Source organism: Pyxidicoccus sp. M6, from assembly GCF_055568925.1.
Genome location: NZ_CM145714.1, coordinates 7842586 through 7957928 on the forward strand (window position 1 = coordinate 7842586; position 115343 = coordinate 7957928).

Annotated in this window: 96 protein-coding genes, 2 pseudogenes and 1 riboswitch (2 of these 99 only partly in view); of the genes and pseudogenes, 49 read left to right on the forward strand and 49 right to left on the reverse strand. The window is 70.1% G+C overall.

Features of this window, described 5'->3' with window-relative positions:
• From ACVTJA_RS30830 to ACVTJA_RS30845, 4 genes are all read left to right on the forward strand, one after another.
• On the forward strand, positions 1–275 hold the final stretch of the coding sequence (locus ACVTJA_RS30830) for a nitroreductase family protein (RefSeq protein WP_465825089.1). Its footprint begins 865 nt before the window's first position; only the last 275 of its 1140 coding nucleotides appear in the window; its start codon lies off the left edge, out of view; its stop codon occupies positions 273–275.
• Positions 276–437: 162 nt separating this feature from the next.
• On the forward strand, positions 438–1820 hold the full coding sequence (locus ACVTJA_RS30835) for a hypothetical protein (RefSeq protein ID WP_465825090.1): 1383 nt from the start codon (positions 438–440) through the stop codon (positions 1818–1820).
• A complete protein-coding gene (locus ACVTJA_RS30840; RefSeq protein WP_465825091.1) occupies positions 1817–4021 on the forward strand; it encodes a phospholipase D family protein in 2205 nt (734 codons plus the stop codon). The genes ACVTJA_RS30835 and ACVTJA_RS30840 overlap by 4 nt, the downstream gene beginning before the upstream one ends.
• Complete coding sequence (locus tag ACVTJA_RS30845) at positions 4008–6926, forward strand: helicase-related protein (protein ID WP_465825092.1); 2919 nt, start codon at positions 4008–4010, stop codon at positions 6924–6926. Before ACVTJA_RS30840 ends, ACVTJA_RS30845 begins: the two co-directional genes overlap by 14 nt.
• Positions 6927–6935: 9 nt before the next feature.
• Here ACVTJA_RS30845 and ACVTJA_RS30850 read toward each other — a convergent pair whose 3' ends face one another.
• Positions 6936–9812 (reverse strand): S8 family serine peptidase, encoded by a 2877-nt coding sequence (locus tag ACVTJA_RS30850; RefSeq protein WP_465825093.1) that lies wholly within the window; start codon positions 9810–9812, stop codon positions 6936–6938.
• A gap of 350 nt (positions 9813–10162) precedes the next feature.
• Positions 10163–11017: a LysR family transcriptional regulator gene (locus ACVTJA_RS30855; protein ID WP_465825094.1), complete on the reverse strand. Its 855-nt coding sequence runs from the start codon at positions 11015–11017 to the stop codon at positions 10163–10165.
• Between the two features lie 101 nt (positions 11018–11118).
• Between ACVTJA_RS30855 and ACVTJA_RS30860 the strand changes: the two genes are divergently transcribed.
• The 9 genes from ACVTJA_RS30860 to ACVTJA_RS30900 all read left to right on the forward strand — a co-directional run bounded on the left by ACVTJA_RS30860 (position 11119) and on the right by ACVTJA_RS30900 (position 18379).
• Positions 11119–11784 (forward strand): RNA 2'-phosphotransferase, encoded by a 666-nt coding sequence (locus tag ACVTJA_RS30860; RefSeq protein WP_465825095.1) that lies wholly within the window; start codon positions 11119–11121, stop codon positions 11782–11784.
• A gap of 151 nt (positions 11785–11935) precedes the next feature.
• On the forward strand, positions 11936–12283 hold the full coding sequence (locus tag ACVTJA_RS30865) for a YciI family protein (protein WP_465825096.1): 348 nt from the start codon (positions 11936–11938) through the stop codon (positions 12281–12283).
• A gap of 169 nt (positions 12284–12452) precedes the next feature.
• Positions 12453–13208, forward strand: coding sequence for a DUF4384 domain-containing protein (locus ACVTJA_RS30870; protein ID WP_465825097.1), 756 nt, complete (start codon positions 12453–12455; stop codon positions 13206–13208).
• A 38-nt stretch (positions 13209–13246) separates the two neighbouring features.
• Complete coding sequence (locus ACVTJA_RS30875) at positions 13247–13603, forward strand: zinc ribbon domain-containing protein (RefSeq protein ID WP_465825098.1); 357 nt, start codon at positions 13247–13249, stop codon at positions 13601–13603.
• Positions 13604–13612: 9 nt separating this feature from the next.
• The gene (locus ACVTJA_RS30880) at positions 13613–14176 is read left to right on the forward strand and encodes a DUF2085 domain-containing protein (RefSeq protein WP_465825099.1); all 564 of its coding nucleotides are present in this window, start codon (positions 13613–13615) and stop codon (positions 14174–14176) included.
• On the forward strand, positions 14173–15444 hold the full coding sequence (locus ACVTJA_RS30885) for a caspase family protein (protein ID WP_465825100.1): 1272 nt from the start codon (positions 14173–14175) through the stop codon (positions 15442–15444). The genes ACVTJA_RS30880 and ACVTJA_RS30885 overlap by 4 nt, the downstream gene beginning before the upstream one ends.
• 149 nt (positions 15445–15593) lie before the next feature.
• On the forward strand, positions 15594–16028 hold the full coding sequence (locus ACVTJA_RS30890) for a PH domain-containing protein (RefSeq protein ID WP_465825101.1): 435 nt from the start codon (positions 15594–15596) through the stop codon (positions 16026–16028).
• Between the two features lie 51 nt (positions 16029–16079).
• On the forward strand, positions 16080–17708 hold the full coding sequence (locus ACVTJA_RS30895; RefSeq protein ID WP_465825102.1) for a Na+/H+ antiporter: 1629 nt from the start codon (positions 16080–16082) through the stop codon (positions 17706–17708).
• Positions 17709–17806: 98 nt separating this feature from the next.
• Positions 17807–18379 carry a tRNA-uridine aminocarboxypropyltransferase gene (locus ACVTJA_RS30900; protein WP_465825103.1) on the forward strand — a complete coding sequence of 191 codons (573 nt, stop codon included), beginning with the start codon at positions 17807–17809 and terminating at the stop codon, positions 18377–18379.
• 18 nt (positions 18380–18397) lie between these two features.
• On the opposite strand, the gene ACVTJA_RS30905 is transcribed toward ACVTJA_RS30900, so the two are convergent.
• Both ACVTJA_RS30905 and ACVTJA_RS30910 read right to left on the reverse strand, forming a co-directional pair.
• Positions 18398–21424 (reverse strand): Kelch repeat-containing protein, encoded by a 3027-nt coding sequence (locus ACVTJA_RS30905; RefSeq protein WP_465825104.1) that lies wholly within the window; start codon positions 21422–21424, stop codon positions 18398–18400.
• Positions 21425–21787: 363 nt separating this feature from the next.
• The gene (locus ACVTJA_RS30910) at positions 21788–22951 is read right to left on the reverse strand and encodes a hypothetical protein (protein WP_465825105.1); all 1164 of its coding nucleotides are present in this window, start codon (positions 22949–22951) and stop codon (positions 21788–21790) included.
• Between the two features lie 446 nt (positions 22952–23397).
• On the opposite strand from ACVTJA_RS30910, the gene ACVTJA_RS30915 reads away from it, so the two are divergent.
• Entirely contained in the window at positions 23398–25074 is a 1677-nt protein-coding gene (locus ACVTJA_RS30915) for a pentapeptide repeat-containing protein (protein ID WP_465825106.1), read from the forward strand.
• 146 nt (positions 25075–25220) lie between these two features.
• The gene (locus tag ACVTJA_RS30920; protein WP_465825107.1) at positions 25221–25556 is read left to right on the forward strand and encodes a hypothetical protein; all 336 of its coding nucleotides are present in this window, start codon (positions 25221–25223) and stop codon (positions 25554–25556) included.
• Between the two features lie 2 nt (positions 25557–25558).
• Here the strand turns inward: ACVTJA_RS30920 and ACVTJA_RS30925 are convergent, their stop codons facing one another.
• Genes ACVTJA_RS30925 through ACVTJA_RS30935 form a run of 3 tightly spaced genes read right to left on the reverse strand, consistent with a single transcriptional unit; the run spans position 25559 to position 29712 of the window.
• A complete protein-coding gene (locus ACVTJA_RS30925; RefSeq protein ID WP_465825108.1) occupies positions 25559–28630 on the reverse strand; it encodes a tetratricopeptide repeat protein in 3072 nt (1023 codons plus the stop codon).
• 9 nt (positions 28631–28639) lie between these two features.
• The gene (locus tag ACVTJA_RS30930; RefSeq protein WP_465825109.1) at positions 28640–29569 is read right to left on the reverse strand and encodes a sigma factor-like helix-turn-helix DNA-binding protein; all 930 of its coding nucleotides are present in this window, start codon (positions 29567–29569) and stop codon (positions 28640–28642) included.
• A gap of 5 nt (positions 29570–29574) precedes the next feature.
• Positions 29575–29712, reverse strand: coding sequence for a hypothetical protein (locus ACVTJA_RS30935; protein ID WP_465825110.1), 138 nt, complete (start codon positions 29710–29712; stop codon positions 29575–29577).
• Between the two features lie 108 nt (positions 29713–29820).
• Between ACVTJA_RS30935 and ACVTJA_RS30940 the strand changes: the two genes are divergently transcribed.
• The 3 genes from ACVTJA_RS30940 (at position 29821) to ACVTJA_RS30950 (ending at position 32670) form a co-directional block, all read left to right on the forward strand.
• Complete coding sequence (locus ACVTJA_RS30940; protein ID WP_465825111.1) at positions 29821–30354, forward strand: hypothetical protein; 534 nt, start codon at positions 29821–29823, stop codon at positions 30352–30354.
• A gap of 64 nt (positions 30355–30418) precedes the next feature.
• Positions 30419–31237 carry an SDR family NAD(P)-dependent oxidoreductase gene (locus ACVTJA_RS30945; protein ID WP_465825112.1) on the forward strand — a complete coding sequence of 273 codons (819 nt, stop codon included), beginning with the start codon at positions 30419–30421 and terminating at the stop codon, positions 31235–31237.
• A 122-nt stretch (positions 31238–31359) separates the two neighbouring features.
• On the forward strand, positions 31360–32670 hold the full coding sequence (locus tag ACVTJA_RS30950) for a DUF4082 domain-containing protein (RefSeq protein WP_465825113.1): 1311 nt from the start codon (positions 31360–31362) through the stop codon (positions 32668–32670).
• Here ACVTJA_RS30950 and ACVTJA_RS30955 read toward each other — a convergent pair.
• The 5 genes and pseudogenes from ACVTJA_RS30955 to ACVTJA_RS30975 all read right to left on the reverse strand — a co-directional run bounded on the left by ACVTJA_RS30955 (position 32634) and on the right by ACVTJA_RS30975 (position 34915).
• Positions 32634–32924 carry a helix-turn-helix domain-containing protein gene (locus ACVTJA_RS30955; RefSeq protein ID WP_465825114.1) on the reverse strand — a complete coding sequence of 97 codons (291 nt, stop codon included), beginning with the start codon at positions 32922–32924 and terminating at the stop codon, positions 32634–32636. The two genes, ACVTJA_RS30950 and ACVTJA_RS30955, sit on opposite strands and share 37 nt — an antisense overlap.
• Positions 32894–33196 (reverse strand): AraC family transcriptional regulator ligand-binding domain-containing protein, encoded by a 303-nt coding sequence (locus ACVTJA_RS30960; RefSeq protein ID WP_465825115.1) that lies wholly within the window; start codon positions 33194–33196, stop codon positions 32894–32896. The genes ACVTJA_RS30955 and ACVTJA_RS30960 overlap by 31 nt, the downstream gene beginning before the upstream one ends.
• 103 nt (positions 33197–33299) lie before the next feature.
• Positions 33300–33608 (reverse strand): annotated as a pseudogene (locus ACVTJA_RS30965) (SDR family NAD(P)-dependent oxidoreductase); the annotation flags it as partial.
• A gap of 150 nt (positions 33609–33758) precedes the next feature.
• On the reverse strand, positions 33759–34250 hold the full coding sequence (locus ACVTJA_RS30970; RefSeq protein ID WP_465825116.1) for an anthrone oxygenase family protein: 492 nt from the start codon (positions 34248–34250) through the stop codon (positions 33759–33761).
• 8 nt (positions 34251–34258) lie between these two features.
• Complete coding sequence (locus tag ACVTJA_RS30975) at positions 34259–34915, reverse strand: NAD(P)-dependent oxidoreductase (RefSeq protein ID WP_465825117.1); 657 nt, start codon at positions 34913–34915, stop codon at positions 34259–34261.
• Positions 34916–34996: 81 nt separating this feature from the next.
• Here ACVTJA_RS30975 and ACVTJA_RS30980 point away from each other — a divergent pair, with 81 nt between their 5' ends.
• Both ACVTJA_RS30980 and ACVTJA_RS30985 read left to right on the forward strand, forming a co-directional pair.
• Positions 34997–36046: an AraC family transcriptional regulator gene (locus ACVTJA_RS30980; RefSeq protein ID WP_465825118.1), complete on the forward strand. Its 1050-nt coding sequence runs from the start codon at positions 34997–34999 to the stop codon at positions 36044–36046.
• Positions 36047–36124: 78 nt separating this feature from the next.
• Positions 36125–36520, forward strand: a complete 396-nt coding sequence (locus ACVTJA_RS30985; RefSeq protein ID WP_465825119.1) for a YciI family protein — start codon at positions 36125–36127, stop codon at positions 36518–36520.
• A 6-nt stretch (positions 36521–36526) separates the two neighbouring features.
• Here ACVTJA_RS30985 and ACVTJA_RS30990 read toward each other — a convergent pair whose 3' ends face one another.
• The 5 genes from ACVTJA_RS30990 to ACVTJA_RS31010 form a co-directional block, all read right to left on the reverse strand.
• Positions 36527–36982 (reverse strand): DoxX family protein, encoded by a 456-nt coding sequence (locus ACVTJA_RS30990; RefSeq protein ID WP_465825120.1) that lies wholly within the window; start codon positions 36980–36982, stop codon positions 36527–36529.
• 138 nt (positions 36983–37120) lie between these two features.
• Positions 37121–37471, reverse strand: a complete 351-nt coding sequence (locus ACVTJA_RS30995; RefSeq protein ID WP_465825121.1) for an ArsR/SmtB family transcription factor — start codon at positions 37469–37471, stop codon at positions 37121–37123.
• A gap of 15 nt (positions 37472–37486) precedes the next feature.
• Positions 37487–39955, reverse strand: coding sequence for a MopE-related protein (locus ACVTJA_RS31000; protein ID WP_465825122.1), 2469 nt, complete (start codon positions 39953–39955; stop codon positions 37487–37489).
• A 37-nt stretch (positions 39956–39992) separates the two neighbouring features.
• Positions 39993–41258 (reverse strand): group II intron reverse transcriptase/maturase, encoded by a 1266-nt coding sequence (gene ltrA, locus ACVTJA_RS31005; RefSeq protein ID WP_465825123.1) that lies wholly within the window; start codon positions 41256–41258, stop codon positions 39993–39995.
• Positions 41259–42054: 796 nt separating this feature from the next.
• Positions 42055–45117, reverse strand: a complete 3063-nt coding sequence (locus ACVTJA_RS31010) for an SNF2-related protein (RefSeq protein WP_465825124.1) — start codon at positions 45115–45117, stop codon at positions 42055–42057.
• 791 nt (positions 45118–45908) lie between these two features.
• Here ACVTJA_RS31010 and ltrA (ACVTJA_RS31015) point away from each other — a divergent pair.
• Positions 45909–47174 (forward strand): group II intron reverse transcriptase/maturase, encoded by a 1266-nt coding sequence (ltrA, locus tag ACVTJA_RS31015; RefSeq protein ID WP_465825123.1) that lies wholly within the window; start codon positions 45909–45911, stop codon positions 47172–47174.
• A gap of 25 nt (positions 47175–47199) precedes the next feature.
• Positions 47200–47418: a GNAT family N-acetyltransferase gene (locus ACVTJA_RS31020; RefSeq protein WP_465825125.1), complete on the forward strand. Its 219-nt coding sequence runs from the start codon at positions 47200–47202 to the stop codon at positions 47416–47418.
• A 49-nt stretch (positions 47419–47467) separates the two neighbouring features.
• Here ACVTJA_RS31020 and ACVTJA_RS31025 read toward each other — a convergent pair whose 3' ends face one another.
• Positions 47468–49372 (reverse strand): serine/threonine-protein kinase, encoded by a 1905-nt coding sequence (locus tag ACVTJA_RS31025; RefSeq protein ID WP_465825126.1) that lies wholly within the window; start codon positions 49370–49372, stop codon positions 47468–47470.
• A 277-nt stretch (positions 49373–49649) separates the two neighbouring features.
• On the reverse strand, positions 49650–51386 hold the full coding sequence (locus ACVTJA_RS31030) for a sigma 54-interacting transcriptional regulator (protein ID WP_465825127.1): 1737 nt from the start codon (positions 51384–51386) through the stop codon (positions 49650–49652).
• A 107-nt stretch (positions 51387–51493) separates the two neighbouring features.
• Here ACVTJA_RS31030 and ACVTJA_RS31035 point away from each other — a divergent pair, with 107 nt between their 5' ends.
• Positions 51494–52216, forward strand: coding sequence for an alpha/beta hydrolase (locus ACVTJA_RS31035; protein WP_465825128.1), 723 nt, complete (start codon positions 51494–51496; stop codon positions 52214–52216).
• Between the two features lie 61 nt (positions 52217–52277).
• Here ACVTJA_RS31035 and ACVTJA_RS31040 read toward each other — a convergent pair whose 3' ends face one another.
• Positions 52278–53177, reverse strand: a complete 900-nt coding sequence (locus ACVTJA_RS31040) for a carboxylesterase family protein (protein ID WP_465825129.1) — start codon at positions 53175–53177, stop codon at positions 52278–52280.
• A 191-nt stretch (positions 53178–53368) separates the two neighbouring features.
• Here ACVTJA_RS31040 and ACVTJA_RS31045 point away from each other — a divergent pair, with 191 nt between their 5' ends.
• From ACVTJA_RS31045 to ACVTJA_RS31065, 5 genes are all read left to right on the forward strand, one after another.
• On the forward strand, positions 53369–55390 hold the full coding sequence (locus ACVTJA_RS31045; protein WP_465825130.1) for a sulfatase-like hydrolase/transferase: 2022 nt from the start codon (positions 53369–53371) through the stop codon (positions 55388–55390).
• 39 nt (positions 55391–55429) lie between these two features.
• Complete coding sequence (locus tag ACVTJA_RS31050) at positions 55430–56185, forward strand: class I SAM-dependent methyltransferase (protein ID WP_465825131.1); 756 nt, start codon at positions 55430–55432, stop codon at positions 56183–56185.
• A gap of 153 nt (positions 56186–56338) precedes the next feature.
• Positions 56339–56722, forward strand: coding sequence for a response regulator (locus tag ACVTJA_RS31055; RefSeq protein WP_465825132.1), 384 nt, complete (start codon positions 56339–56341; stop codon positions 56720–56722).
• On the forward strand, positions 56719–58044 hold the full coding sequence (locus tag ACVTJA_RS31060) for a sensor histidine kinase (RefSeq protein WP_465825133.1): 1326 nt from the start codon (positions 56719–56721) through the stop codon (positions 58042–58044). The genes ACVTJA_RS31055 and ACVTJA_RS31060 overlap by 4 nt, the downstream gene beginning before the upstream one ends.
• Positions 58045–58179: 135 nt before the next feature.
• Positions 58180–58908 (forward strand): FG-GAP repeat domain-containing protein, encoded by a 729-nt coding sequence (locus tag ACVTJA_RS31065; protein WP_465825134.1) that lies wholly within the window; start codon positions 58180–58182, stop codon positions 58906–58908.
• Positions 58909–58963: 55 nt separating this feature from the next.
• Here the strand turns inward: ACVTJA_RS31065 and ACVTJA_RS31070 are convergent, their stop codons facing one another.
• From ACVTJA_RS31070 to ACVTJA_RS31090, 5 genes and pseudogenes are all read right to left on the reverse strand, one after another.
• The gene (locus tag ACVTJA_RS31070; RefSeq protein WP_465840770.1) at positions 58964–60676 is read right to left on the reverse strand and encodes a hypothetical protein; all 1713 of its coding nucleotides are present in this window, start codon (positions 60674–60676) and stop codon (positions 58964–58966) included.
• A gap of 150 nt (positions 60677–60826) precedes the next feature.
• Positions 60827–61132, reverse strand: a pseudogene (locus ACVTJA_RS31075) (hypothetical protein); the annotation flags it as partial.
• 286 nt (positions 61133–61418) lie between these two features.
• Positions 61419–62786: a hypothetical protein gene (locus ACVTJA_RS31080; protein WP_465825135.1), complete on the reverse strand. Its 1368-nt coding sequence runs from the start codon at positions 62784–62786 to the stop codon at positions 61419–61421.
• A gap of 46 nt (positions 62787–62832) precedes the next feature.
• On the reverse strand, positions 62833–64290 hold the full coding sequence (locus tag ACVTJA_RS31085) for a hypothetical protein (RefSeq protein WP_465825136.1): 1458 nt from the start codon (positions 64288–64290) through the stop codon (positions 62833–62835).
• Between the two features lie 69 nt (positions 64291–64359).
• Positions 64360–65130: an SDR family oxidoreductase gene (locus ACVTJA_RS31090; protein WP_465825137.1), complete on the reverse strand. Its 771-nt coding sequence runs from the start codon at positions 65128–65130 to the stop codon at positions 64360–64362.
• Positions 65131–65317: 187 nt separating this feature from the next.
• On the opposite strand from ACVTJA_RS31090, the gene ACVTJA_RS31095 reads away from it, so the two are divergent.
• Positions 65318–66574, forward strand: coding sequence for a metallophosphoesterase (locus ACVTJA_RS31095; RefSeq protein ID WP_465825138.1), 1257 nt, complete (start codon positions 65318–65320; stop codon positions 66572–66574).
• 9 nt (positions 66575–66583) lie between these two features.
• On the opposite strand, the gene ACVTJA_RS31100 is transcribed toward ACVTJA_RS31095, so the two are convergent.
• Together ACVTJA_RS31100 and ACVTJA_RS31105 are read right to left on the reverse strand one after the other, a co-directional pair.
• Positions 66584–67027, reverse strand: coding sequence for a hypothetical protein (locus ACVTJA_RS31100; protein ID WP_465825139.1), 444 nt, complete (start codon positions 67025–67027; stop codon positions 66584–66586).
• A 73-nt stretch (positions 67028–67100) separates the two neighbouring features.
• Positions 67101–68654, reverse strand: a complete 1554-nt coding sequence (locus ACVTJA_RS31105) for an alkaline phosphatase D family protein (protein WP_465825140.1) — start codon at positions 68652–68654, stop codon at positions 67101–67103.
• A 308-nt stretch (positions 68655–68962) separates the two neighbouring features.
• On the opposite strand from ACVTJA_RS31105, the gene ACVTJA_RS31110 reads away from it, so the two are divergent.
• From ACVTJA_RS31110 to fghA, 3 genes are all read left to right on the forward strand, one after another.
• Complete coding sequence (locus ACVTJA_RS31110; RefSeq protein WP_465825141.1) at positions 68963–69772, forward strand: tetratricopeptide repeat protein; 810 nt, start codon at positions 68963–68965, stop codon at positions 69770–69772.
• A 184-nt stretch (positions 69773–69956) separates the two neighbouring features.
• Positions 69957–71069, forward strand: a complete 1113-nt coding sequence (locus tag ACVTJA_RS31115; protein WP_465825142.1) for an S-(hydroxymethyl)glutathione dehydrogenase/class III alcohol dehydrogenase — start codon at positions 69957–69959, stop codon at positions 71067–71069.
• Positions 71066–71917 (forward strand): S-formylglutathione hydrolase, encoded by an 852-nt coding sequence (gene fghA / locus ACVTJA_RS31120; protein ID WP_465825143.1) that lies wholly within the window; start codon positions 71066–71068, stop codon positions 71915–71917. Before ACVTJA_RS31115 ends, fghA begins: the two co-directional genes overlap by 4 nt.
• A 48-nt stretch (positions 71918–71965) precedes the next feature.
• Here fghA and ACVTJA_RS31125 read toward each other — a convergent pair whose 3' ends face one another.
• A complete protein-coding gene (locus tag ACVTJA_RS31125; RefSeq protein WP_465825144.1) occupies positions 71966–72991 on the reverse strand; it encodes a histone deacetylase family protein in 1026 nt (341 codons plus the stop codon).
• Positions 72992–73154: 163 nt separating this feature from the next.
• Between ACVTJA_RS31125 and ACVTJA_RS31130 the strand changes: the two genes are divergently transcribed.
• A complete protein-coding gene (locus ACVTJA_RS31130; RefSeq protein ID WP_465825145.1) occupies positions 73155–73898 on the forward strand; it encodes a head GIN domain-containing protein in 744 nt (247 codons plus the stop codon).
• A gap of 24 nt (positions 73899–73922) precedes the next feature.
• Here ACVTJA_RS31130 and ACVTJA_RS31135 read toward each other — a convergent pair whose 3' ends face one another.
• On the reverse strand, positions 73923–74147 hold the full coding sequence (locus tag ACVTJA_RS31135; protein ID WP_465825146.1) for a DUF3185 family protein: 225 nt from the start codon (positions 74145–74147) through the stop codon (positions 73923–73925).
• A 234-nt stretch (positions 74148–74381) separates the two neighbouring features.
• Between ACVTJA_RS31135 and ACVTJA_RS31140 the strand changes: the two genes are divergently transcribed.
• On the forward strand, positions 74382–75458 hold the full coding sequence (locus ACVTJA_RS31140) for an aquaporin (protein WP_465825147.1): 1077 nt from the start codon (positions 74382–74384) through the stop codon (positions 75456–75458).
• A gap of 101 nt (positions 75459–75559) precedes the next feature.
• On the opposite strand, the gene rnr is transcribed toward ACVTJA_RS31140, so the two are convergent.
• Positions 75560–79144, reverse strand: a complete 3585-nt coding sequence (rnr, locus tag ACVTJA_RS31145; RefSeq protein WP_465825148.1) for a ribonuclease R — start codon at positions 79142–79144, stop codon at positions 75560–75562.
• Positions 79145–79252: 108 nt separating this feature from the next.
• Positions 79253–80659, reverse strand: coding sequence for a protease inhibitor I42 family protein (locus ACVTJA_RS31150; RefSeq protein ID WP_465825149.1), 1407 nt, complete (start codon positions 80657–80659; stop codon positions 79253–79255).
• A 197-nt stretch (positions 80660–80856) separates the two neighbouring features.
• Here ACVTJA_RS31150 and ACVTJA_RS31155 point away from each other — a divergent pair, with 197 nt between their 5' ends.
• The 3 genes from ACVTJA_RS31155 (at position 80857) to ACVTJA_RS31165 (ending at position 83771) form a co-directional block, all read left to right on the forward strand.
• Complete coding sequence (locus ACVTJA_RS31155; protein ID WP_465825150.1) at positions 80857–82089, forward strand: molybdopterin molybdotransferase MoeA; 1233 nt, start codon at positions 80857–80859, stop codon at positions 82087–82089.
• A gap of 118 nt (positions 82090–82207) precedes the next feature.
• Positions 82208–82882 carry a GTP cyclohydrolase II gene (gene ribA / locus ACVTJA_RS31160; protein WP_465825151.1) on the forward strand — a complete coding sequence of 225 codons (675 nt, stop codon included), beginning with the start codon at positions 82208–82210 and terminating at the stop codon, positions 82880–82882.
• 55 nt (positions 82883–82937) lie between these two features.
• On the forward strand, positions 82938–83771 hold the full coding sequence (locus tag ACVTJA_RS31165; protein ID WP_465825152.1) for an MBL fold metallo-hydrolase: 834 nt from the start codon (positions 82938–82940) through the stop codon (positions 83769–83771).
• Here the strand turns inward: ACVTJA_RS31165 and lipB are convergent.
• The 4 genes from lipB to lipA all read right to left on the reverse strand — a co-directional run bounded on the left by lipB (position 83758) and on the right by lipA (position 88879).
• A complete protein-coding gene (gene lipB, locus ACVTJA_RS31170) occupies positions 83758–84840 on the reverse strand; it encodes a lipoyl(octanoyl) transferase LipB (RefSeq protein WP_465840556.1) in 1083 nt (360 codons plus the stop codon). The genes ACVTJA_RS31165 and lipB overlap by 14 nt on opposite strands.
• Before the next feature lie 2 nt (positions 84841–84842).
• A complete protein-coding gene (locus tag ACVTJA_RS31175) occupies positions 84843–86384 on the reverse strand; it encodes a ClpX C4-type zinc finger protein (protein WP_465825153.1) in 1542 nt (513 codons plus the stop codon).
• Between the two features lie 202 nt (positions 86385–86586).
• Complete coding sequence (locus ACVTJA_RS31180; RefSeq protein WP_465825154.1) at positions 86587–87870, reverse strand: dihydrolipoamide acetyltransferase family protein; 1284 nt, start codon at positions 87868–87870, stop codon at positions 86587–86589.
• Positions 87871–87949: 79 nt separating this feature from the next.
• Positions 87950–88879, reverse strand: a complete 930-nt coding sequence (lipA, locus tag ACVTJA_RS31185) for a lipoyl synthase (protein ID WP_465825155.1) — start codon at positions 88877–88879, stop codon at positions 87950–87952.
• 176 nt (positions 88880–89055) lie between these two features.
• On the opposite strand from lipA, the gene ACVTJA_RS31190 reads away from it, so the two are divergent.
• Positions 89056–89847 carry a DUF72 domain-containing protein gene (locus tag ACVTJA_RS31190; protein ID WP_465825156.1) on the forward strand — a complete coding sequence of 264 codons (792 nt, stop codon included), beginning with the start codon at positions 89056–89058 and terminating at the stop codon, positions 89845–89847.
• Positions 89848–89875: 28 nt separating this feature from the next.
• Here the strand turns inward: ACVTJA_RS31190 and lpdA are convergent, their stop codons facing one another.
• Positions 89876–91273, reverse strand: coding sequence for a dihydrolipoyl dehydrogenase (gene lpdA / locus ACVTJA_RS31195; protein ID WP_465825157.1), 1398 nt, complete (start codon positions 91271–91273; stop codon positions 89876–89878).
• Positions 91274–91353: 80 nt separating this feature from the next.
• On the opposite strand from lpdA, the gene ACVTJA_RS31200 reads away from it, so the two are divergent.
• On the forward strand, positions 91354–92520 hold the full coding sequence (locus ACVTJA_RS31200) for a hypothetical protein (RefSeq protein WP_465825158.1): 1167 nt from the start codon (positions 91354–91356) through the stop codon (positions 92518–92520).
• 24 nt (positions 92521–92544) lie between these two features.
• On the opposite strand, the gene ACVTJA_RS31205 is transcribed toward ACVTJA_RS31200, so the two are convergent.
• The 11 genes from ACVTJA_RS31205 to hisG all read right to left on the reverse strand — a co-directional run bounded on the left by ACVTJA_RS31205 (position 92545) and on the right by hisG (position 100886).
• Positions 92545–92994, reverse strand: coding sequence for a DofB protein (locus ACVTJA_RS31205; RefSeq protein WP_465825159.1), 450 nt, complete (start codon positions 92992–92994; stop codon positions 92545–92547).
• A gap of 281 nt (positions 92995–93275) precedes the next feature.
• Entirely contained in the window at positions 93276–93623 is a 348-nt protein-coding gene (locus ACVTJA_RS31210; protein WP_465825160.1) for a hypothetical protein, read from the reverse strand.
• Between the two features lie 68 nt (positions 93624–93691).
• Complete coding sequence (gene hisIE, locus ACVTJA_RS31215) at positions 93692–94306, reverse strand: bifunctional phosphoribosyl-AMP cyclohydrolase/phosphoribosyl-ATP diphosphatase HisIE (RefSeq protein ID WP_465825161.1); 615 nt, start codon at positions 94304–94306, stop codon at positions 93692–93694.
• Positions 94303–95085: a histidinol-phosphatase gene (hisN, locus tag ACVTJA_RS31220; RefSeq protein WP_465825162.1), complete on the reverse strand. Its 783-nt coding sequence runs from the start codon at positions 95083–95085 to the stop codon at positions 94303–94305. The genes hisIE and hisN overlap by 4 nt, the downstream gene beginning before the upstream one ends.
• Entirely contained in the window at positions 95082–95843 is a 762-nt protein-coding gene (gene hisF, locus ACVTJA_RS31225; protein ID WP_465825163.1) for an imidazole glycerol phosphate synthase subunit HisF, read from the reverse strand. The genes hisN and hisF overlap by 4 nt, the downstream gene beginning before the upstream one ends.
• Complete coding sequence (locus ACVTJA_RS31230; RefSeq protein ID WP_465825164.1) at positions 95843–96379, reverse strand: imidazoleglycerol-phosphate dehydratase; 537 nt, start codon at positions 96377–96379, stop codon at positions 95843–95845. Before ACVTJA_RS31230 ends, hisF begins: the two co-directional genes overlap by 1 nt.
• On the reverse strand, positions 96376–97092 hold the full coding sequence (locus ACVTJA_RS31235) for a 1-(5-phosphoribosyl)-5-[(5-phosphoribosylamino)methylideneamino]imidazole-4-carboxamide isomerase (protein WP_465825165.1): 717 nt from the start codon (positions 97090–97092) through the stop codon (positions 96376–96378). Before ACVTJA_RS31235 ends, ACVTJA_RS31230 begins: the two co-directional genes overlap by 4 nt.
• Positions 97089–97682 carry an imidazole glycerol phosphate synthase subunit HisH gene (gene hisH / locus ACVTJA_RS31240; protein ID WP_465825166.1) on the reverse strand — a complete coding sequence of 198 codons (594 nt, stop codon included), beginning with the start codon at positions 97680–97682 and terminating at the stop codon, positions 97089–97091. The genes ACVTJA_RS31235 and hisH overlap by 4 nt, the downstream gene beginning before the upstream one ends.
• Entirely contained in the window at positions 97679–98719 is a 1041-nt protein-coding gene (locus ACVTJA_RS31245; protein WP_465825167.1) for a pyridoxal phosphate-dependent aminotransferase, read from the reverse strand. The genes hisH and ACVTJA_RS31245 overlap by 4 nt, the downstream gene beginning before the upstream one ends.
• Positions 98716–100026, reverse strand: a complete 1311-nt coding sequence (gene hisD / locus ACVTJA_RS31250; RefSeq protein ID WP_465840557.1) for a histidinol dehydrogenase — start codon at positions 100024–100026, stop codon at positions 98716–98718. The genes ACVTJA_RS31245 and hisD overlap by 4 nt, the downstream gene beginning before the upstream one ends.
• Entirely contained in the window at positions 100026–100886 is an 861-nt protein-coding gene (gene hisG / locus ACVTJA_RS31255) for an ATP phosphoribosyltransferase (protein WP_465825168.1), read from the reverse strand. The genes hisD and hisG overlap by 1 nt, the downstream gene beginning before the upstream one ends.
• A gap of 306 nt (positions 100887–101192) precedes the next feature.
• Between hisG and thiO the strand changes: the two genes are divergently transcribed.
• The 3 genes from thiO to moaA all read left to right on the forward strand — a co-directional run bounded on the left by thiO (position 101193) and on the right by moaA (position 104922).
• Positions 101193–102311, forward strand: a complete 1119-nt coding sequence (gene thiO / locus ACVTJA_RS31260) for a glycine oxidase ThiO (protein ID WP_465825169.1) — start codon at positions 101193–101195, stop codon at positions 102309–102311.
• A gap of 287 nt (positions 102312–102598) precedes the next feature.
• Positions 102599–103834 (forward strand): HD domain-containing phosphohydrolase, encoded by a 1236-nt coding sequence (locus ACVTJA_RS31265; RefSeq protein WP_465825170.1) that lies wholly within the window; start codon positions 102599–102601, stop codon positions 103832–103834.
• A 68-nt stretch (positions 103835–103902) separates the two neighbouring features.
• Positions 103903–104922, forward strand: coding sequence for a GTP 3',8-cyclase MoaA (gene moaA, locus ACVTJA_RS31270; protein ID WP_465825171.1), 1020 nt, complete (start codon positions 103903–103905; stop codon positions 104920–104922).
• A gap of 110 nt (positions 104923–105032) precedes the next feature.
• Here moaA and ACVTJA_RS31275 read toward each other — a convergent pair whose 3' ends face one another.
• Both ACVTJA_RS31275 and thiC read right to left on the reverse strand, forming a co-directional pair.
• Positions 105033–105356: a DUF4870 domain-containing protein gene (locus ACVTJA_RS31275; RefSeq protein WP_465825172.1), complete on the reverse strand. Its 324-nt coding sequence runs from the start codon at positions 105354–105356 to the stop codon at positions 105033–105035.
• A gap of 192 nt (positions 105357–105548) precedes the next feature.
• On the reverse strand, positions 105549–107423 hold the full coding sequence (gene thiC / locus ACVTJA_RS31280) for a phosphomethylpyrimidine synthase ThiC (RefSeq protein WP_465825173.1): 1875 nt from the start codon (positions 107421–107423) through the stop codon (positions 105549–105551).
• Positions 107424–107465: 42 nt separating this feature from the next.
• Positions 107466–107577, reverse strand: a riboswitch (TPP riboswitch).
• A 225-nt stretch (positions 107578–107802) separates the two neighbouring features.
• Here thiC and ACVTJA_RS31285 point away from each other — a divergent pair.
• The 7 genes from ACVTJA_RS31285 to ACVTJA_RS31315 all read left to right on the forward strand — a co-directional run.
• A complete protein-coding gene (locus tag ACVTJA_RS31285) occupies positions 107803–108234 on the forward strand; it encodes a CBS domain-containing protein (protein WP_465825174.1) in 432 nt (143 codons plus the stop codon).
• A 220-nt stretch (positions 108235–108454) separates the two neighbouring features.
• A complete protein-coding gene (locus ACVTJA_RS31290; RefSeq protein ID WP_465825175.1) occupies positions 108455–109855 on the forward strand; it encodes an SLC13 family permease in 1401 nt (466 codons plus the stop codon).
• Between the two features lie 119 nt (positions 109856–109974).
• On the forward strand, positions 109975–110475 hold the full coding sequence (locus ACVTJA_RS31295) for an OsmC family protein (RefSeq protein WP_465825176.1): 501 nt from the start codon (positions 109975–109977) through the stop codon (positions 110473–110475).
• Positions 110476–110496: 21 nt separating this feature from the next.
• Entirely contained in the window at positions 110497–111912 is a 1416-nt protein-coding gene (locus ACVTJA_RS31300) for a sigma-54-dependent transcriptional regulator (RefSeq protein ID WP_465825178.1), read from the forward strand.
• Positions 111913–111994: 82 nt separating this feature from the next.
• Complete coding sequence (locus ACVTJA_RS31305; protein ID WP_465825179.1) at positions 111995–113128, forward strand: hypothetical protein; 1134 nt, start codon at positions 111995–111997, stop codon at positions 113126–113128.
• A 297-nt stretch (positions 113129–113425) separates the two neighbouring features.
• Positions 113426–113818, forward strand: coding sequence for a BlaI/MecI/CopY family transcriptional regulator (locus ACVTJA_RS31310; protein ID WP_465825181.1), 393 nt, complete (start codon positions 113426–113428; stop codon positions 113816–113818).
• Position 113819: 1 nt separating this feature from the next.
• Positions 113820–115343 carry the 5' portion of a M56 family metallopeptidase gene (locus ACVTJA_RS31315; RefSeq protein ID WP_465825183.1) on the forward strand. The gene runs 387 nt beyond the window's last position, so the window shows 1524 of its 1911 coding nt (coding positions 1–1524); its start codon is at positions 113820–113822; the stop codon falls past the right edge of the window.

Consider the following 115343-nt stretch of genomic DNA (forward strand, 5'->3'; position numbering starts at 1 on the left):
ACCTCCACTTCCACGAGGAGGAGCCCTCGGAGTCCGCGCAACTGGCTGCCGGCGGGCGGTTGCTGGCCCTGTGGCTCGCCCTGGAGGCCCGTGGACTGGCATTGCACCCGGTCAGCGTCATGGTGCAGCACCCGGAGCTCCGCAAGGTGCTCATCGAGGAGCTGGGGCTGCCGCCCGGCCGCGGCTTCTTCTTCGCGCGAGCCGGTGTGCCGACCTCGCGGATGCCGCCGGCTCCCAGGCGCCGCAACGCCGCCGAGCGCGTGCGCCGGGTGTGAGCCCGGCTGAACCATCGCCTCCCAGTGCATCAACCCGGGCACGCCGCACCGAGCGTCAGGGTGGCATGCCACCCGGGACAGGTCAGACACCATACCCTCCGAGAGGTAGGGTGTCTGGCTTTCCATCGCGAGCGCCGGGTGCGAACCTGTGCGTGTATGCCCATGCTCGCGCCGCTCGAGAATCCCGTCGACTCGCTCTGTTGGGTCGCCCCGGCCGCGGACAGCCCGGAATTGACTTCCGAGGATCCGCTCGCGCTCGACTACGTCTCTCAACAGGTGGGGCTCAAGATCCTGCCCGCGCTGACGACGCGCTCCAGCAGGGCCCAGGCCTACGCGATGGTCGTCTATGGCCTGCACCTCGCCGAGCGTGCCATCGACCTCCACCGCTATCCCGCGACGGACGAGATGAAGCGGGTGCTCTTCGAGCGCTGGGAGCGCTTCTGGGCGCTGGCCACGCTGGAGTTCCGCCAGGGCGAGCTGCCCCGGGGTGACTGGGATTCCATGCGCGGCGTGCGAGGTGCCATCAAGGCCTGGCGCTCCGGAACGTCGTCGAGCCTCCCGCTGGACTTCCAGCTCATCTCCCGTCAGCAGGAGCTGGGCAACCTCGGCGCCTACCTCGCGCCCCTCCGGCGCTCCGGGCTGGTCATGGATGGCTCCCTGCGGCCGGGCCCCGGCGCGCTGGCCATCATCGACGCGTTCTGGGACGAGCCCTCGGAGAACATGCATCGCGGCCGGTATGAGGACTACGCTCTCCAGGCCCTCGACCTCGAAGCGAAGCGACTCGAACGGAGTCATTCCCGGCTGACGCTGGCGCAGGTGGGCAGGCAGAGCCGCCTCACGTCCCTCGTCGAACGCGAGCGCACGGAGCAGCAGCGCCGGCTGTTCGAGGCGCTCTTCGAGCGCGCCCGGGACCCGCACACCTTCGCCGTCAGCAGGCTGGTGGAGACCGCGGCCCGAAACGGGGTGTCCGCGCCGCGCGACATCCTCGACGCGGCGCTGGACGGCCGGCTGGGGACGCTCTCGGACGAGCTCGCGGCGCTCCTGCTCACGGCGCGTCGCTTCGGTGAGGTGATGCAGCAGCTCGTCGGCGCCTTCGACCGGGTCCATGCCTGTCTGGACGGGGCTGGCTGGGTCGCGCCCCGCGAGCGCATCGCTCGGGAGGCCTTCGACGCGGCGACACTCGCACCGCTGCGGAGCGCCTGCTCGGACCTGCTCGCCTCGCCACAGGTCAGCGCGATTCGACAGCTCCCGATGCATGGCGCCGCCTTCCTGCGGCTGGTCGAGGCGCTGACGGAGGCGGACGCCCTCGCGGCGCTCGACCGGCTCCTGTCCTATCACTCCGACGTGCAGAAGGAGCGGCGGCGCGGCGAGGGGTGGATTCGCAACGACGCGGGGAAGCTCATCCTCGTCGTCACCTCCTACACGGCCCGCCCGGATGCCGCCCGCTTCCCGTCGTTCAAGCTGGATGTGGTCCGCACCCTGCTGACGGACGTGGGGCGGCTCCCCATGAACCATGAGCTCGATGCACCGGGAGGTGTGGCTTGAGGCTCGAATCCCGGCGGCTCATCGAGCAGGTGCTCGTCTCCGAGAAGCCCTGTCTCGGCGCCGTCTTCTGCTCCTATACCTTCGACCCCGCCTACTTCGAGGAGCGCGTCCTGCGCGCCCTGCTCCGGCTGCAGGGTGACCCGGATGAAGACGCGGTCCGCTACCACGAAGAGGCCCGCGCGGCCCTGCGCGAGACGCCCGTCGCCTGCTTCGTGGACGCCCGCGTCCGCCGGGGCGGACGGCGCCTGCCGTATGACCTCCAGCTCGTGCGCGACCGGACCTTCCATCCGAAGGTCATCCTGGTCCTGTACGACGATGAGGCGCGCGTCGCCGTGGGCTCGGGGAACACGACGAAGCCGGGCTTCGAACAGAACGCGGAGCTCTTCTTCACGCGCACGCTGCGCTACGACCGTCCTACCGACGCGGCGTTCCTCCGTTCCGTCGACGGGTTCCTGAGTGGTTGCGCGGGCATCGCGACCCACCCTGGCTCGCAGCTCACGCTGGTCCGCTCCGCGCTCGCCGCGAGAATCGCCGACACGCCCTTCCCCGCCCAGGACGCACCGACGGACGCCGTCTTCGTCCACACCTTCGGCGCATCCATGCTCGACCAGCTGGATGCGGTCATCCCCCGGAATGCCCGCGCCACCCGGGTGGGTGTCCTCTCTCCCTTCTTCGAGCAGGATGACCTCGGAATCGCCCACGAGACGGAAGGCCTCACGTCGGTGCTCTCCCGGCTGCTGGCCCTTCGCTCCTCCGGCGAGGCGCCTCCGCTGGATATCGGCGTGCCCTGGGACGACGCGCCCCTCGCGCCGCCGCCCACCCCAAACCCGGTGGCACTCGAAGAGGGCACGGGAAGGCTGTGGGCCTCGAGGTGGCAGGAGTCCGTCGACGGAGAGGACGTCGAGCGCCTGGAGTACTTCCGAATCGACCGTGTCACGGCGAAGCGCGTGGAGCTCCGAACTGCTTCCGGACATTCGAGACGGAATGAGCGCGACGAGGTGGAGCACGAAATCTCCGAGGGCCGCGTGTGGCCCGTGGAGACACCAACCGTCCATGCGCCACGACACATCCTCCAGCGCATCGCCCGTGAGCACGACATCCAGCTCTGGCTGCATCCCACGGCGACGCTGACGCCCTCGGGGCGCGCGCTCCGCCGGCCCCTGCACGCCAAGCTCTTCCTGCTGTCGGTGCTGAGCGGGCGCACGAACCGGACCTATGCGCTCGTCGGGTCGGCCAACGCCTCCGATGCGGCGCTCTCTCGCGGTGTCGAGGCGCGCGGCAACGTCGAGGCGGGTGTCGTGCTCTGCCTGGATGGCGAGGTGCGCCTCCATGATGTGCTCCCCTCTCTCGTGAGCTCCGCGTACGAGTCGGTGCGCTTCGAGGAGCGAGAGATGCCGCCGGCGGATGTCGACCTCTCGTCCTGGCTCGAAGACGTCGTCCACGACGCGGCCGCGCGCACGTTGACCGTCACGTGGAATCAGGAAGGGCCTCCGGGCCTCGGCGCCTGGTCGTGGTGCTATCTGGACCGCGAGCTGGCGAAGGGAGAGGGACCGGGGACGGGGCCCGTGGTGCTCACGGACTTCGAGCTGGCGGCGGCGGGCGCCGAGCTGGAGTTCCGCGCCGCGGGACGGAAGTGGCTCGTTCCCATTCGTGTCGCCGACCTCGCGATGTTGCCCACGAGCCCCCAGCTCGCCGGCCTCGGCGTCCGCGAGTTGCTGGCGCTGCTCGGGCGGCGGGTCGGTCACGAGCGGCTGTCCACCTTGCGCGAGCAGCGTGGGACCGCGGGCGTCGACTCCGTGCTCGACGCGGTCTTCGGCGAGGGCTTCGGGCCCACCGACGTGTTCAAGGCCTGGTGGGGCCTGAAGGAGGACCTGCTCACGGCGGCCACCGTCTCGGCGTTCCGCTACCGGCTCCTGGGGCCGACGGGCGCCCGGACGCTCTGGGAGCGGCTGCGAGACCTGCCGCGTGACTCGGTGTCCGACGACGAAATCTGGGTCTACGGCTGCGAGCTCCTCCGCGAGCTGGAGCAGCTCGCGCTGCCGGAGAGCGCGGACCGGGAGGCGAAGCAGGCGCTCCTCGCGGAGCTGCGGACGCTGCTTCGGGGCGACCTGTCGCGGCTCGCGCCGTCGGGAGCCGGGGCGGCGTGGCTCGACACCATCGTTCAGTTCTACGGGCTCGAGGGGACTCATGGAAAAGCGTGAGCGGGCGTGGCTGCGGAGCTTCCTCCACCTGGATGCACGGGCGGACTCGACGGTGCCCGTGCGCGACATCGAGCGGCAGGAGGACACGGTCCTCCGGGCGCTGGAGCTCTTCGACCACCAGCCGGGCGTGGTGCTCGCGGATGAGGTGGGGATGGGCAAGACGTACGAGGCGCTCGGCGTGCTGGCGGCCCGGCTCCATGCCCACCCGGACGCGCGGGCGTTGATTCTCACCCCGGGCCCCGACCTCAACACGAAGTGGACCAAGGAGCTGCGCGCCTTCTGCGACACCAGCCGTCCCATGTACCGCGGCTTCGCGGGGCAGTTCGAGGCCGCCGGCACCCTGGCCGAGCTCGTCGAGGCGACCCGCCGGACACGGATTGTCATCGCCCCGGTGAACATCTTCGCGGGAGGAAGGTCGCTCGCGGACCAGGCGTATCTGCTCTCGCTGTGGGCCGATGCGAAGGGGCTCGCGGGCAACCAGATTGCCGCCATCTTCCGCCGCTACCGGGAGGAGGCCGCGGGACGCGTGGACGTCGAGCAGCAGTGGTTCCTCGACACCTTCAAATGGTCCGTCGTCCGGCCCCACGTCAAGGAAGCGCTGAGGCAGCACCAACGCGCGGGGGACTGGTCGCTCGACGCGCTCTGGAAGCAGGATGAGTACGAAGCGTTCTCGCAGCAGGGCCGGGTCGACTTCGCGTTGATGGACCTCCGCTTCCGGCTCGTGGGCCAGCTCCTGCCCGACTTCGACCTGCTCATCGTCGACGAGGCCCACAAGCTGAAGAACGCCGACTCCGTGCGGGCCACGGGCGTGCGCACCATCTTCGAGAAGCGCTTCGAGAAGGCCCTCTTCCTCACGGCCACGCCGTTCCAGCTCTCCGTCGGGGAACTGAAGCAGGTGCTCGACCTCTTCTCCCTCGCGCGGTCCGCGCCGGCCGACCTGAAGGACCAGGCGCAGCGGCTGCTCGCCGACGTGGAGGACTACACGCGTGCCTATGACGAATTCGAGCGCGTGTGGTCTCAAGCGGATGAGGCGGTCATCGCGGACTTCGGTGTGCTGTTCGAGAGAGACCCGCTCCTTGTCGAGGAACCCGCGGACCCTTCCCTGCGGGCGCTCGCCGTGTGCGCGCGGCGGCTGCTGGCCCTGAAGGCCGAGCGCATCGAGCCCGGCTTCCGGCGGTGGATGATTCGCAGCCTCCGCGAGGACAAACGCGTCTACCGCAAGAGCCACCGCCCGCGCCTGCGTGCGAAGGGCGGCGCCGGTGTGCCCTTCATGCTCTACGAGCGGTTCATCGCGGAGCTCTTCCGGGAGAAGAGCCGCACCCACAAGGCGGCCGTGCAGATCAACATGGTGTCGTCCTACGGGGCCGCGCGCGAGGGGGCACTCCTCTCCAATGAGCGACAGTCCCTGCCTGGAAGCGACGCGGAGGCCTACCGGGGGCTCATGAGGAACGTCGTGAGCGGGCTGAGCGCGGAACAGGGAGGACACCCGAAGGTGGACCACGTGGTGCGGGACGCGCTCGACGCCGTCGCCCGTGACGAGAAGACGCTCATCTTCTGCGCCCGAATCGAGACCCTCCGCGAGCTGAAGCGGAAGATTGAGGCGGAGTGGGAGGTCCTCCTGCTGGAGCGGTGGCGCCGGGTGTTCCCGGACGCGAGCCATCGCGACATCTTCGAGCACGAGGTGGACGGGAAGCGGGTGGACGGCCATCACTCCCGCCTGCGCGACAGGTTTGGCCGCGCGCAGGACTCGCTCTACCTCGCGCTGAGGGAGCGCTATGCCGGCACGCTGCTGGAGGGGACCGCCATCGAGCAGGCCCATATCGCCCGAATCGTCGAGCGGGCGAACGACATCTTGCGCCGGCAGCGAGTCTCGAAGACGCAGGCGGAGCGCATGGACTGGTCCCTGGCCAAGCGCTGTGTCGAGCAGGCCGTGGCCCTCTTCATACGAGAGGGGTTGATTGCGAGCGATGCGGACCCGAAGGTGGTGAATCGTCTGACGGACGAGCGCTTCGTGGCGCTCGGCTATGACCTCCTCGACGATGGCGTCGAGGACTCCGCCGAGGGAGACCGGGCTCCCTCCTGGTCGATTGACGCCGCGGATGCGGCCCTCGTGCTTCGCCGCGAGCACCTCTGGTCCTACCTGAAGGGCGCCCTCTTCGAGGTACCTCCCGAGCTGCGGGTGCGCACCGTGGAGCGGCTCGCCAGCTACCTGGTCGCGCGCAACGTGCCCTTCCTTCCCGACCTGCTCGCGTTCGCCAGGGAGCAGGGAGTCGATGTCGAGGCGGTGGAGTCGCGGGCGCTGCTGCCGGTGGTGGACCGCTTCTGGACCAGCCCCCAGGGTCGGCGCTGGTTCGAGTTGCTGAAGCGCTTTCTCACCTACGCGGGGAAGCTCGACGAGGAGCGCAGGCGCGAGGTGCTCGACGACGCGGTTCACGCGGGAGCGCTCGTCCGTCATACCGTGGAAGGCGAGAGCCGCGAGCGGCTCCGCGAGGCCTTCAACACGCCGCTCTACCCGATGGTGCTCGTGGCCAACGAGGTCATGCAGGAAGGGCTGGACCTGCATCACCACTGCCGGCGCGTGGTCCACCACGACCTGGCCTGGAATCCCGCGCAGCTCGAGCAGCGGGTGGGCCGTGTGGACCGCCTGGGCTCGCTCATCCAGCGGATGCGCACTCGCCAGCCGGACGCCACCCTCGACGTCCACCTGCCGCTGATTGCGAACACCATCGACGAGCGGCTCGAACGGACCGTCCGGCTGCGCGAGCGCTGGCTGGAGTTTCTCCTCGGCGCGGCTCCGCGCCTCGAGGAATACGGTCTCGCCGATGATCCGCCGAAACCGCTCCCCGAGGCGTTCGCGCAGGCGCTACGCGTGGAGCTGGGGCCCGTCGTCCGGGCCCCTCGCTAGGAGTCCCCGTCAGGAGACCTTGTCCGACGCCCTGCCCTCTCCCGCTGCTCGCAAGGAGCCCTCGGTCTCGCCCGGGCTCCGGTGCGGCTCGGGCTCGGGCGGCTGGATGGACTGTGGCAGCGGCAGCGACCAGGAGCCGACCGGCAGCTCCACCGGCTGCGGAGTCTGCGCGAGCGCACGCCGCCGCTCCACTTCCAGCTCGAGCAGCTCGGTCTCCAGGCACGCGCGCCGCACCCGCAGGCGCAGTTGCTCCAGCTCCATCTGCTCGCGCGTCAGCCGCATCGGCTCGCACGACGCGCAGTGCGCGAGCTCGGCCTCGTAGACCGTGCCGTCCGTGGGCAGCGTCACCTGCCGCGCGTCTCGGTGCGTCTGGCCGTCGCGCAGCAGTAGGCGGACCCACTGGCTGATCTGCTCGCGCAACGTGTCCGGCAGGTCGGAGACGTCATCGACCGAGCGCCACGGCGCGCCGTCTCCGAACCGCCACTCCACCGACACGATGCGCGACGAGACCTGGTAGACCTCGTTGACGCGGCGCACGTAGTACGTGACGGCGTAGCAGTCGTTGTCGTTCTTCAGCGTGCGGGCCGTGGTGCTGACATGCTCCACGTCCTCGAAGCTGCTCACCATCAGCGAGCGCTCGGCCTCGGTCGCCTGCGACGCTGAGATTGCGAACTGCGAGAACTGCTCCGACACCGTGGCCACGCTGCCGCCGCTGGCAATCGTGGTCTCCGTCTCGATGCCGAACTCGGAGCTGCCCGACGGTGCTCCCAGCCAGCCGGCGAGGCCTCCGCCCACCGACAGCGACGAGTCGGCCTCGGTGCGAATCTCGTTGAGCGTGTTGAAGTACGACGAGGTCGTGGTCGAGCGCCGGCTCTGCGACAGCGCGCTCACCGTCTGGCGGAACGAGGTGTGCACGCTCATGCGCTCCGCCGCCGCCTTGGTGCGGCGGTAGCGGTCGTACTCGAACAGGCGCACCTCCTCGCCCGGCAGCAGCGTCGTGGTGTACAGCAGCGGCCCCTGCTGACGTCCCATCAACTGCAGGCAGTGCTGATACGTCACCCGTATCTGCAGGCGCTGCTGCGTGTTGTCCCCGAAGCCCCCGCTGAACACGCGCGACTCGTAGAAGTACATGCAGCGGTCGTACGGCAGCCAGGGCACGGGCTCCGGCCCGCGGCACTTCTCGGGAGTCGATTCGTTGCAGCACCCGCCGCAGCCGGTGCACGTCTCGTCGCAGCGGCAGTCCTTCTCTTCACAGGCGGCCAGCAGGGCGCGCTCGATGTTGATGCGGCCGTAGCCCACCTCCTCGTGCCAGGTGCCGCTCGGCTTGGCGGGTACGTTCTGGTAGTTGTAGAGCGCGGGGGAGATCTTGTCGCAGGTGCTCTCGATGATGTGGCGCACTTCCACGTTCGAGAGCGTCGGCCGCAGAGACAGGAGCAGCCCCGCCAGGCCGGCGACCACGGGCGTGGCCGACGAGGTGCCGTTGAAGCGGTCGTAGTAGTCGCCCATCGCGTAGCCGTCACCGCCCAGCCGGTCAGTGGTGGGCATCTCCAGGCACGGCGCGACGACGTCCAGGTCCGGCCCGTAGCTCGCGCCCCACCACGCCTCGGAAGACGCGTCGCCAATGCGCTTGCGCTCGTCACCGCGGTTGCTGCCGCCCACGCACAACGTGCGGCTGTCGCTACCGGGGAAGCGCGCCACCGCGCCGTTCTCGTTGCCCGACGCGGCGATCAGCATCAGCCCCTGGTCGTGTGCGTATTGGAGCGCGTCTCGGATGAGGTCGAAGTCCCAGAAGTTCCACCACGCGTAGACGCCGAAGCTCATGCTGACCACGCGCGCGCCGTTGTCGGCGGCGAAGTACAGGCCCTCGGCGATGTCGACGTCGGCCCAGGTCGCGGTGGCGATGGCCATGATGCGCACGCCGCCAGCGACGCCGGCTACACCCTGGGAATTGTCGAGCCGCGCACCGATGATGCCGGCGCAGGCCGTGCCATGGGAGCCCGTGGGGCTGCCGTCCGGCGTGTCGTCAGAGGCGTTCCAGGACTGCGGGTGCAGCAGCAGGTCCGGGTGGTCCAGCTGCACGCCTTCGTCAATCACCGCCACAGTCACCAGCGGGTCACCCCGCACGATTTCCCAGCCGCGCGGTGCGCCCACCCGTTGGAGGCCCCATTGCGTGGCGAACATGGGGTCGTTCGGAACGAGCTCCGTCCGCGGCGGCTGGCACGTCGGTGTCTTCCTCGCGGTGGCCGGCCGCTCGGAGGCATGCGCGATGGGCGATACCAGAGGGATGTTCTCGAACTTCATGTTGGTGGCGCCCACCACCTTCGCGACGGCCGGCGCCACATGCAGCGTGGTGCGTCCGGCGGTGAAGCTCGGCTCGTCCACGCGCAGGGACACGTAGCCGGGCAGCCGGGTGGGCCGCTGGAGGTCCACGGATACGCCGGGCGGAAGCGAGCCCGCGCCGCCGGCACGGTCCAGCGCCGCCTGCTTCACATAGAAGCGGGTCGGGTTCACGGTGAACGGCATCGGGCCGGTGGGCGAAGCCTTCTTCACGTCGGGGCCGGGCTCGCCCTGCGGGCGCAAGGCCGGCATCACCCATTCGACGAGGCTGCTGTGCTCGAGCCGCTCGATGACCGCGCGGTCGATTTCTCCATTGCTTCGCGCGATCACCCACGACAGGCCGTCGGTCTGGTTCGCCGTGAGCAGCGGTGCCTCGGCGCCCAGCTTGTAGAGCGACAGGAGGAGCTCGTCGAGCTGCTTGCGCCTGGCCTCGGGCTCCACACCGCCGCGCCAACGCACGGCGAGGAGGGACAGGTCGGTCTGGCTCGGACCCGCGACGGGATGGTGGAACCGGATCGATGACGTGTTGCCATCAGCTTTCTTGGCCATGTGTGTGATTGCTCCCATGGCGACTCGAGACCGTGCGCGGCTGTGCAAACGAGCCACGATGCCGCGCAACGGAGGACGCGAGACGAATCGCCATGTGGTTGGGTTGCGTCCTGCTGCCTTTGCTCCAGGCAGAAGGAGCGTCCCCGTCCTGGATGTGAAGACGGCCCCCGGTCCACGAGCAGGCGCCTGTCCGTGTGGGGAGCGACGACGACAGGCATGCGTCACGTCGAGGAGGTGTGCGAGCAGTCGCTCGATTCAGCGGTGCGCAGGATGCGTTGAGTGCTCCAGGTTGGGCATGGAGCCTCGCCCTTCGCGGGCCTGGACCTCCTGTGCCACGGGTGGACGCGGCATCAGCCGAGCAGGGTCCGCACGACCTCTTCCGCGAGCCGCGTGCCGCGTCCACGCCGCATCAGCAGTCGGTACGTCACCGGCGGCAGGCCTCGCACGGAGAGGCGCGCGAGGCCCGGGGTGGCCACCACGTCGTTGATGATGCCCACCCCCACTCCCAACGCCGCGAGCCGGCAGACCGCCTCCCAGCCCGTCACCTCCGCCGCGACCTCGAGCGTCCGTCCCCGGGCCGCGGCGGCGTCCTCCAGAGTGGCGCGCAGGGCACGGCCGAGCGGAGGCACCAGGAGCCGATGCTCCAGCAGTGCCCCCACCTCCACCTCCCGCCCTGCCCGCGCCAGCGGGTGCTGCTTCGAGGCCACGGCCAGGAGCGCGGCGTTGACGAGCGGCTGTGAGCGCAGGCCGGGAGGACTGGACGCGGGGCCGGCCACCACCGCCAGGTGCGCCGAGCCGCGCTCCACCGCGGCGACCGCGGCGGGCCCGTCCAGCACCAGGAAGGACAGCACACCGGCCCGCTCGCGCAGGAACGGAGCGATGCGCTCGGCCACCACGTGCACCAGCGCGCCTTCTCCACAGGCGAGCACCACCCGCTCCTCCGCGTGCCCCTGCCGCAACTCCACGCGAAGGGCACGCTCGCGCTCCAGCACGTCACGCGCCCAGGCGAGCACGCGCGCTCCCTCCGGGGTGAGCTGGAGGCGCCGCCCCTTGCGTTCATAGAGGGACGTCTCCAGCGCCCGGGCCACCCCTTGCAGCCGCGCGTGCATCGCCGGCTGGGACAGCCCGATGGTGCGCCCCGCGAGCGTCAGGTTGCAGTCAGCCTCCGCGAACGCCACCAGGGCCCGCAGCCCATCCGTATCCATGAGTGGAACTATCCGTCTTTTGGATAGCTGGGGAGAAGTCCCGATTCGTGCTTCGGGAGGGAGGCGGCTAGTGTTCCTTCGCGAAGAAAGGAAGAACGCTCATGGCCACCTCACGCCGCCCGGAGAAGGAACTCCAGGCACTCGCCCGGAAGTCGAAGAAGCTTTCATGGTTGCTGCGCCATGGCGCCCGGGAGACGGGCCTCGCCATGGACACCGCCGGTTTTGCCCCCATCAGCGACGTGCTGCGGATGACGGGGCTCTCGCGCGACGACCTCGACAAGGTGGTGGAGGAGAACAACAAGTCCCGCTTCGAGGTGCGGGGCTCGCAGGTCCGCGCCGTGCAGGGCCACTCCCTGGAGGGGACGCCCGTGACGCTCGACGGGCTGGAGCAGAGCTGGGTCGAGGTGACGGCGGACGCCCTCCTCTACCACGGGACGTCCGTGGGCGCCGCGCGCGCCATCCTCTCCAGCGAGGGCGTGCACTCCGCGGCGCGCACCCACGTGCACCTGGCGGCCGCGGTGGACTCGAAGGTGGGCAAGCGGGCCGGCGTGGATGTGCTGCTGGTCATCTCCCCCACCCGCCTCCGGGCCCTGGGCCTGCGCGTCTTCCGTGCCCCCAATGGCGTCCTCCTCGCGCGCGCCATTCCGGCCGCCGCCATCGTGGACGTGCTGGCGTGCAACGGCCCGGGCACCTCCGCGCTCGTGGACCTGAAGAGGCGGCTGGTCAAGCAGGCCCCTCCGCCCACGGCCGATGCCTCGGGAACCTGAAGGGCCAGGCCCGCCGACGCGCCGCGTCGCCGTCGGCGGGAAAATCCTCGAAAGGGCCGTGTCGATTCCGCGCCCCTTCGTTCGTCGCCCCGATGAGACGGGCACAAATGCCCGGGTCCACTCACCCATTCGACGAACGAAGGAGAACCACATGCGATTTCTGTCCATGGTCCGCGTCAAGGAAGGCACCGGCCAGAAGCCCAGCGAGCGGCTGATGACCGAGATGGGGAAGCTGATGCAGGAGATGACCGCCAAGGGGAAGCTGGTCGACACGGCCGGCCTGCGCCCCACCTCGGAGGGCATCCGCATGCGCAACAACCACGGCAGGTTCAGCCGCACCGACGGGCCCTTCACGGAGACGAAGGAAGTGGTCGGCGGCTACGCGCTGCTCGAGGCCCAGTCGATGGAGGAGGCCATCGAGCTGACCCGGCGCTTCCTCGAGGTCCACGGCGAGGAGTGGGACGTCGAGTGCGAGGTGCGCCAGCTGGAAAGCATGTAGCGCGCTGACGTCGTTTTTCCGCGGTTCATGCGACGTCGCCCGGCGCGGTGTGCCGGTCGGCGTCGCTGTGCATTTGCAGCGCATCACACCGGCCACGGCGCGACTCCGCCCGTGAGGAGGGGGACTCGGTCCAGTTGTTCGCCACTCGCGGCGGGGTCCCGTCCAGGCCATGAGTGCACAGAGTCCCGTCGGGAAGAACCCCATCCAGTTGGTGACCCGGAAGCTCAGCAGCCAGGCGCTGCTGTTCAGCCTCGGCATGGCGGTCCTCCTCATCAGCCTCGCGGGGATGCTGCCCCTGCACGGGCCGACGGTGGTCATCGCGCTCCTCGTCATCTTCGCCCTCGCCCTGTCGAGCTACCTGTTCGTCGAGCAGCGCCAGCGGTCCCCGACGAAGGACGCGACGGGGACGCGTGCCGATTCCCGGGGGGCGTTCGCCGTCTCGGTCTGGACCGTCTCCGCCGAAGAGGGCCCCCAGCCCTCCGGAAGCCGGGACCTGGCCGTCCGCGCGTCCCGCGAGCCAGCGAAGTACCGGCTTGGTGACAAGGTCACCGTGCAGTTCCAGGCCAGCCAGGACTGCTACCTCACCCTGCTCAACATCGGCTCCAGCGGGCGGCTGACCATCCTGTTCCCCAATGCCCTGCACCGCGACAACTTCATCGCGGCCGGGCGCGTGTACCGGATTCCGGGGCCGGGGGACGACTTCGACTTCGAGCTCCAGGGCCCTCCCGGCACCGAGCGGCTCAAGGCCATCGCGACGCGGACCCGCGTGGAGTTGCTGGAGTCGAGCTTCGCCCCGGATGGCTCCCTCTTCCGCTCGGTGCCCCCCGTGGAGGGGGCGAGAGACCTCGCGACGATTCAGCGAAGCGTCACCGGGCTTCCTTCCCACCAGTGGGCCGAATCCGAATGTGAGTTCAACGTGAAGTGAGGGTGGGCACCCTCGCGCAGCTCGAAGGAGAGGTCATCATGGCGGTCTGTTCCAAATGTGGCGCGGAGAATCCCTCCGACGCCAGCTTCTGCGGCGAGTGCGGGAACGCCTTCGCGCCTCCGCCGCCTGCTCCGGCGGTGGAGACGTTCACCGGGGGAGCCTCGGTGGCCACGGCTCCGGCGACCTCGGTGGCGCCCAGGGCCGAGGTGGACTCGGGCGTGAAGATTCTCGTCCTCATCGGCGCGCTGTTCGTGCCGCTGGTCGGCATCATCCTGGGCATCATCTACATGGCCGACGCGTCCCCGGCGAAGAAGGCGGTGGGGCGCCTGTGGCTCACGGTTGGCGCCGTCGCGCTCGTCCTGCAGATGATGTGCGTCTTCGCGGGCTCCGCGTGAGGAGGCCGCATGTCCGAGGCGTGGTCGCTCTATGGCTGGTGGTGCCACCAGCTCCCCGCGAGGACACCCCACCTGGGTGAGCTGGCCTTTCCCCTGTGCTACCGGTGCGCGGGGCTGCACCTGGGGCTGCTCGCCGCCTTCATCGCCCTGGCGCTCGGGGGTGGCTGGCGGCGGCCCCTGGAGGTCCGGCGCGGCATCGGGCTCGGCGCGCTGATGCTCCCGCTCATGGTGGATGGGTGGGCCAACCTCTTGCGCCTGTGGAGCACGCCGGGCTGGCTGCGCGCCGCCATCGGATTGGCCATGGGGCTGGGGATTCCACCGCTGCTGACGCCCCTGCTCACGCGTGGCGCCGAGCCGACCCGGACGCGGCGCGCGCACGGCCGGGATGACGCGACGCTGGCCGGGGCCGCCATGCTGGGCGCCGCGCTGCTGTGGCTGCTGTGCCACCCGGGCCGGCCCGCCGTGTTCCAGGCGCTGGCGCTCGGGGCCGTGCTGGGCACGCTCCTCTTCACAGCGAGTCTCCTCCGGGCGGTGTGTCTCACCTGGAGGTTGCACGGCGGAAAGGCGGGATGACCATGGAGTCCAACGTCTATGCACTCATCATCGGGCTCGGCGCCTATCAGGACGCGCGCATCCCTCCCCTGAAGCATGCCTGCGCGGATGCCCGGGCCTTCGCCGACCTGCTGAGGGACGCGCACGGGATGGGGCTGGCCGAGGAGCAGCTCCTGGTGCTGCTGGACTCGCAAGCGACGTTGACGGACGTGAAGTGCGCCATCACCGGCTGGCTCTTCGAGCGGGCGACCCCGGACTCCACCGTCCTCATCTTCTTCGCCGGGCATGGCCACGTCGAACCGGACCGCAGCGGACGCCGCGAGACGTGCGAGTACCTGCTGCTGTGGGACACGCGGCCGGACAACCTCTACTCCACCGCGCTGTCCAACGAGGACTTCGAGCGCTGCCTCTACACCGTGCGCGCCGGGCGGCTCGCCGTCTTCATGGACGCCTGCCACTCCGGGGGTGTGGCGCGGCTGGGCGCGCGGGACGTGCGCACCGTCCATGACCCGAGGCGGTGGATTACCCCGGGCGAGGGGCGCGTCATCATCACCGCGGCCAAGGCCAGCCAGCAGTCCTGGGAGGACCCGTCGCTCGGCCACGGCATCTTCACGTACCACCTGCTGGACGCCCTGCGGGGCAAGGCGGACAAGAACGACGACGGCCGGGTGTCCATCACCGAGGTCTACAGCTACCTGGAGCGGATGGTGCCGGAGAGCGCCCGGAAGCTGAAGCAGTCCGTGCAGGAGCCCTTCTTCTACGGTGAGCTGGGCGGCGACATCATCCTCACCGTGGACTCGGAGCGCATCGCGGCGATGGCCGCGAAGAGCGCGGAGGAGGAACGGCGGCGCTCTTCGGAGCTGCACGCCCGGCAGCAGAAGCTCTTCGAGCTGTACTCGGCCCAGCAGCTCCCGCTGGAGGCGTACCGGCGGGCCATGGAGCTGCTCGAGAAGCCGGCGGAGCAGCGCTCCTCGCTGGAGGAGAGCCGGCACGAGCTGCTGGTGCTGCTCCTGAAGGAGCAGATCACGGCGGAGCACTACCTGAAGTTCACGTACTTCATTCCGGAGCGCGAGCCCCGGTCCGCGACGGGCATCGGCATCGAGGACTTCCACGTGCGCAACGAGCCCCTGGTGCAGGGCGAGGCCGCCACCGCCGGGAGCCGTGGTGGCGAGCCGGCCCCGCCGCCAGCCCAGGCGCGCCCCCGGTTCTGCATCCATTGTGGCGCGCGGCTGCAGCCCACGTTCCGGTTCTGCACCGGCTGCGGCAAACCCGTGGTTGCGGGTCGCTGACGCGAAGTCCAGCCACCACGAGTTTGAATTTCTCTCGCCGGCCGCCGTTTCAGCGCGGGTGATTGCCGGAACGAACAGTTCCGCGCAGACACCGGAGGTGACGCTAGAGTGGCGCCTCCGCCAACTCGCACCTTGGAGAACACGACCTGATGGCCGATGAAACGCATGTGTGGTCCGGCACGCCGTCCCAGATCCTGAACCTCGGCGCCTTCACCCTCTGGGGGCTGCTGGGACTGACAGTGGTGCTGCTGCCCATCTCCATAGGCGTCATCCTCTGGAAGTACCTGGTCGTGAAGAACCACAAGTACGAGCTCACCAACGAGCGGCTGAAGCTGGAGTACGGCGTGCTCTCGAAGACGGAGGACGTGCTGGAGCTCTATCGCGTCCAGGACACCCAGTGGGAGCAGCCCTTCCTGCTGCGCCTGTTCGGCCTGGCCAACATCTATCTCGTCACCGCCGACCCCACGACGCCCGTCGTGGCCATCGAGGCCATCCCCAACGCCAAGGCGCTGCACGAGCGCATCCGCAACCTGGTCGAGCGACGGCGCGAGCGCAGGCACGTCCACGAAGTGCACGAGCTCTGAGCTCGCGACGCGTACGCGGCAGTTCAGTTCATCGAGGAGCTCGCGACCCGCATGGAAGTCTTCGAGATCATCATCGCTTTGCTGCTCGCCGGCGCGGGCCTCACCGCGTTGTCCAAGCGCATCGGAACGCCCTACCCGGCCATGGTGGCGCTCGCCGGCGCGGGCCTCGCGCTCGTTCCCGGCACGCCGACGCTGGTCCTGGACCCGGAGCTCGCGCTCACGCTCTTCGTCGCGCCGGTGCTGCTGGACGCCGCGTTCGATGCGTCCCTGCGGGACCTCCGGGCAAACTGGAGGCCCGTGGCCGGTCTCGCCATCGGCGCCGTGGTGCTCACCATCCTCATCGTCGCGGTGGTGGCCCGCCTGCTCGTGCCCGACATGCCCTGGGCCGTCGCCGTCGCGCTCGGCGCCATCGTCGCGCCCCCTGACGCGGCGGCCGCGACGGCCGTGCTCAAGCAGCTCCATCCGCCGTACCGGCTCCTCGTCATCCTGGAGGGCGAGAGCCTCTTCAACGATGCGAGCGCGCTCCTCATCTACCGGCTCGCGGTGGGCGTGGCGCTCGCGGGGACACTGTCTCCGGGGAGCGTGGTTCCGCTGCTCCTCTTCGTCACCGTGGGCAGCGTGGTGCTCGGGTTCGTACTGTCGCGGGTCATGCTCATGTTGACTCCGCGAATCCACGACGTCGCCATCGCCGTCGTGGTCCAGTTCTGCGGGACGTTCGCGGTCTGGATGCTCGCGGAGCGGCTCCACCTCTCCGGCATCCTCACCGTGGTCGTCTTCGCCATGGCGACCGCCCGCCGCGCCGCGGACCTGATTCCGGCGCGCGTCCGCATCCCGTCATACGCGGTCTGGGAGTTCGCCGTCTTCGTGCTGAACGTGCTCGCCTTCATCCTCGTCGGGTTCCAGTTGAAGGCCATCCTGAGCCGCATCGACTCGCGCACGCTCATCGCGTACACCGGCATCGCCGCCGCGGTGTGCGTCGCGACCATCCTCGCGCGAATCGCCTGGGTGTGGGGCGCCGCGGCCTTCAATCGCTGGCGGTGCCGTCCAGGGGCGGACGGCAAGACGGCGCGCAACGACACGGTGGCCCTGTCGAAGCGCACCGCGGCGGTCGTCGGGTGGTGCGGCATGCGGGGCATCGTCACGCTCGCCGCGGCGCTCGCGCTCCCCACCGGCGGGGCTGACGGGCCCGCCTTCCCCTACCGCGACCTGGTCCTGTTCACCGCGTTCTCCGTCGTGCTCGGGACGCTCGTCGTCCAGGGCATGACGCTGCGCCCGCTCATGAACGCGCTCCAGCTCGAGGACGATGGCTCGGTGGAGCGGGAGGTCCGGCTCGCCCGTGTCGAGACGCTGCGCGCCGCGCTCTCCGCCACGGCCGAGCTTCCCGGTGAGGAGATGGCAGGGCTGCTGCGCCGCCGCTACGAGGTCATGCTCCGCCGCGCCGAGGCGGACCTGGTCAACGGCGACAGCGCGCTTCAAGGAGAGCCCGCGAGTTACGGCCGCGCACTCCACGTCGACGCGGACTTCGTGCGCAGGGCCACCTCGGCCGAGCGGCAGCGGCTCCTCGCGCTGCGAGAGGACGGCACCATCGGCGACGCGGCCTTCCAGCGCATCGAGCAGGAGCTCGACCTGGAGGAACTGGACCTGCAGCAGCTCACCCCCGGCACAGGCGGGGCTGCCTGATTGGTCGCCTGGCTTCGCGGCGCTCAGCGTGAGGCGCCGCCGGACGCGCCCCGGATTTCTCGCGTCCGGGCGGACCGTGCGTGACAGGATGGCGCAGGATGTCTCGCCGCGCCTCCCAGCGTCCCCGCTGCCAGTCCTGCAACCTGCCGTCACACCTGTGCCTGTGTGCCGAGATTCCCCGGGTGGAGACGCGCACCCGGTTCCTCGTCCTCCAGCACCTGATGGAGATGGGCAAGAAGAGCAACACCGGGCGGGTGGCCATGCAGGCCCTCGCCAATGCCCGGCTGCTCGCCTATGGCGCGCTCACGGAGGCGCTCGACACCGCCGTCCTCTCCGAGCCCGGCACCTGGCTGCTCTACCCGGATGGCCCCACCGCGTCACCGGACGCACCCGCTCCGAGGCAACTGGTGGTGCTGGACGGGAGCTGGTCCCAGGCGCGGAAGATGACGCAGCGAATCCCCGCGCTGCGGACGCTGCCCCGGCTGGTGCTGCCGCCGCCCCCGCCCGAGCTGCTCAAGCTCCGTGAGCCCACGCACCCGGCGGGGATGTCCACGCTGGATGCGATTGCCCGCGCGGTGGCGGTGCTCGAAGGACCGGAGGCGGCCGCGCCGCTGGAACGGCTGGCCGCGCTCCGGGTGCAACGCATCGCCGAGTGCGGGACGCTCAACTGACGTCCCGCGCCGGCCCGGTCAGTACAGCTCCGCGCTCGCGAGATACGGAGCGGCGGTGCTGTTCTCTCCGCCCACCACGAGCACGCGGCCGTCGTTCAGCAGCGTCGCCGAGTGGGCCCGGCGTGCCTGGATGAGCGAGCCGGTGGCGGACCACCCGCCGAGGGCCGGGTCATATACCTCGGCGCTCCCGGTGATGGCGGAGGCGCCCAGCCCGCCCACGGCGAGCACCCGGCCATCGGGCAGCGAGGTGGCCGTGAAGCGCGAGCGCGCCTGGGCGAGACTGCCCGTGGCCTTCGCACTGGGGCTCTTGAAGAACGTCTCCAGCACCTGGGCCGTGGCGAGCGAGCCACTGGTCCCCGTTCCGCCCGCCACCAGCATCCGGGGCGCGGGCGCACCGGCCACGGCGGGGAGCAGCACCGCGACGTGCGCGGAGCGGGCCTGGGTGAGGGTGAGGCCACTCCCCGCGCTCCAGGTGCCGGTTGCCGCCTCGTACCGCTCGGCGGTGGCGAGCGCGGCGGTGCCGTAACCTCCCACCACGAGGACCGGTCCCTGCGTGGGGTAGAGGTCCGGGGGTAGCAACGTCGCCGTGTGGGTGTGGCGGGCGGCGGCCATCGAGCCGGTGTTCGTCCAGACGCCCGTCGCCGGGTCATACACCTGGGCCGTGGCCAGCGCGCTGGTGCCGTTGGAGCCGCCCGCCGCGAGCACCTTCCCATTGGAGAGCCGCGTCGCGCTGTGGAAGTAGCGGGCCTGGGCGAGCGAGCCCGTGGCGCTCCAGACGCCGGTGGCCGGGTCATACACCTGGGCCGTGGCGAGGGCCGCGGTGCCGTAGCCGCCCGCCACGAGCACCCGGCCGTCGCTCAGCAGCGTCGCCGTGTGCGCGTAGCGGCCCTGGGCGAGCGAGCCCGTGAGGGTCCAGACGCCGGTGGCCGGGTCATAGAGTTCCGCGCTCGCGAGCGCGCCGGTGGAACCCTGGCCGCCCACCACGAGCACTCGGCCGTCGTTCAGCAGCGTCGCCGTGTGGTAGCGGCGTCCCTGCGCGAGCGAGCCCGTGGCGACCCAGGAATCGACGGTGGGGTCATACTCCTGGAGGCTGCGCATGATGCCGCTGGGACCGAGCCCGCCCGCCACGAGCACCCTGCCGCCATCCAGCAGTGTCGCCGTGTGCTGCGTGCGGCTCTGCGCGAGCGGAGCGAGCGAACGCCACGTGCCCAATGCCGGCACATAACCTTCGACGTTGGCGAAAGCGCCACTGGGACCCTGCCCCCCCGTGACGAGCACCTGGCCATCCGGCATCAGCGTCGCCGTGTGGCGGGAGCGGGCCACCGTGAGCGAGCCCGTCGCCGTCCACGCGCCCGTGGCCGGGTCATAGAGCTGCGCGGTGGCGATGGGCGCGCTGGCGCCATCTCCTCCCGCGACGAGCACCTTGCCATTGGTCAGCAGCGTCGCCGTGTGACTGGAGCGCGCCGTCAGCGAGCCCGTCGCCACCCATGCGCCCGTGGCCGGGTCATAGAGCTGCGCGGTGGCCAGCGGGGCCGTGGCGCTCCTGCCACCCGCGACGAGCACCTTCCCATTGGGCAGCAGCGTCGCGGTGTGGAGGACGCGGGCCGCCGCCAGCGAGCCCGTCGCCGTCCACGCGCCCGTGGCCGGGTCATACACCTCGGAGGTCGCGAGGGGCGCGGTGGCGCCCTGCCCTCCGGTGACGAGCACCCGCCCGTCATTCAGCAGCGTGGCCGTATGGGAGCGCCGTGCCTGCGCGAGCGAGCCGGTGGGCGCCCACGTGCCGGTGGCCGGGTCATACACCTCGCACGTCGTGAGGAGGCCGCCCGTCCCCTGGCCGCCGGTGACGAGCACCCGGCCATCCGTCAGCCGCGTCGCCGTGTGGCTGTTCCGGGCCTGCGCGAGCGAGCCGGTGACGGAGAGGGTGCCGGTGGTGGCGTCCACGAGCTCGGCGCTGGCGAGGGAGCCGCTGGGGCCCAGCCCTCCCACCATGAGCACCTGGCCATCGTTCAGCGGCGTCGCCGTGTGGAGCTGACGGGCCTCGGAGAAGGTCGGCGTGGCGCTCCAGGAGCCGGTGGTGGGGTCGAACACCTCCGACGTCGCGAGCGCGCCGCTGGGGCTGCCACCGCCCACCACGAGCACCCGGCCGTCGAGCAGCACGGTCGCCGTGTGGCCGGTGCAGCGCTTCGGGAGCTTGCCGGTGGTGGAGACGCCCGTCACCGGGTCATACACGTGGACACTGTCGAGCCAGGCACTCCCGGTGGAGTCACTTCCGCCCACGAGGAGCACCTTGCCATTGGGCAGCACCGTCGCCGTGTGGTTGGCGCGAATCTGGGTGATGGAGGCCACGGCGGCCCAGGTGCCGGCGGCCGGGTTGTACGCCACGGCCGTGGCGAGGCCACCGCTGGTAGTGTTTCCTCCCGTCACGAGCACCCGGCCATCCGGAAGCAGCGTCTGGGTGGCGGAGACGCGGAACTGGGGCAGTGCACCGGTGGCGGCCCAGGTGCCGGTGGCCGGAGTGTAGAGAAGGCACGAGGAGTAGTTGCCGGTCGCGGAGATTCCGCCCACGAGGAGCACCTTGCCGTTGAGCAGCAGCGTCGTCTCGTGCCCATAGCGCACGTTGGGCATCGAGCCGGTGGCGGCCCACGTGCCGGTGGCCGGGTCATACAGCTCCGCGCTGGCGAGGACCGTGGAGCTGCCGGTGGCGCTGACGCTACTGCCTCCCACCACGAGCACCTTGCCGTTGGGCAGCAACGTCGCCGAATGGAGTTGGCGCACCTGGGCGAGCGCACCGGTCGATGACCAGGTGCCGGTGGCCGGGTCGAACACCTCCGCGCTGGCCAGGCGGGCACTGCTCCCCCCCCCGCCCACCACGAGCACCCGGCCGTCGTTCAACAACGTCGCCGTGTGATTGTGGCGGGCCTCCGCGAGCGAGCCGGTGACGGACCATGTACCGGTGGCGGGGTCATACAGCTCCGCGGTGGCACTGGGGATGGGAGTGGGGATGGGACCCGGTGCGGAGCCGCTGATTCCTCCCACCACGAGCACCCGGCCATCCTGCAGCCGCGTTGCTGTGTGTGACGACCGGACCGAGCTCAGCGGAGCCGTGAGGGGGTGCGCCGATGCCGCGCCCGACTCCCATGCGCCGTCGCGCTCGAAGCCGGGCCCGCAGGCGGCGAGTACGAGTACGAGTACCGCGGTCAGGGGCCTGAGGAACCTCGCGCGGTGGCACCGCGAACTGTCTGTGAATGAGGCGTGCGACGGAGTCTCTGCGGGGTGGAGATGCAGCAAGGGATTCACCATTTCAGTCATGGGTCGACTTCGAATGAGGCGGTCGTCAGCGCGCGGAAGGACGGTGCCGGACCTCGGCCTGGCATCCGGCGACGTCCTCCGTGGATTGCGGTGGCTGCGCTACTGGTTGACCGGGTTCACCCAGTCCGGCGGGTCCGCGATGGGGAGGACGTAGGTCATGTTGTGCTGGCCCGCGCCGTCGAGGATGCCGCTCATGACACCCATGATGAGGTCCGGGGCCACCATCAGGTCCTTGCCCGCCTCGAGCTGGGCGAGCGCTTCCTTCAAGTCGCTGACGCGCTCGGTGGCCATCTGCCGCGCGGTCTCCGCGGCGGAGCCCGTGCCGGCGTTGGGCGTGTAGACGGCCAGCATCACCTCCGGCGCCTCCATCACCGTGTTCATGTCCCCCGAGCGCCCCCGGTTGAGCAGGCCCTGGCCCATGGAGAGCGAGACGTTGCTGGCGATGTAGTCCTCACGCGAGGAGCCTGGATCGTGCTGCTCGTGGCCCCACGCCCCCACCCCGTTGGCCAGCACGTCGTTGAGGAACGGCTCCCCGTTGGACACGTACGCCGCCGTGACGAAGAAGAAGCAGTGGTAGGCCTGGTTGTCCGTCAGGTCATTGAACTCGGGCCGCAGGTCGATGCCCTTCGTGAGGTCGAGCCCGACGCCCGGATGGGCGAGCTGCGTGTCGCCCAGCAGGTTGATCATCTCCACCACGTTCGTGCGCGCGGGGTTCACGTCTCCGGGGAGCGCGTCCCCGGCCATGACGATGGCATCCAGCCCGTTGCCCGGCCCCACGAGGCAGGCGTGGGTGGCCGCCACCGCGTAGTCCATCACCTGCTCGGAGCTCCACTCCGGATGGGAGAGCCGCACCGAGTTGAGGGCGGCCCGCATCGACTCGGCCATGATGTGGCCGGCGCCCACGCCCCGGTTGGCCTCGATGGCGGCGTGCACGGCCTCGCAGGCTTCGGTCAGCGTGGCCATGTCATAGGTGTCCGCCACGAGCCGGTTCGCGATGGCGCCCAGGCCCATGGACTGGATGAGCGAGTCGCGCGCGGCCCCGGCCGGCGCGGCCAGCACCGCGGCGAGCTGGTTGCGCGGCACCGACACCGGCTGGCCGTACTGCGGATGGGAGGACTGGTAGGCCAGCAGGTCCGGGTACGTACGCGCCGGGTCATTCGGGTCGACGATGGTGCCGTTGGGCCGGCGGACCACGGCGTGCCCCACGCCGTCGCGCGAGTCGTTGAGGAAGACCACGGAGTCGCCGGGCCGGGCCAGGCCCATGGCGCGCTCGAAGCAGTTGCTGTTGCCGTCTCCCAGCTTCTCGGTGCGCAGCGTGGTGGGAGCCCCTGCGGCGCGCTCACGGGCACGCCAATGGTGCGCAGGGCCTGGCTCCTTCCAGCCACCTGGGCCTGGGACATGAAGCCCGTCTGCATGGAGGGCGGAGGCTGCGGGGCCGCCTGGACGGGCGGCGGGGGCGGAGGAGGCGGCGGCGCGGGCTTCACCTGGGGCGCGGGCGTCGGGGCGGGCTTCGGGAACTGGATGAACATGGGGTTTTCTCCTGTGAGGCGTTCGGAATCGGTGCCTCTTTGCTGGGATGACAGGAGGACCGGAAATGACGTCGCGATGAATCGACATCGCGCCGTCATTCCCCTCGGCCGCGACGGGCCTGGTCGATTTTCCGCGACGTCATTTTTCGTGCCCCTGTCATCCCATCAGGAGGCAGCGACATGACGATTCGAGGATTCAGTTCCACGTTCACGCAGGTGAAGCCGTCTTCTCTCCAGGGCCCTCAGACGACGCCCAACACGAGCACCGCCAATACGGGCGCGCAGCAGAGCGCCCCGCAGCCGCGGTTCGTGGATGCGTTCGCCCCGGCGGCCCAGGCGCCGAAGCTGGCGCTGTTCGGGTTCTCCCAGGGCGGGACGATGCAGGGCGTCCCTCCCTCCCCGCCCCAGCAGGACGGGACGGTGACGGCCACCGCGCCCATCATCGCGCCGGACCCCACGGACACCCGCGCGCAGATCGACTCCTACGAGGAGCTGATCGCCGGCATCCGCAACAAGAACCTGCGGAACGCGGACATCCACCTGCCGTTGGACCTCTCCGTGTTGAGGTATTTCCGGCAACCCGAAGAGGTGAACGGAGAGGAAACCTACGGACAGTACGTCGAGCGCATCCGCGCGTACCCCGACATGGGCGCGGAAGTCGCGGCGAACGAGCACCTGCTGGACAGCATCGTCGCCAACCAGGACCTGCCCTGGGGCGAGCTCTTCAAAGGACAGGACCTGACCGGGGCCACCTTCCACGAGCCGCTGAACTACGTGAACTTCAACCCCATCTCCGGGACGGACGTGACGTTCAGCGCCCCCGTCCAGAACTGCTGGTTCGGCAGCTCGGAGGTTTCCGGCCTGCGCATGGAGGCCGGCGTGACCGGGTCGAACTTCACGGGAGCGCGGTTGGAGAATGCCGTCTTCAGGGGAGACATGACCGGCAATGCCCTGAACGGCTCGTACCTGGCCGGCGCGGACTTCACCGGCGTCGTGAATGGACACGACAACGACTTCGGCTTCGCCCGGTTCGACGGCGCGCGGTTCAGTCCCACGACCGACTGGAACGGCTCCGTCTTCACCGGCGCCGTCACCACGGGCGCGACCGCGGCTCCGGCGACGGCGGCCACGCTGCCGTCCCTGGTCTTCGACGAGAGCCTCATCAAGGACCTGGGCGGGGCGGCGCGCATCAACGAGCTGGCGTCCAAGGGCGAGCTGCTCCCTGCCCTGCAGAACCTGGGCGAGCCCTACGCGAGCGCGGTGGAGACGCTCCTGCCCGAGAGCTGGAGGAGCTACCTCGCGGACGAGCTCGGCGACGGCAAGCCCATCAAGAACTACATCTATGATGCCGCCGGTGACCGTTACGGCGGCTCCGAGAGCAGCGAGCCGCCCACGCTGGCGTTCCTCCACGACCTGCAGGTGCCGGAGAACCCGGAGGACCCAGCCTCCAAGCTCTATGCGCCCGCCGCGAAGCTCATCGACAAGAAGCTGGCGGAGCTCATCCTGAATGGCGGCCAGTTGGACGACCCCATGCGGTTGGAGAGCATCGCCCGGAGCAGTGGGAGCTTCGAGGCGTGGCAGACCGCCGTGACGAGCACCACCACGCAGTGGCACGGCCACCCGAGCGCCAGCAGCGACACGCCGACGCTGGCCGAGTTCACCATTCCCCGGGAGACCCTGCAGGAGCTGTACGTGCGGATGGAAGCCCGGGGTCTGGGCGACGAGGCCCGCCTCCTGCGACAGGGCCTGGATGGGATGGGCTCCTTCACCCTCAAGGAACTCTTCGCGTCGCAGGCGCAGTACCCGAACGCGGCGCGCGTGCTGTACGAAATCCTGAGCGCACCGCTTCCCGGGTAGCGCGCTCCACATCAGCACACATTGGAGCATCGGCCCTGTGGACGGCGGTGCTCGCGGGCAGATGAATTGAAGGCATCATTTCCAGCCGAGCGCCGATAATTCCGTTCGGGTCGCTCACGACCACGCAGCACCAGAGGGGGAAACAGATGTCGAATCGAATCTCGCAGGGGAGCCCGTTCCAACCCACGCTGAATGGGCCTGAAGCTCCCACCGGGCCCACGGTGGCCGCGAAGCCGCCCGCGCCCACTCCGCCACCGCCGCCGCAGCCCACGCTCCCGCCCGGCGCCGACGAATTCGTCCGCGATGCGGCCCGTAACTTCACGAAACTGCTCGGCCAGGTGGCGACGGCGCTCACCGGCGAGGCGGCCTCGGCTCCGGTCGCGACTCCGGACCCCAGGGACATCGGCACGGGCCCCAAGGATGGCAAGAACGCCGACACCATCATCGAGGGCGGCACGGGGGGCGGAACCACGGTCACGTAGCATCAGCGCGGTGCCACGTGCGCCGCGAGCCACTTCGCCACGTTGGCGGCGTCCCATTCGCGCCGCTCTGAAGACCGGCCGTAGCCCTCCGCCGCGCCGCGCGCCTCGTCCAGCGCGGCGCGGTGCTGTCCGTTGAGCCACAGCGCGCGGGCCAGCACGAAGCGCGTCTCCGCCATGTCGGCGGGAGCCGAGCCCAGGGTGACTCGCATCGAGAGGGCCCGTCTCGCGACCTCTTCCGCCGCGGGGCCCCGCCCCTGCCCCACCTGCGTCGACGCCAGCCCGGTGAGGATGTCCGCCAGCGTATCGGAGCCCTCGCTGTGCGCCGCCTGCTCCGCGCGGGCCGCCGACTCGAAGAGGCGCTGCGCCTCCGCGAAGCGCCCTCGCGCCAACAGCACGTGCGCGAGCGTGCACTCGTAGTAGGCGAAGTCCGCGTGTCCCGCGGGCAGCGTCGCCCGCGCCAGGCTCAGCGCGCGCTCCGCGTATTCGAGCGCGGGCCCATACGCGCGGCCGCGCAGCTCCAGCAGCGCGAGCTCGCCATACGCGTTCGCGACCTCCACGCTGTCGTCACCCCAGCCCTTGCGCGACAGCTCCAGGGCCCGGCGCAGGTCTTCACGGGCCTCGTCGAAGCGTCCCAGCTCCTGGAGCAGGATGGCCCGGTTCGTCAGGGGCGTGGCCAGATCCGGGTGCTCCGGGCCGTCCAGCGCCTCCAGCAGCCGCACGGCGCGGTCCTGATACGCCTTGCCCGCCTCGATGTCGCCCTGCCGCCGAGCCACGCGGCCCAGGCTGGTGAGGAGGGACACCACCGCGGGATGGCCCTGCCCCACGGAGCGCTCCATCGCGGAGAGCGCCTGCTGGAAGACCTCTTTCGCCTCCGCGTCGCGCTGCGCGACGTAGAGCAGCGTGCCCCACTGGAGGAAGGCCCGCGCGGTGTCCGGGTGGCTGTCGCCCAGCAGCCGGCGGTAGGCGGAGACGGCCTCCGCGTTGAGCTTCACCGCGGCGTCCAGGTTCCCCTGCGCGAACTCGAGCGCCGCGCGGTTGGTGAGCAGCCGCGCGGCGAGGACGGGCTCGCCGCCCGCGCGCTCCAGCGCCGCCGACGCGAGCTCGACGCCCAGGCGTGCCTCGTCGAAGCGCTTGAGGCGCCGCCCCGCCGCGAACACCCAGTCCGTCCACGCCCTGGCCGCGAGCAGCTCGTGCCGTCCCGCTTCCGCCGCCACCGCCGCGCGCCGCAGCGTCTCCGCCGCCTCGCGGAGGAGGCCCGAGTCGTGCTGCGCCAGACCGTGCAGGTGCAGCACCTCCGCCTCCAGCGGCCGGTAGCCCAGGGCCTCCGCCTCCGTGCGCAGCACCTGCAGGGGCTCCATCACCTGACGGAAGCGGCCCGCCTCGCGCTGCGCGCGCAGCTCCACCAGCCTCAGTCGCGCCGCTTCCACCTTGGTGCGCAGCGCCGCGTCCGACGGAGGCGGCGTGGGCGAGGCGGTGAGCACCGCGACTTCGCCACACGCGGCCAGCTCCGGGAGCGCATGGGCCATGTTCAGCGCGCGGGAGACGACGTCGCGGTCCGCCGCGAGGTACAGCGAGGAGAGCGACTTCATCGCCTGGAGGCCGCGGGCCAGGCAGCGGTCCTGCAGCCAGAGCGTCTCCTCCGGCAGGCGGTGCAGCACCGTGGCGCGGCACACCTCCTGTCGCATCCCGACCCATTGCTTCGCGTAGGCCTCCACCACGTTCCGTGCGGCCCCCCAGGCAGCGTCCGCGTGGGGCAGGCCCGTCTTCGCGAAGGCCTGGGTGGTGGCGCTCGCCGCTTCAGCGTCCCAGATGCCGGCGAGCGCCTGCTGCTGCGCATCGCAGGTGGCGAGCCGGGTGTGCTGCGCGTACTGGGGCGCCGCGAAGGCGGTGGCGGCCGCGAGCAGCGTCACCCCGCCGGCCGCGAGCCACGCCCGCCTGCGCCCTGCGTCGCGCGAGAGCCGCTGCAGCAGCACCTGCATCGACGGGTGACGGCGCGACGGCTCGGTGGCGAGCCCCTGCAACACCACGGCCTTCAGCCACCCGGGCACGCGGGTACCCCGACCCGGGGGAATGTCGCTGACCTTCCCGAGGGTGATGTTCCGGCACACCTCGTCCATGCTGTCCCCGGTGAAGGGGCGCAGGTCGAAGAGGGCCTCGAACAGCGACGCGCAGAAGCTGAACTGGTCCGAGAGCGCGTCGACGGCGCGGCCCTGGAGCTGCTCCGGCGGCATGTAGGCCGGCGTCCCCATGACGCGCCCGGGGCGGGTGAGCTTGACGTCCAGCGCTCCCTGCGCGGTGTCCGCGAGCTCGGGGCGCGGGGCCTGGACTCCCGAGGCCTGGAGCACCAGCCCGAAGTCGGTGAGGCGCGCGCGGCCGTCCTCGCCCACCAGCAGGTTGTCGGGCTTGATGTCGCGGTGAATCAGCCCGTGCGCGTGAGCCGCTTCGAGCCCGCGTCCGACCTGCACGAAGACGTCCACCACCTCGCGCCAGCTTCGCGGCGCCTGGCGCAGCCACTCGCGCAGGTTGCCGCCGCGCACGTACTCCATCGCGATGAACAGGCCGCCGTCCCACGTCCCCACGTCGTGGATGCCCACCACGTTGGGATGCGCCACGCGCGCCATCGCCTGGGCCTCGCGCTGCAGCCGGGGCTGCGCCTCCGCTCCCAACAGCGCGACGAGCTCCGCGCGCAGCAGCTTGAGGCACACCGTGCGGTCCAGCTCCGGGTCCCACGCGGTGTAGACCACGCCCATGCCGCCCTCGCCCAGGGGCTTCAGCACGACGTAGCGGCCCACCCGCGTGCCCTGCGTGAGGCCGCCACGCGAAGGCAACCCGGGCTCACTGACGGGCGCGGACTCCCGAGAGGCTCGCCGCGCGCGGGCCGGAGAGAGCGGCACCGTGCGGTTCGGGTCTCCCGTGTCCGGTGCCACGTCATCCGCACCGGCCTTCAGCCACTGTGCCAGCAGCTCGCGGCACGTGGCACAGGAGGCGACATGCGCGTCCACCTCCGCGCGCGCGGCCTCCGGCAGATGGCCCCCGGCGTAGTCCAGCAGCGCGTTCTCATCGAGGCAGGGCATGGGCTCGACTCACCGGGGGAAGAGCTGGCTCATGCGCAGCTCCACGTTGCTCTGGAGCAGGCGGATGACGCTCTGCAGCTCCGCGGGGCTCAGCTTGTAGCGCTCCTTCAAGAGGCGCAGCGTGTGCTTCACCATGGCCTCCCGCGCATTCGCGAGCCGCCGGCTCAGCGTGGCGCGGTGGACCTGGTAGTGGCGCGCGAGCTGCTCCACGCCCACGCCGTCCGCGAAGTGCAGCCGCAGGAGCGTCTTGTCCTGCGGGTCCAACGCCTCCAGCGCGTCCCGGAAGCACTCGGCGAACTCGCGCTGGTGGCGGCGACGGAGGTAGTCGAGCTCCGGGTCCGCGCGGTTCGACGGCATGTCGAGCAGCGCGTCGTCTCCCTCCTCCTGCCGGACGGAGGCTCGCATGTTCAGGCCATCGCGAATCGCCGCGGCCCGCACCCAGCCCACCAGCGGGCCGCGCCCCGAGTAGTCCAGGATGCGCGGCCGCTCTCCCACGAACAGCTTCTGGCGAAGCTGCTGGGTGAGGTCCTCGCGGAAGTTGGATGGCGAGTCCTTCCGCTGCGCGGACCTGACGGCCGGGGCCAAAATCTTCTCTTCGAAATGACGCAGGGCCGCGGGCTCGTTGCGCGAGCACGCGAAGGCAATCAACAGGTCTTCCGCGTGGAGCGCCTCCAGGCCCTGCTGCACGGGCGTCCCGGGTTGGAGCCGCTCCGCCAGGAACGCGACGAAGTCCGCGGGGGAGAACTCCAGCTCCGGCCATGCCGCCGCCGCCCTGGAGGTACGGACCCGAATGAGGGCCTCGAGCGTCGCGCCGTCGAGGCCCTCGGCGGAGACACCCTCCGGAAGGTGTTCGATGAAGATGGCTGCGAGCTTCACGGCCGGCGTGGGGAGCACGGCCGCAGTGTAGTGGATGCGGGGCCGGCGCCGGTAGACGCCCACCCGTCTCAGGGCGAGCGCAGCATGACGTGCAGCCGGCTGGCGAGTGCGTCGAGCGTGGCGTTCAGCGCACGCAGGGCTGCCTCGGCGCGCGCCCGCTCCACGGCCTCCCACGTGCGCGCGGCGACGTCCTCGGCCAGTGACACCTCGTCGGGCAGCCACCACCGTCCTCCGCATGGATGCGGATTGGCTTTGCGGAGCCTCACAGGCGGGTGCGACGCTGGCTCGAAATGAATCCATCACCCAGTGAGCGGATGCTCTCCATCTTTCGAGAGGGGGGAATCCACTTTGAGTCCGCCGAAGACGCGTGGCAGCGCGCCGAGCATCTCTACCCCCTACTGGGCTGGCTGACCGCCAGCTTCCCCGACGCGCACGCCTTCCTGACCTGCGCGGAATGGCTGCGACAGTGTGCCGCACGCATCGAGGGCAGCGAACCCGCCGCCGCGTTGTTCGCCGAGGCGCGGTCGGACGCGCCCCGTCACGCCCACGTCGTCGCGAGCAGACTGGGGGATGTCCGCAACGAGTGCATCCTGGCACGGCGGCCCGCGGCCGCGGCCTTCGCGGACGCCGCCAGCCACCTCTGCGAAGCCTGGGCGGCCATCATCACCCGGGAAATGGATTCCGAGTCCGAGCCCTGGGCGCGGGCCAAGGCCGCGTCAACGGCCATGCTGACGGCCTGGCTGTATCAACAGGGGCTGGACGAGAAGGACAAGGAGGCGCGGAAGCAGGCTCGGGTCGAGCTCGCCCGGATGCTGCGCGAGGCCCGTGCGAAGCTCCCGGGCCATTGATGCGTTCTGCCCCTGCTCGAGGCCGGCATAGAGTCACGACCGCAACCCAAACACAGGAGTCACCATGAAGTTGATTTCGAGCAGTGCCATCGTGACGGGCGCGGGACAGGGCATCGGACTGGGAATCGCGTCACGGCTCATGCGCGATGGCGCCAACGTCCTGCTCTTCGGCAGGACGGCGTCGAAGCTGGAGGCCGCCGCCGAGGAGCTCAACCGGGCGATGGAGGGGCGCACGCGCGCCGTGGCCCTGGCGGGAGACGTGGTCCGCGCCCAGGACGTGGCGCGCGCCATCGAGGTGGCCACGCGCGAGTTCGGCCTCCCGGGCATCCTCGTGAACAACGCGGGCACCGCCACGCTCCGCCCCCTCCTCGAGCTGCCGGAGGCCGAGTTCGACGACATCCTGGACATCAACCTCAAGGGCCCCTTCCTCTTCACGCAGGCGCTCGCGAAGGCGCTCGTCGCCGCGAAGCAGCCGGGCTCCATCGTCAATATCTCCTCGCTGAACCAGATTGCCGTGACGGACGGGCTCGCCCACTACTGCGCCTCCAAGGCGGGGCTCGCGAACTTTTCGAAGGTGGCGGCCTCGGAGCTGGGGCGGTACGGCATCCGCGTGAATGTCGTGGCGCCGGGAGCCATCCGCACCCCGCTGGCCGAGATGGCCGGGCTCATGCAGGGCCCCATGGGACGCGAGTTCCTCGCCCACACCCCGCTGGGGAAGACGTGCGGCGAGCCAGAGGACGTGGCGAAGGTCGTGTCGTTCCTCTGCAGCGACCTCGCGTCGTGGATGACGGGTGACACCCTCTCCGTCGACGGCGGCAACCACATCCGCGGGCTGCACAGCTACGCGGACACGCTGGGCCTCACCCGTCCCGTGGAGGGCTGAGCCGCCCTCCACGGCTCCGAGCCTCGCCGTTCACCCAGGAGCCGGCGCTTCAACGCGAGGCGCGGACTCCTGCCTTCACCGTGCACTGTCCCCCGACACCCCGCACCCCGTGAGACCCACGCATGCGCCTCCGGCAATCCCTCACATCCGTCCTGGCTGTCCTGCTCCTAGCCGTCCTTCCCCGGTGCGCGCCACCGGACGCGGCGGAGGAAGCTCTTCCGTCCAAGCAGACCTCGCAGGCCCTCACCCCGGGCGGCGGGCTGCGCTTCATGACGTACAACATCAAGCACGGCGAGCTAAGCAGCCTCGACAGCATCGCCACCGTCATCAAGGGACAGACGCCGGACCTCGTCGTGCTCCAGGAGGTGGATGTCCTCACCAACCGCTCGGGCAAGGTGGACCAGGCCACGCGGTTGGGGCAGCTCACCGGCCTCAACTCCGCCTTCATCCCATCACTGCTCAGCTACGACGGTGGGCAGTACGGCCTCGCGGTGCTGTCGCGCTACCCCATCCGCTCCACGCAGCGCATTCCCCTGCGCTCCGCCGCCGAGCAGCGCGTGCTCGGGCTGGTCGAGGTGGAGCTCGACGCGACCCACGTCGTACCCGTGGCCGTCACGCACTTCGGCACCACCGGCGCCACGGAGCGGTCCAACCAGGCGGACGACGTCAAGGCCGCACTGGCGGGCAAGCCGTGGGCGCTGCTGGGTGGAGACCTCAACGCCTCCCCTTCCGAGGCCTGCATCACCAGCCTGAAGACGCTGTTCACGGATGCGTGGACGCGCGGCGGCTCGGGCAGCGGCTACACGCATGACGCGAGCTTCCCCACGAAGCGCATCGACTACGTGATGCTCGGCTCCGCGTGGACGTCGCCGGTGACGGCCTCCGTCGTGGGGGCCTCGTCGCAGTCGGACCACCGGCCGGTGGTGGTGACGCTCATCCTCCCCTGGAGCCAGACGCTCTTCGGCGACCGCGTCCCCGCCAACACCGTGGAGGAGGCGGACACCCGCTCCGTCGAGCTGGGCGTGCGCTTCCGCGGCAACGTCGCCGGCACCATCACCGCGCTGCGCTTCTATCGGGGCACGGGCAACGCCAACGGCTACGTGGCCCGCCTCTGGAACAGCACGGGCACGCTGCTCGCCCAGGTGCCGGTGAGCGACGGACGCATCCCGGGGTGGCAGGAGGTGACGCTGCCCACGCCCGTGCCCATCAGCGCCAACACGCTCTACGTGGCCTCGTACTACACGTCCAACGGCCTCTTCGCGAGAGACCCGTCCGGGCTCGCGAGCGCCGTCACCAGCGGCAACCTGACGGCCCCCGCCAGCTCGAGCGTGGGCGGCAACGGCGTCTACGTCTACGGCTCCGGCGGCTTCCCGGCGAACAGTTACAAGGACACCAACTACTGGGTGGACGTCCGCTTCACGCCGTCGCCCTGAGCGCGCACGGCCACGCGCCAGCGGTTGGGAGTCGTCCCCTCCCAACCGTTGAAGGCGCGGATGAAGGAGTTCAGCTCCTCGTAGCCCAGGAGGAAGGCCACCTCGCTGGCGTCCAAGTCGGTGCTCACGAGGAGCCGGCGCGCCGAGTCGCGGCGCACTTCGTCCAGCAGTTCCTGGTACGTCGCCCCGTCCTCTTCGAGCCGCCGTTGGAGCGTGCGCGGGCTCAGGTGCAGCTCCTTCGCGAGCTTCTCCACGGGGGGGCGCTCCCCTGCATCCGGCGGCGCAGCGCCGCGCGGACATCATCCGCGAGCGTGCGCCGATTCAACCGCTCGTTCAGCGCGGTCTCCAGGCCGGGCACGAGGAGCGTCAGCAGGTCCGCGTTGTGCGTGACGAAGGGCTCGTCGAGCGCCCGCGCGTCGAAGACGAGGAGGTCCACCGACGCGTCGAAGACGACCTTGCACTCGAAGTGGCGGGTGAGTTGCTCCGCGTCGGAGCGCCGCCGCGCGAGCTCGACGCGCCGGGGCACGAGCCGCTTGTCCGTGCCGCGACGGGCGAGCGCCAGGAGCGAGGCGAAGCACGGGCAGCGCCGCGCGCGTGACGTGCATGACGCCGAAGAAGTTCGTCTCGAACTGCTCGCGGAAGTCGTCCTCCGCCACGTCCTCGATGGCGGCCACGTTGCCGTAGCCCGCGTTGTTGACGACGACGTCCAGGCGACCGAAGGCGGAGGTCGCCGTGGCGACGGCGGCCCGCGCGGCGGCGGGGTCCGTCACGTCGAGGGCGACGGCGCGGACCCGCTCGCCGTATTGCTCGACGAGCTCCCGCAACTGCTCCGGCTTGCGAGCCGTGGCCACGAGGCGATGCCCGGCCGCCAGCACGGCCTTCGAGAGAGCGAGCCCGAGCCCGCGGAAGCTTCCAGTGATGAGCCAGACCTTCGACATGGGGACCGTCCTTTTGATGCACCGGAGATTCGGTGCGCCAAGAGTCACGAGCGGCCCCGGCCTGCGCCAATCCGATCGCGCCAGAAAATCAGCGAATCGCGCCACGCCGTTTCGAGGCCGTGCGGCCTCGTGTTTCTTCCCCTCCCCTGCTCAATCCGGGGAGGCCCGAAGCGCCAGGATGAAGCAGACCGTGGCCCCGAGCGCGGCGACGGTGCGCACGTGGTTCCACGCCGTCCAGCCCGACACGTAGCGCGCCCACACGAGGGCCGCGTCCGAGCTGGCCGGAGCGACGGCCGCGAGCGCGTCGTTGCGCGGCACGTTGAACGCCGCCGTCACCCCGACGACGCCGAGCACGTACAGCACGCCGCCCAGCACCAGCCAGCCCGAGCCGGGCCGCTGCCACGAGAGGAGCCCCGTGACACCGGCCCCTACCGCCGCCACCGCCGTGCCGAAGAGCACGGACATGAAGGCGGGCGTCACCGCCGTGACGTTGATGGATTGCATCGCATGCATTCCCTGTGCGGGCGGCAGGCGTGCAAGGCCCTGCATCACGAACGCGGAGAACGCGAAGAAGACCCCGGCCACCACGCCCGAGCCGAGCGCCGACAACCAGGTGCAGACGAGGCGAGTGGTGGAGAGCATGGTGCACCTCACGCGGCCGACAGGGCCACCGACTGACCGATGTACTTCGCGCTCGCCGCCGCCTCCACCAGGAAGCGGCCCACGCTCTTGCGGGACACGCTCATCCCACGGGCCTCTCCCTCCGGAGACGCGAAGGGCACGCCCGCCTCGGCCTCGTCCGTCAGGCCGACGGGCCGCGCGAGCACCCAGTCGAGCCCGCTCTCCCGCACCTCCCGCTCCTGCGCCTCGGTGTCCGCAATCTGCGGCTTCAGCAACAGCGAGAACAACAGCTTCCACTTGAGCGACAGCCGCTCCCACGTCTCCCCCACCCCGTACGTGGTCTGCACCACCAGCTTGCGGACTCCATGCCTGCGCATGGCGGAGATGACGTTCCGCGTCCCCGCCGAGCGCACGTCCATGGGCGTCCTCGCGGTGCCGCGCATCCGCACCGTCAACGGATTCTCGCTGATGCCGAGCGTGACAATCACCGCGTCCTGCCCCTGCACGGCGCGCTCCACGTCCGCCGGGTTCATCACATCCCCGGTGACGACGGTGAGACGCGGTGACGACACGCCGAGCGCCTCCGGCCTGCGGGCAAAGGCCGTCACGTCATGTCCCTCGGACAGCAGTCGCTCCACCGCCGCGCGTCCGGAACCTCCCGTTGCTCCCACGACCAGTACGTTCATCGCGATTCCCTCGGGCTTGATTGCCTGCGCGCAAGATGTCGTCCGGGCCCGTCTCCCTCAATGACCGGCAGTCGCCGTTTCATGCTCGTTCGTCCAGGCGCGGTGGACGCGGCCAATCCCCGGGGGCATTCTCCAGGCATGGTGGACAAGCAGCTCTGGGCGCCCGTGGACCCGCTCGGCGAGGCGCTGCACTTCCTGCGGATGACGGGCAGCTTCTACTGCCAGTCGGAGCTGTCCGAGCCGTGGGGCCTCGGGCTGCCACCCATGCCCGGGTGCATGTGGTTCCACGTCGTGACGGCCGGCCAGTGCTCGCTCGAGGTCGGGGACACCGCGCCCGTCGCCCTGCGGCCGGGGGACCTCGCACTCGTGCCGCATGGCGAAGGCCACTGCCTGCGCAGCGAGCCGCGCGTCGCCACGCCCCTGGCGAATGAGCTGCCGCAGCAGCAGGTCAGCGAGCGCTATTCCGTCCTCCGTCACGGCGGCGGCGGCACGCCGTGCACGCTCATCTGCGGCGCCGTCCGCTTCGACCATCCCGCGGCGCACGCCGTCGTCCGGCTCCTGCCCCGGGTGATTCACCTCGACGCCGCGAGCTCGCCACACGCGGAGTGGATGGAGAGCACGCTCAAGCTCATGGCCGTCGAGGCGAAGGCGTTGCGCCCCGGCGGAGAGACGGTCATCACCCGCCTCGCGGACATCCTCGTCGTCCAGGCCATCCGCTCGTGGATTCAGCAGGACCCGTCCGCGCAGACGGGCTGGCTCGGCGCGCTGCAGGACAAGCAGATCGGGCGGGCCATCATGCTCATCCACCGCGAGCCGGCGCGCCCGTGGACGCTGGCCTCGCTCGCGTCGGAGGTCGCCATGTCGCGCTCGGCCTTCGCGGCGCGCTTCACGGAGCTCGTCGGCGAACCCGCGATGCACTACGTCGCGCGCTGGCGGATGCACATGGCGGTGACGCTCCTCAAGGAGGACACCGCGGGGCTCGGTGAGCTGGCGAGCCGACTCGGCTACCAGTCCGAGGCCGCCTTCAGCCGGGCCTTCAAGCGTTTCATCGGCGTGTCACCGGGCGCGGTGCGGCGCAACCCCGAGGCCTCCGCGCGCCCGCGCATCCGCCGCGCTCGCACCCGCGCGTGACGCGGCCAACACTGCCCTCGAAGGCCGCTGCTTCTCCCCGCTACTGCGCTAGGCTGCGCCTCGCGAAAGGAGCATGCGATGGCGGCGTACATGCTGATGATTCTGGAGCCTCGGGGACAAAGGTTGGAGCGGACGCAGGAGGAGGCGCATCACGCCATGGACCGGATGATTCGCTTCCGTGAGGACTTGAAGACCCGCGGCATCCTCCGGCTCGGGGAGTCGCTGCGCTCGGACGACAGCGCGGTGCGCATCGGGATTCGCGGCGGCAAGCGCATGGTGAGTGATGGCCCCTTCGCCGAGGCCAAGGAGATGGTCGGCGGCATCTTCCTCCTCGACTGCAAGTCGAAGGACGAGGCGCTCGCGATTGCCCACGAGTGTCCCGCCGCGGAGTGGGCCACCGTCGAGGTGCGCGAATTGGGCCCCTGCTTCGCGGACACCGAGGGCTGGCCCACGGAGCTCGTCACCCGGCGGTAGGCAGGACTACGCGGGCTTCGCGCGCGCGGCCAGCATGGGCCGGTACACCGCGCGGTAGGACCACGCCAGGAACAGGTGAAGCGCCAGGAGGACGATGGGGATGACCAATCCCTCCGGCGCAAGGAAGGCGTGGAAGGCGACGATGTTGAGCACCACGGGCGCGGCGATGGTCAGCGCGAGCGGCACGAAGCGGTTCGTCAGCAGCAGCGCGCCCACGAGCACCTCGGTGCCCTTGATGAACTGGAACAGGTAGCCCGACTTCATCATCGCCTCGCCGAGCGCGGCGGCCCCCGGGGGCGGAGGCTCCGCCGGCGGCGGGGCGAGATTGAAGAGGCCCATGATGCCGGGGCCGAGGAGGAGGATTCCCATCAGCACCCGGGCCACCGTGGGCAGGTGCCGGGCAAACGACTTCGAGGTGGAGGTGGCCGCCGCATCCGCGTTGAACGTCGTTTCCGTCGTCATGGTGTGCTCCTTTTTCGGCTTCAGGTTGGTTTCAGCGAGACGACGAACGGGGCTCCGGGAGATCGACACGCCCTGGGATTTTCCAGCGACCGGGCCCAGGTGCCCGGAATCACTGGCCTCTGAGGCCCTGGTCGGAGGTCAGGACTTCTTCCGGGGCGATTCCTCGGGATTTTCCTCGAGGAAATCGCCCAGGCGGTCCAGGCGGCGCTCCCAGAGCGAGCGCCGGTCAGCGAGCCACTGCTCGGCCGCCTGGAGTGCCCGTGGCTCGATGCGGCAGGTGCGCACGCGGCCGACCTTCTCCGTCCGGACCAGGCCGCTCGACTCCAGGACCTGGAGGTGTTGGACCACGGCCGGCAGGGACATGTTGAGCGGCTGTGCGAGCTCGCTGACCGAGGCCGGTCCGCGGCACAGCCGCTCCACCATGCTCCGCCGGCTCGGGTCCGAGAGCGCGTGGAACATCAGGTCGAGTGAGACGCCAGACTGGGGCATGCGCGCTGCGGCGGCTCAGGGAAGTGGCTCAGGGAAGTGGATGACGCGCCCACCCGGTCCCACGGCCCAGATGTTGGACGGGTTGACGCTCACGATGTCCCGGAGCTCGCCTACCGGCGAGGAGGTATACAGCGCCGGCAGCCACTGCGTGCCCGTGAAGCGACGGATGACACCCACCGAGTCCGTGACGTAGAGCGACGTGCGGTCCGGTGCACAGACGCTCGTGTAGTTGGCAACGGCAGGAGGCGTCACGGCCGCCCAGTTCCCTCCTCCCCATCGAGCAATCGCGGAGTTGTCTCCCACCGTGTACGCGAGCGTCGTCGACGTCATCCAGACACTCCGGAGGCTGGATTCATTGGACCCTGGCACGCTCATGTTGCTGGTCTTTGCTCCCCCGGTGTACGTATCGATGAGGGGCTTGTGGTTCCCTCCCGACTCCTGGGTCGCGATGAACAGCCGGGAGCTGTCGAAGCCGTGCACGTCCCGGTAGACAAGGTTGTTGTCGTCCACCTGCGCCGGCGCACTGCCCGACGTCCATGAGTGCAGGCGTCCGCTGTCATCCACCACGTAGAGGAGAGGGGGCGTCCCGTCGAAGCCGATGATGCCCGTGCCGTTGGCGCCACCTGTCAACGTGTGCTGCTGAATGCACGTGGTTCCGTTGTGCTGAGCCACCCGGCCCCCATCGCCCGTGAGGAACACGCTTCCATCGTTGCTCACCCAGGCCGCGTTCCAGTTGGTGGTGTTGCATGCGCCATCGAAGCTGGTGAACGTCCCGTTCGCACTGGTGCGGCGGGCCAGCGCGCCACCAGCCCCGGCAATCCACACCGGGTAGCTGCTGGCGCTGTCCTTGTTGATGGCCACCGTGTTCCAGTTGCGCCCCGTGACGGCCGGGTCCGTCAATTCCTTCCAGCCGACGCCCATGCACACGTTGTTCTCATCGGCGCCAGCGACGCAGTTGTTATCGCGCTGATCGCAGACCTCGGTGCCGTCGCCATTGTTGTACTTGTCCGTGTCGTCGCAGTCGGTCTTGTGGTCCGCCACGTTGGGAGGAACATTCTGGCCGGGGCAGTAGGGCAGCCCGATGGCACCGATCTCGCCGTCCCCGTCGCCGTCCGCATCGGTGTAGTAGTTCTTCGGCGACGGCGCGTTGCAGGAGGTGCCGGTCTTCGCCGTGTTGCATTCATAGACGCCCGGGCAGGCGACGCCGCAAGCGGCCCCCTTCCGGGTCGGCCCCGAAGTGAAGGGCTCGTCCTCGTTGCCGTCGCAGTTGTCGTCCTCCTCGTTGCACAGTTCCTGAGCACCGGGCTTCACCGCGTTCTTGCTGTCGTTGCAGTCGAAGGTGGCGGTGGGCCCCACGTAGCCGGCGGGCTGCATGCAGCCCGTCCTTGAGTCGCTCTGAAGCCCGTAGCCGTCGCCATCCCCGTCGCGGTACCAGACCTTGTTGAAGCCTTCGTCCGGGCCGTTGCGGCAGTTGTCGTCCTCCTCGTTGCACACCTCCTGCGCGTTGGGATTCACGGCGGCCTTGTCGTCGTTGCAGTCGGTGTTGGTGGCCACGTAGCCGCTTGGCGCCCTGCACTTCTGCTGCGAGTCCGAGGCCTTGCCAAAGCCATCGCCGTCCGAGTCCCGGTAGTAAGTGCTCACCGGCAGGCCATCATCCTGCACATTGTCGCAGTCGTTGTCCTTGTCGTCGCACGTCTCCGTCAGCCCGGGCTTGCGCTGGCTGTCGTTGTCATCACAGTCATTGTTGAACACGACGTGGTCAGTGGGTGCCTTGCAGGCCCGCACCTCCGCCCCCGCGCCCACGCCGTCATGGTCCGAGTCCAGATAGAAGCTGCTCTGCGGCAGGCCATCGTCGATGCCGTTGGCACAGTCGTTGTCGACTCCGTCGCACACCTCGGCCCGGCCCGGCGCCCGCTCACCGGTGGAGTCGTCGCAGTCCCCGCCCTGAGCGACGTACTGGGACGGTGCCACGCAGCCCTTCACCGGCTCACCCGTGCCGTACCCGTCTCCATCCCCGTCCCGGTAGTAGGTGCGCTGGGACACGGCTGCGTCGTTGTCCGCGCAGTCCGTGCCTCCGTTGGCTGTGGGGATGAAGCCGTCACCATCGGCGTCCACCGCGCTCAGCGACACCTTCACCGTCTTCACGCCCGCCGTGTCCAGCGTCACCGTCTGCGTGTCGCGCGCCACCTCGGGCCCGGCGCACGACTGCTCGTGCGCGGTGGTGATGAGCTCCAGCGTCCGGCCCCAGTCGTCCTTGCGCTGGACGCTGATGACCACCTGGCGCTTCGACGCCTCGCGGTCGAAGACCCCCACGCTCCCGCTGCTCGTGCGGTCCGGCGCGCCCGTGTCACGGGCCTGAACGGCGATGCAGCCCGCCTTGAAGCTGAAGGAGACCTCCATCTTCACGGCGGCCTGCTGCGAATCGGGAAGCTCGTCCGACTCCTTGCACGCGGCGAGGAGCAGGAGAGGCCACAAGGGGAGCATGAGGCGGCGCATTGGTAGATGGGTGGCGCGGTGACGCTCAAGCGTTCCGTTTCCACCCGCCTCCTTTCAAACCGTGCATGCGGATTTCCCGCACACGGCTTAACGATGGTTGTTCACGTTGCAGCTTGCACGGCTTGGGGTAGCGGATGGTTCCGCGCAATCGGTGCAGGCCGTGTCCCTCAAACCACTCACGCGTCCATTGATTCACCTGCCCGGGCCTCAGCTTGCGCCCGTACCGGCGGACCATGAAGCGCGTCAGCTTCCGCTCTACATACTTGTCGAGCTGGGCGAATTTCCGGGCCGCATTCCCGGTGCGGAAGTAGTTGCCCCATCCTCGGAGCACGGGATTCAGGGCGGCGATGACCACCCGCACGTCCTTCACCCCGCCAAGCCTCGCGTCCGTCAGCTCCTTCGTCCTGGCTCTCACCCGCACCATGCTTCTCTTCGAGGGCCACCGGTGGAGGTAGTAGCGGCGTATCCGCTTCTCTTCCCACAGCTTCCCCGACATCCGCTTGTGCAGGTGGCAACCCAGGAAGTCGAAGCCTTGCTTCCCGTCGCTCAGCTCCACCTTCCGCGTCTTCTCCGGGTGCAGCGTCAGCTTCAACCGCTCGAAGAGACTTCTGACTCTCCGCTCGGCTTCCTCGACTGCCTCGCGGTCCTTGCACAGCACCACGAAGTCATCCGCGTACCTCACCAGTTCGCCCACCCGTGCGCACTGGCGCTGCCATTCGGAGTCGAAGTCGTGCAGGTAGATGTTGGAGAGCAACGGGGAGATGACTCCCCCCTGCGGCGTCCCCGAGATTGTCTCGGAGTGCCGGCCCTCCTCCATCACCCCTGCGCGGAGCCAGCCACGCACCAGCTTGAGGACCCTCCGGTCGCAGACACGGGCCTCCAGCCGCTCCATCAGCAACCCCTGGTCGAGGCTCCCGAAATAGTCGCGGATGTCCGCATCCAGCACGAAGTCCCGTCCGCCGTTGGTCTTCTCGCGGATGGTCTCCAGCGCCTGCAAGGTGCCCAGCCGGGGCCGAAAGCCGAAGGACGAGGGCAGGAAGTCCGCCTCGAATATCGGCTCCAGCACCAGCTTCGCCGCCATCTGCGCGACGCGGTCCTTGACCGTCGGAATCCCCAACGGCCGCAGCTTCCCGTCCGCCTTGGGGATGTACCGCCTGAGTACCGGCGGGGGCCGGTACCGGCCTGCGTGGAGCGCGTCTTGAAGCTCACTCAGCAGCTTCTCGACGCCGTACCGCTCCACCGCCTCCAGCGTGACGCCATCCACGCCAGCGGCGCCCTTGTTTCGTTGCACCCGCCTCCACGCCTCCCACAGGACGTCACTCCGGTGGATTCGGTCAAACAGCGCGTGGAAGCGGCGCCCCTTCTGCTGCTTGGCTGCGACGTAGAGCTTCCTCTGGAGTCGTCGGACTTTCTCGTCCGGCCCTTGCCGAACGGGGTGATTGGGTCCGGTGAGCCGAACCATGCCCTCGCCCTTACCTCCCGCTGAAGCCTTACCAAAGCAGGGCCCCTTCCCTCCGGAGGCGTTATTCGTCGCCTCCCTCCCCGGTACTACGAGCCCCTCGGACTCCCGCTGCGCTCCGCTCGCTTTCGCCTTCGGCTTATACGCGCGGCCCTTGCCGGACGTCGGCTGCGCAGACGGGCCTCTCGTGTTCCGCACCCTTCCTTCAACGCGTGCTGCGCCCTCTACCCCGCCGAGACTCCGCGCGTATCCGGACTTGCCCGCGCTTCGCATGGCCTTCGCCGCGACATGCCCGGCTCGGCTCTCGGGTTGTAACTGTGACGAGGCGGCAGGCTTCACTTGATGTTGCGGCCCGCGTTGTTGCTCCCCTCCCACGACTTTCGCCGTGGAGGGCTTTTGACACCACGCTTCACCTTCGGACCTCTCGACCCTCGGTGGTGGTCTGCTACCGGGCTCTCCGGTGATTACCCGGACGGGACTTTCACCCGCTGGAACGGTGCAGCATGGCACGCCCTCTTCGTCGGGGCTTTCCGACGGACCTGCGGCTGTGCCTTCACGACGCACCATGGGGTGGGCAGTCTACCCGTTTCCAGCCCCGCATCGCTCGTTCCCCAGGGTAGAGGCCCCCTCAGTCGAGGAGCTGCATGAGGTCCGCGCGGGTGATGGCCGCGGCTCCGTCCGCCCCCCCGAGCGCTGACTCGAAAAGTGACCGTTTCTTCTCCTGGAGGGTCAGGATCTTCTCCTCCACCGTGCCCCGGGACACGAGCCGGTAAACCATCACCGGCCGCTGCTGGCCGATGCGGTGCGCGCGGTCCGCGGCCTGGGCCTCCACGGACGGGTTCCACCACGGGTCCACGAGGAACACGTGGTCCGCCGCCGTGAGGTTGAGCCCCGTGGCCCCCGCCTTGAGGGAGATGAGCATCACCGGCGGGCCCTTCGGGTCCTGGAAGGACGCGGCCACGGCGCCGCGGTTGGACGTGCTGCCGTCCAGGCGGATGAACGCAATGCCTGCCTCGCGCAGCGCCGGCTCGATGAGGTCCAGCATGGACGTCCACTGCGAGAAGACGAGCGCCTTGTGGCCCTCCTCCACCGCCGTGCCCAGCGCCTCCAGTAGCGCCTCCACCTTGGAGGACGTCTTCGCCTGCTGGCCCGGCACCAGCGCCGGGTGACAGGCCGCCTGCCGCAGCCGCAGCAGCGCCTCCAGCGCCTTCAGCACGCTGCCGCCCGCCTCGAGCTGCGACACCACCTCCTCGCGCGTCGCGGCATACACGGCGTCGTAGACGGCGCGCTCCCGCTCGTTGAGGTTGACGTGTCGCACGGAGTCGGTGCGCGGCGGCAATTCGGGCGCCACGTCCCGCTTGAGCCGGCGCAGCACGAAGGGGCGGATGCGCGCGCGCAGCGCCTCGGCCGCGCCCTTCTGGTTGTCCGCCACGGGACGGGCCCAGCGCTCGTCGAACTGCTTGCGCCCGCCGAGCAGCCCCGGGTTGGTGAAGTGCATCAGGCTCCAGAGCTCCTCGAGCCGGTTCTCAATCGGCGTGCCGCTCAGCGCCACGCGGAACTGCGCCTGCAAGGCGTACGCGGCGCGCGCCACCTGGCTGTCCGGGTTCTTGATGGCCTGGGCCTCATCCAGCACCACCGTGTCCCACGTCTTCGCGCCGAGCACCTCCGCGTCCAGGCGCAGCAGCGCGTAGGTGGTGAGCGTCACGTCGGCGGACTCGTCGAGGGCGCGTCCAGGGCCGTGGTAGACGGACACCTTCAGCGAGGGACGGAAGCGCTTCACCTCCGCCTCCCAGTTGGGGAGCACGCTCGTGGGGGCCACCACCAGCGTGCCCGGGCCCAGCGTGCAGATGGTCTGCAGCGTCTTGCCCAGGCCCATGTCGTCCGCGAGCACGCCGCCCAGGCCCGCCTGCCGCAGGAAGGTGAGCCAGCTGACGCCCTGGAGCTGGTAGGGGCGCAGCGTGGCGGTGAGGTCCTTCGGGAGCCGCACGTCGGGCAGCTTCTCGAAGCCCTGCACCAGGGGCGCCAGCCGCTCCAGGACCGGCGGTGGCGGATGCTCCAGCGCCTCGCACAAGCCGGTGAGCTGGGGAATGGCGTGGTTGGCGAGCCTCCCGTTGGAGTCGCGCGCGGACAGCAGGTCCGCCACGCGCTGGCCGTGCTGCTTCAGCCACCCGGTGGGCAGCGGCGCCCAGCCTCCACCCTCCAGGGGAACGAGCCCCAGGCCCTCTTCCCACGCGCGCATCACCGCGCTCGCGTCCACCGTGCGCGGCGCTCCCGGCTCCGCGCCCTCCACCTGGAAGTCGAAGGTGACGCCCACGCGCGGCACGCCAGCCTCGGTGACGCCCGCGTCCACGGACATCACCGGGCGCAGCTTCACGTTGGGGCTCACCACGCGCGCCGCGTCGCCGGTGAGGCCACCGCGCCAGCGCCGCAGCCGGTCCGCGAGCTGCACCGCCTCCTTCCCCTGCACCGTCACGCGGCGGCCGGGCACCATGTTCAGCTCGTCGCGCAGGCCGTGGATGAGCTTCTGTTCGGCGGCCTCGTCGCGCACGGGCACCGCGCCGTTCAGGTACACCATGCGCCCGTTGTCGATGCGCACCGACGGCGGCGAGCCGTACACCAACGTGGGCAGCACCGAGAGGCCGGAGTCGAGCTGGTTCAGCTCCAGGGAGATGCGCGGCTTCAGCGTGCGGTCGATGGGCGGCAGCCGCTGGCTCCTCACGTCCACCGGCATGCGGCGCGCGAAGTCCGGCAGCACCTTGCCGGTGAGGTCGCCCATCTGGTCCGGCGAGAAGGCGCGCTCCTGCGGCAGCTTCTCCAGCCGCGCGCCGGTGAGGGCCTGCTCGCCCAGCTTGCACAGCGTCTCCCCGCACAGCGCCACACCGGGGCTGACGACTTCCGTCACGCGCGGGTCCTTCTCCACCTTGAGCACCGTCTGTTCGCCGCGGTCCTCCACGGTGACGCGCGGGAGCAGGGGCTCGCTGGAGACGGACACCAGCGCGCCGTCGAAGATGACGGTGCGCGCGGGCTCCAGCACGCGCAGCAGCGCGTCCAGCCGCTCGGGCGGGAGCGCGCCCTTCGTCGGCTTCAGGAGCAGCTTGTCCGCGAGCAGATCACACGACTCGACGTGGATGCGCGCCGCCTCCACGGGGTTGGTCAGCACGGACGCCAGGCTGCGCGCGAGCAGCCGCGCGGTGTTGTCCGGACGCACCAGCAGCCGCTCGAGCTGGAGGCCTCCGTCCACGCGCTTGAAGCGGTACACCATGCGCTCCGGCTTCGGCGCCGCGCCGGGACGCGCGGCCGGTGCCTGCGCCATCGGAGTCCGCGCCGCACCGGGACGCGCGGCCGGCACCTGCGCCACTGGAGGCCGCGCGGCTGTCACCTGATTCACCGGGGCGCGCTGCGCGGGTGCGCGCTGAGTCACGGAGTGGTGGAGGACGAGGGCCGCCGCGACGACGTGCTCGCACGGGTCCACCTTGCCGCGGCAGTCGCACTCCCAGATGTCGTCCTCCGGGTAGAGCACCGTGGTGATGGGCGCGGGCCGGCCGCTGACGCGCACGCGCAGCACGGCCTCCTCTTCTCCGACGGACTGCACCGAGACGGCGCCCGCGCGGGCGAGCCCCATGCCGGCGGACCAGGTGTCCGGACGCGCTTCCTCCCGGACGGCTTCGAGCAGCTCCGCGGTCAAAGACATGACGAGGCCCACTCCCTATCCCCGCGACACGCCCCGCGCAACTAGAGTGCCGCGACATGGTGCGTCGTGAAGGCACAGCCGCAGGTCCGTCGGAAAGCCCCGACGAAGAGGGCGTGCCATGCTGCACCGTTCCAGCGGGTGAAAGTCCCGTCCGGGTAATCACCGGAGAGCCCGGTAGCAGACCACCACCGAGGGTCGAGAGGTCCGAAGGTGAAGCGTGGTGTCAAAAGCCCTCCACGGCGAAAGTCGTGGGAGGGGAGCAACAACGCGGGCCGCAACATCAAGTGAAGCCTGCCGCCTCGTCACAGTTACAACCCGAGAGCCGAGCCGGGCATGTCGCGGCGAAGGCCATGCGAAGCGCGGGCAAGTCCGGATACGCGCGGAGTCTCGGCGGGGTAGAGGGCGCAGCACGCGTTGAAGGAAGGGTGCGGAACACGAGAGGCCCGTCTGCGCAGCCGACGTCCGGCAAGGGCCGCGCGTATAAGCCGAAGGCGAAAGCGAGCGGAGCGCAGCGGGAGTCCGAGGGGCTCGTAGTACCGGGGAGGGAGGCGACGAATAACGCCTCCGGAGGGAAGGGGCCCTGCTTTGGTAAGGCTTCAGCGGGAGGTAAGGGCGAGGGCATGGTTCGGCTCACCGGACCCAATCACCCCGTTCGGCAAGGGCCGGACGAGAAAGTCCGACGACTCCAGAGGAAGCTCTACGTCGCAGCCAAGCAGCAGAAGGGGCGCCGCTTCCACGCGCTGTTTGACCGAATCCACCGGAGTGACGTCCTGTGGGAGGCGTGGAGGCGGGTGCAACGAAACAAGGGCGCCGCTGGCGTGGATGGCGTCACGCTGGAGGCGGTGGAGCGGTACGGCGTCGAGAAGCTGCTGAGTGAGCTTCAAGACGCGCTCCACGCAGGCCGGTACCGGCCCCCGCCGGTACTCAGGCGGTACATCCCCAAGGCGGACGGGAAGCTGCGGCCGTTGGGGATTCCGACGGTCAAGGACCGCGTCGCGCAGATGGCGGCGAAGCTGGTGCTGGAGCCGATATTCGAGGCGGACTTCCTGCCCTCGTCCTTCGGCTTTCGGCCCCGGCTGGGCACCTTGCAGGCGCTGGAGACCATCCGCGAGAAGACCAACGGCGGACGGGACTTCGTGCTGGATGCGGACATCCGCGACTATTTCGGGAGCCTCGACCAGGGGTTGCTGATGGAGCGGCTGGAGGCCCGTGTCTGCGACCGGAGGGTCCTCAAGCTGGTGCGTGGCTGGCTCCGCGCAGGGGTGATGGAGGAGGGCCGGCACTCCGAGACAATCTCGGGGACGCCGCAGGGGGGAGTCATCTCCCCGTTGCTCTCCAACATCTACCTGCACGACTTCGACTCCGAATGGCAGCGCCAGTGCGCACGGGTGGGCGAACTGGTGAGGTACGCGGATGACTTCGTGGTGCTGTGCAAGGACCGCGAGGCAGTCGAGGAAGCCGAGCGGAGAGTCAGAAGTCTCTTCGAGCGGTTGAAGCTGACGCTGCACCCGGAGAAGACGCGGAAGGTGGAGCTGAGCGACGGGAAGCAAGGCTTCGACTTCCTGGGTTGCCACCTGCACAAGCGGATGTCGGGGAAGCTGTGGGAAGAGAAGCGGATACGCCGCTACTACCTCCACCGGTGGCCCTCGAAGAGAAGCATGGTGCGGGTGAGAGCCAGGACGAAGGAGCTGACGGACGCGAGGCTTGGCGGGGTGAAGGACGTGCGGGTGGTCATCGCCGCCCTGAATCCCGTGCTCCGAGGATGGGGCAACTACTTCCGCACCGGGAATGCGGCCCGGAAATTCGCCCAGCTCGACAAGTATGTAGAGCGGAAGCTGACGCGCTTCATGGTCCGCCGGTACGGGCGCAAGCTGAGGCCCGGGCAGGTGAATCAATGGACGCGTGAGTGGTTTGAGGGACACGGCCTGCACCGATTGCGCGGAACCATCCGCTACCCCAAGCCGTGCAAGCTGCAACGTGAACAACCATCGTTAAGCCGTGTGCGGGAAATCCGCATGCACGGTTTGAAAGGAGGCGGGTGGAAACGGAACGCTTGAGCGTCACCGCGCCACCCATCTACCAATGCGGACGCGCACCTTCGCCCTCCTCCGCTTCGGCTTCGAGGAGATGCGGCTCCACCGCATCGAGGCCCACGTGGACCCGCGCAACGAAGCGTCACTGCGCGTGCTCGAACGCGCCGGCTTCCAGCGGGAAGGGCTGCTGCGAGACCACTACGCCGAGGGCGACACCTTCCGCGACAGCATCATCCTCTCGCTGCTCGAAGGTGAGTGGCGCAGGTGACGACTCAGCCCTGGGGGCCGCGCCTCACGGGTGGCTCGGGCGACACCCGTCACGGCCCGGACTCCAGGTCCACCTCCGTCCGCTCTCCGGCGACGACGTCGAGGTCCTTCCGGAGCACGTCGCCCGTGGGCGTCCGCGCCGAGAGGACATGCGAGCCATGCGGGAGCTTCACGGGCCCACGCAGCGGGGCCTCGCCCACCTCCACGCCGTCGACGAAGACGCGGGCTCCCGGCGGGGCGAAGATGGTCACCTCGGCCTTGCGCACCTGGAGGGTGAGCTCGCGCGTCAGCGTCTCTCCCGCGGTGACGTGGACGTCCTCCTCCAGCGCGTCACATAGCGGGTTGTCGAAGCGCAGCCGGTGCGAGCCGGGCGTCAGGCGCACCTCGCGCACGCGAGGCGTGTAGCCCCGGCTCTCTCCGTCCACGAAGACCTCGGCCCACGGGCGCGTCACCACCCGCAGGGTGGCATGGCCCCGGGCCTCCGCGGGCGCGGGCGCGGCGGGCACCGGTGTCGCGCGGTCGGGAGCGCTGTCCGTCGCAGACGCGGCGCCCCCGGCGCCAGCTTCCGCGCCCGCTGGTGGCACGTCACCGGGAGGCGGGGATGCGGAGCCCGTGCTCGCGGGCGAGGTGCCGGTCCGCTGACGCGGATTCCCCGTGGACGGAGTCTTCGTGCGCCGGGAGCGCGCGGCATTCAACGGAGGCACCGGTGGGGCGAACGGCGCCGGCCCGGTCTGGTCGATGCCGGGCTCCTGCGGGCTCGAGTCCGGGATGGGCTCGTACTCCTCCGGGAAGGGACGGGCCTTGACCGACGGCAGCGCGATTGCCACCTGCGGCGGCCGCGTCTCGCTCCAGGCCCAGTACCCCGCGATGCCCAGGAGGGCCGCGAGCGCGACGCCCCCGACGACGGCCTTGGAGCGCTCCGCCTTCGGCCGCGCGCGCAGGAGCTCCAGCACCTCGGACGAACCGGGCCGGAGCACCAGCGCTTCGTTGAGCAGCCGCGCGGCCTTCGCGCCCTCGCCTCGCGACAGCAGCGCGCGGCCCTCGTCGAGCAGCCGCTGGAATCGCGCTTCGCTCCAGCGGGCGGCATACGCCTCGGGCCCCAGGAAGAACCGTCGCGACGCCTCGGCGGGAGGGCCCGCGAGCTGCTGCACCACGGCTTCGAGGCTCGCGGTCAGCTCCGTGCCATTCGCGGGGCGCTCGCGCGCGTCGCGGGCGAGGCACCGGTCCACCAGCGCGCCGAAGGGCTCCGGTGTCCCCGGGACGGCCTCGCACAGCGGCATCGCGTCCTTCGTCATCACCGAGACGGCGAGGTGCGCGCTCCCCTGCCCCGCGTGCGGCGTCGTGCCGCTGCACAGCTCATAGAGGATGACGCCCACCGCGTAGACGTCCGACGCGGGAGACCAGGCGCCGGTGTCGATGCGCTCGGGCGCCATGTACGCCAGCGAGCCGGTGATGCCGCCGGTGCTCGTCAGCCGCTCCTGGTCCGCCAGCGCGGCGATGCCGAAGTCCGCGAGCTTCAGCGGGCCACCCTCGGACACCAGCACGTTCTCCGGCTTCACGTCGCGGTGCACCACGCCCCGCGCATGCGCGGCCTCCAGCGCGCGGGCCAGCTCCCAGCCCAGCACCGCCGCCACCTCGGGAGGCACGGGGGCGAGCCTCCGCGCCAGCTCGCGCAGATTCTCTCCCTGCACCCACTCACACACGAGGAACGGACCGCGCACCGCGTCATCGCCGAAGTCGTGGACCTCCAGGACGTTGGGGTGCTTGAGCGACGCGGCCAGCTCGGCCTCGCGGCGGAAGCGCTCCGCGCGGCCTCCGTCCTCGCCGGGGTGCATCACCTTCACCGCGACGCGACGCGACAGCCGGAGGTCCATGGCCAGGAAGACCGTGGCCATGCCTCCTCGCCCCAGTTCCTGTTCCAACTGGTAGCGGCCGGCCAACAGTTCGTCGCTCATCGGGGCGCGCAGTCTAGAGAGGCCGGGAGGGTCGGGCAATCGAAGGTGTCAGGGCAGTGGGCACACATGCAGGCTGCCTCCCGGCGCCGGCTGGCATGAGCCTGTCGCGCCGCCTGCCCTGGCAGCCTGCATCCGTCACTTCCTCGGGCCGGACCTGGATGTCGAGCGGGCAGCCGGGCAGCGCCACGAGGACGAGCGGCGCGAGGAACCACGGGACGGGGGAACGCATGGCGGGGCGAGGAGTACTTCGGGTGGTGGGCCCGAGGCCAGTCATCCGTCAGCCTTCTTCACCCAGGTAGCGGAACACCGAGCGCAGCCCGATGCCGAGCGCCTTCGCCGCCTCCTTCTTGCTGCCGCCGCTGCGGGCGATGGCCTCGCGCACATAGCGTTGCACGAAGGCCTCACGGGCCTCGTCCAGCGGCAACAGGGGCGTCGCGTCCGCCTCCAGCTCCAGGTCCTCGACGCCGATGAGCTCGCCGGACGCGAGGATGGCCGCGCGCCGCACGCGGGACACCAGCTCGCGCACGTTGCCCGGAAAGGGATGGCCCCGCAGTGCTTCCGTGGCCTTCTGCGTGAAGCCCCTCGCGCGCCGGCCCTCCTGCTTCAGCACGTGGTGCGCGATGAGGAGCACGTCGTCGCCGCGCTCCCGCAGCGGGGGCACGTCGACGCGGACTTCATCCAGCCGGTAGAGCAGGTCCTCGCGGAAGGTGCCCTCCGCGACGCGCTCCTTGAGGGGCTGGTGCGTGGCGGAGATGACGCGCATGTCCACCTTGCGCGGGCGACTCTCACCGAGGCGCGTCACCTCGCGCTCCTGCACGACGCGCAGCAGCCGGGACTGGAGGGCGAAGGGCATGTCCCCGATTTCGTCGAGGAAGAGCGTGCCGCCGTCCGCCGCCTCCACCAGTCCCGCCCGGTCCGTCCCCGCGCCGGAGAAGGCGCCGCGCGCATGGCCGAACAGCTCGCGCTCGATGAGGGACTCGGGCAGGGCCGCGCAGTTGATGGCGACGAGCCGTCCCCGCCGGCCGCTGCGCCGGTGCAGCGCGCGGGCCACCTCCTCCTTGCCCGTGCCCGTCTCGCCCTGGATGAGCACGTGGAGGGAGGTGGGGCCCAGCCGCTCCACCTGTCGGTAGAGCTCGCGCATCGTTGGGGACTCGCCGATGAGCCCCTCGAAGGTGGCGGCGGAGATGCGCTGCGTGAGGCTGTCCACACGGGTGCGCAGCTCCGTCAATTCGTGCGAGGTGGCCAGCAACAGCGCGGCCAGCGAGGACAGGGCCATGGCCTCTTCGAGGTGCACGGCGGAGAACGGAGCGTGGCCCACGCGCCGGCCCAGGTACACGGCCCGCAGCGGCGCCGAGCCCACGCGCAGTGGGAGCACCAGCGCGGACGTGAGACGCAGGGCCACGACACTGGGCGCTCCGGCGAGCGCCGCGTCCGACGCCACGTCCGGTACCAGCACGGGCGCGCCCGAGGCCACGACCTGATTCACGAGGCTGTCCACCACCGCGGCCTCCGGCACCGAGCCGGTGGCACAGAGCACCTGTCGCCGCTCTCCTTCCACCGACACGAGGAAGCCCACGTCCGCGCCCGTCACCTCCACGAGCCCGCGCATCGTCACATCCAGCAACTCCGTCGAGGGGCGTTGCACGAGGAGCCGCGAGGCGAAGCCCGTCAGCACGGAGACGAGCTGTCCTCGTGGGGGCGCCTCGGCACCGGGCCGTGCTACCGCCGGAGTCTCTTCGGAGACTGTGAGCGTGAGCGTCGCGCGTCCCACGACGAAGGCATCACCCGGGGACAGCGGAGCCAGCTCCACGCGCTTGCCACGCATGCGCACGTCACAGCCCTTGCTGGCGGCGGACACCGTCCAGCCGCGCTCGTCGCGGAAGAGCAAGGCATGGCTGGGCTTCACGCCAGACTCCGGAAGCACGACATCACAGGCGGGGTCCGAGCCCACGGACACCACGGGTTTCTCCAGCGTGACGCGGCGGCCATCCGACAGGGTCAGCAGAAACGGCATGGGCTCATAGACAAAGCACGACCTGCATCAGCGCCCAAGAGGGTGTCACGCTCGTTCCTCCTCGGGCCTATCCAGACGACCCATTCCCATCTGGAGGTTCCGTCCTGATGCGCCCTGGCATCGCAGCGCTCCTCGTGATGACGCTCTCCCTCGCGTGCGCGGGCCCTCGGGCGAAGTCCAAGGAAGGAGCCACGTCGCAGCCACTCCTGTACGAGACGTACACCGTCGGCGGTGACACGCCGGAGGGGCTGCTCGTCGCACTGCACTACTCCGGCGGCACGCCTTCCATGTGGAAAGAGCACATCCAGGACTGGGGCGCGCCCGTGCGTGTGCTGCTCCCGCGGGGCCCGCTCCCGCGCCGGCAGGGCTTCACCTGGTTTGCCCCCGAGCACGAGCAGAAGGACGAGACCGCGAAGCTCGCGGACGTGGAGCAGATGGCCGCGCGCGTCGCGGACCTCATCCGCGAGGTGAAGCGCCAGCACCCCGAGATTCGCCGCGTCGCGGTGACGGGCTTCTCCTACGGCGGCGACCTGGCCTGGCTCCTCGCCGTCCGCTACCCGGACCTCGTCAATGCCTCCGTGCCCATGGGGACGCGGCTGCTCGGAGACCCCACCCGGCCACTGCCCGAAACGAGCCACGTGCGGGTGCTCCAGGGTGAAGCCGACGCCATCATCGACGCGAAGAAGACGGCCGCCCGCGTGGACGCGCTGAAGGCGGGAGGCGTGCCCATCGACATGCTCACCTACCCCGGCCTCGGCCATGACATATCGCCGGAGCTCATCCAGGACTGGCGCGCCTTCCTCCGGCAGCAACTGAGCGGCGAGGGCTGATGTCAGCGCCGGACTCCGGACGGCACGCATGTCCGTCCGGAGTCCCAATCCCAGCCAGTCGCTACGGCCGCGCCTGGGCGAGCATCCAGTCCCAGAACGACTGCTGGCCGTACGTCTCGCTCCAGCCCGTGTGCCCCGAAACCCCGAGCACGACGAAGCGGGCCAGGTTCGTCCCCGTGGCGACGAAGCCCGTCTGCGCTGTCCAGAGCTTCGTCGTCTTGTCGAACAGGTACGTCTGCGTATAGCCGGGGGTCGTGACGCTCACCAACTGGTTGGCACCGTAGTTCTTCGTGTAGGCAAGGAGCCACGACTGCTGCGCGCTGAGCTCGTTGGAGCTGCTCGTGCTCCAGACGGGCACGTTCACGAGCTGCGTCAGCGTGTTCCCCGGAGCGCCGATGTTGGCGGCGATGGGAGCGACGGCCGCCAGCTCATTCCCATACAGGGCGGCATACCGCCACGACCCCCAGCCGCCCAGGCTCAGGCCCGTCAGGTAGATGCGCTTGGGGTCCACCCGGTAGTTCGCGACGATGAACTGGATGAACGGGCGAATCTCCGTCGGCGAGTAGTTGTCGTAGCCCTGCGGCGCGAAGATCATCGCCTGCTTCTGGCCGAAGTACGTCTTCCACGTCGCGCTGTCGCGGATGTTCTTCAGCGCGCCGTTTCGCGTGACGACGTCCAACAGGACCGTCTCGGTGGTGGCCCGCCCGAGCTCGCCCACGCCGTTGAGGTGGATGATGGTCGGGTAGAGCTGCGTGGACGTCAGGTACCCGGGAGGCAGGTACTCGACGTACCCGAGATTGGCGCCCGAGCTGCTCGGCAGGCGCGCGACGAGCTGGTCCTCGGTGGTGATGCTGAGCGCGGAGCGCTGGGTGCCCAGCCCTTCCGCTGACGTCTCTTCGGGGCCGGGACCGCACGCCGCCAGGAAGCCCACTGCGACAACGCAAAGGACGACACTTCTCATGGAGCACCTCTCGAGGTGGAGTGCTGCGTTCGATACGGTAGTTTCATAGATGCAATTGAAACAAGATTGCACATTGCGATTCCCGGGAATGGGACCGGGGGCAGCTCGCGGAAAGCCTTTGCGTGGGCGTATGCTCATCACGCCGTACTTTTCCGCTGGAGCAGTGCCACACGTTCGGAGGCTCCGTTCCCATGCGTCACAAGACCGTGTCCCCGCCTCGCAACCTGCTGGTCATCATGGTCGACCAGATGCGCTTCCCCCGCTTCCCGTACGGTCCGGAGGGCGGCTTCGCGGAGCCCCTCAAGGAGCTGCTCGGCTTCCAGCCGCTGCGCGAGGACAATCCCTATGCCTCGCTCTTCCCGGGCTTCGTGAAGCTGCAGCGCCACGGTGTCGTGCTGCGCAACCACACCATCGCCTCGTCGGCGTGCATCCCCAGCCGCACCGCCATCATGACGGGGCAGTACGGCACTCGGACGGGCGTCACCCAGACGGATGGCCTGTTCAAGAGCGCCGACGCCGCGGCCTTCCCCTGGCTGCGGGCCGACGGCATCCCCACGCTGGGCCACTGGTTCCGCGCCGCGGGCTACCGCACGCACTACTTCGGCAAGTGGCACGTCTCGAATCCGCCGGAGCACTCGCTCATGGCCTACGGCTTCGAGGACTGGGAGTTGAGCTACCCCGAGCCGCATGGCTCCAGCCCCAACAACCTCGGCTTCTACCGGGACTATGGCTGTGCCGACCTGGCCTGTACCTTCCTGCGACGCAAGGCCCTGTCGCTGGAGGTGGACCGGACGCAGGCCGCCGCCACGCAGCGGGCGCCGCGCCAACCGTCACCGCCCTCCGAGCAGGCGCCGTGGATGGCGGTGGTGTCCTTCGCCAATCCGCACGACATCGCCACCTACCCTGCCCTGCCTCGCACCGTGGACCCGGATGCGCCGCCCGCGGGGCCGCTGCCCATTCCCGCGAAGGGCACGCTGTCCACGACGCCCTCGGGCGGCACGTTCCGCTTCCCGCTCAACCCCGCCGGAATGAAGGCGGAGTGCGCCCGGCCTCCGCCGAAGGCGGCGATGGCGCTCGGGCCCGACAAGCCGTCGTGCCAGCTCGACTACTCGTACAAGGTGGGCCTCGGGCTCGCCGCGAAGACGGGCATGGGCGCGCTGCGAGGGCTCCTCTCCGCGGGCAAGACGCCCGACAACCCCGAGGCCGTCGCGCTCGCCGTCACGCTCGCCTCCAACATCCCCTTCCAGTTGACGGTGAACCCGGAGGCCTCCGTCGCGGCCTTCGTGCAGTACTACGCATACCTGCACCAGGTGGTGGACGGGCACATCGCGCGCGTGCTCTCGACGCTGGAAGAGGTGGGCCTGCAGGAGGACACGCTGGTCGTCTTCATGTCGGACCACGGCGAGTACGGCGGCGCGCACGGCATGATGATGGAGAAGTGGCACGCGGCCTACCAGGAGGCGCTGCACGTGCCGGTGGTGTTCCGTCACCCCTCGCTCAACACGGACCTCGCGCCCCGGCAGGTGGAGGCACTGACGAGCCACGTGGACATGGTGCCCACGCTGCTGGGCATCATGGGCGTGCAGGGCGAGGCGTTGGACAAGGCACGCGAGGAGCTGCGCCTGCACCGGGTGGTGCCGCCCTTCGTGGGCGTGGACCTGACGCCCGTGGTGAAAGGCGAGGACCGCGTGGCGCGCGAGCCGGACGGCACGGAGCGCGCGGGCGTGCTCTTCGCCACGGATGACGAAATCACCGAGCCGCTGCCGGTGGATGGCGACCCGCACTCGGTGCAGGACCTGGAGAACTACGCCTTCTTCTGCAAGGTCGTGGACCTGCTGCGCACCGGGAGCAACGGGAAGCTGCCGCCCGCCATGCGGGTGCCCGAGCTGGCGCCGGGGCCGGTGCGCCAGCCGAACCACATCCGCTGCGTGCGGAGCGGCGCGTGGAAGCTGGCTCGCTACTTCGACCCGCACGGCCAGGAGGCCGACCAGTGGGAGCTGTATGACCTGGAGGCGGACCCACTGGAGTCCCACAACCTGCTGGCCGTCAACGGGCCCTTCCCGGCACTGGCGCCCACGGTGCCGCCCCAGCGCCGGGCCCAGGTCTCCGAGAAGGCCACGGAGCTGGGCGCGCTGCTCGCGCGCTACGAGAAGGAGAAGCTGGCGCCCTGGCCCCAGGCGGCGCGCACGAGCGCCGTGGGGACCGGGCAGTAGGCACGGCGGACGCGTTCCAACACGAGAAGGAGAGCTGAGATGGGAATCACGATGTCACCGCAGGAGTACGCCACGGCGTTCCGCCTGCTCGCGACCAGCGCGCGGCACCCGGAGAACATCGAGCAGGCCGTCAAGGAGCGAGTCCTCTCCCACCTGCCCGAGCAGCCCACGCTGCTCGACGTGGGAGCGGGCTCGGGCATGGTGGCGGAGCGGCTCGCGCCGCACTTCAGCGCGCTCACCCTGCTGGAGCCCAATCAGAACCAGATTGCCGGGCTCCAGCTCGCGAAGGCGAAGGTCCTCGTCGAGCCGTTGGAGCGCTACCACGCGAGCGAGAAGTTCGACTTCGTCCTGTGCTCGCACGTCATGTACCACGTGCCCCACTCCGACTGGGCGGGGTTCATCGACCGGCTGCTCTCGTTCGTGCGGCCGGGTGGGTTCTGCATGCTCGTCATGGCCGCCGCGCGGGGCCCCATGTTCGAGCTGTGCAGTGACTTCTCGGAGACGCTGCTCTTCAGCGAGCAGGTGGCGGCCACGGTGCGGCAGATGCGGCTGCCGCACGAGGTCCTCCCGACGATGGCCGGGTTCGTCGCGCGGACCTTCGAGGAGATGTACACGCTCTGCCGCTTCTTCGTGCTCGAGGGCTGTTACACGGCGGAGCAGCTCGCGGCCATGAGCGAGGACGCGGTGCAGAAGCTCGATGCGAAGATTCGCGTGCACGCCGAGCGCTGCCGGGGCGCGGATGGCGTGTACCGGCTGGGGCAGGACGAGGATTTGATCCTCATTCCGAAGTCGTAGCCCCGCCCGTCGGATTCCATCCACCGGGAGACGCATACACACACCTCCGTGAGGCCGCGAGGTTGAGTGCGCGACAGCCCACGGAGGGCGGGCCCATCCCGCCCCTTCCACCGCGTCTATCATTGCCGACGCGGTTGGAGCGGGGGGCTCTCCGTGGAACGAATCCTCATCGTCGATGACGAAGTACAGGTGTGCCGCTCGCTGCTCCGGCTCTTCCGGCGGGAAGGATTCGAGGTTGAGACAGCGGAGGGAGGACCCCAGGCCCTCCTCATGCTCGACACCTTCCGTCCCGACGTCGTGCTCTCCGACTTCCGGATGCCCCGGATGAACGGCGCCGAATTGCTGATGGAGGTCCGGCTCCGGTTCCCGCGCACGCTGCGCATCATCCTCTCCGGCTACTCCGACCTCACGTCCGTCATGGCCTCCGTCAAGGACGGCGAGCTCTGTCGCTACATCACCAAGCCCTGGGACAACGACACGCTGGCCCCCGCCATCCGCGCCATGCTGACGCCGCCCGCGGCGGGTGAGCGCTCATGAGCCGCGCGGCTCCGTCCCCGTCGGAGCTGGCGCGGCGCAACTTCGACGCCCGGGCCCTCGTCGGCGCCGCCCTGCTGTGCGCGCTGCAGGTCATCACCAGCTACGGCCACGGCTTCGAAGTCGCCGAGGTGGCCGCCCTCCTGGTCGCCAAGGTCCTCTTCAACACCTGGGTGGACCACTGGCTCATCCCCCGCATGGGAGGCACAGCGGGCGAGCGGGTGCGCACCGCGGTGAACACGGGCGTCCTTCTCCTCTTGGGACACCTCCAGTCCTGGTCGCTCGTCGTCTGGCTGTGGCTGCCCTTCAACGCGATGATCGCCGACGAGAAGCGCGCCCGGCGGGCCGTCCTCAACCTCGCGTTCCTCGTGGTGTGCGTGGACGTCATGGCGCTCATTCAAGGTGCCCCCGTGGCGCTGCCGCTGGGCTTCAGCGCGCTCACCGGCATCTGCTACCTGTTGGCCCAGGCCCGGCAGGGCTTCATCGAGAGCATGCTGCTGGAGCGCGAGCAGCAGAACGTCCAGCTCCAGCATGCGCACCGGGAGATGGAGGCCCTGCACCAGCGCGCGGTGATGCAGGAGAAGCTGTCCAGCCTGGGCCTGCTCGCGGCGGGCATCGCCCACGAAATCAACAACCCGATGAGCTACGTCACCAGCAACCTCAAGGAGCTGATGGCGGACCTACCGCGCCTCGCCACCTCGCCCGAGCTACTGGAGGAGTACCGGCGGGACATCCTGCCCGCGACGCTCGACGGGCTCCGGCGCGTCAACTCCATCGTCGCGGACCTGCGCCGCTTCGCCCGAGGTGACCCGGAGAGCCTGGAGGAGTACGACCTCAACGAGGAGGTCCGCGCGGCGGCGCGCATCGTCCAGAGCCGCTTCACGCATGACCGCGAGCTGCGCCTGGAGTTCGGCGAATTGCCGCACCTGCTCGGCCGTCCCCGGCAGATTGCCCAGGTGCTCGTCAACCTGATGATCAACGCGGCGGAGGCGCTCGGAGAGACGGGCAACGTCACCGTTCGCACCGCGCTCGACGGCGAGCGAATCCAGGTGACGGTCCGCGACACCGGCGTGGGCATGGACGAGCAGACCTTGAAGAACCTCTTCCAGCCCTTCTTCACCACGAAGCCGGTGGGACAAGGCATGGGGCTGGGGCTCGCCGTCGCCCACGGCATCATCCGCTCGCACGGCGGCACCATCTCCGTGGAGAGCACGCCGGGCAAGGGGACGTGTTTCACGCTGAGCCTCGCCCAGTTCCCTCCCCCGGGCCTGGCCCCGGCCCACCCGCTCCCGGACGAGCGTCCCGCTCACGCCGCGAACCCCTGAGCGAAGGACATCCGGACTCCCTGTTTCCTTCCACGCGCCGGTCCGCCGCGATTTTCGCGGCTGGTACCGCGCGGCCGAAGGGTGAGTCATGTTCGTCGAGTCACGGAAGGGCCGGGCCCGGAGTGTCGTGCCGTCGTGGATGCTGGGCGTCGCCAGCGCGGGGCTGCTCGCCGCGTGCAGCGGAGGTCCCGAGGCTGCTCCAACCCGGCGGCCACGATTTCCAACTCGGGCTCGGCCGAGCAGCGCTTCCTCACGGGCAGGTTCAACAACGACGGCCTGACGGACGTCGCCATGGCGTACCGCGGCTGGACGAGTTACCCGCTGTGCTACTCGACGGGCTCCGGCTGGTCGTGCGCCACTCCGGCGGCCACCGTGTACACGTGGGGCTCGCCCGAGGAGCGCTTCCTCACGGGTGACTTCGATGGGAATGGGCTGACGGACATCGCCCAGGCCTACCGCGCGTGGAGCAGCCACCCGGTGTGTCTGTCCACGGGCGGCGGCTGGTCCTGCTCCAACCCGGGGGCCACCATCTACAACTCGGGGAGCTCCGAGGAGGACTTCATCACCGGCGACTTCAACGGCGACGGCCGCAGCGACATCCTCCAGGCCTACCGTGGCTGGGCCGCGCTGCCGACGTGCTACTCCACGGGCACGGGCTGGTCCTGCGCCGTCAACGCGGCGTCCACGTACAACTCGGGCTCGCCGGAGCAGCAGTACCTCACGGGTGACTTCAACGGCGACGGCCGCACCGACGTCATCCAAGTGTACCGCGGCTGGTCGAGCTACCCCGTGTGTCTGTCCACGGGCACCGGCTGGAGCTGCGGGAGCTGGGCCGCCACCATCTACAACATCGGCACGTACTGAGCTGAGTCGCTGGAACCTCCCCGCGGGAAAGCGCGGGGAGGCTGGCGCCGGGCGGTCAGTAGATGGTCCCGAACCTCCAGGACAGGAGGAGGAACCGGTCTCCAATATCCACCTTGGGGTGGACGACCATGGGAATGGCCAGCCCCAGCTCCAGGCGCTCGAAGAGCACCGCCGAGAACCGCACGTCACCTCCATAAATCAGTGACACGTCGGAACGCACGGCGTTCTCGCGGGTGCCAGCGATGCCCGAGAGTCCAGCCTCGAGGTCCACCAGCCCGCGCTTTCCCCCGACCCTCCAGGATGCGCCCAGCGTCGCATCCCACTCCCTCCCGCTCCATTGACGCGGGGGCACTCCGCGCAACTGCAGTCCGAGGCGGAGATTCCAGTAGAACCCGGTGTCGACCTTGCGCGAGAGGAACATGAGCCCCTGGACTTCGGGGCCACCCACCACTCCCACGCCAATCATGTAACGGAAGCGCAGCGTCGCGTAGCTCGCGTCGAGCAGAGCACCCGCGGCGTAGCTCGTCGCCCGGCCCTCCCAGAACGGCTGACTCCACCACATGCAATCCAGCCGCTCCTCCAGCCCCGCGACTGCGCATTGGCCCAGCTGGCCCACGCCATAGCTCTCATCGAAGCAATAGCCATCACCCTTCGGCCACCTGGCCTGCTTCTCATCGAGCTGGTGCTCGAACATGGCAAGGTGCTCTGAAGGAGACTTGCTCGCGAGCATGCTGTTGCGTGGCAGTTCCTGGCTCGCCTGGAGGGCCCTCGCGACGAACTCGCCAGCGCCGGCGTCCAGCCCGAAGAGTTGGTCGGCGACCACGCAATCCGTGTCGCGTCGTACGAGCTTCGCGTAGCACTGCGCCAGCCTGGCGTCCGTGAAGACGGCGCTTCGCACGGTGTCGGCGCTGCGCCGGCCATTCTCCTGCAGGAACTCCAGCGCATCGAGCTGCCCGCGAATGTAGTCGTGGGTCCGCAGCCCCTTCGACACGAAGCCGGAGAAGTTGACCACGTGCTCCCCGCCCAGGGAGTAGGCACGCCGCGGAATCTGGAGGCGGAGGGCCACGCCAGGGTCTTCGCGCAGCACCTGCCCCAGGTGAAGGTCGGGAACGGTGCTGGTGAGACCTCCGACGAGCCGCCCGTACGTGGCGAGGACGCCGGGTTTCTCCTCCCGGGCCTGGAGCGTCGCCTCGGAGCCCTGCACATCCGGGTCGAGATATAGAATCCGCGTCGAGTCTGGCAGATGCTTGCCCTTCATGAGCCGCAGTGCCAGGGCCACGGGGTTGTTCTCGAGGATGCCTCCGTCGACGAACTTCGTCGTCGTCCGCTCCGGCGCGAAGACACCGGGGGTCGGCTCGGGATGATGGAGGCGGAGCTCCCTGGGCGCGAATGCCAGGGGGAAGGCCCCTGAAGCCGAGAGGATGTTCTGGAGGGTGTTGCCCTTACCGATGAGCGGAAGCTCCTTGTCGCAGGAGTTCGTCAGACAGGCCACGGGGCCCGACCTGCACTCCAGTGAGTGCAGGTCATCACAGGCAAAGGCCGAGCGAATCAGCGTGGGCGTTTCTCGGTAGTGAGGCTGCCCCAAGCCGTCCACGCCGACTTCGAGGTGCAGGGTCTCGGTGAGCTGCGCGAGACCAATCTGCCCACCCACATTCCGGTCGCCGAGCTGCACCTGCCGCTCATCCAGGCGGGTGGCCGTGACGCCCCACCACGTCGGGGACGGCGACGCACGGCCCGGCCGGCATTGGGTGTTGATATAGGTCGCCACACTTTCCACGGCGCTCCCGATGGCGGCGTCATCAAAGGCATGCAGTCGTGGCTTCCGATCCGCGCACAGGATGGGAAAGACGGGATTGCCATCCCGGGTCAGATTCTTCCAATCCAGGTCTTCAACCCATACCTGATAGAATGGGCTGTCCTGCATGGCAGAGGAAAGGCAGCCCTTCTGGAGCGCGAGCGCCGCGACGAAGGCATTGGTGGCTCCAGCGGAAGCTCCGGTGACGACGGGATAGGTGCATCCCGCGTCTCCGCATTGGCTCAGCCACCACCGGGTGTAGACGTCCAGGAAGCCCGCCTGCCATGCGCCCAGACTGACGGCGCCACTGACGACGAGAACCGGCGGTGTCTCGCCATCTCCCACAGGCACAACTTCTGGTGTGGGCTTCTCCTGAGCGGATGCGTGAAGAGAAAGCAAAAGAACGCAGCACGGCAAGGTGCGTAACATGATGTCCCCCCCAACACGGGTCGACGAAACGCTACCAGTGTTGTGTGGGCGCAATTCTAGTCAAGAATTGCCGGCGTGTCGGCGCGTCAGAATTGACCCTCTGCGCGGAGCGCGTCCGACGCGGCGCGCGGGCACGAATGGCGCTCGCGCTGGTGCTGCAAGACGCCAAGGACCGCGGCGACACGGATTGGCGCGACATTCTGCGTGACCTGATCGATCGGCTTACGCGCCCATCGACGGTCTGAGCCCGCCAATGAGGTGCCCGCGTGGGGGAGATGCCGGGCCGTCAGAAGTACTCGGGATGCTCGGCGGCCAGCATCTCCTCCAGCGCGCTCACGTCCTTCAGCAGGTGGTGTTCTGGCGCGATGTTCCTCGCTGCATCCCAGCACCGCCAGGCATCACCCATCTCCCAATCGGAGACGCAGATGTCTCCCAGGTCCTTGTAGGCGCCCGTGAAGTACGGATTGGCCTCGATGACCTCGAGCAGGAGCGCGCGCGCCGCCTGGGATTCACCGAGGGCACGGCGTGCCCCTGCCTCGAAGCTCATGAGGACATGCGCGCGGCGTCCCGCCGACGCCCGAAGCTCGACGAGCGCCGAGGCCATGGCGGCAGCGGCTTCCTTGTTCCTGCTGCTTGGAGGCTGCGACATGACCTCCCGGAAGCGGCGCACGTCCGCGTCAGGGAGGTCCCGCACGAGCTCTCCCAGCCCCGGCACCGTTTCACCGGTCTCCAGCGTCAGCTCGAAGAGCGCGAGCACGCCTTCGAACTTGCGGCCGGCGGCCACCGATTCCTTCACTTCCTGCTGCCGCCGCGTCCTCACCTCGTCGCGGTCAGGGGCGGCGCCGAGGGTGACTCGCTCCAGGATGGCGTCGTCCGGCAGCCCTGGCCCTCCTCGCACCACGCGGCGATGACCGTCGAGCGGAAGCGCGGTGTCCGGCACGGCGTTGGTGGACAGGAGCCGCAGCGTGAAGGTCTCCGCGGGCCAGCCGCGAAGCTCCCGGGCGCTGTAGCGGATTTCGCGCGGCACACGGCGCTCCGAGGCCAGCCGCTCGAGGATGAGCGGATGGCCTCCAAAGCGATAGCGCAGGAACTGGACGAACTGTCTGCCCATGTCGGGCTCGACGCCGGTGCCGTCGTTCGAGGTCGCGAGCAGCCGCCGTCCCGAGGAGGTGACATACACCGTGCGCCCCGCGTCCGATTGGACGGCGATGTCGCTCTGCTGCTTCTTCCCGGAGAAGATGGACCGCAAGAATCCGCCAGGCCCGCTGCTCCGCGACTCCGCGATCGTCCTTCCCCGCGCCTTGTCGAGCACCGAGAGATGGTGCTCCATGATGACGGGCTCGAAGTCCGACCCGTCACCCTTCCCGGCCTCGATGATGGAGCGGCCCATCTCGCGGTTGGGCAGCTCGAAGTGCCGGAAGCAGACGTCCGCGTACAACGACTCGTCGACGTAGGTCCTCGTGCCCTCGTCGAGCTCGATGCGGCGCCGGCGGGCGAAGTCCAGGAGGACCTCCTGCTTTTCGGGCTCGCGATAGCCAATCCATTCGCGCCGCAGCCGGACCTGGACTTCATAGGTCCGCTCGGGGACGGGAGGCTCATCTGGTTTGTGCCTGCCGCCGGACTCCGTGACTTGCAACTTCAGGTCGAGCCCCATGTATCCCCTGCTGTGCCCCTCTCCAACCGGGCGTTGAGTCGAAGGTTCAATATCCAGAACAATCGACGTTGTGGGAGTCGAGCGAGCCCTTCACCCTGTACTGGAACCAGTAGCCGCCAGGCTCCGCGACGGCGGATTCGATTTCAGGCTGGGCCTTGAGCCAGGCCATCGTGGCGGAGAGGTTGGCGCAGGGGTCGCTGAACTCGTCTTCGAGCTTGTCCGCGAACGCCTCCATCTTCTTCCTGGCCGCCTTGGCCTGCCGGCGCTGCTCGCTCACCTCCGCCGCGGTGACAATCTTCACGTCCACGGGATGGCTCAGTTGGACACTGCCGTCGGGGTAACGCATCTCCAACGCCAGTCGCACGGTGCGAGGCTGCTTCGTGTCGAGGACGACCTGGAATCGCTGTTCGGGCGTCTTCTCCTGCACCTTCGCTTCCTGGAGTCGTCGGGAGATTCCACCCTTCGCATCGAGCTCGACCAGGGCGACGTCGGTCGGAATGGGGATGAACCGAGCCGGACGCGCGCCGAGCTCGAGGCTGCCGTCGCCGCCCACGTCGAATTGCGCGAGGGGGCGCGGGTCGTCAATGAACCTGGACTTGCCCGCCAACGCGAGCTGGTTGCGCGGGTCCATCTCCGAAAAGGGTTCCGGCGGCTTGCAGACCACCTTCAGCCTGGCGGTGACGTCCTGTGACACGACGGGAACTCCCTTGCAGTACAGGTCCGCGCGCAGCCGGGCCTCGAGTGGGGAGGGCTTGCCGGCACAGGACTGGCTCACCACGGCCGGCGCCCAGAGCGGAAGCTCGACCGGGAAGCGGGAGCCGCGAGAGTTGGAGTCAGGAGGGAGCGAAAACGTCCGGGGGAGGCCGTACGCATCACCGTTCAGCACCACCTTCTCGAAGGGCTCCTGACACGTCACGTCCAGGAAGCCCTGGACGTAGACCCAGGCCGGAGTGAAGCCGCCGCCCGTCATGCCTTTCAGCGCGCCTCCGACGACATAGGCCGTCGGCGCCTGCTCGAACTCGAGCTCAGGTCTGGGGGGAGGTGGCTGCGCGTTCCTGTCGTTGAGGCGCATGGCGTATTGCATCATCTGGATGTACGTCAGCCTTTTCTCCTGCTCTGGCGGGAGGGGAAGGACAGGGAACTCGTCGGCCGGGCGCGGGTCGGTCCTCGCGAGCGTCACGGACATGAGTCTCTCGTCCACCCGGACCTGGAGCATGAGTGGCTCACTCCACGTGGGCATGAGCGCATCGTGCAGGTCGACCTGGGAGAGCTTCGCGATGGGCCCACGTGCGAAACTCCGTTGTGGCGCATCGATGCGCTCGATGCGCATCCCGCGTTCGAGCCCCACCTTGGCGGCGACACTGCCCCGCTTGACGCGAGTCACCGTCACCTGCTCCCCGTTCGAGCGAACGGAAAAGCCGAGGGGCTCGATGGTGACGGAGATGGGATTGGCCGCGAGGAGCAACGTGCTCACGAGCGCGGACGTCGTGGCTGCCAGGAACATGGAACGCCCTCCTGACAACAGCATTGCAGGAGGGTCGGTCCGGCGTCACGCGGGGCGCCCGTTTTCCGTTCAGCGCCGGAAGCGCGCGACGACCTGCTGCTCGAAGGCGCCGACGTCGTGGTAGTAGCGCTCGACGTCCGCCTGCATCGTCTGCTGGGTATAGGCCTCCGGGCGCGGCTTCTCGATGACGTCGACGATGACCCTCGTGGCGTCCTCGACGCTCTGGGCTCCGGGAAGCACGCGCGAGTCCGGTCCTCCGCCCAATGCATTGCTGCCGAACTCCGTGGCGACGATGCCCGGCATCACCACCGTCACGGTGATGCCCGGGTGCGTCTGCATCAGCTCCAATCGCAGACTGGCACTGAGCCCGTTGAGCGCGTGTTTCGCCGCGGTGTACGCCGAGCGGAACGGGGCGAATGGCAGGCGTGCCAGGCCGCTGGAGACATTCACGATCTGCCCGGCATTGCGCGACTGGAAGTGCGGCAGCACCGCCTGCATGCCATAGAGCGCGCTCTTCACGTTGTCGCGCCACATGGAGTCCATGTCCTCGTCGGTGAGGTCGACCACCGAGCGGGTGATGCCGCGCCCCGCGTTGTTCACCCAGACGTCGATGCGCCCGAAGCGCGCCAGGGCCGCGTCCCTCAGCCGCACCGTGTCCGCCTTCTTCGTGGCGTCCGTGACGACGGCGATGGCCTCGCTGCCCGCGCTGGCCGCGACGGCCTCCAGCTCCGGCTTCCGGCGCGCGGCCAGCACCAGCTTCGCGCCCTTCGCTCCCAACTGCCGCGCCAGCTCCGCTCCGATTCCGGCGCTTGCTCCCGTGATGACGACGACCTTGTCCATGAACGCTCCTGAAGGACCCGTCCGGGTCTGCCCGGCCGCAATGTAGCCGCGCCTGCCTGCTCGCCGGGGAACATCGACGCCGGTGCCCGTGCGCGAGGCGCCTCTGTCCATTCCTCACACCGGGCCCCGGGTGGACTTGTCCGCACGTGGTACCTTCCCCACTCGCTCCATCCGCGGGTCCCACCGAATGTCGTTCCGGTTCTTCTCCTTCGCGCTGCTCATCGGGCTCGGCGCCGTGCTGGGCCACCTGTACCTGTACCGGAGATTGGTGCGGCACCTCGTACATGGCCGCCTGCCGAGGCTCCTGGCCATCTGCGTGCTCGGCGTCATGACGCTCGTGCTGATGGCCCGGCGCACCGTCCTGGATGCGCTCCCGGAGTCCATCGCCGACACCGTCACCGTGGCGACGTACTCCTGGATGGGCGTGGCCTTGTGCCTCGTCATCGTGCTCCTCGTGCTGGACCTCGGCCGGGGGCTCTTCGCGGTGGCCCAGAGGCTCCGGTCCCGGCGGGCCGTGGTGCCGGCTCCGAAGCCGCCACCCTCGCCTGCTCTGGCGGCGACGCCCGCGCCTGCACCGGCATCGACGCCCTCACCTGCTCCTGCGGTCGACGAAGACCGGCGCCGCTTCCTCGCGCGGACGATGGCGGGTGGTGCATTCCTCGCGGGCGGCGGCATGGCCGCGTACGGGAGCTGGAGGGCGTTCTCTCCACCGCTCGTCACCGAGCTCGCGGTGAAGGTTCCGAAGCTGCCCCGCGCGCTGGATGGGCTCACCATCGTCCAGCTCACCGACATCCACGTGGGCCCCTTCATCCGGCGCCGGTACATGGACGCGCTCGTACAGCAGGCCAATGCGCTCAAGCCGGACCTCTTCGCGATCACGGGTGACCTGGTCGACGGCGACGTGCCCACGCTGGGCGAGTCCGTCTCCGCGCTCTCTGGGCTGAAGTCGCGCTACGGCAGCTTCTTCGTCACCGGCAACCACGACTACTACTCGGGCGACGAGGAGTGGACGGAGTTCCTCCAGTCGCTCGGCATCCAGGTGCTGCGCAACCGCCACGTGCGCATTGGTGACGCGGGCGCGTCGCTGGACCTCGTCGGCGTGGATGACTGGGGCGGCGGGCGGCGGAGGAGCCGGCCGGGCTATGACCTTGACCGGGCGCTCGCCGGGAGGGATTCGGAGCGCGCCGCGGTGCTGCTCGCGCACCAGCCGGCGAACTTCACCGTCGCCGCCGAGCGCGGCGTGGACCTCCAGATTTCAGGCCACACGCACGGCGGGCAGCTCGTGCCGATGACGCTCTTCATCGGCCTCGCGTGGGAGCACGCGGCCGGGCTCTACCAGCACGGTGACTCGCACATCTACGTCAGCCGGGGCTGCGGCTTCTGGGGCCCGCCGATGCGCGTCGGCAGTCCGCCCGAAATCGTCAAGCTCGTGCTGACGGCATGAGCGCGCCGCTCAAGACATGCGGACGCGCGGCGTGTAGCGCAAGAACTGCTGCGCATGGCTGCAGCTCCCGCACGAGAGCCGGACCTGGAACTCGCCACCCTGCGAGGGCGTGGCGGGGCTCACCGTCCTCGTGACTTCCTGGGCCGCGTCGTGCCCGCACTTCTCGCAGGTCACCTTGCGCGGGAAGGGCTCCAGCGAGTGGCGGATGACCACCAGACCCTGCTCGCACGCGCCACACCACCACACGTGATAGTCCGCCGTGCCGAGCCGCTCCTCGTGCTGCTGTGCCTCGTCGAGGTGCGCGTCCTCCGCCTCCTCGTCGAGCAGCACGCGCGCATTGCCGCATCGGTTGCATCGGGTCAGGTCCGCGCCCTGATTCAGCGAGCGCAACCACCGCACGCCCATCACCCCGGCCACGACCGCCACCACCGCGAAGAGGAGCGAGAGGCTCATGACACACGCTCCAACGCCATCGGGTGAAGCACCACTCCCGTGAGGCCGTGCAGGGCCACGGTGGGCGCGCCGCTCACGACACGGGCTCCAGGTCCACCTGGTGAAGCACCGCCCCCGTGAGGTCATGCAGGGCCACGGTGAGCGCGCCGCTCTTCCCCTGGATGCGGACGCTGCCGAAGTACTGCTGCCCCTCCCAGGGGGCCGGGTTCTCCCCGGTGACGGGACGGTGCCAGCGGACCTCGGGACCGAAGGTGTCGTCCAGCGGGTTGGGCCCGAAGGTGCCCGCGTGCAGCGGCCCCGCGACGAACTCCCAGAACGGGTCGAAGTCGCGGAAGCGCGCGCGGTCCGGGTGGTAGTGGTGCGCGGCCGGGTAGTGCACGTCCGCCGTGAGGAAGAGCACGTTGCGCACGCGGCGCGCCTTGAGGAAGGACAAGAGCTCGGCCAGCTCCAGCTCGCGGCCCAGCGGCGCTCCCGGGCCATTGGCCCACGCCTCCATGTGCGCGCCGTCCGGATGCTTGCCGTCGGGGATGATGAGGCCCAGCGGCATGCTGGTGGCAATCACCTTCCACGTCGCGGTGGACGCGGCGAGCGCGGCCTTCAGCCCGTCCAACTGCGCGCGGCCCAGGAAGGCCGTCTCCGGGCCGGGGCGCTCCTGGCGGTTGACGGTGTTGGGCCCGCGGAAGGCGCGCACGTCGGGGATGAACACGTCCAGGTGCGGGCCGTACGCGAGCTGCCGATGGATGCGGCCCTCGGCGCGCGCGGTGCCGCCCACTGGTGAGTACTCGAAGAAGGCCTGGCGGGCCCGCGTCGCCAGCACGCCCGCGTCGGACACCTGCGTGTAGCGCGCGTCGTCCGCGAGACTCCGGCCCGGGTACCAGTTGTTGCGAACCTCGTGGTCGTCCCACTGGTAGGCAATGGGCACCTCGCGAGCGAAGGCGCGCAGCTCGTCGTCGAGGAAGTTGTAGGCGAAGTTGCCCCGGAACTCCTCCAGCGTCTCGGCCACCTTCGCCTTCGCGGGCGTCACGCGGTTGCGCCACACGCGCCCGTCCGCGAGCGACACCTCGGGCAGGAGCGGGTTGTCCGCGTAGATGACGTCACCGACGTGCAGGAAGAAGTCGGGACGCAGCGTGCGCATGGCGCCGTAGCCCTTGTAGCCGCCCCACTCCGGGTTGATGCCCCAGCCCTGCCCGCACACGTCGGCGCTCCACGTGAAGTGGATGTCGCGAGGGCTGTCCGGCGCCGTGAGGAAGCGCCCCTGCCAGGCCTCCCCCGAGCGGCCTCCGGCTTCCGCGAGGACGCGCACGTGGACCTCGCGTCCCGCCGGCAGCCCCATGAGGTCCACCACGCCGGTGAAGTCCGTCTCGCCGCTCAGCACCGGCCCCTCCACGCGGTGCACGCCCTTCACGAGCTTCGGGTCCTCGCTCCACTCCACGACGAGCTGGGAGACCCGGTCCGCCTTCCCCCACACCGTGACGGCGCCGGCCCGCACGTCGCCGAGCTGGGCGCCCAGCGGCAGAGAGGGCGCGGGGCGCGGAGAGACGGTGCGGCGCAGCTCGGACGGCGCGGCACAGCCAGCGGCCGTGAGCGCGAGCCCCTTCAACACGATGCGGCGAGGCAGGACGGGCACGAGGTGGGTCTCCAATCTCCAATCGCGGGGGCAGGCAGGCTAGCAGCGCCCGCCGCCTGGGAGCGGCACTCAGCGCCCATACCGGGAGTGCTCCCTTCGTGCGGACGGAGCGGAAACGCGCGCCCGGGGTGGAGCCCGGAGGCCGGGGAGGCAGGCAGCCCCAGCGCGGAAGGCGGCAGTCGAGCGACTTCGGGTATGCTCCCACGCCCATCAGGACCCGTGAGGGCGGGTCCGCGGAAAGCTCTCCATTGGCAGTTCAGGACCGGGCCGGGGCAACGCCCCTGGGCCCCGCTCGAAAGGCATACACGATGAAGCGACTCGGCAAGGTCGGTCTGGTACTCGGAGTTCTCGCCCTGGGTGGCCCCTTCGGCTGTACCGACGAGAAGGCGGAGGCCGCCAAGACGCATCGCATCAAGGGCAGCGACCACATGAGCAAGAAGGAGTGGAAGGAGGCTGCCGCCGAGTACGCCCTTTCCCTCGAGGCCGACCCGAAACAAGAGAAGCTCCTGGAGAAGAAGGCCTACGCGCACATGCAGGTCGGCCAGATGGCCGAGGCCTCCCAGACGGTCCTGAAGATGCTCGAGTTCAAGACCACCCCGGCCGACAAGGCCGAGGTCTACCGGACGCTCGCCTCCATGCACATGACGGGCGGCACCACCGAGGACGCCGAGAAGTACTTCAACGAGGCGCTCAAGCTCGAGCCGAAGGACGAGGCGTCGCTCGGGTGGATCGCGGAGATCTACGCGCAGCGCGGCGGCGCCCGCTCCATGACGGCGCCCGTCGTCAAGGCGGACCTGGAGAAGGCGCTCAGCTATTACGACCAGGTGCTGGCCATCAACGTGAACTCGGCCAACACGTACCTCAACAAGCGCGTCGTCATGGGCCGCCTCGTGGCGTACGAGCAGCAGCAGAAGGACCAGGCGCTGTCCGAGGCCGCGGAGAACTCCAAGGACAAGGCCATCGTCGACGAGGCCAACGCCCGCGCCGCCGAGTCCCAGAAGCGCATCGACGAGTACCAGGCGCAGTTCGCGGAGATGACCAAGAAGTTCAGCGAGGCCACCAAGGCCGCCAAGGCCGCGGGCAACGCGCCGCCGGCCCAGGCCACCAACAAGCCGTAGCTGTCACGCCGCCACTGGCGCGAACGAGGGCCTGACACCGCGAGCCGGTGTCGGGCCCTTCGCTTTTCAGGCCCCCAGGCTCCGGTGAGTGTCCACTCATCGAGTCTCGCGGAATTCTTCCTGCCCCCTGCTCCGTCCTGGCCGTACGCTGCGCGCCTCAACATCCAGAACGGGAGAGTCGTATATGGACATCCGCGCAGCGGTGGCGCTCGAGGCGGGCAAGCCCCTGAGCATCGAGACGGTGCACCTCGAAGGACCGAAGGCCGGTGAGGTGCTCGTCGAGTTGAAGGCCACCGGCATCTGCCACACGGATGATTTCACCCTGTCGGGGAGTGACCCGGAGGGGTTGTTCCCCTGCATCCTCGGCCACGAGGGCGCGGGCATCATCGTGGACGTGGGCCCGGGCGTGACGTCCGTGAAGAAGGGCGACCACGTCATCCCGCTGTACACGCCCGAGTGCCGGCAGTGTAAGTCGTGCCTGTCTCGCAAGACGAACCTGTGTACGGCCATCCGCGCCACGCAGGGCAAGGGGCTGATGCCGGACGGCACCAGCCGCTTCCGCATCGGCAAGACGCCGGTGCACCACTACATGGGCACGTCCACCTTCGCGCAGTACACGGTGCTGCCGGAGATTGCGGTGGCGAAGATTCGCGAGGACGCCCCGTTCGACAAGGTCTGCTACATCGGCTGCGGCGTGACGACGGGCGTGGGCGCGGTCGTCTACACCGCGAAGGTGGAGCCGGGCGCGAAGGTGGTGGTGTTCGGCCTGGGCGGCATCGGCCTCAACGTGGTGCAGGCCGCGCGCATGGTGGGCGCGGACCAGATTGTCGGCGTGGACATCAACCCCGCGCGCAAGGCGATGGCGGAGAAGTTCGGCCTCACGCACTTCGTGAATCCGAAGGAGGTGGAGGGGGATTTGGTGCCGTACCTCGTCAACCTCACCGGCGGCGGCGCGGACTACAGCTTCGAGTGCATCGGCAACGTGAACACCATGCGGCAGGCGCTGGAGTGCTGCCACCGCGGCTGGGGCGAGAGCATCATCATCGGCGTGGCGGGCGCGGGGCAGGAGATTCGCACGCGGCCGTTCCAGCTCGTCACCGGGCGCGTGTGGAAGGGCAGCGCCTTCGGCGGCGCGCGCGGGCGCACGGACGTGCCGAAAATCGTCGACTGGTACATGGAGGGGAAGATCAACGTCGACGACCTGGTGACGCACACGCTGAAGCTGGAGGACATCAACAAGGGCTTCGAGCTCATGCACCGGGGCGAGTCCATCCGGAGCGTGGTGAAGTACTCATGAGCGTGGGCCCCACCCTGCTGTCCGAGCACCGCTGCTTCGACGGCACCGTCGGCTTCTACCGGCACGCGTCCGAGGCGTGCGGGGGCGACATGCGCTTCGGCGTCTTCGTCCCGCCGCAAGCCCGCGAGCGCAAGGTGCCGGTGCTCTACTACCTGGCGGGCCTCACCTGCACGGAGGACACGTTCCTCATCAAGGGCGGCGCGCAGCGCATGGCGGCGCAACTGGGAATCATGCTCGTGGCTCCGGACACCAGCCCTCGCGGCGCGGGCTACCCGGGAGAGGACGCGTCCTGGGACTTCGGCGTGGGTGCGGGCTTCTACCTGGATGCCACGCAGGCGCCGTGGTCCGCGCGCTACCGCATGGGCACGTACGTGACGAAGGAATTGCCGGCGCTCATCGCCGCGCACTTCCCCGCGCGCGCGGACCGCGAGGGCATCTTCGGGCACTCCATGGGCGGGCATGGCGCGCTGGTGTGCGCGCTGCGCAACCCGGGGCGCTATCGCTCCGTGTCCGCCTTCGCGCCCATCGCCGCGCCCATGCGCGTGCCGTGGGGGCAGAAGGCGTTCCGTGGCTACCTCGGTGAGGACACCTCCCAGTGGCGCGAGTACGACGCCACGGAGCTGCTGCGCGCTTCGAAGGCGCGGCTGCCGCCGCTGCTCGTGGACCAGGGCACGTCGGACAAGTTCCTCCAGGAGCAGCTCAAGCCGGAGCTCCTGCGCGAGGCCTGCGAGGCGGTGGGCCAGCCGCTGAACCTCCGCATCCACGAGGGGTACGACCACGGCTACTACTTCGTCTCCACGTTCATGGAGGACCACCTCCGCCACCACGCGGCGGCGCTGAACGCGTAGCGGTGGCGTGGGGCCGCTGGGGAAGCATGCCAGCGGCCCCGTGTCTCATCAGCGCAGGAAGCCCTCCAGGACTCCGGCGACGTTGGTGCCGATGTCCTCCACCGCGTAGCCGCCTTCCTGCACGAAGACGGTGGGCACCTTCAGCTCCGCGAGCCGTTGGCCCATCAGAGGGAAGTGCCGCGCCGCGAGCTTGAAGTGGCTGATGGGGTCGCCCTCGTAGGTGTCGACGCCCAGTGACACGACCAGTGCGTCCGGCGAGAAGCGGCCGACGGCCTCCATCGCAGCGTCCAGCGTGCGGCTGTACGTCTCCCATGTGGTGCCGTGCGGCAGCGGGAAGTTGAAGGTGTAGCCCTCCCCTGCCCCCGCGCCGCGCTCGTCCGCGTACCCGAGGAAGTAGGGGTACTCGGTCTCCGGCGAGCCGTGGATGGAGACGAAGAGCACGTCCGAGCGCTCCCAGAAGATGTCCTGGGTGCCGTTGCCGTGGTGGTAGTCCACGTCCAGCACGGCGACGCGCGCGAAGCCGTGGTCTCGCAGGTACTGCGCGGCGAGGGCGGCGTTGTTGAGGAAGCAGTAACCCCCGTACATGGAATGCCCGGCGTGGTGCCCAGGAGGGCGGCACAGGGCGTAGGCGCTCTTCCCTCCCTCGGAGACCCACGCGGCGGCCGTCAGTGCGCAGCGGGCGGCGGCGAGCGCTGCGTCCCAGGTGCCCTCGACGATGGGCGTGCCCGAGTCGAAGGCGTAGTAGCCCATCTTCCCGTTGATGCCGGAGGGGATGTGGTCCCTGCGCATGCCCCGGGCGGGAAAGGCGCCCGGCAGCATGAAGCCCTCCTTGCCGAGGCCGCGCCACTCCGCGTGGGCGGTGCGCAGGAACTCGACGAAGCCGGCGTCGTGGACGCGCAGCAGTGAGTCCTCGGCGAACGGGCGCGGCTCGGCGACTTCGAAGCCCGCGCGCTGCACCGCCTTCAGGATGTAGTCGGCGCGCACCGGCATCTCGAAGCACGGCACCAGCTCGCCGCGATGCAGCTCCTTGCCTCCATCGTGACGGGCGTGCAGTGGGGAGTGGACGACTTTCACCGAGGACTCCGGGGAGGGAATGGGCGCGGGAACTCTGACAAGCGCGTCGGGTGCCGCACAAGGCCGGGGCCGTGCCCGCATCCGGGAGTGACAGTTCGGTGCTCTGGCGGTGTTTCCTTCTCCGACGCAGGTCATGGCGACGGCCTGGCTCTGGAGACGGAACATGCGGAACGGACGACAGGGACTGTGGGCCGGGCTCACGGTGCTGGCGGCGGTGCTCACCGGCTGTATCGACGGGCCCTATGTGGAGGGCAGCGGGCACGTCATCGAGGAGGAGCGGCAGGTGGCCGACTTCGTGGGCCTGGAGCTCGAGGACGGCCTCGACGTCTCGGTGAGGGTGGAGCCGGGCGAGCAGGCGAAGGTGCGCATCGTGGGGGATGACAACCTGGTGGAGCTGCTGCGGACGGAGAACGTTCCAGGCGAGCGGCTCCGGGTGCATTTCCGCGACGGGGACGTCGGGCACTGGGACTCGGAGCACCCGCTGCGCGCGGAGGTGACGGTGCCTCGGCTGGAGTCCGTGGAGCGCTCGGGCGGCGGGACGGTGGAGGTCGGTGGACGGCTCGACTCCGATTCCTTCGAGGTCACCGCGAGCGGTGGAGGCCGGGTGCGGGTGAACGGTCTCGCCACCCGGCTGCTCACGCTTCAGGTCAGTGGCGGTGCCGATGTCATCCTGGAGGGCTCGTCCACGCGCGTGGAGAGCTCCACCTCGGGTGGAGGCACGCTGCGTGCGCTCGGGTTCTGCGCTCGCGAGGCCACGCTGTCGTGCAGTGGTGGCGGTGAGGTCTCCATGTGCGTCTCGGAGAGCCTCGACGTGAATGCCTCGGGCGGCGGAAGCGTGCACATCCTTGGCCGGCCCACCGTTCGCGAGCGGAACCTGAGCGGCGGTGCTTCACTCACGTTCGAGTGAGGCCACGGGGTGGCCGGCGCGGCTTCACCGACGGCGCCGGCCGCCGCCTCCCCCGAAGAGCACCAGCAGGATGCCACCGGCCAACGCCGCGCCTCCGCCCGTGAGGTACATGGTGGTGCGCTCGGTGTTGCGTCCGGTGAAGACCTCGGTGACACGCTCCGCCATCGAGTCCCTGGCGCGCAGTCCCGTCCACAGCAACACGCCTCCCGCGACGGCGAGCATCACTCCCACGAGCCGGACGAATCCCACGCACTGCCTCCTTGCGAGTCGCGCGGAGCATACCCGCCGAGACCGAGTGCACGCCGCGATAAGCCACGGGCACCCGGTGGGCTGCCTGCCTTTGACGGACGAGCGGGTGATGCGTAGGGTGAGCGATCCGCGTGCGGAGGTGGAGCTGGTCTCCCGAGGGCCCGCACGGAAGGGCGGAGGACTCACGGTGGCCTTCACCGCGCGTGGCTCCGCTTCCTGGTGGAGGGCCATGCGATGGCGGCTGCGTCCCAATCCCCCGTGCTTCCTTCCGCCGAGCGCCTGAACCGGCCCCGGCGAATGGCGGTCGAGGCGCTCGGCTGCGGGCTGCTGGTGGTGGCCCTCGAAGGTGCCCACCACGGCGCCGAGCACCTCGGCGTGAGCGCCACCGACGGTCGGCTGTTCATGTCGCTCGCGGCCGGCGCGGTGCTGGCGTGCCTCACGCTGGTGCTCCAGCCGCTCTCCGGCGCGCACTTCAATCCCGCCCTCACCTTCGCGGATGCGCTCGAGGACGGCACGCCGTGGGGGGACGTGCCCCGGTATGTGCTGGCCCAGCTCGGCGGTGGCCTCGCGGGCCGCCTCGTCGCGCACCTCATGTGCGGCGAGCCGGTGCTCATCTCCACGCACCTGCCCTCGGCCAGCATGGGGCAGTTCCTCACGGAGCTGGTCTCCACCTTCGGCCTGCTGGTGGTGGTCCGGGGCTGTGTGCGGAGCCGACCTTCCGCCACGCCGCTCGCCGTGGCCGGCTATGTGGCCGCCACCGTGTGGTTCACCGACTCGCGCTCGCTGGCCAACCCCGCGCTCATCCTTGCCCGTGCGGTCAGCACCCGCGCCAGCGCCGTGCACCCGATGGACGTGGAGTCCTTCGTCGCGGCGCAGATGCTCGGTGCGGCGCTCGCGGTGTGTCTGTTCCGTTGGTTGCAGGCGCCGACCTCGAAGCCGGCCCGCACGTGGACGCTCATCTTCCAGTGCTCGCAGCCCCAGGTGGCCGAGCTGGCCGTGTCCCTCTTCAACCAGCTCGCATCCCCCGAGCGGGCGCGCGCCGTCGCGGATGAGACGCGGAAGGAACCTGCTCCGGACGGGCTTCCGCCTCTCGTGGTTCGGCTGGTGCTGCCGGGTGAGGCTCCGGCGGTGGACGCTATCAACGGCGTGTCCTGGAGCCTGCCCGTCCGCGCGAGTGCCACGCCTGACGAGGAACGGCAGCTCCGCGCGGCCCTTCGCGAGCCCATGCAGCGGCTGCTTCGCGAGCGCGGCTGGCGGAGGCTGTACCCCGTTGGCGGCGCGGCGCATGAGGTCCCCCGCGAAACCACCTGAACCTCGGCTCTTTCATCCTTCCAACCGGGAAGGCAGGTCATTCAGCTTCGCGGATGAGGTCCGTGCCGCTGGCGGAGAACGCCAGCGGCTCGTGGACGACGTCAGCGTTTCTTGCGCCCCGGTGACTTCTTCTTCGCGGCGGGCCGAGGCTTCGCGCTCTTCACGGCACGGGCCTTCGCCGGCTTCGCGGTCTTCGCTCCCCGCGCCGGCTTCGCCGCCTTCTTTGGAGCCTTTTTCGCCGCCTTCGTGGGGGCCTTGGCAGCGGGCTTCTTCTTCGCGGGCGCGCGCTTCTTCCCCACGGCCTTCTTGCCTGCTGCCTTCCGTTTCGGGCCTCGCGCGGGGGCGGCCTCCACCTCCTCGCGGGCGGAGGGCACCGCCTCGGGCGCGGCGCTCACCTGCTCAGGCTCGGTGGGCACACGCTCCGGAGCCGCGTGCTCGGCGGGCGCGGACGGCGGGGCCTCGGCGGCGGGCCGCACGGAGACACCCGGGCCCGTCTCCTCGGCAGGCGGCGCGAAGGCGGCCTGGCGCTCTCCGGGCGTGACGGCCGGCGTCTCGGACGCTTCGGGTCGCGACTCGGCGGTCTCCCAATCGAAGGCCGGCGTCTCGGGCCGGGGCCGGGGCGCGGGGAAGCGAGGCCCGGGGCCGGGCTGCTGCCGCTGCTCCCTTCCGGGCTTCTTCGTACCGTGCTTGGGGTGGTGGGCCGCGCCTCGTGCCTCCGGCCTGCCCCCCTTGTGCTGCGACGCCAGCGCGCGGAGACGGTCGAAGCCCGGATGCGGCGACCTCGTGGCTTCGTCACCAGCGCCCTGCGCGGGCATCTCCCACGCCTGGAGGCCCGGCTCCTCCCGTGCCTCCTGGCCCACTCCCGCCTCGGGAGCTTGGGATGCCTGCGGCAGCGCCTCGGCCTCCGACGCGGGCAATTCCGGCCGGACGAACATCCTCCGCTTCGGCCCCTTCGTCGGCCCGGTGGAAGCAGCGGGCCGCTGCGGCTCCGCGTCCTTCCACGTGCGCTGGAACCGGGAGCCGGCGCGCGCCGGTGCGGCCTCCTCGCGGCGGCCCTCTCGCACGAAGCGTCCGCGTGGGCCCGCGCGAGCCGGCTCCTCCTGGTGGCCCTGCGCCGCGGCGGCCTCGCGCTCACGGCGGCCCGGACGTCCTGCCCGCTCGCGGCCGTGGCCTCTCGGCGCCTCGGCCTCCCACTCGCGGCGGCGGTGCGGGCCGGCCCTCTCGACGCGGGCCAGCACGGCCTCGCCCTCGAACTGGAGCGCCTCGAAGTCCATCTTCCGCGCCGTCACATTCACGGACTGGAGCCGCACGCGCAGCTTCTGTCCCACGCGCACGCGGCGCCCGTGGGCGTACACCAGCGCGTGCGTCTGCTTGTCCAGCTTCGCGCCCGGACCCAGCGTCTCCGCCTTCACGAGCCCTTCCACGTGCGCCTCGTCCAGTTCGACGAAGAAGCCGAAGTCGGTAATCGCCGCCACCGTCGCGGCGAACTCCTCGCCCACGCGGTCCTTCATCAGCAGGCACGCGTAGAAGGACACCACCTCTCGCTCCACCTGCATGGCCGCGCGCTCGCGCTCCGAGCACTGCACGGCCATGTCCTCGAGCTGGGCCTCCTCTCGCTCCAGCATGGCCTGCGAGGGCTTCCGTCCGTGCCGAGCCCAGTGCGCCTTCAACAGCCGGTGCACCAGCAGGTCCGGATAGCGGCGAATCGGCGAGGTGAAGTGCAGGTAGTGCTCCGCCGCCAGGCCGTAGTGCCCCACGCGCGACGCCGTGTAGATGGCCTGCATCATGGAGCGCAGCAGGAGCTGGTTCAGCGCCCGCTGCTCCGGGTGGCCCGCGAGCTGGCTGATGAATGCGTCCAGCTCCTTCGAGGGCACGCCGTCCTCGAAGCGCAGCTTGAAGCCATACGCCTCCGCCAGCGCGGCGAACGTGGCCAGCTTCTCCGGGTCCGGCTCGCCGTGGAACCGGTACACCGTGGGCAGGCCCTCGTCCTGGAAGAAGCGCGCCACCGCCTCGTTGGCGGCGAGCATGCATTCTTCAATCAGTCGGTGACTGTCCTTCCGCTCGCGCTTCTCCATGCGCAGCGGCAGGCCGTCCTTGCCCAGCATCACCTTGTGCTCGGGCAGGTCGAAGTCGATGGCGCCGCGCTCCTTGCGCATCTTCATCAGCGCGCGCGCCAGCGCCATGAGCTGCTCGAAGTGCGGCTTGAAGGCATTGCGGTGCGGCACGTCCTTGCCGTCGAGGACGTCCTGCACCTCGTTGTACGTGCACCGCGCGGCGCTGCGCATCACCGCCGGGTACAGCTCGTACGAGCGACGCTGGCCGTGGCGGTCGAACGTCATGTCCGCCACCATGCACAGCCGGTCTTCATCCGGCCGCAGCGAGCAGATGCCGTTGCTCAGCCGCTCCGGAAGCATGGGCAGCACGCGGTCCGGCAGGTACACGGACGTGGCGCGCCGCAGCGCCTCCGCGTCCAGCGCACTGCCCCGGCGCACGTAGTGGGACACATCGGCAATGGCCACCACCAGCCGCCACCCGTCCCCGTGCGGCTCGGTGTAGACGGCGTCGTCGAAGTCGCGCGCGTCCTCGCCGTCGATGGTGATGAGCGGCATGGAGCGCAAGTCACGCCGGCCCTCGCCGCGCGCCTCCTCCTCCGTCACCGTCACCGCGTAGCGGTCCGCCTCGTCCATCGCCTCGGGAGGGAACTCGTCGGAGAAGCCCTGCGAGAAGGCGGTGCCCAGCACCTCGGCGCTCGGCTCTCCGGGCTTGCCGAGCGAGCCGGCCACCTCGCCGAAGAGACCACGGCTCGGGTCCAGCAGGTGCGCGCCCACGCCGAGCCGCACCTTCACCAGGTCCCCCTCCTGCGCCATCTGCGTGAAGGGGACGCGGATGGGGCCCGGAAGGCTCGTGTCCGTGGGGTACACCACCGCGTGGCGGCCCTGCTCCACGTAGGTGCCCACCGCCAGCTCGCGGCGGCGGTCCACCACGTGCACCAGCCGGCCCTCGAAGCGCCCGGGGCGGCCACTGACCTCCACCACCACCCGGTCATTGTCGAGCGCCCGCTGCGCCTCGCCCGGCGGCAGGAAGATGTTCTCCCCCTCGCCGGACACCGGGTGCACGAAGCCGTAGCCGTCGCGGTGGACGTGGAGGATGCCCTCCACCGTGTTCAATTCCTCGCCCTCGAAGCCCCGGCGTCCGCGCGGAGCGAAGCGCTCCGCGCCGCCGCCCCGCCGGAAGCCACCGCCCCGGGCGGACTCCTGACCGAAGGAGCCCCGGCGCTCGCGGCCACGCCCGCCGCGCTGCTCGCGGTGGCGCCCGGAGTCCTGGCCCGGCCGCTCCTGGAAGCCCTGGCCCGACGGGTGTTCGCGCCCCTGGGGGCCACGGAACGGGCGCTGCTCGCGCTCACTCCACTCCGGACGCGCGGCCCCGGGGCCCTTGCCGCTCCACGGGCTCGGCGGAAGCTCCTGCTCCCCTCCGTCATGGCGCCGCTCCGGTGCGGGGGCCTCCATGGGGAGGAAGCGCTTGCCTTCCTTGAGGATGGCCCCCTTGCGGACGAGCTCGCGCAGCGCGCGCTTCAGCTCGGTCTGTTGTCCGGGGTGCAGGCCGGCGAGCCGGAGGAGCTCCTTGATGCCCAGCGGGTGGTCGGCGTCTGCGAGGATCTGCTTGAGTTGGTCTGGAGAGAGGCTCACGGGTGGTGTCGCGGCTCGGCCGCTACGGGAACGGGTAAGCCCGGATGGACCGGACGGGAACCCCCCGGCGGCCGGCCGCCTCCCGGAGCCTGCTCCGGGCGACGCCCCTCAGGGCTTGACCGTGACGTTGATCTTGAACGAGCGGTCCACCTGGGCAGGGGTCAGCGCCTTGGCCAGGAAGAACTCGACCTCGAAGGTGCCCGGGTTGCGGGGCGTGAAGAAGAACTCGCGGGTGGCCGGTCCGCCGTTGGGACCGGGCTCGAAGTTGGCCTCGCGCAGGCCCACGCGCTTGGCCACCGTGGGCTCGATGGCCCACGTGTAGCCGGGCTGCTCCGGCAGCCGCACGGTGAGGCCGTGGTTGAGCTTCACGTCCACGGACGTGGGCACCTCGCCCTCGATGTGGACCAGCTCCATCTCGTCGCGGGAGACGGCGCGGGCCTCGGAGGGACGCGGCTCCACCGACTCGGCGGCGATGCGGCCGCCCCAGCCGGACGTCTTGTCCACCACGCCCTGAATCTGGAGCGTGTGGCCCACGTTCTTGCGCAGCGCCTTGGTGGCGGCCTTGCCCTCGAGGATGAAGGACACCTGCTGGCGGGTGCCGCCGTTGGACACCACGAGGACGAACTCCTCGCCCGTCATCTCGAGGTTGCCGCGGATGGACGCGAAGCCCTTGATGCCCGCGCCCATGCCGGCCGCCGTCACCATGGAGACCTCGCCGGGGGACAGGTAGCGCAGGCGCGGCTCCGTCTCCGCGGGGGGCGCCTCCACGACCTCGGCCTCCGGCTTCTTCGCCGAGTACTTGCGCACGTCCACCACGCCGCCGTGGTTGGTCGTCTTGCGGATCAGCCCGCTGACGGAGACCTTGTGGTCCACGTAGGCTGGCAGCACTTCCTGATCCGGCCCCTGCAGGAGGAAGGTCAGCTCGCGCTTGTCGCGCCCCACCACCACGAGGTGCGGCATCTCGTTCACGAGCACGAGGCGGCCCTTGAGGCTGCCCTCGCCCATGACGCCGCGGCCCTCGCCGGCGGTGAGCAGCTGCTCCATCTCACGCTTGGTGAGCGGCTCGCCTGGGGGCGGAAGCTTGGTGGCGCGCGGGCGCGGGCGGTCCGCGGCCGGAGTGGCGGGCACCTGCGCGGCGCCACCCGACTTCGCGGCCGCCTTGCCACCCGCGGCCTTCGCGGCGGGCGCCTTGGCGGGGGCAGCGGCCTTGGCCGTGGCCGGAACAGCCGCCGCCTTCTTCGCGGCGGGCGCCTTGGCGGCAGCGGCCTTCGGAGCCTTCTCCTCTGGGGTTTTCTCCGGTGCGGCCTTCTCTGGTGCGGCCTTCTTCGCCGCGCTCTTGGCTCCCTTGGTCACTTCAGACGCCGCCTTCACCAGTTTCGTCGCAGCCTTCGCCACGCGCTTGGAAGCGTTCTTGATCAGATCCAGCCGGGCGGTGTTGTCCTTCTTCGCAGCGGGCTTTGCGCCAGCCTTGCCAGCGGGAGTCGTCTTCTTGGCCCCGGACTTGGGCTTGGCCATCGACGCAGTCTCCTTGAGAGTTCCCGTGTCCTTTCAACGGGTTGGCGGGCCGACCCAAGGGGGCAGGCAAGCCTCGCGATCACGATTGCTTGTAATGGTGATCAGTGGGGCTGTCAAACTAACACTTGATTTTCTCACGGACTTTGTCCGCGACGCGGGGCCAAGCCAGGGGCTCCAACCATGGCTATAAGCCGGGCATGAACGACGCCGCCACATTGCTGTCCGTCGAGGAGGCTCGCGCCCAGGTCCTGGTCCTGGCCACCCCGCTGCCCGCCGAGTGGGTGCCCCTGGAAAACGCCCTGGGCCGCACCCTGGCCGACGACGTGACGGCGCAGCGCACCCTGCCCCCCTGGGACAACTCGGCCATGGACGGCTACGCGGTGCGCAGCGCGGACCTGGCGGGGCCGCTGCCGGTGCGGCTCGTGGTGGGGGAGACCGTCTACGCCGGGGCCTCGCCGAAGCAGGAGGTGAAGCCCGGCACGTGCGCGCGAATCATGACGGGGGCCCCCCTGCCCCCCGGCGCCGACGCGGTGGTGATGCGCGAGCGCACCCGCCCGGTGCCCGACGGAGGGGCTGATCAGGTGGACATCCTGGAGGCGGTGGGCCCCGGCAGCTTCGTCCGGCCCCGAGGCGAGGATGCCCGGGAGGGCCAGGTGCTGCTGCCCCGGGGGACGCCGCTGGGCATCCCCGAGCTGGGGCTGCTCTGGGCCCAGGGCCAGCTGTCCGCGCCGGTGCCGCGCGCGCCCCGGGTGGCCATCCTCTCCACCGGCGACGAGCTGTGCCGCGCCGACGAGCCCCCCCAGGGCCGAATCGTCGACACCAACGCCCCGTCGCTGGCGCTGGCGGTGCGGCGGGCGGGCGGCGTGCCGGTGTTGCTGGGCATCGCCCGGGACACACGCGACTCGGTGGAGGCGGCCCTGTCCCGGGTGGACGGCTTCGACGTGGTGCTCACCAGCGCGGGCGTGTCCGTGGGCGAGAAGGACTACGTGAAGGAGGTGCTGGCCGCCCTCGGCGTGGAGCAGCACTTCTGGCGCGTGGCCATCAAGCCCGGCAAGCCGCTGGTGGTGGGCCGGCGCGGCGGCACCCTCTTCTTCGGGCTGCCCGGCAACCCGACCTCATCGCTGGTGTCATTCGAGCTGTTCGTCCGCCCCGCCCTGCGCCGGCTGCTGGGACACGCCGACGTGGAGCCCGTGCGGGTGCCGGGGCGCCTGGACGGCCGCCTGTCCAAGCCCCCTGGCCTGGCCCACTTCGTCCGCGTCACGGCCGCTTGGAGGGAGGGCGGCCTCTGGGCGCGTCCCCTGGCCACCCAGACCTCGGGGGTGCTGAGGTCGGCGGCGGCGGCGACGCATCTGCTGCATTTTCCCCAGGAGGCCAAAAGCCTGGCTCATGGGGACCCCGTGGAATTGCTTCCGCTCTCCTGGGGGGCCTGAGTAACGAACGGCGGCCTGCCGCATCTAAAGGCCGACGGTATGGAAAAGCGTTGAGGCTGCCTTGACTTGCGACCGTGGGGGCTCCAAACAGGGGTCCTGCACCCGGAGACGATTCGAAATGTCGGATACTCGCTCACCCCAGGTCCTTCCGACCCGTAAGCCCACGCAGCACCTCGAGCGGTTCTCGGAGGCGGACGTCCCCACGGCGCGCGGCACCCTGAGGACCATTGTCTTCCGCGACAAGCGCAACGGCCGTGAGCACGTGGCCCTCGTCGTGGGGGAGGTGAAGGGCATGGAGGGGGTGCCGGTGCGGATCCACTCCGAGTGCCTGACGAGCGAGGTCTTCGGCAGCCTCAAGTGCGACTGCCGGCAGCAGCTGGACCGGGCGCTGGACTTCATCACCCAGGGAGGCCTGGGGGTCGTTCTGTACCTCCGCCAGGAAGGCCGGGGGATTGGCCTGGGGAACAAGATCAAGGCGTACGCCCTGCAGGCCAAGGGCCTGGACACCTACGAGGCCAACAGGCAGCTGGGCTTCGCGGATGATCTACGCACCTACGACATCGCGGCGGAGATGCTCCGGAACCTGGACGTCCGCTCGGTGGACCTCATCACCAACAACCCGTTGAAGATTGCGGGCATGGTCGAGGAGGGAGTCCCCGTCCGGCGCCGAATCCCTTCCCGGACCGAGCACAATCCGCATAACGTCGACTATTTGAGGACGAAGCGCGAGCGTACGGGGCACCTGATTGAGCTCTTCGCCGAGGACGACGACACGGAAGCCCAAGCCGGCTGAGAAGCCGCCCGCGCGACGGCGCAACGCCGTTGCGCGCAAGCCATCCCGCGTACCCATGGAAGTTCGCTTCTGGGGCGTGCGCGGATCCATCCCCTCGCCCGGCCCGCAGACGAAGCGCTATGGCGGCAACACGCCGTGCGTGGAGATCCGCTGCGGGGACGAGCTGCTCATCTTCGACCTGGGCTCGGGAGCGCGGGCCCTGGGGGACTCGCTGCTGGCGGAGAGGAAGCCGGTGCGGGGCTCCATCTTCATCTCGCACTACCACTACGACCACCTGCAGGGGCTGCCCTTCTTCGGCCCCATCTTCGTGCCGACGAGCACCTTCACCGTGTACGGCTCGCCCCGCAACGGGCAGACGGTGAAGCAGATTCTGGGCGGGCAGATGGTGCAGCCCTACTTCCCGGTGACGGCGGAAGGCACGTTCCGGGCGCAGCTCACCTACAGGGACTTGTCACCGACGGAGACCCTGGAGATCGGCCCGGCGAAGGTGAGCATGCTGGAGCTGAACCACCCGGGCGGCAACCTGGGCTACCGGGTGGACTGCGAGGGCCGCTCGGTGGTGTACGCCACGGACGTGGAGCACGGCAGCACGACGCTGGACCCGGCCCTGTTCGAGTTCGCTCGCGGGGCGGACCTGCTCATCTACGACTCGATGTACACGGATGACGAGTACCTCGGCCGCAACGGGCCGGCCCGCACGGGCTGGGGGCACTCCACGTGGCAGGCCGCGGTGCGCGCGGCGGACGCGTCCCAGGTGAAGACGCTGGTGCTCTTCCACCATGACCCGGGGCGCGACGACGCGGCCATGGACAAGCTGCTGCGTCAGGTGCGCAAGCACCGCCCCGAGGCGATTGCCGCCAAGGAGTCGATGGTCCTCACGCTGAAGTAGCGACCGCGCGCTTCACCGTCTCGCGCAGGCCCTCGAAGTGCAGCCGCTCCATGGCCGTGGGGACGTCCACCCATTCGCAGGCGTCGTGCTCGGGGCCCAGGCGCACCCGGGCATCCGGAGCGCAGTGCACGGCGAAGCCGTTCTCCTCCACCAGCTTCGGCGGGAGGATTTCGCCGAGCGCGAAGGCGTGGCGGTAGTGCAGGTCCACCGGCGTCAGGCGCAACCCCGTCTCTTCTTCCAGCTCGCGGGCGGCGGCCTGCGCGGGCGTCTCACCGGGCTCCAGGCGGCCGGTGAGCACCTGCCAGAAGCCGCCGCGCTCCGGCTTGCGACGCACGAGCAGCACCTGCGCCTCCGCGCCCCGGCCTCGCACCACGGCGATGCTGACCGTCCTCATGGGCGGTGATGCGTCGACGCGCTCGCTGTCGAAGACAGTGCAGAAGCTGTCGGCGATGGCGTCCTCGACTTCCGCCATGGGGATGGGCTGCCGCAGCTCACGCTGCATGGAGGTGACGCCGGCCTCGCGGATGCCGCAGGGGACGATGAGCTGGAAGTGCTCCAGGCGCGTATTCACATTGAGCGCGAAGCCGTGCGTGGTGAGCCAGCGCGACAGGTGCACGCCGATGGCGGCGACCTTCCTCGCGTCGGGTGAGCCCTCCTCGCCAATCCAGACGCCGGGCCACTTGGGGATGGGGCCCGCGGTGATGCCCCACTTCGCGAGCACCTGCATGACGGAGCGCTCCACGTCGCGCACGTAGCGGCGCACGTCGTGGCGCTCGGGCGGGAGGAGGAAGATGGGGTAGCCCACGAGCTGTCCGGGCCCGTGGTACGTGACGTCGCCTCCACGGTTGGTCTCGAAGACCGTCACGCCCTCGGCGGCGAGGCGCTCGTCGCTGGCGACGATGTTCTCCCGCTTCGCGGCGCGGCCCAGGGTGAGGACGGGCGGGTGCTCCAGGAGGAGCAGCACATCGCCGGAGAGACCCTGGCGGCGTGACTCGGCGAAGAGGCGCATCAGGTTCAGGCCGTCGCCGTACTCCACGAGGCCGAGCCGGTAGACGGTGATGCGGTTCATGCTCATGCGCCCCCCTTCCGACGGCCCTTGCGCGGAGCGGCTGACCTCACCGTGTTGTCCAGGCTCCATGCGCCAGCGGGCACCCGGTTGAGGAGCGCATGCAGTTCGTGGCCGGAGCGCGGCGAGCGGGCGGCCTCCTCGGCGAAGGCGTGGAGCACGTCGTCCGAGAGGGAGACCGCCGGCTCACGCAGGGCCAGGCGCTTCCGGGCAATCTCGATGAGCTCGGCCTGCGTGGGCGCGTGCAGGGGGAGCAGGACGTGTACGTGCTCCAGGAGGCTGACGGGCACGGTGCCTCGCACGGCGTTCGAGAGCGCTGAGGTGGTGGGCACGGGCAGCGTGCCCAAGTCATTGCGCAGCACGGGGCCGCGCGCATCCGGACAGAGCCCCCGAGCGCTCAGGACCACCGTGTGACGCGGATGACGGGAGAGGAACGCGGCGAGGCTCGCATGGGCCTCGGGGGCCATGCGGTCCACGTCCTCGATGAGGAGGGGCTGCGGCGTGGAGGACTGCTCCAGCGCGGAGAGGGAGGCGAGCACTCCCCGTCCCTGCCGATGGAGCTGCTGGAACCAGACGGACTTGCCGCTGCCTTCGGGGCCGACCGCGAGCAGGCACCGCGCGCCGGTCTGCAGGGAGCGCTCCAACAGGGCCTGGGCCTCGGCCTGGCCCACCATTTCCATGAAGGCGCCGGGCGGCTCCACGGGACGCTGGCGCGCGGGAGCCTGGGAGGTGGCGACATCTCCGAGCAGGGCCACGGATTCCGACAGACAGCCCGCGCAGATGAACGAGCCCGTGGGGCCCGCGACCAGGTCGCCGACCTCGGATTTGGGGCGGCAGCAGAAGGAGCACCACGCATCCAGCGCCGCGTCCGCTCGCGTGGGGCCGCGTTCGATGAGCCGCTTCTCGCGCCTGCGCCGGATGGGCGCATCGGGGCTCGCGTCTTCGGCCGGTGGTGACGAGTGAGGCTCCGGAGATGTCTCACTCTGAACAAAACCCGGACGAGGCCCGCTGAGCTCCGTCTCCGGGACCCCACCCGCGCGCGCCACCGTCTCCGCATCCACGGTCGCGGCCACACGCGCGAGCTGGGCTTCCAGCCGCTGCATGTCCTCCGCCACCTCGGTATCGATGACCCACGCCTTGCCGTCCTTCGGCGCGTCCTCGTTGTCATCGCCCGTGCGTACAGTGGCCTCGCGCAGCGCGTCCTCGATGAGCCGCTGCCTGCGGGCCAGCTCCGGCAAGGGCTCCTCGTCGAGAGAGCGATCCAACTCCAGCGCGAGCCGCGAGTCCTCGTCGTCACCGGAACGCGGGCGCGCGAGCAGGGTCTCCGGATTCCACTCCAGCCGGCTCACCGCTTCCGCGATGTCCACCCGGCTACCGTCCAGCTTGCGCGCATGTCGCAAGAGCTGCAGCGCACGCGGTGCATTGCCGGCCTTCTGGTACAGCTCCGCCGCCCGCGTGAGGCAGTCCACGGCGCGCTTCAAGTCCCCTTGCAGCTCGGCGGACTGCGCGGCACGGATGAGGTCGCGAGGATTCTCGGACATACGCATGGAGACTAACCGCCTCCGGCGACCGTCGCGCGGCCTCCCGGCATGGCGAGGAACTCCGAGCGCTGCCCGGCCAGGAGCCAGGGCGGCCGGCCATGCACGCCCCTTCGAACATCGACGCCAGTGGCAGCACCACCGGCGCCTCGGACGACAGCGCGCCCGCTCCATCCACTTGCGCGGAGAGCGGGCTGCCCTGTCCCTCAACTCACGACATGGCCAGGAACAGCAGGTCCGGCTTCTCCAGGTACTTGATGACCTCGTACACGAAGTCCGCCGCCACCGAGCCGTCGATGACGCGGTGGTCGCACGACAGCGACAGGTTCATCATGTCGCGCACCACCACCTGGCCGTCCTTCACCGCCGGGCGCTGCTTCAGCTTGTGCACGCCCATGATGCCCACCTCGGGGTGGTTGATGATGGGCGTGGCGAACAGGCCACCGCTCTGGCCCAGCGACGTAATCGTGAAGGTGCCGCCGGTCAGCTCCTCCATCTTCAGCTTCCGCTCGCGCGCGGCGACGCCCAGGCGGGCCGTCTCCTGCGCCAGCTCGGCCAGCGTCAGGCGGTCCGCGTCCTTCACCACCGCCACGGTGAGGCCGTCCGGCGTCGCCACCGCCATGCCGATGTTGTACTCGCCGCGCACCACCAGCTCCTGCGTGGCCTCGTCGAAGTTCGCGTTGAGGTGCGGGAACTTCTTCAGCGCCGCGATGGTCGCCTTGATGATGAACGGCAGGTAGTTGAGCTTGATGTTCTCACCCGCCGACGCGAGCTGCTTGTTCAGCCGCGCGCGCAGGGCGACGAGCTCCGTGGCGTCCACCTCCTCCACGAAGGCGAAGTGCGGCATCGTGAACTTCGAGCGCACCATCTTCTCGGCGATCTTCTTGCGCAGCCCCCGCAGCGGAACGCGCTCGTCCGCGCGGCCAGCGGACACCGGCGGAGCGGCGGGACGCGCCTGCTGCGCGGCAGGCGCCACCACGTTCTTCTGAGCGCCACCCTCCAGCGCGGCCTTCACATCCGCCTTCGTCACGCGGCCCTGCGGACCCGAGCCGGGGATGGTCGCCAGATCCAGCCCGTGCTCGCGCGCCATGCGCCGGGTGACGGGCGTGGCCAGCACCTTGGTGGCCGGAGCCGGAGCCGCCGCGCCATTGCCAGCGGCCGCCGCCGCGATGGCCGCCGCGGTCGCGGGAGCCGCCGCCGGAGCCGCCGCCGCGCCGTGCGCACCGTGGCCCGCGGCCTCGGCCGGCGCCGCGCCCTCGATCTCCAGGGTGACGAGGAGCTGGTGCACCTTCGCCATGTCCCCTTCCTTGCCGTGCGTCTTCACGACACGGCCCGCCTTGGGGCTGGGGACCGTGACGGTGGCCTTGTCCGTCATGACCTCGGCGAGCACCTGGTCTTCCTTGACGGCGTCGCCTTCCTTCACGTGCCACTTCACCAGCTCGCCTTCCATCACGCCTTCACCGAGGTCGGGGAGCTTGAATTCGAAGATCGCCATGGGGTCGTCTTTCAGAGAGGAACAGGGGGTGCGTCAAGCCACGAATCGAAAGGTCTCGCCCATGGTGGCCATGCCCGGGTCAGCCGAGACGCTCGAGGCGCTCGCGCTCCATGAGCCCCTTCATGAAGAACTCGGCCGCGCGGTAGCTGCTGCGCACCAGCGGGCCCGAGGCCACGTAGAGGAAGCCGTACGACTCGGCCAGCGACTTGTACGCCTCGAACTGCGCGGGCGTGATGAAGCGCTCCACGCGCAGGTGGTACTGGGACGGCTGGAGGTACTGGCCCAGCGTCAGCACGTCCACGCCCACGCCGCGCAAGTCCTTGAAGGTCTGCTCCAGCTCCGCGTCCGTCTCGCCCAGGCCCACCATGATGGACGTCTTGGTGTAGAGGCCCTCGGGACGGTTCTTCAGGTACTCCAACACCTTCAACGACTGGCGGTAGGTGGCGCGGCGGTCGCGCACCGTGGGCGTGAGGCGCTCCACCGTCTCCACGTTGTGGGCGACGACGTGCGGCTTCGCCTCGGCCACCGTGGTCAGGTCCTTCTCCACGCCCTTGAAGTCGGGGATGAGCACCTCGACGATGGTCTTCGGGCTCTCCTTGCGCAGCTCGCGGATGGCGGACGCGAAGTGGCTGGCGCCGCCGTCCGGCCTGTCATCGCGATTCACGGACGTGACGACGATGTACTCGAGGTCCATCTCCTTCACCGCCTGGGCCAGATGGATGGGCTCCATCGGGTCCAGCGGTGGGGGCGCGCCCACCTTCACGTGGCAGAAGCGGCAGGCGCGCGTGCAGACCTCGCCCATCAGCATGACGGTGGCGGTGCCTCCGCCCCAGCACTCGGCGATGTTCGGGCAGCGGGCCTCCTCGCACACGGTGGCCAGCTTCGTCCGCTTCACAATCGCTTTGACCCGTTCGTAGCCCTCGCCGTGCGGCAAACGGACCTTGAGCCACTCCGGCTTGCGGGTGGTCTCAGTCACCTGGGGAAGAGGGAACCGGTCGGGAGTCGCCATGAGTCGCGCGCCTTCTATGGGTTGGACGAAAGACGTTCAAGCGGGAAGCCTCTAACGCGAGGCGTTAGCCCGTGCCAGCAGCTTCCCTGTTGTCGTCTCCCTACTAATGCGCTGCCGCCAGGCGGGCAGCCCGAGCGGGGGAAGCACCGCTGCGCACGGATGCCCAGGCTGTGGGCATGGCCGTCATCCACCTCGGCACCAGCGGGTACGTCTACAAGCACTGGAAGGGACTGCTCTACCCCACCGGCCTGCCGGCCAGCCGGTGGCTCCCCCGCTACGCCCAGGTCTTCACGACGGTGGAGCTCAACGCCACCTTCTACCGGCTGCCCACCGCGCAGGCCGTGGACGGCTGGCGCGACGCGGTGCCTCCGGGCTTTCGCTTCGCGTGCAAGGGCAGCCGCTTCCTCACGCACATGAAGCGCCTGTCCGACGTGGGAGAGGGCCTGGAGCGCTACTACACACCGGTGCTGCGCCTGGGCCGCAAGCTGGGCCCTGTCCTCTGGCAGTTGCCGCCGCACATGACGAAGCCGGACCCGGAGCGCCTGTCACGCTTCCTGGACGCGCAGCCCGCGGGCGTGCAGCAGGTCATCGAGTTCCGCCACCCCGCCTGGTTCCACCCGGAGGTGCTGGACGTGCTCCGCCGCCACAAGGCCGCGCTGTGCGAGCACGACCTCGTCCAGGCCCCGGAGCCCGCGCCAAGTCCCACCGCCCTCTTCCGCTACCTGCGCTTCCACGGCGCGGGCAGCCGCTATGCCGGGCGCTACGGGCGCGATGCACTGAAGCCCGTGGCCAGGGACTTGAAGGCGTGGCGGGCGCGCGGCCACGGCGCGTGGGTCTACTTCAACAACGACTTGCACGGGCACGCGCTGCTGGACGCGTTCGACCTGGCGGAACTGCTCGACGTGCCGGTGCACGTGCCTCCGGAAATGGAAAGGCCGCCCGCGGGCGTGGAGCCCGGGACGGCCTGACCGACTCACGGAGGTGAGCCCGCCGCGACTAGAAGTGGCGCGGGTGGCCCAGCGTGGCCTCGGCGCCCTCGTGCATGATTTCGGAGAGCGTCGGGTGCGCGTGGATGGTGTTCGCCAGCTCCTCGGTGGTGATTTCGAGCTTCAGCGCGACGCACGCCTCGGCCAGCAGCTCGGTGGCGTGCGGGCCGATGAGGTGCACGCCGAGCACCTCGTCGTACTTCTTGTCGGAGATGACCTTGATGAAGCCGACGGACTCGTTGGAGATGGCCGACTTGGTCACCGCGCCGAAGGGGGCGATGGTGAACTTCACGTCGTAGCCACGCTCCTTCGCCTTCTTCTCCGTCAGGCCCACCGAGGCGACCTCGGGGTAGCAGTACGTCGCGGACGGCGTCAGGTCGTAGTTGATGGGCTGCGGGTTCTTCCCGGCGATGTGCTCCACCGCCACCACGCACTCGGAGCTGGCCATGTGCGCGAGCATCGGCGTCGGAATCACGTCACCCACCGCGTACACGTTGGGCTCAGTGGTGCGCATCATCGAGTCGACCTTGATGAAGCCGCGCTCCGGCTTGATGCTGGTCAGGTGCAGGCCCACGTCCTCGGTGACGGGCGCGCGGCCCACCGCGGAGAGGAGGATTTCGGCCTCGAGCGTCTTCGTCTCGTTGCCCACCTTCATGGTGACGCGAACGCCGTCCGCCGTGTGCTCCACCTTCTCCACCGCCGAGCCGGTGTGCACGTCGATGCCGCGGCGGCGGAAGAGCTTCTCCAGCTCCTTGGAGATGTCCGCGTCCTCGATGGGCAGCAGCGCCGGCATGTACTCGACAATCGAGGTCTTGCTGCCCACGTGGTTGAACACGGAGGCGAACTCGCAGCCCACCGCGCCCGCGCCCAGGACGATGATGCTCTTGGGGATGCGGTCGATCTCCAGGATGGAGTCGCTGTTGAGCACGCGCTTGTGGTCCACCGGGACGTTCGGCAGGGACTTGGGCACCGAGCCGGTGGCGATGATGATGTTCTTCGCCTCGAGGACCTGCTTGGAGCCATCCTCGGCGGTGACCTCCACCTTGCCCTTGCCGGCAATGCGGCCATGGCCCTTGACCACGGTCACCTTGTTCTTCTTCATCAGGAAGTCGATGCCGCCCGCGCCCTTGGAGACCACCTTGTTCTTGTGGGCCATGGCGTTGGCCCAGTTGATGGTCGGGCTGGCCACGTCGATGCCGAACATTCCGGCTTCCTTGACGTGGTGGAAGAGCTCCGCGGTCCACAGGAGGGACTTGGTGGGAATGCAGCCGCGGTGGAGGCAGGTGCCGCCCAGTTTCTTGTCCTTCTCGATGATGGCCGTCTTCAGCCCGAGCTGACCCGCGCGGATGGCTCCCACGTAGCCGCCAGGGCCCGAACCGATGATCACCACGTCGAACGTCTCAGCCACGCACGCCTCCGTAACTATTGCGGATGGAACCCGGGGGGGCTGATAACCCCCGGTCCCGGTTGGAATCAAGGAGTTTGCTCTTGCGCCGCTTTCCCCTGCGTACGCTTCTGCTGATGCTTCTGGCGCTGGCTGCTTTTGCCCGCCTCTACTGGGTGACGCACCGCGAGGCACCGTCCGGTGCGCAGACGGAGGAGCGCGCCCGTGACGCGGCTGGCAAAGCAACGCCCGCCGCCCCGCCCTCCCCCGGCCTCACGGTGGCCTCTCCGGAGTGTCGCGCCCTGGAGCGCGCCCTCGATGGTGCCCTGCGTGCCCCCCAGGATGCACGGGCCGTGGACCAGGCGCGCAAGACGCTGGATGCCTGCCCCGCGCTTCCGGCGCGCGCCTGCGAGCTCGGCCCCGCTCTGGCCGTGCGCTCGCCCCTCGCGGCCGGAGAGGAGGCGCCCCTGCGGGGGCTGCTCGCCTCGTTGTGTGAGCGCTGCCCGACCGCCAACAACGCCTGTGCCCAGCGCGTGGCCCAGGCCCTCCTGGAGGGAGCCGTGGGCCCGGTGCCCACCGCGGCCACGCGGGGGGAGCTGAGCTGGAGCATCGAGCATGCCGGAAAGGAAGGCACGGTGGCGGCCTGTGACTCGCTCGTCCGGTTGGGGCTCGCGCCGGCCGCGCAGTCCGGCGCTCCCGTCACCGACGCCGTGCGTGCGGTGGTGTCCGAGTTGGCGCCCGTGTGCGCGAAGGCGGGGCTCCTGCCGGAGGCGGTGCTGCGAGCCGCCGCCGCGCACCAGGGGCTCCAGGAGGCGCCGAAGCTGGTGGCGCTCGTCTCCGCCTCCACCGTGGAGACGAAGGCAATCGATCCGGATCAGGTAACGGGCGCCGAGCCCGGGCGGCAGGCCTTCGACAAGGACGTCAACACCGGCGTCGTGGTGAGCAACGCCGCACCGCCGAAGACGTGGGCCCGGGACGGGGCCCTGCGCGCCAGCTACACGCCCGGGCTGAAGCACCTCGCATCGCTGCGGATCCGCGCCACCGGTCCAGGCTCGCTGCGGGCCATCGTGCGGACGCCGAAAGGCGTGGGATTGCAGGAGCCCGAAGGTGACTATTCCTTCGTCAATCCCACCGTGTGCCACTTCCGTGGCACGGGCCAGTGGGAGGTCTGCAAGCCCACCGTGCCGCTGCTCGACGTGGACGCGGTGAGCGTCTTCCCGGAGCGCGCGGGCATGGAGGTGAAGGAATTGGAAATCGTCGGCGCGCGGTGAAGGCCGGCGCCGAGGGGGCCTCCTTCAGCCCAGGAGGCCCTTCTCCTTCGCCATGCCGAAGATGGGCGCGGCGTCCTTCTTCAGCACCGCGCTGACGTCCTTGATGATGGAGTCACCGGACTTGGCCACCGACAGGAAGTTGTCGAAGGTGCGCGTGAGGATGAGCACGCCGGAGATGATGACGCGCTGGAGGTTGTGCTGCAGGTCCGTGCCCTCGTAGATGAGCCACGCCTGCTCCACACAGGTGCGGCGCGCGTCGAGGAGGAACTGGTTGAGCACCGCGCGCTCCTGCGCGTCCGGCACCTTCGACTTGGGGCTCACCGAGCCAACGTAGATGAGGTTGGAACCGAGCCGCTTCGCCGCGTCCTGCATCTGCGACAGGATCGTCGTGACGTCCTCCTTCGTCGGAGGATTCGGCCAGCGAGTGAAGATGACGCGGTCGATGATTTCAGCCTTGTAGGTGGGGCCGTTCACGATGCCTCCGGTGAGGCGGACGGTTTGCAAGCGCCCGGCCGGCGATCTCCACTTCGCCGCGCGCCCGAATGTGTAGCAGGAACACTCCAGCCAATGAAGAGAGTGGGCACCCACCCTGATCCACATTGAGTGGCAGTGATGCTGTTGCGCTGCAGTCCTGGCGTACAAAACCGTCCGGGTCGAGGCCGACACTGCCCCTGATGGCCCTCCAGGTCTCAGGAAGGCATGAAAGCCCCGACCCCGGAAACATGAGCGAGCGCGCCCGAGGGAGCGCTGATCCGTCAGCCCAGGTGCTCCACGGTGGGCAGGCCCGCCGGCATGCCCGCGTCGGCGGGCGCGGGCGTCATCGTCGCGGACGACGGCTTGCGGGCGCGGCGCACCTCCTTCTTGGCGGAGGCGCGGCGCGGGCTCTTGCTGACGGAGCGCGAAGCCGTGCCCTGGCGCTTCACGTCGCGCTGCTTGCGCGTCTTGCGCACGCCCGTCTTCCTCGAGTCCTTCTTCTTGCGCTGCGCCTTCAGCTCCGCCGAGTCCTTCGCAACGCGCCCCGCCAGGTGCGTCTTGCGGCGGGAGGGCTTCACCACCTTCTTCTTCGCGGCGGTCTTCGCCACCTTCTTTGCCTTCGCGGCCATGCGTGACTTCCTCCTGCGTGTGCAGGTATGCACGCGCGGCGCGCATGACCACTGTCCTGACGGGCGCTTCAGCGCGCGCGGCGGGCGAGGACAGCCTTCACGTCCTCCAACGTGAGGCCCAGCGGCTTCACCGCGACGAGCAGGTGGTAGAGCACGTCCGCCGCCTCCTCCACGGCGCGCTCCCTGTCCTTGTCCGCGCACGCCGTCACCAATTCCGCGGCCTCCTCTCCAATCTTCTTGAGGCGCAGGTTGCGGTCGTCGAGCAGCCGGCGCGTGTAGCTCGGCTTCTCGCCCTCGGCGGGGGCCTGGGTGGCGCGGCGGGCGATGGTGGCGTCGAGCGCGGCGAGCGCGTCCCAGCGCCCGGGGCCGAAGCAGGTCTCCTCGCCCGTGTGGCAGGCGGGGCCGGCCTTCGCCACGCGCGCCAGCACCGCGTCTCCGTCGCAGTCCGCGCTGAGCGACACCACGCGCTGCACGTTCCCGCTGGTGGCGCCCTTGTGCCACAGGCCCCGCGTGCGCGAGCGGTAGTGCATCTCCCCGGTGGCCAGCGTGCGTTCGAGCGCCTCGCGGTCCGCGTGCGCCACCATCAGCACGTCCCCGGTGCTCGCGTCCTGCGTCACCACCGTCACCAGGCCGTTGCCCTTCTGGAAGTCGAGCCGGTCCACGTCCAACGTCACCGCCGTCATCGCACCACTCCCGTCGCGCCGAGCCGCTCACGCACCACCCTGGCCAGCGCGCCATTGGTGGCGATGCAGTTGCCGCCGAAGGAGGTCTGCTTCCCCGTCCAGTCGGTGAAGACGCCGCCCGCCTCCTCGATGATGGGCTGCAGCGCCGCCGCGTCCCAGGGCGACAGCACCTCGTCCACCATCACCTCCGCACGGCCCGTGGCCACGAGCAGGTAGCCGTAGCAGTCGCCCCAGGTGCGGTCCATGGCCGCCTCCTTCGCGAGCGCGCGCCAGGCCTCGCCCCGCTCCGGGTGCAGGGGGAAGCGCTCGTCGGTGGACAGCACCACCGCCTTCGACAGCTCCGACTGGTTGGAGACGCGCGCGGGCTTGTCATTCCAGAAGCAGCCCTGGCCCGGCGCGGCCACGAGCAATTCGCCCACCGCGGGGAAGTACGCGGCGCCCGCGAGGATGCGCTCGCCCTTGGCCACCGCCACCAGCGTGCCCCACAGCGGCACGCCCCGGATGAACGTCTTCGTGCCGTCGATGGGGTCCAGAATCCAACGCCGCTCCGCGCCCGGCCGCGTCTCGCCGAACTCCTCGCCGAGGATGCCGTCCTCTGGGAAGCGGGCAGAAATCCAGTCGCGGGCCGCCTGCTCGGCCGTCCGGTCCGCCACCGTCACCGGCGTGCCGTCCGACTTGGTGTCCACGGCGATGCCGCCCCGGAAGAAGCCGAGCGCCACGTCGCCGGACTTCCGCGCCACCTCCGCCGCCGCCTGCATCAGTGCCTGTCTGTCATTCATGTCGTGCTCCGCACGTGCACGCCATCCTCGCGGAGGAGCGACTTGATGGCTCCCACCGTCGTGACGCCGTCGTGGAGGATGCCGGCCACCAGCGCCGCGTCCGCGCCGCCCTGCTTCAGCGCGTCCCGTACGTGCGCCGCGCTGCCCGCTCCGCCCGAGGCGATGACGGGCACATCCACCGCGTCCGCCACCGCGCGTGTCAGCTCCAGGTCATAGCCGCTGCGAGCCCCGTCCCGGTCGATGCTGGTGAGCAGCACCTCCCCTGCCCCGCGCGCCACGCACTCGCGGGCCCAGGCCACCGCGTCCAGGTCCGTGGGCTTGCGGCCGCCGTGGGTGTAGACGCGCCAGCGCCCGTCCTCCCTCTTGGCGTCGATGCTCGCGACGACGCACTGCGCGCCGAAGCGCTCCGCGCAAGCCGTGAGCAGCGCGGGGTTGGTCACCGCCGCCGAGTTGATGCTCACCTTGTCCGCGCCCGCGCGCAGGGCCCGGCCCACGTCGTCCGCCGTGCGCACGCCGCCGCCGACGGTGAGCGGAATGAACAGTCGTTCCGCGGTGCGCTGCACCAAATCCCAGAGCGTGCCGCGCTCCTCGGCGCTCGCGGAGATGTCCAGGAAGGTCACCTCGTCCGCGCCCTCCTGCTCGTAGCGCCGGGCGAGCTCCACCGGGTCGCCCACGTCGCGCAGGCCTTCGAACTGCACGCCCTTCACCACGCGCCCGCCCTTCACGTCCAGGCAGACGATGAGTCGCCGCGTGAGCATCACTTCACCTCCAGGGCCACGGAGCCCTTCATGCTGAACACCGTCCCCGAATCCACCATCGCATCCCGCAGCGCGAGGCCCAGCGCCTTGAAGGCGGCCTCCGTCGCGTGGTGGCTGTCCTTGCCGCGCAGCACACGCAGGTGCAGCGTCACCTTCGCGTGCTCGCTGAACGAGCGCATGAAGTGCTCGTACAGCCGGTTCTTCAGCGGGCCCTGGTAGTAGAAGCGGCCGCCCGCATCCAGGCACGCCTGCACCAGCGCGTCGTCCATGGGGATGGTCCGCTCCGCGAAGCGCGCGGCCGTGGCGGGAATGACCTTCTGCACCGCCGTGCCCAGGGTAATGGCCACGTCCTCCATGAGGTGGTGCGTGAGGTCTCCGCGCGCGTGCAGCTTCAGGTCCAGCCCGGCGTAGCGCGCGAAGGTGGACAGCATGTGGTCGAAGAACTTCAGGCCCGTGTCCACCTGGGTGACGCCCTTCCCGAGGGACAGCTCGACCTGGATCTTCGTCTCCTTCGTTTCCCGAATGACGGTGGTCATCCCGCGAACTCCTGCGCGACCGCGCGCGCGTCCAGCCTGCCCGTGTACAGCGCCATGCCGATGACCGCTCCGTAGGCACCGGCCTCGGCGAGCGCTCGGAGGTCTTCCAGCGTCGTCACTCCGCCCGAGGCGTAGAGCCGGTGACGGCTGGTGCGCGCCACCTCCTGCATCAGCGGCAGGTCCACGCCGGAGAGCTGCCCTTCCTTGTGCACCGCCGTCGCCAGCAGTCCAGCGAGTGGCAGCGGCTCGAGTGCCGCGAGCACATCGCGGATGTCCCGCGCGCTGCCCGCCGTCCAGCCGCGCGTCACCACCTCGCGGCCCTTCACGTCGGCGGCCACCACCACCCGGTTCGGGAAACGGTTGGCGACCTCCGACAGCCACGCGGTGTCTTCGATGGCGCGCGTGCCCACGACGACCGAGGACGCACCGCCTTCGAGCAAGGCCTCCACCCGGTTCGAGTCGCGCACGCCGCCGCCCACCGTGAAGGTCAGGCCGCGCTCATGAGACGTGAGACGGAAGATGGCGTCCGCGTTGGAGCCCTTGCCCAAGGCCGCGTCCAGGTCCACCACGTGGAAGGTGCGGAAGCCGAAGGAGCGCCACTTCCTCAGCGCGTCCAGCGGGTCATTCACGCGCACCTTCTCCGCGTCGTATGAGCCACCGACGAGCTGCACGCACGCGCCTTCACGGAGGTCGATTGCGGGGATGGCAATCACGGCGACACCTCCTTCAGGAAGGCCTGCACGAAGGCCACGCCCGCCAAGGAAGACTTCTCCGGGTGGAACTGCACGCCCACCACGTTCCCCCTGCGCACCGCCGCGGGGAAGCGGTCTTCCTCGTGCGTCGTCCAGCCGGTGACGATGGACGCATCCGTCGCTCGGCAGACGTAGCTGTGCGCGTAGTACACCGTGTCCAGCTTCGCGCCCTGCAGCGTGCGGTCTCCCTCCACCGTGTTCCAGCCAATCTCCGGTACACGCCGCGAGGCGAGCTTCGTCACCTTGCCGGAGAAGTAGCCCAGGCCCGCGCCCGCGCCCTCCTCGCTGCTGTCGAAGAGCAACTGCATGCCCAGGCAGATGCCCAGGCACGGAAGGCCCTGCTCCAGCGCGTCGCGCATCGCCTGACGCCCTGGCTCCAGCCGCGCCGCCGACGCACCGAAGGCGCCCACACCCGGCAGCACCAGCACGTCCGTGTCCAGCGCGCGCACCGGGTCCTCCTGGATGCGCACCTCCGTACCCTCCACCGTGGCCAGCGCCTTGGCCAGCGAGTGCAGGTTGCCCGCTCCGTAGTCGAACAAGGTGACTCTCATCGCAGTGACTCCCGCAGCGCCGCCAGCGCCGTCTCCAGAAGGGGCCAGGGGGCACTGCCAATCCGGAGCGCATCCCCCACCCCGGTGAGCCCCTGGAAGGCCCGCACATTCACGTCCCGCTCCCGCATCCGCTCCGCCACCTTCGCCGCGCCCGGCAGCGGCACCATCAGGAAGTTGGCCTCCGACGGAAGCGGGCGCAGGCCCAGCTCCATCAACTCACCGCGCAGCCGCTCGCGGTTCGCCACCGCCTCGCGCGCGCGGGCCTTCACCCACTCGCCATCCTCGGTGAGCACCGCGGTGGCCATGGCCTCCGAGAGCGCGGTGAGCATGTACGGCCCCCGCGCCTTCTCCACCTCGGCCACCAGCGCGGGAGCTCCCACGGCCCAACCCACGCGCATGCCCGCCAGTCCGTACGCCTTGGAGAACGTCCGCGTCACCAGCACGTTGGGCCGTGAGCGCGCCAGGTCCAGGAAGCCGGGCCCGGACGCGAAGTCCACATAGGCCTCGTCGATGATGACGAGCCCGGGCGCACGCTCCACCACCCGCTCCACCGCCGCGCGAGACAGCGCCGTGCCGGTGGGGTTGTTGGGCGCGCACAGGTAGATGACCTTCGCGCCCGTGGCCAGCAGAGCGTCCGCGTCGATGTCGCAGTCCGCGCGCAGCGGCACCGGCGCGGCCTTCACCCCGTTCATCTTCGAGTACAGCGGCACCATGACGAACGTGGGGTCCATGAAGGCGAGCGTCTCGCCCGGCTCCAGGAAGGCGCGAACGGCGCTGTCGATGATGCCGTCCGAGCCGCAGTTCGTCGTCACCGCCTCCGGCGTCACCCCGGCGTACGCGGCCACCGCGCGGCGCAGGTCCGGCGAGTAGCCCGCCGGATACGCCGACACGGCGCGCAACGTGGCCGAGCGCAGCATGCGCTCCGCCGCTGGCGGTGTGCCGAAGAGGTTGGTGTTGTCGCTCAGGTCCACCCGGCACGGCTTCTTCGCCGGCGAGTAGAGGGGAATGTCCCGGTACGACGCGCGAGTGGGAATCACGGGCGCCTCCAGGCCCGCGCCGCATCCGCGTGAGCGAAGAGGCCCTCGCTGTCCGCGAGGACTCCAACATCCTCCGCCAGCGCCGCCGCCGCCGGAGCCTCCACGCGCTGCCACGTGGTCCACCGGTAGAAGTCCAGCAGGTTCAGCCCCGAGTACGCGCGGGCCAGTCCCGCCGTGGGCAGCACGTGGTTGGAGCCCGTCATGTAGTCGCCGTATGCCACCGAGGAGCGCTCGCCGAGGAAGACGGTGCCCGCGTTGCGCACGCGCGCCAGGTCGGCCTGCGACGACGCGGTGGCGAGCAGCAGGTGCTCCGGCGCGAAGTCCGCCGCGAAGGGCCACGCCTCCTCCAACGACTGCACGCTCAGCACCGCGCCCCGCGAGCCCAGCGCCGAGGTGACGATTTCCCAGCGCTTCGCCTCGTGCGCCAGCCGCTCCACCGCGCGGGCGATGGCATCCGCGTGCACCTCGCCCACCGCGAGCGTCACGCACGCGGCCTCGGGGTCGTGCTCGGCCTGGGCCAGCATCTCCCGCGCCACCGCTTCCGGGCTCGACGTGGCGTCCGCAATCACCAGGATTTCGCTCGGGCCGGCCGGGGCTTCAATCGCCACCGCGCCCACCACCTGGAGCTTCGCCTCGGCGACGTACGCGTTGCCCGGACCGACGATTCGGTCCACGCGGGGCACGCTCTCCGTGCCGTACGCCATGGCCGCCACCGCGCCCGCTCCGCCCAGCGCGAAGACGCGGTCCGCGCCCGCCAGCGCCGCCGCGGCCAGCACGCTCGCGTGTGGCAAACCGTCCGGCCCCGGTGGAGAGCAGACGATGACCTCGCCCACGCCCGCCACCTTCGCTGGCACCACACCCATCAGCACGCTGCTGGGGTACACGGCGCGGCCTCCCGGCGCGTACACACCCACGCGTCCCAGCGGGTCCGGCCGCCGCCCCACCCACACGCCCGGCTCCGTCTCGATTTCGACGGCGCGCGGCCTCTGCGCCTCGTGCGCCCGGGCGATGTTGCGCGCCGCGCGGGCCAGCGCCTCGCGCACGGAGGGCTCCAGGGACGCCAGCGCCGCCTCGCAGCGCGCGAGCGGAACCTCCAGCGCCTTGAGCTCCACGCGGTCGAACTGGCGCGCCATCTCGAAGAGCGCCCGGTCTCCGTCGTCGCGCACGCGGGAGATGAGCTCGCTCACCCGCGAGGCCACGCGCACATCGGAGCCTCCCACGCGATTCAACAACCGGCGGCGGTCCTCCGCGGTCAGGGCTGAAAGCGGACCGCGGTACCTGAGGATGGAAGAGCAGAGGGAGTCCATCACGCCATCAACCTTTCGATGCGGGTGACGAGGATGCCCTCGCAGCCCAGGGCCTTGAGCGCATTGACGGTGCGGTAGATGGTCTTCGACGGCACCACCGCGTGCACCGCCACGAAGTTGCCGCCATTCAGCACGTCCACCACCGTGGGGCCGTTGAGGCCGGGCAGCACCTCGCGCACCTGCTGCAGCGCGGCCTTCGGCACGTTGGCCATCAGGTAGCGCTTGCCGCGCGCCGCCAGCACCGAGCCCAGCGCCAGCTTCAACTCCTCCAGCTTGCGCTGCGCGTCGGGCGTGTTGCTCTTGCAGGCCACCAGCCGCGCGCTGGACTCCAGCACCGTGGCCACCTCACGCAGGCCGTTCATCTTCAGCGTGGAGCCGGTGGACGTCAGGTCCACCACGATGTCCGCAATCCCCAGGTGCGGAGCAATCTCCGCCGCGCCCGACACCGGCACCACCGTCACCTTCTGCCCGCGCTTGTCGAAGAAGGACTGCGTCAGCCTCGGGAAGCAGGACGCCACGCGGCTGCCGTTCTTCACGTCGTCCGCGCCGGAGATGCCGCTCTCCTCGCGCGCCGCTACCACGAGACGACACTTGCCGAACTCCAGGTCCATCAGGTGGTCCAGCTCGCGCCCGGCCTCGCTGACGAGGTCCCACCCGGTGACGCCCGCGTGCGCCGCGCCGTCGGCGACGAACTCGGGGATGTCCTGCGCGCGGACGAAGATGGCTTCGAACTCGCCGCCCAGTGACGCGGTGAGGGCGCGGTCTCCGCGGGCCTTCACCTCCAGGCCCGCTTCGTTGAACAGCTCGCGCACCTCTTCGGAGAGGCGACCTTTGTTGGGAAGGGCAATCTTCAGCAGCATGGGTGGGCCTTCGAGGACTGCGAGGGGGAAGGAGTGCGCGCGGAAACGAAAAAAGGCCCGTCCTGGGGGGACGGGCCTTCGTCGCTGCGGCTTGTGCCGGGTGGGTGTGTGCGCTTAGCGGTTCACCCAGGCATGCGCATGGCGAGCGAACCCGTCCGGGCCGCCGTGATGATGCGCATGATGGTGATGGAACGCGGAAAGCACGACTCCATCAGTAACGATAAAGCCAGCCGCCGTCAACCGGCCCCAGGGTGAGGCGTCGTGACGCTTGCAAACCCGGGGGTGGGCGAGCAGGAAGCTCGCTCCATGAAAGTCTCGAACGTCATCATCGTGGGCGGCGGCATCATGGGTTGTGGCATCGCCCTGCGGCTGCGGCAGGCGGGCGTGCGCGTCACCGTGCTGGAGCGCTCCATTCCCGGCGCGGAGGCCTCGAGCGCCGCCGCGGGCATCCTCGCTCCGCAGATGGAGTCCGAGGGACCGGGCCCCTTCATGGAGCTGTGCCTGCGCAGCCGGGGCCTCTACCCCGCCTTCGCCGCCGAGCTGCGCGAGCTGTCCGGCGTGGACGTGGCCTACCGGCCGTGCGGTGTCCTCAAGGTGGCCTTCACCGAGAAGGACCTGCACCACCTGGACGCGACGGTGGCGTGGCAGCGCGCGATGGGCCTGCGCGCGGAGCTGCTCGACGGCACGGCCGCCCGGGCCCTGGAGCCCCGCCTGTCCCCGAAGGCGCTGGCCGCCGCGCACTTCCCGGATGACCACCAGGTGGACAACCGGCTGCTGGTGCGCGCCCTCTCCATGGCCGCCGCCCGCGTGGGCGCGGAGTTCAAGAGCGGCTACGTGCGCGGCGTGGTGCACGAGGGCGGCCGCGCGGTGGGCGTGGACCTGGACGGCGAGGTGCTGCGTGCGGACGCCGTCATCCTGGCGGCGGGCTCGTGGTCCGCGCTGGTGCAGGGCGCGGGCGTGGAGCCGAAGGCGGTGCGGCCGGCGCGCGGGCAGATGGTGCAGCTCCAGACGCGGCTGCCGGTGCTGGAGCGCATCGTCACCTCGGGGAAGGGCTACCTCGTGCCGCGCGCGGACGGGCGCGTCATCGCCGGCAGCACCATGGAGCTGGTGGGCTTCGACAAGCAGGTCACGGCGGCGGGCCTGGCCCGCATCCTCGACATGGCGCTGGAGCTGTGCCCCGAGCTGAGCTCCGCCTCCGTGACGGACTCGTGGGCCGGCTTCCGCCCGTGGACGGAGGACCGCAATCCCTACCTCGGCGAGGGCCCGGTGCCGGGCCTCTTCCTCGCCACCGGCCACTTCCGCAACGGCATCCTCCTGGCCCCGATTACGGCGAAGCTCGTCACCCAGGCGGTGCTCGGAGAGAAGCCCACCGTGGACCTGGCGCCCTTCCGGTACGACCGTTCCCCGGCCCGCGCTCACACCTGAGGGGCGCTCGGAGACGCCGAGCCTCGCGGGAGGACGACCCGGGACGTCGGCACGGGGGTACCCCCTACCGGGGTGGGTGTGGCCTCCCGGAGACCGGGCGGGCAGACAGCCGCTCCGGGCGGTTTCCAGAGGGAAAAAGGCTCTGGATTCGCGCCTGCACGCCCTTCTCCTCACCCACCGGGGGCCCACCTCCCTGTCCACTGGCGGATCAACCGCCAACCCTGGAAGGGTGGTAATTTCTCGTACTCGTTCGCCTTCGAAACCCGGAAACCCTAGAATCGACCGCCGTGGAAGCCATCCCTCCTGCCCCACCCCGAATCCTCATCGTCGATGATGACGACTCCGTACGCGACGTCATCTCCGTCCTCCTTCGGGAGGAGGGCTACAACTGCGTCGTCGCGAGCGGTGCCGAGATGGCGCTGGACATCGCGGGCGAGGAGGACACGCCGCTCGTCATCAGCGACATGAAGATGCCGGGCAAGGACGGCCTGTGGCTCCTGGAGAACCTGCGTGAGCGGCTCCCGGACACGTCCGTCATCATGCTCACCGGCTACGGCGACACCGAGTCCGCCGTGGACTGTCTGCGCCGCGGCGCGGTGGACTACCTCCTCAAGCCACCCAAGCTGACGGACCTCATCCGTGCAATCGAGCGCGCGCTGGCCAAGCGCCGCATCGAGATGGCCCGCAAGCGCTACCAGAAGAAGCTGGAGCGCAAGGTGCGCGACAGGACGGCGGAGCTGCGCAACGCCCTGCGCGACATCGCCAACACCTACCAGAACACGCTGCTCGCCCTGGTGGCCGCGCTCGACGCGCGCGAGCACGAGACGAGCGACCACTCGCAGCGCGTGGTCAGCTACACCTCGGCCATCGCCCATCGCATGGGCATCCATGGCAAGGAATTGGAGGAGATTGGCCGCGGCGCGCTCCTGCACGACATTGGCAAGATTGGCGTGCCGGACGCGGTGCTCCTCAAGCCGGGCAAGCTGACGCCGGACGAGTGGCTGGAGATGCGGAAGCACCCGGAAATCGGCTTCCAGATGATCCAGAACATCCCCTTCCTGGACACGCCGGCCTCCATCGTCCTCTCGCACCAGGAGCGCTGGGACGGCGCCGGCTACCCGCGCAACCTCCAGCGGCACGAAATCCACATCGGCGCGCGCATCTTCGCCGTGGCGGACACGCTGGACGCGATGACGAGCGACCGGCCGTACCGCAAGGGCACCTCGTTCGCCAACGCCATCCAGGAAATCCGCCGCTGCGCCAACACGCAGTTCGACCCCGAGGTGGTGCGCGCGTTCCTCGACATCGGCGAGGAGGGCCTCATCCGCATCAAGGAGGAGATGGCGCTGAAGAAGCTCCAGCTCCCGCAGGCGGAAGCGGACGCCACCGAGGCCGAGGCCGAGCTGGCCCGCCTCACTGATTTGGACGACGACGACGCGCCTCCAGGCCGCTCCTCCACCGTGTCGGAGAGCCCCGAGGTGAAGGACTCGGTGAAGCGGTCCGCCACCGGCACCGAGGGTTGAGTCCTGCGAAGTGATGGTGGGACGGAGATGACCGGCCCGAGGGTGGCTGTTATGAGGACAGGCCCGCCGTGACGACCACCGCCCCTCAGCCCCTTCCCGATCCGCTCGCTCCGCCCCTGCTGGACGCGCAGGGGCGCCGCATGACGTACCTGCGGCTGAGCGTTACGGACCGCTGCAACTTCCGCTGCACGTACTGCTCGCCCGCCTCCTGGGGTGGCAAGAAGGACCTGCTCACCGCCGAGGAGCTGGCGCGCATCGCCGCCGTCTTCGCGAGCATGGGCATCCGCCGCGTGCGCCTCACCGGCGGCGAGCCGCTCATCCGCCCGGACATCGTGGACGTGTCGCGGCGCATCGCCGCGCTGCCCGGCATCCGGAACGTGGCGATTACGACCAACGCCAGCCACCTGGAGGCGCTCGCGGTGCCGCTGCGCGAGGCCGGCGTCACGCAGCTCAACCTCAGCCTGGACACGCTCTCCCCGGAGACGTTCCGCCGCATCTCCAAGCAGGGCGACTTCGGCGCGATTCTGCGCGGCATCGACGCGGCGGCGGCGGCGGGCTACGCGTCGCTGAAGCTCAACGTGGTGGTGGTGCGCGGCGTGAATGACGGCGAGGCCGCCGCGCTGGTGGCCCACGCGCACGCGCGCGGCATCACCCCGCGCTTCATCGAGCTGATGCCCTTCGGCCAGGGACAGCCGGTGCCCACCGCGGAGCTCGTCGAGCAATTGAAGGCCGCCGGCCTGCCGCTGGAGCCCGAGCCGGAGGAGCTCGAGGACGCCGCCGCCTCCCCCACCTCCGGCCCCGCGCGCTACTGGCGCACGCCCGCGGGCCGCGTGGGCTTCATCTCGCCGCTCACCCAGAACTTCTGCGGCGGCTGCAACCGCGTGCGCGTGGCGTCCAATGGAGATTTGCGCAGCTGCCTCGGCGGGCGCGCGCAGGCGCCGCTGCACCAGCTCATCCGGGGCGGTGCCAGCGACGTGGAGCTGGCCGTGGCCATCCGCCGCGCGCTGGGCGACAAGCCGGAGGGACACCGCTTCACCGAGCCCGGCAATGGCGACACGCTGCTGACGATGATGGGCATCGGCGGCTGAAGGCAGGCCCGGCCCGCGGCATCAGCGCCTGAAAACACGACGGGCGGGCCGGCACCTTCGCCAGACCCGCCCGTGCGCTTCGAGCCCTCACGATGAGGGCCCGGTGCGGCCTACTTCACCAGCCGGATGTTGACCGGGTACCGGTAGAGCCGGCCCTCGTTCGCCTTCAGGCCCGCGATGATGGCGAACACCACGGCCGCGACCCACACCGCCGGAATCACGATGAGACCGATTCCCAGACACGAGGTGATACCGCCGATGACGTAGCCGATGAGGCAGGTGATCTGGAAGTTGAGCGATTCCGCTGAGTGGTCGCGAACGTAGGAGGACTCCTTCCCCTTCGTCAGTATCAGCACCAGTGGCACCAGGAAGCCAAACACGATGGTGCCCAGATGGGTCAGCAGCGCCATCGTCTTCTCATCCTGGGTCGGCATCGGTGAACCACTGATGAACGAACCCATCTGCTCCCGCGGCGGAGTCTCCATGAACGTCCCCTCCAGATTTCCGGGGGCGCGAAAAGCGCGCCCTTTGCGCACGCAACATGACATGCACCTGATCCGATTGTCACGTCTCGGACAGGTGCTCTGACGGGTCGTCCTCCGCGCCTTCCGGCCCGGGCCTGTGTCTCAGCGATACAACTGGCCACCGGCCTTCTTGAATTCCTCGCTCTTCTCCTCAAGCCCGGCCTTCAGCGCGGCGTCGTCGGAGACGCCCTGCTTCGCCGCGTAGTCCCGCACGTCCTGCGTAATCTTCATGGAGCAGAACTGGGGGCCGCACATGGAGCAGAAGTGGGCCACCTTGGCGCCCTCGGCGGGCAGCGTCTCGTCGTGGAAGGCGCGGGCGCGCTCGGGGTCCAGCGAGAGGTTGAACTGGTCTTCCCAGCGGAACTCGAAGCGGGCCTTGGACAGCGCGTTGTCACGCGCCTGGGCGCCCGGGTGGCCCTTGGCCAGGTCCGCGGCGTGGGCGGCGATCTTGTACGTAATCACGCCCTCCTTCACGTCGTCCCGGTCCGGCAGGCCCAGGTGCTCCTTGGGCGTCACGTAGCAGAGCATCGCCGTGCCGAACCAACCAATCATCGCGGCGCCGATGCCGCTGGTGAAGTGGTCATACCCGGGCGCGATGTCCGTGGTGAGGGGCCCCAGCGTGTAGAACGGCGCCTCGCCGCACACGGCGAGCTGCTTCGTCATGTTCTCCTGGATGAGGTGCATGGGCACGTGGCCCGGGCCCTCAATCATCGTCTGCACGTCGTGCTTCCAGGCGACCTTCGTCAACTCGCCCAGCGTCTCCAATTCGCCGAACTGGGCCGCGTCGTTCGCGTCGGCGATGGAGCCCGGCCGCAGCCCGTCACCGAGGCTGAAGCTGACGTCGTACGCCTTCATGATTTCGCAAATCTCGTCGAAGTGCGTGTAGAGGAAGTTCTCCTGGTGGTGGGCGAGGCACCACTTGGCCATGATGGAGCCGCCGCGGCTGACGATGCCGGTGAGGCGCTTCGCCGTCCACGGCACGTAGCGCAGCAGCACGCCGGCGTGGATGGTGAAGTAGTCCACGCCCTGCTCGGCCTGCTCGATGAGCGTGTCGCGGAACAGCTCCCACGTGAGCTCCTCCGCCTTGCCGCCGACCTTCTCCAGGGCCTGGTAGATCGGCACCGTGCCGATGGGCACCGGCGCGTTGCGCAGAATCCACTCGCGCGTCTCGTGGATGTTGCGGCCGGTGGACAGGTCCATCACCGTGTCCGCGCCCCAGCGGATGGACCAGACCATCTTCTCCACCTCCTCCTCGATGGAGGAGGAGACGGCCGAGTTGCCGATGTTGGCGTTGATCTTCACCAGGAAGTTGCGGCCGATGATCATCGGCTCCAACTCCGGGTGGTTGATGTTGGCGGGGATGATGGCGCGGCCGCGGGCCACCTCGTCGCGGACGAACTCGGGCGTAATCGTGCGCGGAATGGACGCGCCCCACGAGTGGCCCGGGTGCTGGGCGGAGAGCGAGACCTCCACCCGCTGGTTCTCCCGGATGGCCACGTACTCCATCTCCGGGGTGATGATGCCCTTGCGGGCGTAGTGAAGCTGGGTGACGTTGCCGCCCTTCTTCGCCACGCGCGGCTTGCGGCGGTGGGCGAAGCGCAGGCCGTCGAGGCGCGGGTCCGCCTCGCGCGAGCGGCCGTACTCGGAGCTGATGCCGGGCAACGCCTCCGTGTCGCCGCGGCCCACAATCCAGGCCTCGCGCACCGAGGCCAGGCCCTGGCGCACGTCGATGGGCGCGGACGGGTCCGTGTACGGACCGCTGGAGTCATAGACGTAGATGGGCGGGTTGGGCGTCACCTGCGCGTCCGGCCCGGGGCCGTGGCGCGTGGGCGTCTGGCTGATTTCCCTCAGGGGGACGCGGAGGTCCGGATGCAGCGCGCCCTCCACGTACACCTTGCGCGAGGCTGGCAGCGCGCCCCGGCTGATTCCTTCCAACACCTTCCCATCGACCTTCAGGCTCTTGGACGCTCCGCTCATCTCGCATCTCCTCGGCGGCGGAGGGATGGGCGGGCGAGGGGCCTGGGCCCCGGGCCGCTTCCCTCCGCCGGAATGACCCGGTTCAGGTTCCAAGGGTTGGCCGCTGACCGCGCGGCCGTCTCAGCCCCTCCCAGGGGCACCCCTAGCGACTGGGTGAGCACTTAGCGCACAGGAAAGCGGCCTTCAACCTGCCCGGCGGGTCCTGTAAAGAGGCGAGCATCCGACGCTTCGACGCAAGGCTTGCGGGCGACCGGAGGCCCGCGCAAGCGTTGCGCGCGCTGGGAGCCGGAAACACCGTTTCCCTGGAGCACTGCGCGTTGGCCCCGGACCTGCAACTTGGAGCCGCCGACAGAGGAACCACGAACCCGGAGAGCCGCACATGCAGATCGTCGGAGAGCTGATGACCCGTGAAGTGGTCACCCTCAAGGAGACGCAGAACCTGGCCAAGGCGGACGAGCTGCTCCGCCTCCACCGCATCCGCCACCTGCCGGTGCTGCGGCAGGGCAAGCTGGTGGGGCTCGTCACGCACCGGGACCTGCTCCGCGCGGCGGCCGTCCACACCAGCGACCCGGCGGCGCAGCCGCTGTGGGCCGCGGACATCATGACGCGCGACGTTCAGACGGTGCGCGCGGACACGCCGCTGAAGGACGCGGTGAAGCTGATGCTGCAACACAAGTACGGCTGCCTCCCGGTGGTGGATGCCACGGACAGCCTGCTGGGCATCCTCACCGAGGCGGACCTGGTGCGGTACGCGCAGTACCTCATCGAGGAGCGCGACCGGCACGAGATGGCGGCCGAGTTCGGCGCCTGAAGTCCCCGGCGCGTGACCGCCCCTGCTCGAGGCGCGCGACACCGGCATGGCTTCCGGGCCCAGCCCCCGGACGCTCGCGCCAGGTGCCCGTCCCCTGCTGGAGGCGGGGCTCTTCCTGAACCCCGCGGGAGCCTCGCTTCCCGGGCGTGTTCCGGACATGGCACGCTCCGGTGTGCCCGACGTGGTTGGCCTTCATTCCCCGCCGGACGCGTGAAGCCCCATGAACACCTCCCTCACTCCCTCGAATGCCGCGGCCTCGCCCATGCCGTCCCTCGCCGAGGATGCCCCGGCGCGGCGGAGCTGGCTGCGCCCCGCGCTCGCGATGGGGGGGCTCGCGGTGGTGGCGCTGGTGGCGGGCTTCGGTGTGGAGGAGCCGGTGGCCTCGCGCGCGGTGCTGATTGGCGGCGCGTGCCTGGTGCTGTGGCTCACGGAGGTGGTGCCGCCCTTCGTCCCCACCCTGCTGCTGCTGGGCGCGACCCCGGTGCTGCTGGGCCCGCTGGCCACGGACTACCGGATGGGCGCGGTGCTGGCGTGGGCCATGGACCCGGTGCTGGTCCTCTTCCTCGGCGGCTTCACGCTGGAGGTGGTGGCCATGCGGCATGGCCTGGACGCCGCGGTGGCCCGGCACGTGGTGCGGCTGTCGCGAGGGCGGCCCCGGCTGTTGCTGCTGCTCGTCATGGGCGGTGTGGCCTTCCTGTCCATGTGGATGTCCAACGTGGCCGCGGCGGCGATGATGCTGGCGGCGCTGCGCCCCATCCTCCAGGCCACCCCGGCGGGCGAGCCGCTGCGGCCCGCGCTGCTGATGGGCGTGGCGCTGGGCGCCAACTTCGGAGGCATGGCCACGCCGGTGGGCAGCGGCCCCAACGCGCTCGCGGTGGCCGCGGCCGGCGCCTACACGCAGGTGACGTTCGCCGAGTGGATGGCGCTGGCCCTGCCCCTCACGGCGCTGATGCTGGGCCTGGGCTTCGTGCTGGTGCTGCTGCGCTTCCCCGTGCGCGGCCTGCTGGCCCTTCCCGCCCAGGAGCCCGAGCCGCTCACCCGCTCCGGCCGGGGCGTGCTCGTGGTGAGCGCGGCCTGCGTGGTGGCATGGCTGTCCGAGCCGCTGCATGGCGTGCCCGCGCCGGTGGTGGCGCTGGGGGCCACGGCGCTCCTCTTCGGCAGCGGCCTGCTCGCGCGCGGCGACCTGGGGAAGCTGGACTGGTCCACGCTGCTGCTCATCGCGGGGGGCATCGCCCTGGGCCGGCTGATGGAGCACTCCGGGCTGGTGGCGCGCGCGCTGGCCGGCTCGGACCTGGGAGGCTGGCCGGTGCCGGCGCAGCTCGGCGTGCTGGTGGTGGCGGCGGCGGCGCTGTCCGCGCTGATGAGCAACACCGGCACCGCGGCGCTGCTCATCCCCCTGGCCGTGCAGCTCCACCCGTCCGCGGCCACGCCCATCCTCGTCGCACTGGGGTGCTCGTTCGGCATCCCCTTCGTCATCAGCACCCCGCCCAACGCCATGGCCGCGGGCGAGGGGCTCGCCTCTTCGGAGTTGATGCGGCTGGGGCTTCCCCTCATGGTGGCGGGATGCCTGCTGGTCAGCCTCACCGGCCCCATGGTGCTACGTCTCTTCGGTCTGCCATGAGCTACCCTGCCCGCCCTGCCCTGGACCCAGGGACCAGGAGCACGTCCTTCCAGAAGCACCCGCGCGGCACGCGAGTTGAAGGGGTATGGCCCGCCCAGGGCATAGCGGGAGGTAGGCCCATGACGTCGGTTACCATCACCGAGTACGAAACTCGCCTCTTCTGGCAGGGAGAGCGCGGCGCCGTCCTGACGAGCGACCAGGCGCCTCCCCTGCCCATCGGCCGGCCGCTGACGGAGCCCGGCGCCGCGGACGAGGGCCAGTGGGGACCGGAGTCCCTATTGGTAGGCGCGGTGGAGGGACGCACGCTGCTGGCCTTCCTGGAGCGGGCGCGCGAGGCGAAGGTGCCGGTGCTCTTCTACCAGAGCTCCGCCATGGCCCGCGTGGTGGGCACCCCGGGCCAGCCGCCGCACTTCACGGACCTCATCGTCCGTCCCCACGTCGCCGTGCCCGATGACGCCGCCGCGGAGGCCGCGCGCCACATCTTCTCCGAGCTGCCCGCCCACTGCTTCCCCAGCTCCATCATCCAGCTCACGCCGCGCATCGAGCCCGTCGTCGAGACGTGGAACGTCCGCTCCACCACGTCCCGCGAGGCGCGACCCCCGAGCCTCTCTGCTTCCTGACCCGAAAGCCCCAGACACCCCATGTCCCAACAGCGAATCCTGGTCGTCGACGATGAGGACAATGCCCGCCGGGCGATTGCCACCATCCTCCAAGAGGAAGGCTACGAGGTGGCCGAGGCCTCCAATGGCGCGGAGGCCCTGGCCCGCATCCCCGAGTTCTCGCCCGCGGTGGTGCTCTCCGACGTGCGCATGCCGCAGATGGACGGCCTCACGCTGCTGAAGACGGCGCGCGAGCAGGGCAGCGACGCGACGTTCGTGATGATGACGGCCTTCGCCAGCGTGGAGACCGCCGTCGAGGCGATGAAGGCGGGCGCGGACAACTTCCTGCTCAAGCCGCTGGACGCGGACCAGGTGCTGGTCATCCTCGGCAAGGCGCTGGAGAAGCGCAGCCTGCGCCAGGAGGCCGAGGCCCTGCGCGACCAGGTGCGCTCGCGGGTGAAGCGCTTCCACGACATCATCGGCGAGTCGCCGCCGCTGCAGGGCATCTACGACGTGGTCCGCCGCGCGGCGGGCACGCGCGCCACGGTGCTCATCCTCGGTGAGTCCGGCACCGGCAAGGAGCTGATTGCCCAGGCGCTGCACCAGGAGTCGTCGCGCAAGGACAAGCCCTTCATCCGCGTGCACTGCGCGGCGCTGGCGGAGAACCTGCTGGAGAGCGAGCTGTTCGGCCACGAGAAGGGCTCCTTCACGGGCGCGCTCGCGCGCAAGGAGGGCCGCTTCGAGTTGGCGGACGGCGGCACGCTCTTCCTGGACGAAATCGGCGAAATCTCGCCCTCGGTGCAGGTGAAGCTGCTCCGCGTGCTCCAGTCGCGCGAGTTCGAGCGCGTGGGCGGCACGCAGACGCTCAAGGTGGACGTGCGCATCGTCGCGGCCACGCACAGGGATTTGGCCGCCGAGGTGAAGGCGGGCCGCTTCCGCGAGGACCTCTACTACCGGCTCAACGTGGTGAGCGTGACGCTGCCGGCGCTGCGCGAGCGCAAGAGCGACATCCCCGCGCTGGTGAACCACTTCCTGGAGAAGTACGGCGAGGCGTACGGCAAGGAGGTGCGCGGGCTGGCGCCGGGTACGCTCCAGGCGCTGCTGTCCCACGACTGGCCGGGCAACATCCGCGAGCTGGAGAACGCGATTGAACGCGCGGTGGTGCTGGCCCAGGGCCAGGAGCTGACCACGGACGACCTGCCTCCGGTGCTGCGCGGGCCGCGTCCGGCGGGCACGGCCGCGGGCGCGCTCATCCCCGGCGCCACGCTGGCGGCGATTGAGCGCGAGGCCATCCTCCGCACGCTGGAGATGGTGCAGGGCTCCACGTCGCGCGCGGCCGAGGTGCTGGGCATCAGCGTGCGGAAGATTCAGTACCGCCTCAAGGAGTACGGCATGCAGGGCGGCGGGCCGCTCAAGGCCGTGGCCGACGAGGAGGAGGACGTGGCCGCGGAGTCGTAGGCGCCCCCCAGGCGGGCCGGGCATGCGGGACTGGTAGAGTGCCCGCATGCGCATGAGCCGCCGGTCGTCCCGTGGAAGCGTGGTGCGTATCCTGGTGTGGGCGGCGAGCATCGTCCTGCTGCTCGCCGTCATCGCGCTGGTGGCCGCGGACCGGTGGGTGCGCAAGCAGTACGAGCCCACGCTCGACGCCTTCAGCGCGGACATGAAGGCGAACGTGGACCTGTTCTGCGAGGAACAGGCGAAGCTCGCCGCGGACCCGTGGTTCCATGAGCCGCGCACCGAGGGCGACGCGGGGCCCCTCCTCAATGTCTGGCTGGGGTGGGAGAGCCCGGGCCCGAAGATGCCTGCGGACTCGCCGCTCCAGGTGCCCGCCGCGCTGGGAGAGAAGCTGGACTGGGACACGCTGCTCGCGTCCGACTTCGACTTCTCCACACTGGACTTCGGGTGGATGAAGCAGCTCCAGGCCTACGACAGGTGGGACACCCTGAAGCACACGCCCGCGCCGCTCGCGGAGCCGTACTTCCACATGACGGCCCCCATACCGAGCTACGTCCCCCTGCAGACCTGGGCGAAGCTCCGGCTGATTCACGGCATGCGCACCGGACAATCGCTGGAGGCAGCCCGGGACGTGCGGCACCTGGCGTGGCTGGCGTACCGCTCGGACACGATTCTGGGCGCGATGATTGCCAGGGCGATTCTGGGCTTCGAGCGCAAGACGCACGAGTTGATGCAGTCGCCTCCGCCTGAGTGGCGCCCCATGAGCGCCGAGCAGCACGACCGCATGCGCGCCGTGTTCTGGGCCAGCATGTCCTTCTCCAGCATCGCCACGCCCGTCGAGGTGGCACGGAAGGCACGTGCGTGCGGCCCGGCCATCGCGCTGTGCACGGGCCTGAGCGAGGCGGCGGGGCTGGCCCGCTACCTCCAGCCGCTCGCGGAGGGGCCGTACCGCCCGGCGTATGCGGCGCTCGGCGAGGCGGTGGCCTCGGCCCCCTGCCCCACCTCGCTGGTGAAGATGTACTGGGAGCGCGGCGCCACCATCCACGACGTCCCTCCCGCGGGGACGGACATGCCCACCCTGCCCACGTGGATGCGAGTGCTTCCCACCCCGCTCTCCGGGAAGCACGTGGCTGGCATCCTCCTGTCCATGGGCGCGCAGAACATCGACCACCTGAAGCAGCTCCGCGCCGCGCCGGCCTCCGCGGACGCCGCGCCCTGACCGGTCCTGGGACGAAGCTTCCGAAATACGACAGGTGTCGTAGGTCCTGACGCGGCGCGCGCGGCCTCGGTGCCCCGAGCGTACGACAGGCGTCGTAGCTCTGCGCGGGACGCACGCCGCTCCTTCCCGTCGAAAGTACGACAGTTGTCGTAGCGTGCCGCAACCGAACACCGCCACTCTCAAGGAATGAGAGCCCACGCCATGACGCAGCCGGCGATCCGCTGACGGCGGAAGACCCCTCGACATCTACGACGCTCGTCGTTGACTCTTACGACATCCGTCGTAATACTTCCGCTCATGACTCCCGCCTTGCCGCAGCCCACGCGTGCCGAGCTGGCCATCCTCCGAGTCCTCTGGGAGTTGGGGCCCTGTACGGTTCGACAGGTCCACGAGTCGCTCCGTGACACCCAGGACAAGGACACGGGCTACACCACCGTGCTGAAACTCCTGCAGAACATGACGGAGAAGGGGCTCGTCCAGCGCGACGAGAGCGAGCGCACCCACGTCTACGAGGCCGCCCTCAGTGAGAAGCGCACCCAGCGCGACCTGCTGCGCGACTTGATGGACCGGGCCTTCGGCGGCTCGGCCACCACGCTGGTGGCGCAGGCGCTGTCCATGAAGCGCACCTCCGCCGAGGAGCTGGCGGAGATTCGCAGGCTGCTGGACGAGCACGAGAAGCGGGGGAAGTGAGATGGGTGCCCTGCACATGCTCTCGCAGCAGCCCGTTTTCCTGGCGTTGGAGCAGGCGCTGATCGGCTTCCTCTGGCAGGGCGCGGCGGTGGCCCTCGTCGTCGCGGCGGCCATGGCCCTCCTCCCCGAGCGCGCCTCGCGCGCCCGCTATGCCACCGCGTGCCTCGGCCTGCTGGCCATGGCCGTGCTCCCCATCGTCACCTTCCTCACCAATCTGGCCGAGGCCTCGCGCTTCAACTTCTCAGCAGGCCCCACCGCGGGCGCCTCGGTATCTTCTCCCCTCTCCATCAACGCCACCTTCACGGTGATGGCGGGGCCCACGCCCATGGGCGACACGCCGTGGCTGGAGACGGTGCGCCCGTGGCTGCTGCCGGTCTGGTGCCTGGGCGTGCTGCTGCTGTCCTCGCGCACCCTGCTGGCCTGGGCCATGACTCAGCGCCTGTCCCGCCGCGACACGCGCGAGGCCGCCGCTCCGTGGAAGGCCGCGCTCGAGAAGGCGCTCGTCCGCATGCGCATGTCCGGCCCGGTGCGCCTGCTGGCCTCCGCCTCCATCGACGTGCCCATGGTCATCGGCCTGTGGCGGCCCCTCATCCTCGTGCCCGCCAGCGCCATGACGGGCCTGAGTGCCTCCCAGCTGGAGGCCATCCTCGCCCACGAGCTGGCCCACATCCGTCGCCACGACTACCTCGTCAACCTCCTGCAGTCCCTCGTGGAGACGCTCCTCTTCTACCACCCCGCCGTCTGGTGGCTGTCCCACCGCATCCGCGAGGAGCGCGAGCACTGCGCCGACGACCTGGCCGTCCAGTGCTGCGGTGACGCGTACCTCTATGCGCGCGCCCTGGCCCACATTGAACAGCTGCGCCTCACGCCCTCGCCCCAGCCCGCGCTGGGCGCCGGTGGCGGCTCGCTGCTGACGCGCGTGCGCCGTCTGCTCTCCGCCTCCGAGTCCCACGCCCAGCGCCGCCCCTGGAAGCTGGCCAGCGGCGTGGGCAGCGCGCTGCTCGCGGTGGTGCTCGGCACCTCGCAGCTTCCCGACACGGCTCGCGCGGAGGAGCCGCCAAGTCCCGCGCCGTCCGCCGCCCGGCCCCGGCTGGAGAAGGGGCACGCACTCGCGGCGAGCGCTCCGGTGCAGCGGCCCCTGGTGGCTCCCACCTTCGTTCCGCCCCCGAGCCCGGCGCCGGTCCGCGCGTCCCGCCCGAGCGCCCGGAGCGCCCCGAAGGAGGAGCGCGCTCCCTCCGCGCCCGCCGTGAAGAGCCGCTCGCCGCGCTCCGCGCCGCTGCTCATCCCCGACACGCAGTCCATCGCGCGCACGGAGTTGCCGCGCGCCCCGTACTCGCTGGACGCCGAGCCTGCCGTGGAGCCCTCCGCGCCCGTGCTGCTCGGTGCGCCCGTGACGGAGGACTCCTCCGAGGCCTTCGCCGTCACCGTCGCGCCTCCGGCCGAGAAGTCCCAGCCCGCCGTCCTCGAACTGGGGCCGGGCATCACCCCGCCCCGCCGTATCTCCGGCGAGCGCTTCCACTACAAC

Bases quoted from the DNA above. Each gene is read 5' to 3' on its own strand.
- ACVTJA_RS30835 (WP_465825090.1), top strand. From the start codon at position 438: ATGCTCGCGCCGCTCGAGAATCCCGTCGACTCGCTCTGTTGGGTCGCC.
- ACVTJA_RS30845 (WP_465825092.1), top strand. From the start codon at position 4,008: ATGGAAAAGCGTGAGCGGGCGTGGCTGCGGAGCTTCCTCCACCTGGAT.
- ACVTJA_RS30850 (WP_465825093.1), bottom strand. From the start codon at position 9,812: ATGGCCAAGAAAGCTGATGGCAACACGTCATCGATCCGGTTCCACCAT.
- ACVTJA_RS30855 (WP_465825094.1), bottom strand. From the start codon at position 11,017: ATGGATACGGATGGGCTGCGGGCCCTGGTGGCGTTCGCGGAGGCTGAC.
- ACVTJA_RS30860 (WP_465825095.1), top strand. From the start codon at position 11,119: ATGGCCACCTCACGCCGCCCGGAGAAGGAACTCCAGGCACTCGCCCGG.
- ACVTJA_RS30865 (WP_465825096.1), top strand. From the start codon at position 11,936: ATGCGATTTCTGTCCATGGTCCGCGTCAAGGAAGGCACCGGCCAGAAG.
- ACVTJA_RS30870 (WP_465825097.1), top strand. From the start codon at position 12,453: ATGAGTGCACAGAGTCCCGTCGGGAAGAACCCCATCCAGTTGGTGACC.
- ACVTJA_RS30875 (WP_465825098.1), top strand. From the start codon at position 13,247: ATGGCGGTCTGTTCCAAATGTGGCGCGGAGAATCCCTCCGACGCCAGC.
- ACVTJA_RS30880 (WP_465825099.1), top strand. From the start codon at position 13,613: ATGTCCGAGGCGTGGTCGCTCTATGGCTGGTGGTGCCACCAGCTCCCC.
- ACVTJA_RS30885 (WP_465825100.1), top strand. From the start codon at position 14,173: ATGACCATGGAGTCCAACGTCTATGCACTCATCATCGGGCTCGGCGCC.
- ACVTJA_RS30890 (WP_465825101.1), top strand. From the start codon at position 15,594: ATGGCCGATGAAACGCATGTGTGGTCCGGCACGCCGTCCCAGATCCTG.
- ACVTJA_RS30895 (WP_465825102.1), top strand. From the start codon at position 16,080: ATGGAAGTCTTCGAGATCATCATCGCTTTGCTGCTCGCCGGCGCGGGC.
- ACVTJA_RS30900 (WP_465825103.1), top strand. From the start codon at position 17,807: ATGTCTCGCCGCGCCTCCCAGCGTCCCCGCTGCCAGTCCTGCAACCTG.
- ACVTJA_RS30910 (WP_465825105.1), bottom strand. From the start codon at position 22,951: ATGGGCCTGGCCCGGCCCGGCGACTCCGTGGTCTTCCTCAACGACTCG.
- ACVTJA_RS30915 (WP_465825106.1), top strand. From the start codon at position 23,398: ATGACGATTCGAGGATTCAGTTCCACGTTCACGCAGGTGAAGCCGTCT.
- ACVTJA_RS30920 (WP_465825107.1), top strand. From the start codon at position 25,221: ATGTCGAATCGAATCTCGCAGGGGAGCCCGTTCCAACCCACGCTGAAT.
- ACVTJA_RS30925 (WP_465825108.1), bottom strand. From the start codon at position 28,630: ATGCCCTGCCTCGATGAGAACGCGCTGCTGGACTACGCCGGGGGCCAT.
- ACVTJA_RS30940 (WP_465825111.1), top strand. From the start codon at position 29,821: ATGCTCTCCATCTTTCGAGAGGGGGGAATCCACTTTGAGTCCGCCGAA.
- ACVTJA_RS30945 (WP_465825112.1), top strand. From the start codon at position 30,419: ATGAAGTTGATTTCGAGCAGTGCCATCGTGACGGGCGCGGGACAGGGC.
- ACVTJA_RS30950 (WP_465825113.1), top strand. From the start codon at position 31,360: ATGCGCCTCCGGCAATCCCTCACATCCGTCCTGGCTGTCCTGCTCCTA.
- ACVTJA_RS30970 (WP_465825116.1), bottom strand. From the start codon at position 34,250: ATGCTCTCCACCACTCGCCTCGTCTGCACCTGGTTGTCGGCGCTCGGC.
- ACVTJA_RS30975 (WP_465825117.1), bottom strand. From the start codon at position 34,915: ATGAACGTACTGGTCGTGGGAGCAACGGGAGGTTCCGGACGCGCGGCG.
- ACVTJA_RS30980 (WP_465825118.1), top strand. From the start codon at position 34,997: ATGCTCGTTCGTCCAGGCGCGGTGGACGCGGCCAATCCCCGGGGGCAT.
- ACVTJA_RS30985 (WP_465825119.1), top strand. From the start codon at position 36,125: ATGGCGGCGTACATGCTGATGATTCTGGAGCCTCGGGGACAAAGGTTG.
- ACVTJA_RS30990 (WP_465825120.1), bottom strand. From the start codon at position 36,982: ATGACGACGGAAACGACGTTCAACGCGGATGCGGCGGCCACCTCCACC.
- ACVTJA_RS30995 (WP_465825121.1), bottom strand. From the start codon at position 37,471: ATGCCCCAGTCTGGCGTCTCACTCGACCTGATGTTCCACGCGCTCTCG.
- ACVTJA_RS31000 (WP_465825122.1), bottom strand. From the start codon at position 39,955: ATGCTCCCCTTGTGGCCTCTCCTGCTCCTCGCCGCGTGCAAGGAGTCG.
- ACVTJA_RS31010 (WP_465825124.1), bottom strand. From the start codon at position 45,117: ATGTCTTTGACCGCGGAGCTGCTCGAAGCCGTCCGGGAGGAAGCGCGT.
- ACVTJA_RS31020 (WP_465825125.1), top strand. From the start codon at position 47,200: ATGCGGACGCGCACCTTCGCCCTCCTCCGCTTCGGCTTCGAGGAGATG.
- ACVTJA_RS31025 (WP_465825126.1), bottom strand. From the start codon at position 49,372: ATGAGCGACGAACTGTTGGCCGGCCGCTACCAGTTGGAACAGGAACTG.
- ACVTJA_RS31030 (WP_465825127.1), bottom strand. From the start codon at position 51,386: ATGCCGTTTCTGCTGACCCTGTCGGATGGCCGCCGCGTCACGCTGGAG.
- ACVTJA_RS31035 (WP_465825128.1), top strand. From the start codon at position 51,494: ATGCGCCCTGGCATCGCAGCGCTCCTCGTGATGACGCTCTCCCTCGCG.
- ACVTJA_RS31040 (WP_465825129.1), bottom strand. From the start codon at position 53,177: ATGAGAAGTGTCGTCCTTTGCGTTGTCGCAGTGGGCTTCCTGGCGGCG.
- ACVTJA_RS31045 (WP_465825130.1), top strand. From the start codon at position 53,369: ATGCGTCACAAGACCGTGTCCCCGCCTCGCAACCTGCTGGTCATCATG.
- ACVTJA_RS31050 (WP_465825131.1), top strand. From the start codon at position 55,430: ATGGGAATCACGATGTCACCGCAGGAGTACGCCACGGCGTTCCGCCTG.
- ACVTJA_RS31060 (WP_465825133.1), top strand. From the start codon at position 56,719: ATGAGCCGCGCGGCTCCGTCCCCGTCGGAGCTGGCGCGGCGCAACTTC.
- ACVTJA_RS31080 (WP_465825135.1), bottom strand. From the start codon at position 62,786: ATGGGGCTCGACCTGAAGTTGCAAGTCACGGAGTCCGGCGGCAGGCAC.
- ACVTJA_RS31085 (WP_465825136.1), bottom strand. From the start codon at position 64,290: ATGTTCCTGGCAGCCACGACGTCCGCGCTCGTGAGCACGTTGCTCCTC.
- ACVTJA_RS31090 (WP_465825137.1), bottom strand. From the start codon at position 65,130: ATGGACAAGGTCGTCGTCATCACGGGAGCAAGCGCCGGAATCGGAGCG.
- ACVTJA_RS31095 (WP_465825138.1), top strand. From the start codon at position 65,318: ATGTCGTTCCGGTTCTTCTCCTTCGCGCTGCTCATCGGGCTCGGCGCC.
- ACVTJA_RS31100 (WP_465825139.1), bottom strand. From the start codon at position 67,027: ATGAGCCTCTCGCTCCTCTTCGCGGTGGTGGCGGTCGTGGCCGGGGTG.
- ACVTJA_RS31110 (WP_465825141.1), top strand. From the start codon at position 68,963: ATGAAGCGACTCGGCAAGGTCGGTCTGGTACTCGGAGTTCTCGCCCTG.
- ACVTJA_RS31115 (WP_465825142.1), top strand. From the start codon at position 69,957: ATGGACATCCGCGCAGCGGTGGCGCTCGAGGCGGGCAAGCCCCTGAGC.
- fghA (WP_465825143.1), top strand. From the start codon at position 71,066: ATGAGCGTGGGCCCCACCCTGCTGTCCGAGCACCGCTGCTTCGACGGC.
- ACVTJA_RS31130 (WP_465825145.1), top strand. From the start codon at position 73,155: ATGCGGAACGGACGACAGGGACTGTGGGCCGGGCTCACGGTGCTGGCG.
- ACVTJA_RS31140 (WP_465825147.1), top strand. From the start codon at position 74,382: ATGGCGGCTGCGTCCCAATCCCCCGTGCTTCCTTCCGCCGAGCGCCTG.
- ACVTJA_RS31150 (WP_465825149.1), bottom strand. From the start codon at position 80,659: ATGGCCAAGCCCAAGTCCGGGGCCAAGAAGACGACTCCCGCTGGCAAG.
- ACVTJA_RS31155 (WP_465825150.1), top strand. From the start codon at position 80,857: ATGAACGACGCCGCCACATTGCTGTCCGTCGAGGAGGCTCGCGCCCAG.
- ribA (WP_465825151.1), top strand. From the start codon at position 82,208: ATGTCGGATACTCGCTCACCCCAGGTCCTTCCGACCCGTAAGCCCACG.
- ACVTJA_RS31165 (WP_465825152.1), top strand. From the start codon at position 82,938: ATGGAAGTTCGCTTCTGGGGCGTGCGCGGATCCATCCCCTCGCCCGGC.
- lipB (WP_465840556.1), bottom strand. From the start codon at position 84,840: ATGAACCGCATCACCGTCTACCGGCTCGGCCTCGTGGAGTACGGCGAC.
- ACVTJA_RS31175 (WP_465825153.1), bottom strand. From the start codon at position 86,384: ATGCGTATGTCCGAGAATCCTCGCGACCTCATCCGTGCCGCGCAGTCC.
- ACVTJA_RS31180 (WP_465825154.1), bottom strand. From the start codon at position 87,870: ATGGCGATCTTCGAATTCAAGCTCCCCGACCTCGGTGAAGGCGTGATG.
- lipA (WP_465825155.1), bottom strand. From the start codon at position 88,879: ATGGCGACTCCCGACCGGTTCCCTCTTCCCCAGGTGACTGAGACCACC.
- ACVTJA_RS31190 (WP_465825156.1), top strand. From the start codon at position 89,056: ATGGCCGTCATCCACCTCGGCACCAGCGGGTACGTCTACAAGCACTGG.
- ACVTJA_RS31210 (WP_465825160.1), bottom strand. From the start codon at position 93,623: ATGGCCGCGAAGGCAAAGAAGGTGGCGAAGACCGCCGCGAAGAAGAAG.
- hisIE (WP_465825161.1), bottom strand. From the start codon at position 94,306: ATGACGGCGGTGACGTTGGACGTGGACCGGCTCGACTTCCAGAAGGGC.
- hisN (WP_465825162.1), bottom strand. From the start codon at position 95,085: ATGAATGACAGACAGGCACTGATGCAGGCGGCGGCGGAGGTGGCGCGG.
- hisF (WP_465825163.1), bottom strand. From the start codon at position 95,843: ATGCTCACGCGGCGACTCATCGTCTGCCTGGACGTGAAGGGCGGGCGC.
- ACVTJA_RS31230 (WP_465825164.1), bottom strand. From the start codon at position 96,379: ATGACCACCGTCATTCGGGAAACGAAGGAGACGAAGATCCAGGTCGAG.
- hisH (WP_465825166.1), bottom strand. From the start codon at position 97,682: ATGAGAGTCACCTTGTTCGACTACGGAGCGGGCAACCTGCACTCGCTG.
- hisD (WP_465840557.1), bottom strand. From the start codon at position 100,026: ATGGACTCCCTCTGCTCTTCCATCCTCAGGTACCGCGGTCCGCTTTCA.
- hisG (WP_465825168.1), bottom strand. From the start codon at position 100,886: ATGCTGCTGAAGATTGCCCTTCCCAACAAAGGTCGCCTCTCCGAAGAG.
- thiO (WP_465825169.1), top strand. From the start codon at position 101,193: ATGAAAGTCTCGAACGTCATCATCGTGGGCGGCGGCATCATGGGTTGT.
- ACVTJA_RS31275 (WP_465825172.1), bottom strand. From the start codon at position 105,356: ATGCCGACCCAGGATGAGAAGACGATGGCGCTGCTGACCCATCTGGGC.
- thiC (WP_465825173.1), bottom strand. From the start codon at position 107,423: ATGAGCGGAGCGTCCAAGAGCCTGAAGGTCGATGGGAAGGTGTTGGAA.
- ACVTJA_RS31285 (WP_465825174.1), top strand. From the start codon at position 107,803: ATGCAGATCGTCGGAGAGCTGATGACCCGTGAAGTGGTCACCCTCAAG.
- ACVTJA_RS31290 (WP_465825175.1), top strand. From the start codon at position 108,455: ATGAACACCTCCCTCACTCCCTCGAATGCCGCGGCCTCGCCCATGCCG.
- ACVTJA_RS31295 (WP_465825176.1), top strand. From the start codon at position 109,975: ATGACGTCGGTTACCATCACCGAGTACGAAACTCGCCTCTTCTGGCAG.
- ACVTJA_RS31300 (WP_465825178.1), top strand. From the start codon at position 110,497: ATGTCCCAACAGCGAATCCTGGTCGTCGACGATGAGGACAATGCCCGC.
- ACVTJA_RS31310 (WP_465825181.1), top strand. From the start codon at position 113,426: ATGACTCCCGCCTTGCCGCAGCCCACGCGTGCCGAGCTGGCCATCCTC.